The following is a 112,715-nucleotide window of genomic DNA, read 5'->3' as shown; positions in this document are numbered from 1 at the left end:
CACGTCGAATTCGGAGTGGAAATAGGCGCGATGGAAGCATTCCTCGACCGGCATGGGGAGGTAGTTGACCTCGCATCCCTCTACGCCGACGCGGCCGTCCATCAGGGGGCGCACCCGGTCATAATCCCAGCTTGCGATGGATATCTGAAGGCGTGCCATGCGACTCCCGCGTCTCTTCCCTTCTCTATTAGGACATATAAAAATCAAAAGTCCATATATATAATCTTTATATAAAGAAGCCTATTGCCCAACGCGGCCGGATGCGCTTAGCAGGAAGCCACGACAAGAGCCGGAGCAGACTATGGAACTGCCGTCGACAGGAGGTCAGAGCGCGGACGCCGACACGGAAGGCGTGCTCAAACGCAGCCGTGTGGCTATCTACCTGCAGCTTGCCGAGCTGTTCCGGAACCGGATTATCTCGGGCCATTGGCCGGTGGATTCTCAGATCCCGCGGATCGAGGATCTGGCCGACGAGTTCGGCGTCGCGCGCGGCACGATCCGGCAGGCCTTCGACACGCTGGAGAACGAGGGGCTGGTCGAGCGCAAGCGGGCCAAGGGTTCCTTCGTGCGCCGCCGGCCCGCCCAGGCGCCTGCCCATGCGCTGGAAATGGACTGGGCGCAGCTCTTGGAAGCGCACCTCGGCTCGCAGATCACCACGCTAGTTCAGGCGCACCTGGCCGAGCTGCCGGATGTGCTGGGCCGCGGCCTGCCGCCGGTTGCGGCCTATCGCCGGATGGTGCGTTTGCACCGGCGGGACGGCGAGCCGTTCCTGCTTGGCACCTCCTTCCTGGACGACCGGCTTTATCGGCAGCTTCCGCCCGAGCGTTTCGAGAAAGAGGCGCTGCTTTATCTTCTGCAGGAGCTGGCCGGCAACGACCTGGGACAAGCGCAGCAGGTCCTGACCATCGCAACCGCCGACGTGGACACTGCGCGGCATCTCGACATCTCGGTCAACGCGCCGGTCGCCGTGATGCGGCGGTCGGTCCTGTCGCGCGCGGGGGAGCTGATCTATGCAAGCGAGGGCCTGTACCGGGGTGACCGGGTCATGCTGGAAATCGCCTTGCGTTGAACCGGAGGGGGGTTCGAACCGATGACGCAGTCGCTGGAAGAAACGCGCAGGGATCTGGTGCTGGCGAGCCGGATACTGGTCAACGAGGGCGTGCTGGACGGCTTCGGCCATGTCAGCCAGCGCCATCCCGGTGACCCGGAACGCTATCTGCTGCCCATTGCCCGCAGTCCCGGGATGATTGCCGCGGGGGATGTGGCGGAATTCACGCTCGACGGCGATCCGGTGGCAGATGACGGCCGCCGGTATTTCCTGGAACGGGTGATCCACGGCGCGATTTATCGCGCCCGGCCGGACGTGGCCGCGATTGCGCATTTCCATTCGGCCGACATCATGCCCTTTTGCCTGACGGGCCGGGCGTTCCGCCCGGTGACGCATGTCGGAGCGACTGTGGGGTATCATGTGCCGCACTGGTCGGCGCAGCAGGCGTTCGGCGACACGAACCTGCTGGTGGCGACGCGTGAGCAGGGTGACTCGCTGGCCGCCGCTATGGGGCGGGCGCAGGGGGTGTTCCTGGCCAATCACGGCGCCGTCGTCGTCGGGGACGATATCCGTTCGATGACGTTCCGGGCGATCCAGCTATGTTCCGACGCCCGCCTGCAGGTGACGTCGGCGGCGTTCGAGCCGATCACGCGACTGACCGATGCCGAGATCGACGCCTCCGGCGCAGCCAACCTGCAGCCGCATATCCTGGCGCGGGCCTGGGACTGGTGGTCTGCCAGGGTCGAGAGCTGAGGCAACTACCAATCAATTCATCCCGCTGCCATCGTTCCCTTGCGCAGGCGTTCCGGACGGCCCCGGGCGATCTGTTCAACGCCGCAATGGACTAACGGCACCGGCGTCTTATCGACCGCGACACCGTCCGGTGCCTCGCGAATGTCTACCCAAGAGAGCCAGCTCTCGTCATCGCGCTCGGGGTAATCCTCGCGGATGTGGCTTAGGCGGGACTCGGTGCGCGTCAGCGATGCGCCGAGAATCAGCCGCGCGGCAAGAAGCATTGCCTCGGTCTCCTGCAGCCGGACCAATTCGTGCACATGCGGCGCCCGCAGATCCGCAGCTCGCGCGGACAGGGAATCGACCTTCGCCATCGCATCTTCCAGACGGCCGGCTTCTTTCAGGATTCCGACGTCATAGGCGAACATGATCTGCTGCAGGTCGCGCAAAAGCCGGTCGGACTCCGTCTTCGCCGAGGGCTTCAATCTTCCGTCAGTCTGTGCATACAGGCGCTCGACCTGTGCTGGGTCAATTTGTGGCGGCGGCGCCGTATCGAGATCCTCGACGGCGCTCTTTCCAGCGATCCAGCCATTGCCTATGCACAACCCGATGTGAAACCCGGCAAAGTGGTTCGCCGCCCCGGCCTGCGCCAGACCAGCGGCAAGAAGGCCTGGCACATCTGAGCGGCAGTCAGGCCCAGTGCGCAGCGCCATCTTGGTCATCTGGTTGAGCGCAAAATACGGCGTCTTGCCGAACATGTCGGTCTTGGCTTCCTCCCCCAGCTTGCGGAAGAAGTTGTCCATCCACTTGACTTTGCTCTGAACGAAGTAGTCGCGAAACTCCTCGGGGATCGGCGACATGTCGAGATAGAGCGGATCATTGCCTTTCCGCTTCTCCAACGCCATCGCGCGCGCGATTGTGGGTACGTCGGCCTCGTCGCCCCAGTCAGAATCATATTCCGGCATGAATGCCTCGTCCCGGGCATTCTTCCAACGCGCGCCTTCCTGGATCGCAAAGGTTATGCCCTCGAAATAGAACTTCGGTGTACCGGGGCGGACATAGCTGAACTCGGCATTGCGAAGGGACGCACCGGCGCGCAGGGCCAGCAGCGTGCCGGTCCCGGTGATGTCGCGCACGAAACCCGAGCGGAACGTGATCGCGTTGGTGCAGATAATGGTCGCGCGCGCCGCGATCACGTAGAATTCGCCGCTGCGGCTGCCGATGCCGGTGGCGCCGGTGACCCGACCGTCGGCGTCCTTCAGGAGCCCAATGACGAACAGCCGGTCGATCAGCAGGACACCGTCGTCTTCTAATGCCCGGCGCAGGTGCCAGCAGAATTCCAGCCCGCCGCCTTCGGGATGCATGACCCTGGCCTGATCCAGCCCGCGCGTGGGTCGGCGGGCATAACTGCCGTCATCGTTGCGGGGGAATTTCAGGCCGATTGCCTCGAAGTCGCGCAGCCGGTCTTGCGAGTCGATCAATGTCTGGCGCACCAGTTCCTGGTCGGCGATTCCATCGTTGCCGGCGACGATCTCTCGCAGGATGCCGTCGATGTCGTCCTCCGGCAGTGCCACGATGGTCCATCCGTTGGAGAAGGCAGTGTGCCCTGTACGGCCGATCATCCAGGAATCGACGAGCGTCACGCGAGTACCGGCAGGGCTGTTCCGCTTGGCGCTCAGCGCTGCAAGGAGACCGCCGGCGCCGGCGCCGATCACCAGGATATCTGTCTCCGAGAAAAGCCCCTTCATGTTCATGCCGTCACCATGGACGCGGCCGGTTCTTTACCGACGGATGAACATCCACGATCTGCTCGGGACAGAAGATTTCGCAGCTGAAGCAGGTGATGCAGTGCTCGCGAAACCTTATGACTGGCAGCAGGTCGCCCGCCGCGAATCCCGGCAGGTCACCTGGGTCATCTATGGGCTCCATGTGGATGACATCGGCGGGGCAGACGATGTCGCACACCCCGCAGCCGGTGCATTTCTCGATCTCGATCTTCTCAATCATGGTTCCGATCTGTCCCGGACAGTGATTTCGAGATCCGGCGCATCGTTCGACGTCGCGCCTTCACGCAGCGCGACGCGGGCGTGGTCAGCCTTGCGTTGATAGCGGGCGATCCGGATGACCGAATAAGTCGTCAGCGCAAGGAAGAAGGCGACGATGGGATGATCCGTCAGCAGCGTCATCGGCCGGTCGCCGTAAAGAATTACTGTCTGGCGAACGTAGAGTTCCGCCTGCGGTGTCAGGGCGAAGCCGATGATGAAAGCCGCGAATGAGAAGTCCAGCTTGCGCATAAAGTATCCTACCACCGCGAAGATGAAGGCGATGGCGACGTCGAACATGCTGTTGGCCCCGGCATAGGCTCCAGCGATGCAGCACAATATAACAGCCGGGTAGATGAACCGGTTAGGGAAGCTGACGACAAATGCGAAAAACCGCAGACCGGCCTGGCCTATGACGAAGTTGAAAATATTCGCCAGCACCATCGCGGCAAAGATGCCGTAGATCAGCCGCGGGTGGTCCTGGAAGATCAGCGGTCCGGGCTGCACGCCATGTACCAAAAAGGCCCCGATCAACACTGCAGCGGTCAGACTGCCGGGTACTCCGATTGCCAGAAGCGGAATGAGGTTCGCGCCGGAAACCGCGCTGTTCGCCGCCTCCACGGCGGCGATCCCTTCGAGCTTGCCCGTGCCGAACTCCTCGGGCGTTTTCGAGGCACGTTTAGCCGAGGCATAGCCGAGAAAGCCCGCAACGACAGCGCCAACGCCCGGAAGCGCGCCGATGCCGGTTCCGATGGCGCTTGAGCGGAGGGTGGTCGGGAAACAGGCGCGCCACTCCGCCCAGGTGACGACCTTGTTCTCGCGCGGCACTTCCTTTGCAAACGGGTTGAGCCGTTTCGCCGCGCCGGCTCGGCCGAGGATCTGCGCCTCCAGCTGGACGATGATTTCCGACAGTGCGAGCAGGCCGATGGTCATCGGAATGAGCGAGACGCCGTCGGATAGCTGTACGAAGCCGAATGTCATTCGGGGTACGGCTGATTCCGGGTCCAGGCCGATGGTGCCGATCACGCCACCCAGTGTCGCGGCTATCAGGCCGCGGATCAGCGACTTGCCCGACAGCCCTGCAATGATGGTCAGGGCAAAGATCAGCACCGAGGCCATCTCCGGCGGCCCCATCTTGAGCGAGATCACCGCGACGGGTGCTGCCACACAAAACAGAACGATGTCACTGACCGAGTCGCCGAAGACCGAGGAATAGAGTGCCATTTTCATGGCCTTCAGACCCTTGCCCTTCTGTGCCAGAGGGTAGCCATCCATCGCGGTCGCGGCCGCCTCCGGTGAACCCGGTGTATTTAGGAGTATCGCGGCGACGGAGCCGCCAAAGGTCCCGCCCTTCATAATGCCGATCAGGAAGGCGATGCCGCTTAGCGACGACAGGTAAAAGGTGATGGGCAGGGCCAGCGCGATGGCCATCGGCCCGTTCAGGCCCGGGATCGCGCCCACCAGCAATCCGGTGAACACCCCGACCGCGATAAGCAAGACGTTTTCGATCGCGAGTGCGTCACCGACGCCGAGCAGGATCTGATCCATTGCCACGCTCGCTTAGAAAGGGCCCGATGGCAGCTGCACACTGAAGACATTGTAGAGCAGCCAATAGATCACGAAGGCGGTCGCCACCGGGAACAGCACCACCTCTGTCCAGCGCGCTTCGCGCTTTTCGATGGCCAGCATCAGGACGATCATCATTCCGGCTCCGGCGATGACAAAGCCGACGGCCGTGATCGCCAGAAAACCCAGGACAAAGTACATGGCGGCGGTACCAATATAGGCCCAGTTCGACCCGTCCAGACCACCGCCTTCCGCCTCGGGATCGACCGGCTTCAACAGCCGGGTCGCGACCAGAAGCGCGCCAAGTGCCACTAGGAGCCAGAGGAGCGACAGCGGGAAGAAGGCCGGATCCAGTCCGTACCCGCTGAAAGACTTGATCTGGCGCGGCACGACCACAAAGATCATCAGCAGGCCGACCAGAACGATCAGAGTCCCCGATATGATGTCAGACCGCTTCATCTCTTTGATCCCGCCCGGTTTCGCATCCAGCCCGGCCACGCCCGTTGTCGTGGCCGAACAGGTCGTTAACTCTGCCCGTCAGCCCGAGGCTGCGTCGACCAGCGGTGCGACAGCATCGTACTGCTGGTGCAGGAAGTCGGTGGTTTCCTCGGGGCCGCGGTACTTGGTCTGAAGCCCGATCTTCTCGCGCAGCGTCTCCTGCACGGCGGGATCGCTGATCGCCTTCTCGATAGCGTCGACGAGGATTGCCATGCGGTCTTCCGGCACGCCTTTCGGGGCCGAGAGCATGAAGGTATCGACGAAGGTGAAGTCGTACCCCAGATCCAGAAGCGTCGGAACGTCGGGATAGTCTTCCATACGGTCCGCCGCCATCGTAGCCAGCGGCTTCATGGTGCCGGCACGAACCTGCTCGGTCCAGCCGCTGCCGCTCCAGGTCATGTCGATATGACCTCCGAGCACCTCCTTGATGCCGTCTGCACCCCCCTGAACGGGGATGACCCGGAACTCGACACCCGTCGCTTTTGAGATGGCCGCCACCATGAGGCGCGAGGCGGAAACCTGCGACGCAAAGGTGATCGGATCGCCGCTTTCCTTGTGTGCCGCGATCATCTCTTCCATCGAGTTGTATTCACTGTCGGCACTGATCACGATGGCGTCGGACGGATAGGTCAGGGTCGCCAAGTGGTCGAAGTCGTCGATCTTGAACGGCAGATCCGAATTGAGCTGTGGCGCGAGCGTGTAGGCTGCGCTGGCGCCCATGCCGATGGTGTAGCCGTCAGGCTCCGAGTTGATGAGCTCGGCCGCCATGACCGTGCCGCCGCCGCCGGATTTCGTGACCCCCGTCACCGGCACACCGAGCGTTTCCGACATCTTCTCGGCAATCAGCCGGCCCGTCGTGTCGACGGCACCGCCCGGACGGAACCCGATCATCATCGTGATCGGCTTGTCGGGAAATTCCTGTGCTGGGGCGGATGTGGCCACAGCTGCCAACGCGAGGCCTGTGGCTATCGCGATCTTCGCTAGTCTCTGTTTCATGTCTTCCTCCCTTGGTTTCCGCTTGATGCTTGGCATTTCCGGAAAATTACGCTCGTTAATCGTCACGACCTCAGCGCGGGTAGCCTTCGTAATCGGGCCGAATCCGCACTTCGACGAGATAGCAGCGTCCCTCCTCCACCGCGTCTCTCCCGTCGGATAGGGCCTCTTCCAGGTCGTCCCGCGCCTCCACGCGGCAGCCCTCGAAACCCTGCGATATGGCCATTCCGAGAATATCGACCTCGGGGTCCGCAATCCGCTGGCCGATCCATGCCGTGTCGGCAGTCCGCTCGCGGGTAAGGGACGTTGCAACCTGGTGCTGCTCGTCGATGTAATACCCCGTGTTGTTTGCCACGACCACGAGAATTGGGATGCGATAATGTGCGGCGGTCCACAGTGCGGTGACACCCATCAGAAAGTCACCGTCACCGAAGACCGCCACGGGCAGCCGGCCGCTTCCCCGGAGCGCCAGCGCCGAACCCACGGACATGCCGGGCGCGCCGCCGATACCAGCGGCGCCGTCCGCACCCAGATAATCCAGCGGATGCGTGATCGGAAGCGAACCGACATGCCAGCCCAGCGGCGCTCGCATAAGGCAGAACCTCCGGCCTTCGGTCACTTTGTGCAGTGCGGTGCCGATATCCCACAGCGCAATCGCTCTCCCGTCGTCATTGAGCGGCGGAATCCTGGCAGGATCGCACTTGTTCTCTTCGGCACGTGCCAGGCGGTCGGCGGCATCCTGACGGAAGGGTTCGTCTGCCTTCGCCTCCACCGTGCGGAGAAGCGCGTCGGCGAACAGGTCCGGGTCGCAGAGAATGTCCTGATCCACCGCAGTCAGCCCCATGTGATCGCGGCTCCATCCACGGTGGACGTAGGTGTCGAGCGAGGCGCGAATGACGGTGGCGGGAACGTGATCGTCGCCCCAGGCCTGCCGGAACAGCGTCGCCTGGTCCCACCAATCGAGGCTGAGCACCACGTCGGCATCGCGCAGAATGGCGACGCCGGCGTCGCTTGTGAAGGCGATGGCCGGGTCCGGCCCATGCAGGGGATGGTCTGTCGGGAAGGCGGCCGCCACCTTGAGATCGGTTAGCACGCGCGCGCCGAGCGCTTCGGCAAGGCGTACGCGGCGCTCCCATGCCGACTCGTCGCGAGAGACACGTCCAGCAAGAATGATCGGTGCGCGCGCCGCGAGCAGCTGCTCAGCAGCTTGTGCGACTAGTTCGTCGCTCGGCACTGGCGGCGCGGGGGGCGCAAAGCGCGTCACGTTCGGTTTCGCGCTGCGCTGGAAGGCGAAACTGTCCTCCTGAAGCCTCTGGTCAAGCGTGACGTAGGTAGGGCCCTTCGGAGCCATGTTGGCCATGCGCACCGCGCGCAGGATCGAGTCGATTGCTGCCTTTGTTGAATGCGGAGCGTCATCCCATTTCACGTAATCGCGCACCAGTGCCGCCTGATCCGCAGACGCGTGCAGCCAATCAATGGGAGTGCGACGGCGGGTGGCGTCAAGCGGTCCGGTTCCGCCGAGGATCAACATCGGCATCCGGTCGCACCAGGCGTTGTAGACTGCCATCGCGGCATGCATGAGGCCGACATTGCAATGCACGATCACGGCGATCGGCCGCCCGGTCACCCGCGCGAAGCCGTGTGCGATAGCAACCGCGGCCTCCTCGTGCAGGCAAAGCAACATCTCTGGCGGGGCGTCGCCGAGGTGGTTTACGAGGCTCTCGTGCAGGCCACGAAAGCTCGACCCCGGGCAGAGCGCGACGTATTCCAACCCCAGCTCGTGCAGCAGTTCGGCGATGGTATCGCTGTTCCAGAAAGAGCCGTCGAAATTCGTCTCCGGGCGGGCGAAAGGTGCGTCGAGCGTGGTGATACGGGCCCCGCTCGCGTCGCCGTCAGCCTTGTGCCTACGTGCGTCCATGCCGTCTTCGCCCACTCCGGAAGCCCATCTTCCTACCGAAACATTTGTCAAAAGATCAGTCAATTGATTTTTATCTACAGCAGCGCCGGTCTGCCCCCATCGACATGGCCGGCACGCCGCTTCCAAGGCGTGTGCTGGTCATGTCGAGTCCCGATCATGTCCCGTCCGCTTACTCCGGCTGGTAGACGAATGAATCGAGGTCCGGGATCTCGTCGATGAAGCCGTATTTCAGCGCCAGTTCCGCTCCATGCTCAAAATCTTCAGGCAACAGTCTGGTCAGCCAGAAAGGCAACGCCATCTGGCTAGCCACAGATTCCGAAGCGTTTTCGTTGAACTCTGGAAACGACTCGCGAACGACATCGGGATTGGCTGCCGAGAACTCCATCGCCCGGTTTATCGCCCGAACAAAGGCGTCGACGATATCGGGCCTCTCCTCGATCAGTCGGTCCGAGGTGAAATAGGCGGACATCAAGAAGCTTTCGCCGGTCTCGATCAGCGGATGCATGATAGCCCGAGTGTCGTTGAACGTGCCAACGGTCACGAATGGCTCGACCACCCACGCAGCATCCACCTGCCCCTGCGTGACAGCTCCGACAGCGTCGGGGAACTGCACTTCAATAAAGGTGATCTGGTCCTGCGGGTTCTCAATCCCAGCAGCCTCTAATGCCGCCAACACGACCATGTGCGGTGTGTTGTTGAGTGTGTTGACCGACAACGTTTTTCCCGGCAGGTCTTCGGGCCCATGGATCGGACTGTCGCTAGGCACGATCACGGCATCCCATGCCGAGTCGACATCGGGGGACCCGACCACGGCCTTGGCGATCGCGCTAACCCCAAGGCCTCTGGACCGCGCGATCAGCAGCGACGTCTGGTTCGAGAAACCGAAATCGAATTCCTGCGCCACGACGGCCGTGACAATATCCTGCCCGCCCGGTTCCGGGCGCAACTCCACTTCCAGTCCCTCCTCGGCGAAGTAGCCATTCTTCTTGGCAATGAAGGCGGGAATCAGCGGCGCGATCGGGATCGTTCCTAATGTGACTACGGTCGGGTTCTCGGGGTCGAGCTGCTCCTGCGCCAAAGCGAACGGCCCAGAGACCGCAAGCACGGCGACAGCAGCGAAAACAGTACGGCTGACCCGGAAACAGGCTATCATGATGTCCTCCCTTGTTTGTCCAGCTCTGTTGTCAGGACTTATCGCCAATATGCCTCACGTCGGGTTTGCGGCAAAGAGATTATTAATCTAGGAAATTAAATTAAGGCATGCGCGCGGGAGAACTGACGTGATTGCCACGGGCCAGGGAGGGCTTTGCAGTGATGGAAGACAGAGCCAAAACGCCGACCCGGTTCTTGCTGGGCGCCACAGTGCCGGAAAGCGCGTTGCCTTGGCTCGGCACGTTGGCTGCCATCGCGTTGGTAGATCTGGCCGTGCGCATCGGGATGCTTCCGGCAGCGTTCTTTCCGCCGCCTTCGGTCATGTTCGTCACGCTGGGCGCGCTGCTCGGCACCGCATCGTTTTGGCACGGGCTGTGGGATACGTTGTGGACCTGGGCGGCCAGTCTGGGCGCTGCCGCCGTTCTCGGCATCGCGCTGGGCGTCGGGATGGGAGCGTCGCGTTACCTGTACGCTTCGCTGCGGCTGGTGGTGGAGTTCCTGCGTCCAATTCCTTCGGTGGCGCTGATCCCGGCGGTCATCCTGGTGATCGGAGTCGATTTTGGCTCCAAGATCTTCCTGGCCGCCTTCGCCGCCTTCTGGCCGATCCTGATCCAGACGATCTACGGCATGCATGATGTCGAACCGCAGGCCATGGACACGGCGCGCGCCTATGGCATGCCGGGTCGGGACCGGTTGCTGCGCGTCGCCTTGCCCTCGGCCTCGCCCTATGTCGGCACCGGCATTCGGATCGGCTCGGCGGTTGCGCTCATCATCGTCGTGACGATGGAGATCGTTGTCGGCATCCCCGGGCTGGGCGAACTGATCCTACAGGCCCGGCAGGGCGCCAATGTCGAAAGGACCTACGCGCTTATCCTCGCCGCGGGGCTTCTTGGGATGTCGCTGAACCTGGGCTTCGCACGGCTGGAGGCACGACTGCTGTTCTGGCACCCTTCGCACAGGAAGGACACGCGATGAAGCGAAACGGTCGCACTGTCCTGATCGCGCTGGAAATCGCGACACCATTCGTGCTCGTCACGCTGTATGCGCTGTGGGCGGCGCCCCGCGACAGCTTCTTTTTCCCGCCGTTGGGAGAGATCCTGGCCGCACTTCGCGCCGACTGGTTTGGCGAGCGGATTCTTAGCGACATCTGGCCGTCGATCCGTCGGATCCTATTGGGTTTCTCGCTATCGGCAATCCTGGCAGTCGGACTTGGCTTCGCGCTCGGCCTGTCTCGGCGCGCGCGCATCGCGACCGCGCCGCTGGTGGAGTTCTTCCGCGCGCTGCCGCCGCCGGCCCTTTTGCCGCTTACCATCCTCGTCCTCGGCGTCGGCGACGTGGCAAAGGTGCTGCTAATTGCACTCGTCTGCCTGTTTCCGATCCTGCAGAACACGATCGCCGGGATAACCGGGATCGACCCGACATTGCGCGAAACCGCTCGGATGTATGGCATCACGCGCCGCGGGGAACTGCTGCATGTCGTTCTGCCCGGCGCACTGCCAGCCATCTTTGCCGGTCTGCGGACTAGCCTGTCGCTGGCGGTCATCATGATGGTCATCAGCGAATTCGTCGCCGCCTCGAACGGCATCGGCTTCGGAATCTGGCAGGCGAAACGACTGTTCGATATCCCGCTGATGTGGTCGGGGATCATCATTCTCGGCATTCTCGGCTACATCCTCAATATGGCACTGCTCCAGATCGAGAGCCGCGTGCTGGCCTGGCACCGGGGCGCACGGAAGGCAGCGGAGTAACGGTATGCTAGCGGTCGAGCAACTCGGCAGGGACTTCGGAGCAGTCCGCGCGATCGCGGAGATCAGCGTCACCTTCGAACCCGACCGCTTCACCTGCATCGTCGGACCGTCAGGCTGCGGCAAGACCACCCTGCTAAAATGCATTTCAGGGCTTCTGCCGCCGAGTCGCGGTCGCGTCACGCTGCACGGCCGGCCCGTGACTCGCCCGCCGCGAGAGATGGCGCTCGTGTTCCAGGACTACTCTCGGTCGCTCTTCCCGTGGATGACCGTGCGCGACAATGTGGCCTTTCCATTGCGAAAACGCCGCGACCTAGATGCCGCGGCACTGCGAGAGCTGGTCGAAGAGTCTTTAGCTGCTGTCGGCCTTTCCGATGCCATAGGCCGATATCCCTGGCAGCTTTCCGGGGGAATGCAGCAGCGGACCGCGATCGCCCGCGCCATCGCCTACCAGCCGGAAATCCTGTTGATGGACGAACCCTTCGCATCCGTCGATGCGCAGACGCGCGCGGACCTGGAGGATCTCATACTCGCCATCCGCCGCCGTTATAGCATGACGGTGGTGTTCGTGACCCATGACATTGACGAGTCCGTCTACCTCGGCGACCGGGTCGTCGTACTCGGACCACCTCCGACGCAGGTGAAAGAGGTACTGGAGGTCGGGCTTCCGGCGGAGCGGGACCAGATCACCACAAAAAAGGACCCGGAATTCCTGCGTCTCAGGTCGCATGTCTTTGCCAACATCATGAACCGGGAGGAACAAGGATGAGAAAGTTGGTGCCATGGCCTTGATCGCCGGAGGGATCGGTGTGCCCCACACGCCCTATTTTCCCAAGTTCGCCGCAGATCAGGGGCCGGACGGCGAGATCAACCGTTACTTCGGAATGGCCCGGGCCGCGCTGGAAACGCAGGCACCGGACGTGATCATTCTGATTGACACAGATCACTTCAACACTTTTTACTTCGACTGCTTCCCGACCTTCGGCGTCGGGATCGACGACACTTTCCTTGGGCCGGTCGACGACGTTGCGTTGATGCCACCCCGCGATTTCATCTCTGACCGGGCGCTGGCCGCGCACCTGTTCCGCGGGCTTGTCCACGAGGGCTTCGACGCGGCACATGTAACGCATTACCAGGTGGGCCACTCCATCGGCGTCCCGCTTTATTTCCTTACGCCCGGCTACGACGTGCCTGTGATCCCGATCTTCCTGAACGGCCATCTTCCACCAATGCCTTCCTCCAAACGGAGCCTCGCGTTTGGCGAAGCGCTTGGTGCCGCCATCCGCGCCTGGGAGCAGGACATTCGCGTCACTGTCATCGGAACAGGCAGCTTCTCGCTTGACGTGGCAGGGCCGCTGATGGACCCCGGCGAGAATTTCGGAGTTCCGGATCTGGAATGGGCAAAACGGGTGACAGCGCTGATGCGGTCTGGAGACGTCGGCACACTCTGCGACGAGGCAACGGAGCCGCGCATGCTGGCGGCCGGAAACGTAGGAGGCGAAGTGCTGAACTGGATCGCTATGTTGGGTGCGGTCGGACCGGGACAAGCCGACTGGATCGAATTGCAGGAGATCCGTGGTCACGCATTCGCCGCCTGGATAGGAGACCAGGCATGAGCATCTACGCAGTGAACCGTATGTGCCACCAGCTGATGCACGACAAGAACTGGCGCTGGGCCATGCAGACCGATCCCGAACGCGCTGTCAGCAGCCTAGACCTCACGGGGGAGGAGCGGGATGCCATCCTCTCCGGCGACGTGGGTGCACTTTTCCTGATGGGAGCGAATGCGTTTCTGCTGGGGTATCTGACACGGTTCAACGTGCTGGGGCTGACCTTGCCGGTCTACAACGAACGCATGCGAGCTGTCCTTGGCAAGCCGGCCCGGACCTGAGCGCCGATGGCGGATCCAGCCTAACGGCGAGGATTCGTCACGTCGCTACATCAACTGCCTCGCCCGAGGCGGCCGAGGCAACCAGTGCCTCGAGCACAGCAATCCCGTTCAGCGCGTCTTGTTGGGTCACCGGGTAGATCGCTTGGCCCGATATCATGTCGGCGAAGGCCTCCAATTCCAGCCGTTCCTTGTCGACCGGCGTCAACGAAACCTTTTCCTCGGCGTCTCCCACGGAGCGGACGACAAGTTCCGCGTCGCCGCGCATCTCGATCCAGCCACCACTGCCATAGACCTGCACCCGCCAGATCTCGGCCGTGGCGTGATGCGACGCGAGGAAACCAGTCGCGCCGGATGCGAAACGCAGGTGCGCCGAAGTCACGTCATCCACCTCCGCCTCGATCACCCGCCGATCCGAAAAGCCGTGCAGGCGCGCCACTGGCCCCGCCAGGGCGATCATCGAGTCGAGCGCATGGATGCCTCGTGCCGTCATCGCGCCTGCCGGGCACTCCGCCCGGTCGCCGCGCCAGGCTCCCGGATTGATACCGAAGCCCGAAGGACCGGAGAATTGTCCTTCGAGATGCAGGATCTCGCCGATCTCGCCGGTTTCGACCCTTCGCTGCATCTCGCGAAAAGCTGGAGCAAACCGGCGGTTGAACCCATGGGCCAGACAGACACTGGCATCTTCTGCCGCGCGAACGATGGCCCTGGCATCCACCAGTGCAGGGGCCAGCGGCTTTTCTACGAACAGGTGCTTGCCGGCCGCGGCCGCCGCATTGGCATGCGGTCTGTGCGCGCTGTGGGCGGATGCGATCACCAGCGCATCGACTGCCGGGTCGGAAAGCACTGCGTCCAGAGGTTGCACCTTAAGCCCGAATTCCGCCGCGAAAGCGCCCTTGGTTTCGGGTGTTCGACTGGCCGCGGCGGTGAAGCGCACCTTGTCGCTCACGCCCTGCACCGCATTGACCATCCGTCTTGGCCAGTTGCCCGTCCCGTCAATGGCAAGGTTCAGCATGATCCCTCTCCCTCTTTTATGGCCCGCCCCGGTTGCCGTCGCCGTGTCTGGCGATGCCACCGCGATGCGTATATTCCCCTCTGGCATCCGGCCTGCCGCAGCACAATGGAGCATTCTTGAAACACGACGTGGATCCGCCCCAACTGCCCGTAGAGGACACACCTCCGCTCGATACCACGGCCGAGGGCCTTATCCGGCGCAAGCGGTCGACATGGCCCGCGGCCAGCACCCATGCGGGCAACCTGGTAATCCGACTGTTCCGGATGCGCGACCTGATCCACGACAGTTCCCGGCGCGAAGTGAAGGAGCGGTTCGGCCTGACCCGGGCGGAATTCGAGGTGGTCGTGACCCTGCGCACCCTGCCCCCGCCCCACGCTCTGACACCGACCGAGCTGCGTCAGTCGATGCTGATAACGCCGGGTGGGCTGACCAAGGTGATGCGGAACCTCGACGCAAACGGGCTGGTGCGCCGCCGCCCCAGTGAACACGATCGGCGTAGTTCGCTGATCGAGTTGACCGAGGAAGGTGTCGCACTTGCCGAGCAGGTCTTGCCGCTGGCATTGGACAATTACGCCCGTCACATCGCGCAGGGGCTCACGCCAAAGGAATCCGAGCGGCTTTCGGAACTGCTGGCCAAGGCGCTGCGAAGCCTGGAGGCCGTGCATGACGAGTCCGAAGACAGTCAATAACCGCCCACACGGGCGTCTATGACCGTGCCCTGTCCCGCGCGGAACCGCAACTCTGCTGCTTCCAGCGCTTGGATCAGAGCGTCCGGTGTCCCGACCTCCTCCGCCGCAAAGCCTTGCGCTTCCGCCAGACGAACGATGTCGGGCCTTGGATTGTCCAGCACCTGTCCGATCCACTTGTTTTCGACAGGCCGGTTCCGGGTGAGCGCCATCCGCTCCTGGTGACGGACGTCGTTGAAGTAGGCGCGGTTGTTGGCCACGACGAAGATCACCGGGACCTGCAGGTTGGCGGCGGTCCACAGGGCGTTCACCCCCATCAGGAAGTCGCCATCTCCGACGACCCCGATCACCAGCCGGCCACTGTCCTTCAACGCCAGCGCGGTGCCGATACTGTGTCCCGGCCCGGTTCCGACGGCGCCGCCTCCGTCTTTGCCAAGGTAATCCAGAGGATGCGAGAACGCGCAGGCATCTCCCGGCCAGCCGATGGGCAGGCGCGCAAAAGACACTTCGCGGCTCGCCGCAAAGCCGGCGATCGTGTGGGCGAAAAGTTCAAGAGACATCGCATGATCCGCCCCGGAGGCAGGGGGGGTCACCGAACTCTGCCAGTGAGTGTGATTGTGCAAGGCATCCGGGCAAAGCGGGGCGGCGGCGCTGCATCCCCGGACCCCCAGCGCGGCGGCAAGCTGCCCCACGACCTGATCGGGATCTGCATAAAGCGCCAGATCCGCAGGCGGCAGGGCGTAGTGATCCTTGCTCCAGCCGTTCGCCATGGTGTGATCCAGGCTCACATGGATCACCCGCGCCTGCGGCGGCTTTTGCGTAGATGCCGTGCCTATGCAGCCCCTAAGGTAGCCCCCCAGATCCAGCCAGTCGAAGGACAGGATCAGGTCAGCGCCGGCGATCAGGTCGGCTTCGGCCACGGAAGGCCACTCTCCGCAGACGGGCAGGACGTGCAACGGATGGGTTGCGGGAAAGGCGGGTGGGCGGTGGATGCTGGTCAGCACCGGCGCCCCCAGTGCCTCGGCGAAGGCGACCCTGCGCTGCCAGTCCGCCGTGTCCCGCGACATCCGGCCCATCAGCACCGCGGGCGCGTGGGCCGCGGCCAGCATGTCCACCGCGCGCTCCACCTCGTCCGGCGCGGCTGCCGGGGGGCGGCCCGGGGCAAAGCGCGCCACGTCTGGCACCCGCACCTCGCGCTGCAGCGAGGCCTCCTGCATCCCCACGTCGAGGCAGATGTAGACCGGTCCCTTCGGCGTCGTCGCCGCGATCTGGTAGCCGCGCAGGACCGATTCCACCGCCGCCTCGGCGGAGCCGGGCTGATCGTCCCACTTCACGAAGGGCCGGACCAGCGCGCCCTGGTCTGCGGAGGTATGGATCCAGTCGATCCAGGGCCGTCGCTCGTGCGCGTCGACCGGACCGGTCGCGCCGAAGATCAGCACCGGCGTTCGGTCGCACCAGGCGTTGTAGATCGGCATGCTGCCGTGCATCAGCCCGACATTGGAATGCAGCGCCACTGCCATCGGCCTGCCTGTCACGCGTGCCCAGCCCTCGGCGATGGCAACGGCGTGCTCTTCATGAAGGCAGACGATCATCTGCGGGCCGTCGGGGCCGAGGTAGTTCACCAGGCTGTCGTGAAAGCCCCGGAAGCTCGCCCCCGGGACAAGCGCGATATAGGGGATATCCAGCGCGGCCAGGGCGTCGGCGACCACGTCGCTGCCCCAGCCCGCCACCCGGCCTCCGCCCGAGGTTCCGCCTGCGTCCGCCATATCGCCTCCCCCGCGTTGCGTCGACACCGGTCGCAGCGCCTGCGGCCGAAGTATTTACCTAGATAACAGTATCGTCGCCAGCCGCGCCAGTGCCCGCATGAAAAACCTGGCTACGCCGAGCTACTTGTCGGCCCGAAGGTGCACGCGTCCGGCGGACGTCGCAATGCGCCATTGCACCGGAAGATAGTTTTCCAGATAAACAACTCAGGCGGCGGGATCGGTCGGCGGAAACCGACAGATCGGCGCCGGAATAAGGGAGTGAGGTCATGTCCGGAAACAGCAGCGTCGACGTTACGTTCGACATTGAAAACCCGCGGATGCTGATCGGCGGCGAACTTGTCGAGAGCGCGTCCGGCCGGCGCTATGACTGCGTCAATCCCGCGGACGAGACGTTGCTGGCACAGGTCCCCGAGGGATCGGCCGAAGACGTCGCCGCCGCCGTCGGCGCGGCGCAGGACGCGCAGCCGGCCTGGGCCGCAGCCGGGGTCGCGGCACGGGCAGAGACGATCCGGCGGTTCGCCTATGCGATCCTAGAGCATGGCGAGCGGTTGCTGCAGGTTGAGGTGAAGGACAGCGGCAACATCATCTCTGAGATGCGCCGCGACGTGGCTTCCTCGGCCCGGCAGCTGAACTATTACGCCGCGCTCGGCTATGAAATGAAGGGCTCGACGATCCCGGCCACCCCCGGCAACCTGCATTTCACCGAACGCGAACCCTACGGTGTGGTCGGGCGGATTGTCCCTTTCAATCACCCGCTGATGTTCGCGGCGGCCAAGCTGGGCGCACCGCTGATCACCGGCAATACGGTTGTGCTGAAGCCGTCGGAGCAAAGCCCACTTTCCGCCTGTTACCTCGGCGAATTGGCGCGGGAAATCTTCCCTCCTGGCGTCGTTAACGTCGTTACCGGGTTCGGGAAGGAAGCTGGCGAGGCTCTTGTCCGGCACCCGGAGGTGAAGCGGCTGGCCTTCATCGGCTCGGTCGCCACCGGGCTGCACATCCAACGCAGCGCCGCCGAGGTCGCGGTCAAGCAGATCACGCTGGAGCTGGGTGGGAAAAACCCCCTGATCGTCTTTCCGGACGCGGACATGAAAAAGGCGATACCTGGCGCGATCAAGGGCATGAACTTCGGCTGGCAGGGGCAGTCCTGCGGATCGACCAGTCGTCTGTTCCTGCACGACGACATCCATGATGAGTTCCTTGCCGCGATGGTCGAACGACTGTCCGCGATGAAAATCGGCGACCCCCTCGACGAGATGTCGCAGATCGGCCCAATGATCAGCGCGGCGCAGATAGAGAAGGTGCGGAGCTTCGTCGGCCGGGCACAGGAAGAAGGCGCGCGTCTCGTCACCGGCGGCGCGCCACCGCCCGGCTTCGATAGCGGCTACTGGTGGAGCCCCACGATCTTTGCCGATGTGACGCCAGATATGTATCTGGCGCGAAACGAGGTGTTCGGCCCGGTCCTGTCAGTCTTCAGATGGCGCGATATCGACGAGGTCATCGAAATCGCGAACGGCCTTGAGTTCGGCCTGTCCGGATCCGTCTGGACCCGGGACCTCGACACCGCAATCACGACCGCCCGGCGCATCAGGTCTGGCTACATCTGGATCAACGGCGCCGGCCCGCACTACCCCGCCGTACCCTTCGGCGGCATGAAGAACAGCGGTTTGGGGCGCGAAGAAGCCTTCGACGACATGATGAGCTACACCGAGGAAAAGGCATACAGCATCGTACTCCAGTCATGACTGAAAGGGTCACTTGTCGTACTCTGGCACACAGCATCTCGCTGCATCCAAGCGGAGATGAGAAAACCTGCAGTTGGGCATGCCGCTTCGTTGCGCAATGCGAGGTAACGAAGTGCCAAAACTGCCATTTCAACTCGTCGTGAAAAAGGCAGGTCCCGCGCTCCCCACGCCAGCCACACACATGCGAGTATCACCTCAGATGTCGTCGCATGGCCCATCCCGCGATACGCGCATAAAGTTGCGCCGCGGCGTACCGGGATGGCCCCGTTCGCCGAACCGTGCAGCCGTATATCACGCGGCGGGGGCCACCGGCTTTACCCTGCAGGTAACAAACGGCGAAAGGACCGGCGCCCTGTAACTGCAGCTCCGGCTGCGATCTTCGCCAGATGTCTTCGACCATTGGGCAACGCGGATTGCAGGCGCAGTCCGCCGGCGGATCGAGCGGTTAAGTGATCTCTCCCTCGATAGCAGAAAGGGTCTTCCGGAGCGTCATGGTATCCGGCATCTCAGCGGCCCCACCCCGACCTTAGCCGACCCCGAGGTCGAGACTGAGATGCGGGCCTTCTGCACCTTAGCCGGTGGCAGAACGGCGCAACCGGACCGTCTGCTCCGGGCAGTTTCCGCCCTTTTGTCAGACGGGACTGAAAGCCTTCTCGACACTATTGCCACATGGCCCATCTACAACTGAAGCAGATCATCACGGCCAGAGCGGACCCCGAAAACAACCCGGCGAATTGGTGCACTTGATCAATAACCCGGCCACATCGAAGCGGCTCACTCAAGCTGTTCCGATTTTTGACAGGTCGCCCGATCTCGCGCAGGATGCACCGGCGCGGCATGTCCCGCGCTTTGCCCAGGACGGCCGTCCATGTCACCGGAAACCTAGATGAGCAGGCAGGATCATGCGCCTTTGTTGGGTGCTGCGCTCATGATGGTCGTCTCAGGAATGATGGCCGTCGATTCCATCATTGTCCGATACCTGTCGCCGGATGTGCATCCCTTCATCATGGGGTTCACACGCGCCAGTTTCGGCCTGCTGGTGGTCCTGCCATGGATCCTGCGCCGGCGCGGAATGCTCAAATCGAACTACAGGTTTCTGCATTTCGTTCGCGCCGCGCTGAAGCTCGCCTCGCTGATCCTGTTCTTCATCGCATTTGCCTCAGCACCACTGGCCGAAGTCACCGCAATCGCCTTCACCTCGCCGATCTTCGTCACGCTCGGCGCATGGCTTTTCCTGTCGGAACGCCCAAACGCCGCGCGGGTGGCGGCGGTCCTGCTGGGCTTCGCCGGTGTGCTGATCGTCCTGCGCCCGGGCCAATCCGAAGAGGTCCCGTCAGGTCTCGTCTTCGCTATTGCCGGTGCGGTTCTTACGGCGGTAATCCAACTGATCCTGAAGGATATGTCTTCAAAAGACCGGACGGAAACGCTTGTCGCATGGAACCTGATCCTGACCGCACCCATCGCCGCCATCCCAGCCCTTTTCGTCTGGTCAAATCCGACGCCGACCGAATGGGCACTGCTCGCGCTGCAAGGAGTGATGGGGGCCTTTAACATGATGCTGGCGACGAAGGCGTTCTCGCTGGCCGAGGCGTCGTTAATCGCGCCGTTCGACTTTCTTCGCCTGCCTTTCGTGGCCCTGCTCGGCTACCTGATCTTCGCACAGTCGGTGCCCCTGTCCACCTGGATCGGCGGCTCGGTGATCTTTGCTGCTTCGCTACTGATGGCCCGAAGCGCGCGGCGTCGGGTCATGAGCCAGACCTGAGACCTAGTCGCGTCACGCGAGCGACCCATCCGCCCGGAACGTCTCCAGGATCGTCTCGCGCAACCGGGCATGCATCGGCGTCCGTCGGTTCGGTGCGTTGTTGAGGTAAAGCGAAGATGCAAACTCCGGTGGGATACTCACCGGACGGAATGCTACGTTTCGCATCTGCATCGACATCGACGACCGCGGGACAAGCGCAACACCGACGCCAGCATTTACAAGCGCAACGATGGTTTGGGTCTGGCTGACCTCCTGCACGACGTTAGGCACGATACTGGCGGTGGCGAACAGTGCTCGGTGAGTTTCCCGCAGAAACCCGCCGCGTTCGGCAGAATATCCCACAAGATCCTCGCCATCCAGCGCCCCGAGATCCAGCATCCCGGGTCCGCAAAGTCGGTGGTTCGTCGGCACGGCCAGCACGAAAGGCTCGCGCACGACAAGGTCGCTCTCGATCTCGCGGTTGCGACCCGTGGTCCGAGTCAGGCCCAGGTCCAGCCTCCCCGACAGCAGTGCCTCGACAATCTCGTAGCTCATCATCTCGATCGGATCGAACCGGATGCCGGGCATCTTCTCCTTCAGCGCTGTCACGATGCGCGGCACGAATTCCAGCGCCGCAGACGGAACGAAACCCATCGCGACGGTCCCGACCTCTCCGCGTTCGGCCTGCCGTGCCGTCAGAACCGCATACTCGGCGCGTTCCAAAAGGTCGCTGGCGCTGTTCAGAAAGCTGGTGCCCGCCGGCGTCAGCCGGACCCAGCGGTTGCTTCGCTCCAGCAGGGTCAGCCCGATTCGATCTTCCAATAGCTTAATCTGACGCGACAGCGGCGGCTGGGTCATGTTCATCCGGGCCGCCGCACGGCGAAAATTCAGTTCCTCGGCTACCGCAACAAAGCACCTAAGCTGGAAAAACTCGAAAGTTCCCTGACCCATAGGCGATCTCCCCCACATGAATCGATCCAGTAAATTGATACAAATTGTATATCATTTCAATCCACCATTGGAATATACATATGCGGCCTCCCCAGTATCCTTCCACGAGATCCCACGAGATGCGGCTGCCGCTTGCGTGGCATCGACCGGCATCCGCTACACCGGAGACCGGAGTTTTCAAAAGGGAGGAGACCATGCCTTTGAAGATCAGTCGCATATCTGCGACGTTGCTTGCCACGACCATAGCCGGGCAGGTGCTCGCACAAGAGTCCGTCACCGTGGTGTTGTCGGAAGAGCTCGAAAACGTCGAACCCTGCATGGCTGCAAAGTCGAATATCGGCCGCGTGATCCTGCAGAACGTGTCCGAAACGCTTACCGAGCTGGTCCCGGGAGCCGGCCTGCAGCCGCGCCTTGCGACTAGCTGGGAGGATATGGGCGGTGGCACGTGGCGCTTCACGCTGCGGGACGGTGTGACCTTCTCTGACGGCACCGCGCTCGATGCCGCCGACATCGTGTTCTCGTTGGAGCGCAACAAGTCCGACAAGTTCGTCTGCGAGACTGGCGCCAAGTATTACGGCGGGTTCGAGTTGACGACCGACATCGTCGATGACCTGACTATCGACATCACCAGCGACCCGGCCCAGCCCATCCTGCCGCTACTGATGTCCACACTGGCCGTGCTGCCATCCGAGTCTAACCCGGACGCGTTCGTCGACCAGCCGGTCGGCACCGGTCCCTACACCTTCGACGAGTACGCCCGCGGCCAGTACATCAAGCTCAGCGCGCGCGACGATTACTGGGGCGATGCGCCGACAGTCCAGGATGCGACCTATGTCTTCCGCTCCGAAAGTGCGGTGCGCGCCGCCATGGTCGAAGCCGGAGAAGCCGACATCGCACCGAACATCGCGCTTCAGGATGCCACCAACCCGGAAACGGATTACAGCTATCCCAACTCGGAAACCGTCTACATGCGGATCGACAACAGCACCGCTCCGCTCGACGATGTCCGCGTGCGCCAGGCGCTGAACTATGCCGTCGACCGCGAAGCCTTCATCGGCACCATCCTTGCAGACGGTACGCTGCAGGCCACGGGCATGACCCCACCCTCGACCATCGGCTACAACCACGATCTGTCGCCTTATCCCTATGACCTCGACAAGTCTAAGGAGCTGCTGGCCGCCGCAGCGGCGGACGGTGTTCCGGTCGACGCCGAGATCACCTTGATCGGCCGGCTCGAGAACTTCGCCAACGTCACCGAAACGATGGAGGCGCTAACTTCGATGTGGCAGGAGGCCGGGCTCAACATCAAGCTGCAGATGGTCGAGACGGCGGAGTGGAATGAATACTACTCCAAGCCCTTCGTGACCGACGGTCGCCCGATCATGGTCGAGGCGATGCACGACAACGCCAACGGCGACCCCGTCTTCTCGATGTTCAACAAGTACGGCTCCGAAGGCGTGCAGTCGGGCGTTGCCGATCCCAAGCTCGACGAGATGATCGCCACGGCAACTGCGGCCACCGGTGACGAGCGCCAGGGCCTGTGGGAAGAGACCTTCGCCTACGTCTTCAACGACATCGTGGCCGACGTCTTCCTGTGGCACATGGTCGGCTTCACCCGTGTCAACGAGCGGCTGGACTTCGAGCCGAGCATCAAGACCAACTCGGAACTGCAGCTCTCGCAGATCGAGTTCAAGTAGTTGAAATTCCTGGGGGCGGAATGGTCCGCCCCCGGGACGTAACTACACGGGGCCATCATGAAATCGTTCCTGGGCAAGCGAGCCATCGCAAGTGCCATCTCCCTGATCGGTCTGATCATCCTGGTCTTCTTCCTGTCGCGGCTGACCGGCGATCCCACCAATCTCTACCTGCCTGTCGACGCCTCTCAGGAAAGCCGGGACCGGTTCCGTGAAATCCACGGCCTCAACGACCCGCTGATCGTGCAGTTCTTCCACTACATGTCCGACCTCGTCCAGTTCGACTTCGGCATGTCGATCCGCCGCGCTGAACCCGCGCTCGATGCCGTGCTCCGCGCCTTTGTGTGGACGCTGCAACTCGCCATCATCACCATGACGCTGGTGACGGGATCGGCCATCGTCCTCGGTTCGCTGGCTGCCTATCACGTCGGCGGCTTCTTCGACCGGATAGCCACGTTCTGCTCTCTGATTGGCGCCAGCGCGCCGGACTTCTGGATCGCGATCGTCGCCATCGTCGTTTTCTCGGTCCATCTCGGCTGGGTGCCGACATCTGGAACCGGAACGGTCCTGCACTGGATCCTTCCCATCGGGGTGCTGTTCATCCGGCCCTTCGGACTGATCGTGCAGGTCGTGCGTGGCTCGATGATCACCGCCCTCAGCTCTGCCTACGTCAAAACCGCACGTGCCAAGGGCGTCCGGAACCGCCCGATCATCTTCGTCCACGCGCTCCGCAACGCGATGCTGCCGGTGATCACGGTGATCGGCGATCAGGCAGCTTCGCTCCTGAACGGTGCCGTCGTGGTGGAAACCATCTTCGGATTTCCCGGCGTCGGCAAGCTGATGATCGACTCGATCCTGCAGCGCGACTTCGCGGTAGTGATGGCCGCCATCTTCGTCACCGCCGTCGCCATCTTCGTCATGAACATCCTGATCGACATCCTCTACGCGGTGCTCGATCCCCGCATCAGGTATTAAGGCAATGGCCCTGTCCGAACAGACCTTCGTCGCCGATGCACCGCCCGCTTGGGTAAGCATCCTGCGCATGCTCTGGCGCGACAAGTTCGCGTTCTGCGCCGCCGTCTTCCTGCTGGTGGTGATTCTCTGCGCGCTCTTCGGTCCGACCCTGCTCGAAGATATCGCCACCAAGCAGAACCTGCGCGGCCGCAACGCGGCGCCGTTCGATTTCTCGCTGCACTGGACGATGTGGCTGGGCGGCGACGCGCTCGGCCGTCCGCTCTTCGCACGGATCATCGTGGCGGCCCGGAACACCATGTTCATCGCCACCGGCGCGGTCATCTGCTCGATGGCAATCGGAACCACCCTGGGGCTGATCGCAGGCTATTCCTCCCGCATGGCCAGCCAGATCATCATGCGGCTCGCCGACGTGATCATGTCCTTCCCGTCGCTGCTGCTGGCGGTCATCGTGCTCTACATGCTTGCACCTTCGGTCGGGAACCTGATCGTGGTGCTCGCAATCACGCGCATTCCCGTCTACCTCCGCACCTCGCGCGCCGAGGTGCTGGAGGTGCGCGAGCGCATGTTCGTCCAGGCCGCCCAGGTCATGGGAGCCTCGACCAACCGGATCGTGTTCCGCCATATCCTGCCGGTCGTGTTCCCCACGCTCGTGACCATCGCGACGCTCGACTTCGCCTTCGTCATGCTGGCCGAAAGCTCCCTGTCCTTCCTCGGCATCGGCATCCAGCCGCCCGAGATTACCTGGGGTCTCATGGTCAGCCAGGGCCGCCCCTACCTGACAACTGCATGGTGGCTGTCGTTCTGGCCCGGCCTCGCAATCATTCTGACAACACTCAGCCTCAACCTTCTGTCGAACTGGATGCGCACCGCGCTTGATCCGGTCCAGCGGTGGAGACTGGAAACCCCGAGGCAGAAAAATGCCTGATCATCTCCTCGAAGTCCGCGGCCTCTCCGTCGATTTCCACACGGTGCGCGGAACCGTTCACGCCGTCCGTGATGTCAGCTGGCACCTCGACCGCGGCGAATGTCTCGCGATCCTCGGCGAAAGCGGATCGGGCAAATCGGTCTCCGCCAGCGCGATCATGAACCTGATCGACTGCCCCCCGGGCCAGATCGTATCGGGCGAGATCCTGTTCGACGGAAAAAACCTGCTGAAAATGAACGCCGAAGCGCGGCGTCAGCTAAACGGCAAGCGCATCGCGATGATCTTCCAGGACCCGCTCAGCCATCTGAACCCGGTTTACACAATCGGCTTCCAGATTGAAGAGATCATGACCGCGCACGACGTCCCGAAGGACAAGGCGCGGGCCCGCTGCCTGGAACTCTTGCAGCGTGTCGGCATACCGGACTTCGAGAACAAGATCGACGCCTACCCGCACCAGTTTTCCGGCGGCCAGAGGCAGCGGATCATGATCGCGATGGCGCTGGCGCTCAAGCCGGATATCCTGATCGCCGACGAGCCGACGACGGCGCTCGACGTGACCGTTCAGGCTCAGATCCTTGCGCTGCTGGAAGAACTGCAGCAGGAAACCGGCATGGGCCTCCTGCTCATCACCCACGATCTTGGCGTGGTCGCCGAAGTGGCGGACCGGGTGGTGGTGATGAACAGCGGGCAGATCGTGGAAACCGGCAGCGCGGCACAGGTCTACCGCGCGCCGAAACATCCCTACACAAAAAAGCTGATCGGCGCGATTCCCGGCACGGGCGAGATGGCCGCACCTCTCGGCACCGGCATTAAGCCGATGATGGAGATCAACGGGCTGACCAAGCATTTCGGCGGCTTCGTCGCGCTGGAGGATGCCAGCCTGACCGTCCTGCCCGGCGAAACCGTCGCCATCGTCGGTGAAAGCGGCTCAGGCAAATCGACACTGGCCAAGACGCTCCTCCGGCTGGAGGACGCGACCTCGGGCGAGGCGCTCTATCACGGCCGCGATCTGGTCAAGATGACCGCAAGCGAGCTGTTCGAGCTTCGACGCGAGATCCAGATGGTCTTCCAGGACCCGACGCAATCCCTGAACCCGCGCATGTCGGTCTACGACATCGTGTCAGAGGCATTCGCCATCCATCCCGAAATCCTGCCAAAGGCGAAGTGGAAGAACCGGGTGTGCGAACTGCTCGAACAGGTCGGCCTCGAAGCCGGGCATATGCACCGCTATCCGCACCAGTTCTCCGGCGGCCAGCGGCAGCGCATCGCCATCGCCCGGGCCCTTGCACTGGAACCGAAACTCGTCGTCTGCGACGAGGCGGTCTCGGCCCTCGACGTCTCAGTTCAGGCGCAGGTCATCGACCTGCTCAACAAGCTGCAACAGGACATGGGCCTCAGCTACCTCTTCATTGCCCACGATCTCCCGCTTGTCCGCGACTTCGCGCACCGGGTCGTCGTGATGCAAAGCGGCCGGATCGTCGAACAGGGACCGGTCGCCCAGATCTTCGACAATCCGCGGATGGACTACACGCGCAACCTCATGGCGGCGTCGCTGGATCCGGACCCGGACGTTCAGGCCGAGCGCCGCCGCGCACGGCACCAGCTACAGGAAGAAGCGGTATGACCAAACCCGATGTTCTAGTCATGTACCCGGTTCGGCCCAAGGCCATGGAGCAGCTCGAGGCGGCCTATACGCTCCACCGCTACGACGAGGCCGAGGACAAGGGCGAGTTTCTCGAACGCTACGGACCGTCGTGCGAAGCCATCGCAACCAACGGCCATGCCCCGCTTACGGTGGAGCATCTGAAACATCTGCCCAATCTCAGGATCGTTGCCTGTTCCTCTGCCGGCTTCGAGTCGATTGACGTCGACGCCCTCAAGTCGCGCGGCATCTGGTTCACCAATTCTTCGGACGCCCTGCTCGATGACGTGGCCGACGTCGCTCTGATGCTTACGCTGGCGGCCCGCCGCCGACTTGTGGCCGCACATGCCTATGTTGAATCAGGCGACTGGGCTCGCGACGGCATGTTTCCCCTCATGTCCGCAATCAAGGGCAAACGCGCGGGCATAGTCGGCCTCGGCAAGATCGGCACCGCCATCGCGCAGCGCTTCACCCCGCTCGGCCTCGACATCGGATACACCTCCCGCTCCCGCAAGGCGGTCGAACACACCTTCTTTCCCGATGTCCGGTCACTTGCGGACTGGGCCGACATCCTCGTCGTCATCGTTCCTGGCGGCGAAGAAACCCGCGGCATGATTAGTGCCGAGGTCCTCGACGCTCTCGGCCCCGATGGCACCCTGATCAACGTGGCGCGCGGCTCCGTCGTCGATGAGCTGGCCATGATCGACGCACTGCGCTCGGGCAGGCTGGGAAATGCAGGGCTCGATGTCTTTCTCAACGAACCGAACCCCGAGCCGGCGCTCACTTCGCTGCCGAACGTTACGCTTTACCCGCACCACGCCAGCGGAACAGTCGAAACACGGGACGCGATGGCGCAGCTCGTCGTCGACAATCTCGCGGCTTACTTCGCCAAGCGGGACCTGCTCACGCCGGTCTACTCGCTTGCCTGATCCCCGGACCCGGCCATGAGTCAGTTCTTCGCATATTTTCGCTGGCCCCTCGCATTTACCATGCTCGGCCTGCTGCTGTCGTTCTGGCTCGGGTACCATTCGTCCGGCACGCTCGGCGGCGCGGTTTCCTTCCTGATGATCGCTGCAGTCCTGTCAGTTCTGGAAATCTCCCTCAGCTTCGACAACGCCATCGTCAACGCCAACAAGCTGAAGGACATGGAACCGGCCTGGCAGCGCCGGTTCCTGACCTGGGGCATCGCTATCGCCGTCTTCGGCATGCGCATCGTCTTTCCGCTCGCCGTCGTCTCCGTCGCCGGCCGCATCGATCCGTGGTCGGCGCTGGTGCTGGCCGCAGCGGAACCGCGCGAGTACGCCCGCCTGATGCATGAGGCGCACATTTCAATCGCGGCCTTTGGCGGCACATTCCTGATGATGGTCGCCCTCACCTATTTCATCGATCAGGAGAAGGACGTCGACTGGTTTCGCGGCATCGAAGAACGCATGCGCGCAGGCGCCAACATTCGAGGGTTGGAAATCGCCGTCGTCCTTGTGCTCGCGATCGTCTTCACACTGATGCTGCCCGCTCCACAGGGCCAGGCCTTCCTGTTTGCCGCCATCTGCGGGCTGGTGACCTTCCTCGCGGTCGATGTGCTCGGGCAGGTCCTGGACAGGGCCGACGAAACGATGGACGTCGCCGCCAAGGGCGGGCTCGGCGCATTCCTCTATCTCGAAGTGCTCGACGCCTCGTTCAGTTTCGACGGCGTGATCGGGGCCTTCGCGCTGACCCAGAACCTGTTCCTGATCGCCATCGGTCTGGGGATCGGCGCCTTTTACGTCCGCTCGATGACGATCCTTCTGGTCGAGAAAGGCACCCTCGCCGAGTTTCGGTATCTCGAACATGGTGCGTTCTACTCGATCCTCGTGTTGGCTATCATCATGTATCTCCAGTCACTGCTCCACGTGCCGGAAATGGTGACTGGCCTGATCGGCGCCTGCCTTATCGGCTGGGCACTGGTGGCCTCGATCCGCCACAACCGGCGGGAAGGCAGTGTCTAGATGTCGAGCGGTCTGTCACGACGTGCCCTCTGGATGCACAAGCTGGCCACCGAGGTCGCACGCCACCTGGATGAACGGATCGCGTCCGGCGCTATACCCGAAGGCGCCAAGCTCCCCGACCGCGACGCGCTCGCCGGCGAGTTCGTGACCAGCCTCGGCGTCATTGACCGCGCACTGGAAATACTGGTCTCCCGCGGCCAGATACGGGAACTGCCGAATGGAAGCTTCGTGGTCCTCGGCACCGCGCTCCCGACACACGGATTCGAAATCCCCGGCGCGTTCGGCGCAATCAAACAAGACGTGATCGCCATCATGGAACTGCGGATGGGCGTCGAACTCGTCGCGGCAGCGCTTGCGGCCGAGCGCCGCGATGACATGCAGCTCACGGCCATCCAGAATGCAAAAGAAGCCTACAAGCTGGCCGTCGCTGACAAAACCGGAATGCCGCAAGCGGACTTGCGGTTTCACCTTTCCATCGCAGCGGCCTCGGGCAACACATACATCCTCGACCTGCTGGAATATCTCGGCCCTCTTCTGATCCCGCGGCTGAGGATGGCCATTCCTGTTCCCGGCCAGGACGCGTCCGATAGGAACCTAACTGCGTCGGTCGCAGAACACGCCGCCATCGTCGAGGCCATTGAAAAAGCCAATGTCGACGCGGCCCGCAACGCTATGCGCATGCACCTGACCCGCAGCATCGCGTTCATCCAGGGCGTCGGCAACGATGGTTCCTGACCGCCGACAACTTGCTCCCGCGTAAACCGCGGCAGGGTCACGCATACCCAAACAACAAGGAACCTGCCCAATGCCCCTTATCGCCACTGATGACCTGACCAACTTTGTCGCCGCTATCCTGCAGGCCGCGGGTATGGAGACCGACAAGGCACGGGTCACGGCTGAGGTGTTGGTAGAAGGAGATATGCTCGGGCGCGATACCCACGGCGCCGGCCTGGTCTCCTGGTATCTCAAGGAGCTCGAAACTGGCAATCTGAACGGACAGGGCAGCTTCGATATTGTCAGCGACCGCGGCGCCACCTTCGTCTGGGAAGGCCGCACCTTGCCCGGCGCCTGGCTTGTTACGAAAGCTCTCGAAGAGGCCGCCGAACGCGCCGCCCAATATGGCGTTGTCACCGGGGCGATCCGCAACGCGCACCACACCTGCGCGCTCGCCGCGTTCATGCGCCCACTCACCGAGCGCAGCCTGATCACGCGGCTCAGCGCAACCAACCCCGCCGCCAGCCGAATGGCGCCGTTTGGCGGCACGAAACCGCTCCTGACGCCTAATCCAATCGCCGTCGGCTTTCCGACCAGCGACGATCCCATTGTCGTCGACGTTTCCTGTTCGATCACCACCACGACCATGACGCAGACGCTGGCCGCAAAGGGCGAACGCTATCCGGAAGCCTGGGCGCTGACGGCAGAGGGCCTGCCCACGGACGACCCGCGCGAGGTCACCGAACACGGCGGCACGCTGCTGCCGCTGGGCGGCACGTCCAAGGGCTACAAGGGCTCTGGCCTGGCCATTATCGAGGAACTCGTCACGCAGGGCCTCTCCGGCAAGGGCCGCGCCAACACCGCGCCCGGCCCGCTGTCGCAAAGCGTGTTCCTTCAGGTGATCGATCCGGCCGCTTTCGCCGGCACCGACGCCTTCCTGGAACAGGCCGACCATCTCGCCGCCGCCTGCCGCAGCAATCCGCCGGCGGCTACCGCCAATGGCCCGGTCAGAGTACCAGGCGACGCCGCCGCGCAAAAGCGCCGGCAAGCCCTGACGGAAGGAGTCAATGTCGGCGAAACGCGACTGGCGGAACTGAATCGGACGGCGGCTTTACTTGGTCTGGAGCCCTTAATTGCGACCTGACACATTCACTCGGTCACCGCCGACTCCAAGTAGCGGAAAGACGCTGCAATCTCGGCCTCGCGGTTGAGCGAGTCCTGAACTGAAACGTCGGTGCACTCGAACGAGAACCCACCCGAATACCCCGCATCCAGAAATGCCCTCACTTGCGCAGCATTGCCGCACCGGTCCCCGGCGTCGATGAGCACGCGATGCGCGTCCTGCGTCTCGTCCATCGGCACCGTCGGGTCGGAGATCCCCGATATGTGCACAATCCCCGTCCAGAATGAGAATATCTCGGTCTCTCCCGCAATCGCATGCTGGAACGTGTCATGCACCAGCTTGAACTGCTCCGTTCCGCCCACCGCTTCAATCGCCTCGACGAGCTCTGCCTTGCGTCGGAGCGACGAGCCTGAAAACCCGATCGGCTCGATCAGTGCCACCACGTCACGCCCTTCCAGCATCGGCAGAACCTGCCGCATCACATTGCGTAGATCCCGCTGCCGCACGCCGTCCTCGCACCGTTTGCCGTCCACCCGCGGGATCAGGCTGATCGTCTCGGCCCCGGCCGCTTGGGCAACGTCGATCAGGCCCTGCACCTGACGCGCCCGCTCGTCGTTCCAGTCGTTGAACGGATAGACCTCGCTAAGCCCCAGCAACCGCAGTCCCCGCTGTCGCGCCATCTCCGCCGCCTCCTTCGGCGCGGCCCCGTCAAAGAACGGCCGCCCCAAATCGTTGCGCGGTTCAACACCGACACAGCCCAGCGACTTAGCCAGATCGAGAAACTTCGGAAACGGTAGATTCGGCGCCGTCTTCTGGTTCAGCGCTCGCGAGATCATTTTGCGTCCCGCTCCATGATCCATTCGACATTCGCCGCCGGGACGAAACGCCACTTGCGCAGCGGCCCGGCCATGACGTTTAGGTAATACATCTCGAACCCGTAGGGCGCGCCGCAGGGATGGTGTCCGCGCGGCACCAGCACCACGTCGCCGTCGGACACCGCCATGGTCTCGTCCAGCCCGCCTTCCTCGGTGTAAACTCGCTGGATGCCGAACCCGTCGGCGGGGTTCAGGCGGTGGTAATAGGTCTCCTCCAGGTAGGTGATGCGTGGGAAGTCATCCTCGTCATGCCGGTGCGACGGGTAGGAAGACCAGTGCCCCGCCGGCGTAAACACCTCGGTCACCAGCAGGCTGTCGGCATAGTCCTCGGTCTCCATCGCGATGTTGTTGATGAACCGTGTATTGGTCCCCTTACCCCGCTCGGTCAGCGCAATGCCGTCGGGTCCGATCCGCCGCGCATCATGCCCGCCATACCCCGGCGCCGAACAGACCGCGATCACGCAATCGGTCGTGGCCATCGCCTCCCAGTCCTGCCCATTGGGCACGTACAGGCAATGCGGCGGCGTCTTCTCGAACACGTCCATTCGGTCGCCAAGCTCGCCCCAGTCCTTGCTGGCGGCCGTGATCCGTGCCTTCCCCTCGACCATGACTAGGATAACCTCCCGTCCGCCCGTCACTTCTGCAGCAGTCTCTCCAGCGCGCAGGCGGTATAGGCCGAAGCCCACATAGCGCCAGCCCGCCGATTGCGGGGTGATCTCGTGCACTTTGCCATGCGTGCCGAAGGGTTTGCGCAACAGGTCGGCCATCTCGATCTCCCTCAGTTGAAGACGCGCTGTTTCGCGGCATTCTCGTTATAGCGTTGGCGCGCCTTTTCCAGCCGCTCCGGGCCGCCCGTCTGCGGCACCGCCACGTCCCACCAGTGCCCGCCAGCGCCCGTGCCTGGGACAGCGTCCGTGTCGATCACGATGATAGACGGAATCTCGCGCCCCCGCGCCGCGACGATCTTCGCTTCCAGATCGGCGATGTCGGTTGCCTTCTCGGCATGCGCGCCCATCGAGCCTGCATGGGCGACGAAATCGATTTCAGGCTGCACCTCGACGTTAGAGTCCTTGTACATGTTGTTGAACTCGGCTCCGCCGCATTCGATCTGCAGCCGGTTGATGCAGCCGTATCCCCGGTTGTCGGTCAGCACGACCGTGAACGGCACCTTCCGCATCACCGCCGTCGCCAGTTCCGAGTTCGCCATCATGTAGGAACCGTCGCCGACGAAGCAGATGACGTCCTTTTCGGGCGCGGCCAGCTTGATGCCCATCGCGCCCGCTACCTCATAGCCCATGCAGGAATAGCCGTACTCCATGTGATAACCGCCTTCCGCCGCCTGCCACAGTACCTGCAGAGCGCCGGGCATCGTTCCCGCCGCGCACATCGCCACGGTATTGCTCTCCGCCACCCGCTGAACGGCGCCGATCACCTGCGCATCGGTGGGCAGAGCGTTGGTTCCTTTCGGAGCCGCCGTCACGGTTCTGACCGTCTCGTGCCAGCCCAGCCGTGCCTGCGGATCGTGCCAGCCAAAACTCTTGCCGCCCAACCCAGCACCGATCTTCTCCAGCGTCACTCGGGCGTCACCCACGACAGGCAGAGCGCCGTGCTTCGTCGCGTCATAGCCATGCAGGTTGATCGATATCAGCCTGCGCTCCGCCTCGTCGAAAACCGTCCACGAACCCGTCGTGAAATCCTGGAACCGCGTGCCGATGCCGATCACCAAGTCTGCCTTCGCCGCCAACTCGTTGCCACAGGCTGAGCCTGTCACGCCCGGCGAACCAAAATTCAGCTCGTGCTCCCAGGACAGTGCCGACTTGCCCGCCTGCGTCTCGACCACCGGAATCCCGTGTTGTTCCGCAAAGGCAGTCAGTTCCGCTTCGGCCCCGGAATAGATTACGCCGCCCCCGGCTACGATGACCGGCCGCTTCGCCGCCTTAATCGCCTCGACCGCCTGCGCAACCTCCACCGGGTCGGGCTCCGCCCGCCGGATGCGCCAGGTCTTCGGTTGAAAAAATGTCTCGGGGTAATCATAGGCTTCAGCCTGCACATCCTGGCAGAAGGCCAGACAGACCGGACCGCAGTTCGCCGGATCGGTCATCACCGCAAGTGCCCTCGGCAGGCAGGTCAGAAGGTGTTCGGGCCGGCTGATCCGGTCGAAATAGCGCACCACAGGCCGGAACGCGTCATTCGCCGACACGGTGCCGTCGTCGAAATCCTCGATCTGCTGCAGCACCGGGTCGGGCCGCCGGTTGGCGAAGACGTCGCCGGGGATCAGCAACACCGGCAGCCGGTTCACATGCGCCAGCGCCGCTGCCGTCACCATGTTGGTGGCGCCCGGCCCGATGGAAGAGGTCACTGCCTGCGCCTGGCGCCGCTTCATCGTCTTGGCATACGCTATGGCGGCATGCGCCATCGTCTGTTCATTCTGGCCTCGCCAGGTCGGCAGCGCTTCACCGATCCCGTGCAGCGCCTCACCCAGGCCAGCCACGTTACCGTGGCCGAAGATCGCCCAGACTCCCTCGATGAAACGCTCCCCCTCCTCGGTCATCTGCACGCTCAGCCATTTCACCATGGCCTGCGCCGCCGTCAGCCGGATCGTTCCGCTCATAGCGTCTCCTCCAAATCTTTCGCGTTGCGCCGCTCCGCCGATCTCCGCGCATCATCCCAGACCGCACACAGGCGCACGTACCGGTCCTTCATCTGCGCCACGGCCGCTGCATCGTCCATGTCACCCTTCATCCAGGCACGTGCAGCGTCACCGAAGATCGTCCGCCCCACAGCAAACCCCTTGACCAGCGGCTGCGCCGCTGCCAGCGCGAAACTCTCGGCAAGCTCCGCCTCGGGCGCGTCGAGCCCCAGCACCACAATGCCGCGTGTGCGCCGATCATTGCGCTCAATGGCATCCGCAGCCTTCTTCCAGGCGGTCTCGTTGCGGAACGGTTCCAGCTTCCACCAGTCAGGATAGACGCCGATGTCATAGAAGCGCTGGATCACCTTCGGCGTGGTGTCGTCATCGACCTTACCGCATTTCGACGGGATCACCTCCAGCAGGAATTCCAGCGAGTTGCGCCGCGCGGAGTGGAATAGCCGGGTGATCACGTCCTCTTGCTTCGCCCACATCTCCGCATCGTCGTCGGGGTGGCAGAAGCACAGGCACTTCACCACCTGATCCTTCGGCCATTCCTTCAGCCGCCCGTAATCAGGCCCGATCTGCGGCTCCAGCGTAAGCGGGCGAGAGCCCGGCCATTCCACCGGCCGCCCGATCCAAAGGCCCGTTCCCTCGGCACGGTAAAGCGCCTCGCGCCCAATCCGTCCGTCGCACAGGATGCCGTAACCCGGCCGCCCATCCTGGACTTCGCGCGCCGCCCGAAGGCAAAGCTCCTTGAACGCGCCGATCTTCTCGACCGTCGCGCCTTGCATCTCCTCAAGCTGCATCCGGTGATCGAAGGCGAAGACCCGCATCTCCGACCAGGCGCCATCGACCCGGCGATGCCGGTTCGTCGCCCAGTGCACCTGTTCAAGCTCGACATCGTTCCGCAGGTCCGGCCGCTGGATACCGCGGTCAAAGAAAAACTGCAGCTCCTCCCAGCTCGGATAGGCCGGCGTGCAGCCGTGCCTCGACACAGCGAAGGCTCCGCAGGCATTCGCGTACTTCAAGGTCGTCGGCCAGTCCTGGCCATCGAGCCAGCCCTTCAGCAAGCCGCTCATGAACCCGTCGCCCGCGCCCAACACGTTGAAAACCTCGATGGGAAAGCCCGGCCCCGTCTGACCGTCGTCAAGGCTTCCCGGTATCGCAGCGTCGAACGCCACCGCCCCCATCGGCCCGCGCTTGCAGACCAGCACCGCTTCGGACACCTTGCGCACCGCTCGCAGCGCCTCCAGTGTATCGGTCGAGCCGCCGGCGATGTGGAACTCCTCCTCGGTCCCGACGATCAGGTCGAAGAGATGCAGCGTCGACTGCAGCTGCGCTGTCACCTCGGCACTTTCCGCGAACCGGCTCTCTCCCTCGCCATGTCCCAGCACGCCCCAAAGGTTGGGCCGATAGTCGATGTCCAGCGCCGTCCGCGCCCCGTGCTTCCTCGCCAGTTCCAGCGCCTTCAGCACCGCCGCCCGCGTCCGCGCGTGGCTCAGATGCGTCCCCGTCGGCACCACGGCCCGCGCGGAGGCAATGAACCCCTCGTCGATATCGTCCTCGCACAGGCCCATGTCGGCGCAGTTCTCGCGATAGAAGATCAGCGGAAACTGCTCTTGGTCGCGGATACCGAGGATCACGAGCGCGGTCAGCCGCTCCGGATCGGTCACAACGCCATCCGTCACCACGCCCTCGCGGTGCAGCTGCTCGCGGATGAACCTACCCATATGCTCATCGCCCACGCGGCTGATCAGCGCCGATCTCAGACCCAGCCGCGCCGTACCGCAGGCGATGTTCGTCGGAGAGCCGCCGATGTACTTCTCGAACGACCCCATATCCTCCAGCCGCGCGCCGATTTGCGCGCCATACAGATCCACACCGGCCCGGCCGATGGTGATTACATCAAGGGTCTTGGTCATCGTGCCATCCTCAGAATCCCGTCTCCCTCAGGAACGCCCGGCTCGCTGCCAGATCGCTCAGAACGGACCCCGAATTGCGCGGGTCTCGTTCCTGCTCGATTGTGATGTAGCCGCCATAGCCCGCTTCGGTCAAAAGCGAACGTATTGCGGGATAGCCGATGCGGCCCCGGCCGATCGGGCACATCACACCCTCGGCGCAGGCATCGAAGAAACGGATTTGCCGGCCCATGACGTCATCGAACACGACCGGGTCGATATCCTTGAAGTGGATGTAATCCGTGCGGTCCATGTACGACCGCAGCGTCTCCACTGGATCCATGCCAGCATAATCCAGATGCCCTGTGTCGAGGCATAGCCCAGCGGTCTCCGGTCCGATATTCTCCACGATCCGCGCCAGCTCGTCTGCGAACTCGATATATCCGCCCGCATGCGGGTGTATCGTGGCGCGCACGCCGTAGCGGTCGCGCGCCAGTTCGGCGATGGCACGGATATTCACGACCATCCCCTCCCACGCAGCGTCATCGAGCCGCGGCGCCCTATCAGAATGCCCCGCTGCAAAATCACGCTCGTGGTGGCCCCAGTCCATGACTGTCAGATACGGTGCGTCAAACCGCTGGCCCGCATGTGTACCCGGCTTCGGCAGCGCAGTGATAAAAGCACAAATCTCGTCCGTCTGTTTCAGCAGGCTCTCGCGGTTCCCGGGCGAAACGAGGTCGTCGAAAATCGCGCCCGCCACGATGGACAATCCACGAGTCCGCAGCGCACCGCCCACGCGCTCTACGTCCAGCGGCATGTAGCCGTAGGGTCCCAGCTCCAGCCCGTCGAACCCGGCCTTTGCCGCCTCCTCCAGCACCTTCTCCCAAGGCGGCAGATGCGGGTTCGACACGTCATCGACCCCCCAGCAGCAGGGCGCACAGGATATGGCAACCGGGTTCGCCATCTCAGTCCGCCACGTTGATGGTTTCGAAGGTCAGCGATCGGTGGAACTGCTCGTGGTACGCGATGAACTGTTTCGTATGCGGCTGCTCCATGTGGAAAGTATGCGCTGCCTTATCCGTCCACGCCTCGACGAAGACCAGCCTGTCCGGATCGTCAGTGCAGGTGAAGAAGTCGTAGGCCAGACAGCCCGGCTCATCACGCGTTGCCGCCTGAACCTCCGGCGCGCGGGCTAGGATCTGATCCCGCGTGCCGGGCTGAAGCTCGATGGTGATGATGAACTTGTACATGACACCCTAGCGGATGATAGTGGCCTGGAGAGCGTCAATGGATGACTGGATGCCCGCGTCGGTGGACATGGTGAAATCCTCCATCTCCAGCGAAACCCAGCCGTCATAGCCCATCATGCCCACGACAGAGAAGAACTCCTTCCACCATTGCAAGTCGTGACCGGCGCCGACCGCGACGTAGTTCCAGCTGCGGTTCGTCACATCGGTCACTTCCTTAAGCTCCAGCAGCCCGTTCACATCCGCCAGGCAACGCTCGATCCGCGTGTCCTTGCCGTGAACGTGGTGGATCGCTTCGCCGAGCGCACGCGCACCCGCGATCGGATCCGCCCCCTTCCAAAACAGGTGCGACGGGTCGAGGTTCATGCCCACTTTCGGCCCGACTTCATCGCGCAGCCGGAATAGCGTTTCCGGGTTCCACACCAGCATGGCCGAGAAGTTCTCAAGCGCGTATTTCTCCACGCCCGCTTCGCCGGCCAGCTTCACCAGATCATGCCACAGCGGGAACGCCCGGTCCTCCCACTGGTAGCGGTCACGTTCCGGCATCTCGTCTGGCCAGGACTTGGTGTAGACCAGCCAGTTCGGCACCATGTCGCCCGGTGCCGCCTCGGGCAGGCCCGACATGCAGACAATCTTTTTGACTCCGATTTCGCCCGCCAACCGGATGGTATCCTCCATCTCTTTACGGTGTCGCTTGCCCATCGCGCCCGGGTCGAGCGGGTTGGCCGAGCAGTTCAGTGCAGCGATCTCCAGCCCTCGCGCCTCGATCTCCTTCAGCCGCTCCTTCAGCAGCTGCTTGTCGGCCAGAAGAGTCTCCGCCCGGAAATGCGGTGCAGGCGACCAGCCGCCACCTGTCATCTCGACGCCCTCAACGCCGAGCTTCACGCATTTGTCCAGCATGTCGGTGAAGGACAGATTGCCCATCACGTCGGTGCAGATGGAAAGCTTCATGTCTTCGCTCCTTCAGAAGACGTTCATTGGAAATCAACCCAGGTCGCGCCCGCATCGGCGGAGCGCACGCAGTTCTCCAGCCAGCGCACGCCTTCGGTGCCGGCGGCGATCCCGGGATAATGGTGAGTTTTCAGAAACGTGTCGTCGCCCTGGGCCTTCGCGTCGATAGCCTCAGCGATCCACAGGTAAATGTTGGACCAGCTGTCACCCAGCCCCTCGGTATGCAGCGCGCCCATCCGGTCGCATGCAAGGCTCTCGTCCTCCAGGTACGGCATTCCGTGGTGGAGGATGCGGTTCGGCTCGCCCTGCACGTCGTAGAGCAGCTGATCGGGATGCGAGTCGGACCATTCCAGCGACGCCTTAGAACCAACGAAACGGTACCGCTGCGACCCCATGTTCCCGGCATTGACTGACGAAACCCACAAGCGCCCGCGCGCGCCGTTGTCGTAATGCATCAGCACCGTCGCGTGGTCTTCCAGCGGAGCTCGTGACGGAATGAACGCCTTCCGGTCGCACAGCAGCTTTTCGACCTTCAAATGCGGCAGCACGACCTCCGACAGGTAGTATAGGTGCGTCCCGATATCCCCCAGCACAAAGGTCGCCCCAGCCGTCTTCGGGTTGGTACGCCACTTTACGGCCTCGGGCGCGTCCACGTCGTCGCCCGCGTTGAAACCGTGGGTGTACTGCAAGTCGACGATCCGGACCTCGCCCAGCATGCCCTTTGCCACCATCGCCGCCATCTGTTGCACCAGCGGATGACCGGTGAAGCCATAGGTGACACCGACGATCAGGCCGTTGTTCTCGGCCAGAGCGGCGATCTCGTCGCATTCGTCCACGGTGAAGAACAGAGGCTTCTCGCAGATCACGTGGATCCTGGCTTCCAGCAGAGACTTGGTGATCTCGTAATGAGTGAAGTTCGGCGTCGCGACCGATACCACTTCCACCCCATCTTCGCGCGCGGTTTCGCCTGCAATGAGATCCTCGTAGGTTGCGTAGCACCGGTCACCGTTGACGCCCAGCATCGTGCCGAAATCGCGCCCGCGTGCCGCATCCAGATCGAACGCCCCCGCAACGAGCTCGTAAGTCCCGTCGCGCAGCGCGCCCGTGCGATGCTTGTAGCCGACCTGTCCTGTACGGCCGCCCCCGACCATACCCCAGCGCAGCGGCCGGGCGATCGTTCTCTCACCGTTGATCATCGGTCTTGAACCTTCCTCGAATGCGGCGCGCGTCTCAGGCGGCCTTGGACATCGCAGTCTCGTAAAGCGCCGGCTTGTCGCGCATGGCGATCACCTCGCGACCGCCGCTGGCAACGGCGCGCAGCGCGGCGTCGGCGACCAGCGTCGCTGCATAGCCGTCCCAGGTACTCGGTCCCGTCGCCGTCCCCTGCCCGGCGGCCAAGATCCATTCGCGGAACTCCTGATCGTAGGCCTCGATGAACCGCTCGCGCCAGTCTTCGGGGATCGCCTGCCGGATGCCGTGCCTGTCCGACACCACTGTCGCTGGCCTGTTCGGCAACGCGGCGATCCCCTGTTCGCAACTCACCTCGCCGCGAATGTCGTAGCCGTAGGCAATGTTCACGGAAATCTCGACATCGACGAGGGCGCCACCCGCCATGTGAAGCAGAACGAAGTGCGGGTCACGCAATTCGCCGCCGCGTGTGGATCGGCGCGGCAGCCGCACCTCGACCGCCGCGATCTCGTCCGACAACAGCCAGCGCGAGATATCCGCGTCATGAACCAGCGTGTCGTTCAGCGGCATCTCCGAGGTATAAAGCCCCTCCGGCACCGACGCGTTGCGGTGCACCGAGTGATACATCAGCGGCGCGCCCAGTGTTCCGGAGTCGATCACCGCTTTGAGCCGGCGGTAGTCGGCATCGAAGCGTCGCATGAATCCGACCTGCACCAGCCGCCTTCCAAAGGCGACCTCGGCCTCCATCACATTAAGCGCGGCTTTCTCCGATGTGACCAACGGTTTCTCGCAGAACACCGGCTTGCCCGCCGCTATACAGTCAATCAACTGCTCCTCGTGCGCGGGGCCCCACGAACAGATCACAACCGCATCCACCGCATCCGACCGGATCAGCGCCTGCGGCGTGCCGAACACCTCCGCTCCCTCGGGTGCGGCGGCGCGGGCGCGATCCGCGTCGATGTCGCTGACAGCCGTCACCGCGACGCCCGACAACACCGTCGTCAGCCGCCTTATATGGTCCTGACCGATCATGCCGGTCCCTATGACTCCAACCTTGAGTGTCATGGCGCGGGCCTCACTTGAAATACTTGTCCACGTAACGCTGCATCTCGGCACGCATGAACGTGCCGCTCTCATCCGCCTTCTCTTCCCAGGCAAAGACACAGGCGGTCATGATCCCGTCGAACCCGACCTCGGCCAGCGTGCGGTAGAAGTCGTCCCAAGGCACCTCGCCCTGCCCGATATTCAGATGCTGGTGCACTCGTGCGTTGGTCCCCGGCGGGTTGAGAATGTAACGCAGGCCGGAACTGGCCTTGTGGTTGAACGTGTCGGCGATGTGGACATGTGCCAGCACGTCGGCGCATTCGCGCAGCATCGCCACCACGTCATCGCCAAAATAGAAGGTGTGCGGGCAGCAGTAGAGGAACTTGACGCGCGGGCTGTTCACCGTGCGGATCAGGTCCACCGACGGCTGCAGTGTCTCCACCCAATCCTCGGGATGTGGCTCGATATGCAGGTTGATGCCTTCCTTCTCGAAGATCGGCACCAGGTCCTCCATCGAGCGCCACCACGCATCCTCGCAGGCCTCGATCATCGATCCGGTATGGCAGCAGTAGCAGGTGCCCTTGTCCGGATGCGGCCCGCGCCCGAATTCACTGTTCATCGTGTCCACGCCCATCTCCACGCAAATCTCGATGGCGCGCTTCCAGTGACGGACAGCAGCCTTGCGCTCCTCCTCGTCATTCGACGCCCAGCGATACATGGGCAGCAGCGTGGCGATACCGACATTGGCGTCCGACAGCGCCTTCTTGAACCGCTTCACCCGGTCGGGAAACACGCGGGGCGCCTTGAACCACTCAAGGAAGTCGGCGCGCGGGCTAAGTTCGATCCACTCGTAGCCAAGCTCCGCGACCTTGGATGGCAGTTCCTCAAGGCTCAGATGGCGGTGCATGAACGGGTCGAGGGCGATTTTCATCGAACGGGTCCTCCCAGGTCTGTTGTCGTTGAAGGTGCCGGGCGTCGCGTCACGCGACAGGCGCCGGCGGATGACCCTCGTGGGTTTCCATGTACCCTTCGATGATGCTGTCGAGATCGGCCAGCGCCTCGCCCCCGGCCATCAGGTCGGTGATCTCTTCGCGCGATTTCTCGCCGCGCATGAAATTCGCCGCCAGCGCGCCACGGATCAGAACCGCAAAGTGGTCGCCCACCGCCATCGCATGCGTCACCTGGTGGGTGATGAAGATCACCGCCAGCCCGCGTTTCTTCGCTTCCAGCACGATACGCAGCACGTGGCTCGCCTGCTTCACGCCCAGCGCCGCGGTCGGTTCGTCCAGGATCAGCACCCGCGCGCCGAAATGCACTGCACGCGCAATGGCGAGCGACTGCCGCTCGCCGCCCGACAACCCGCCGATCAGACGGTCGCCGTCGTCGATCCGCGTGATGCCGAAATCCTGCACCGCCTTCACCGCGGTCTCGTTGGCTGTCTTGCGGTCGAAGATCTTCAACGGACCGAACTTCTTCGTCGGCTCCACCCCTACGAAGAAGGACCGCCCTATGGTCATCAGCGGAAACGTCCCGCCGAACTGGTGCACTGTCGAAATGCCGCGATCCTGCGCATCCTTCGGCCGGTCAAAGCTGACCTCGTCGCCATCCATCAGGATCGTGCCGGATGTCGGCCGGTGCACGCCGGCCAGCGTCTTGATCAGTGTCGACTTGCCGGCGCCGTTGTCGCCCAGCAGGCACAGAACCTCACCCGCATGAACCTTCAGCGAAATGTCGTGCAGAACGTCGATCGGGCCGAAGGACTTATTGACGTCGCGCAGTTCCAGAACCGGAGTATTCTCGGCCATCTTATCCTCCTCACGCAGGTTTCTTCTTGGGGCGGGCGGTCATCGCCAGCTTGCGGAAGCTGTTGTTCATCAGCACGGCAAGCAGCAGCATCACCCCGATGATCAGGCTCGACCAGTTGCGGTCGATGTCGGTGAAATAGATCCCCTGGTTCACGATCGCGAAGGTCAGGGTGCCAAAGAAGATCCCCATCACTGATCCGAACCCGCCGGTCAGAAGCACGCCTCCCACCACGACCGAGACGACCGCATTGAAGATGTAGTTCATTCCACCCGACACCTGGGCAGAGTTGAACAGAATCGCCCCGCACATCCCCACGAAAGAGGCACTGACAGCCGACAGGACGAACAGGGTGATCGTCACCTTGTTGGTCGGAATGCCGGCATTGCGGGCGCTCTCCTTGTCGCCGCCCATGGCGAAGACCCAGTTGCCCCAGGGCGTGTAGTGGATGATCAGCACGAACAGCGCGGTCAGCGCGATCCACCACACGATGATGATCTGGTACGACCCGCCCAGAAGCTGACCGAAGATCGTCTTTGCCCAGTCCGGCGCCGATAGCGGAACGCTGGCGTTTCCGGTAAGCAGGACCGAGCCGGCCAGAACGATGCCCTGCATCGCCACCAGCGTGCCCAGCGTAATGATCAGCGATGGCACCGTCGTCCGCGTCGCCAGCAGGCCGTTCACCAGCCCGACCAGCACGCCCAGGCCAAGTGCGACGGCCATCCCCACAACGATGGGCATCCCGTAATAGCCAGAGACGATGGCGATGCTCATCGACCCGGCCGGGATCATCGCACCGATGGAGATGTCCAGCTCTCCCGCGATCATCAGCAGACCCAGCGGCAGCGCAACGATGCCAAGGTTGGCGGCAAAATTGACCCAGCTGGCGGCCCCGAACAGGTTCACCAGATTCACCCCACCGAAGATGACGTAGAAGGCGATGACGGCGATCAGGCTCAGGATGGCCCCTGCTTCGGGACGGCGCATCAGGTTGCCGATTGCAAAAGTGTCCATGGGTCCGCCCTCAGCTCTTCTTCTTGGTGGAATAGGTCAGGGCCATCTTGCGGAACGTGTCGTTCATCAGGACGGCGAGCAGAAGCAGGGCACCGATGATTACCGAGCCGAGGTTCGGATCGAACCCGGTGAAATAGATGCCCTGGTTCACGATCGAGAAAGTGATGGTGCCCAGCACGATGCCCGCGACGGAACCGAACCCGCCGGTCAGAAGCACCCCGCCGATCACCACGCACATGATCGAGTTGAAGATGAAGGACTGTCCACCCACCACCTGCGCGCTCTGGTAGACCATCGCCTGTCCGACGCCGACGAAGGCCGCGCAGAAACCGCTCATCATGAACAGAGTGATCGTCAGCCGCTCAGTCGGGATACCGGCATTGCGGGCGCTGATCTTGTCGCCGCCCAGCGCGTAGACCCAGTTTCCGAACGGCGACAGGTGCAGCAGGAACGCCGCCACGATAATGAAACCGACCCACCAGAAAATGGTGACCTGGAACATGCCGCCGACGAACTGGCCCAGCAGCGCCTTGTAGAAAGGACTCGGGACGATATTGGTGCTGGTCGAGCCGGTCAGCAGGACCGACAGCCCAAGCGTCAGACCCATAACCGCGAACATGGTGCCGATGGTCACGATCAGCGACGGTACCTCGGTGCGCAGCACTAGGAACCCGTTGATCGCGCCAACCAGCAGGCCAAATGCCAGAGCCGCCGCGATGCCGATAGGCTCGGGCAAACCGTAGTAGCCCGAGATGATTGCCAGCGTGAGCGACGAGGCCGGGATCACTGCGCCGATCGACAGGTCAAGCTCGCCCGCGATCATCAGGATCCCGATGGGAAGAGCGACGATGCCGATTTCGGCGGCGACGTTCAGCCAGCTCGCGAACCCGGCAGGTGAGACAAAGATCGTTCCGGCCGAGAGAGCGAAGAACAGGAACACTGCGACCATCCCCAGCAGCGAGCCCGCCTCGGGGCGCCGTGCCAGGCGGCCCAGCGTGACCCCCAGACCCGGCCGCGCGCCGTGCGTGCCTGTCGATACGGATTGCGTGGCTGAATTCATCTCTCTCCCCCCGAATGTGTATGGATCGGACGCGGGACGGGCACTGGCCTTCTGCCGTGCCGCCACGCGGTCAGGGTGCTGCCCGGCCGCGCACGGCCGGACAGCGGTGATTCAGAGATCGTACCCGCGTCAGCGGGTGCCTTCGGCCACGCCCGCCATGGTCGCGTCGACATTCGACGAGTCGACGATGCCCGGGCCGGTCAGGATCTCGCGGGTCGGGACTGTCAGGCCGTAATTGACGTAGCTGTTCAGGATAGACACCGCCAGGTAGCCTTGGTGGTAGCCCTGCTGGTCGATGGCGCAGGCCTGGGTGCCGTCCTTGATGTTCTGCAGGATCGACTCGTCGAAGTTCATGCCGCAGACTTCCACGGTGCCGGCCTTGCCGGCCTGCGCGATGCCGCTGACGGCAGAGTTCGCGTCGACGTTGCCGATCGCAAAGACCGCGTTGATCTCCGGGTGCTGCAGCAGGTGGGCGCGCAGCGCCTGTGCCACGGCGGTGGCCGAACCGAACGACGTTGCAGGCAGCGGCAGGACAGAGCCTTCACCACCGACGCTGACGATCCCGTCGACGAAGCCAGAGCAGAACGCCTCGATGTTGGCCGCACCGGGCAGCGTGTTCAAGCAGACACCGTTCTGCTTGCCCTTGTTGCCCAGGTACTCGCCCCCGGCGAACCCACCCTTGTAGTCGTTCGATCCGACATAGTTCATCGCGCCCAGACGGTCGGCGGCTTCGATCCCGCCGGCATTGTAGATAACCAGCGGAATGCCGGCGTCGACGACTGCCTGGAAGGCAGGGTCCATCGCTTCCGGAACCCAGTCCGGGCCTACAATGGCATCGGCGCCCTGGTCGATCGCCTGCCGGATCAGTTCGGCGGCGTCCACGCCCAGATTGTCGTAGTTTTGCGGGCCAAGCCAGGTGACGGAACCGCCCTGTGCTTCGGCGACGATGCCGGCATCTTCGGCGCCGCGCTTCACGATGGACCAGAACGGATCGTCGGGCTTGCCCCCGACCACGAAGATATCGGCGGCCAGTACAGCAGTCGCGGCGCAAACAGCGATGGCGGCAGTGGAAGCGGTGGCCGCGAGGCGGCTGAATTTGGTCATATTGATCTCCTCCATGTCCCATCTCCCCGAGGGACCTCTAAGCGCCGCCAGCCATAACGAATGCTTGATATCTTCGAAAGATAGAATAAGACTTAACTTGTCAAAAGTGTCAAAAGATGTCTGTCATAATGATACAGGCTTAGCTACTAGAGGATGCCATGGACCGACCGACAATTGCCGATCTTGCCGAAGCGGCTGGCGTTTCCGTCTCGACCGTGAACCGCATCCTCGGCGGCACGGCGCAGGTGAAAGGCACCACAATGCAAAGGGTGCAGAACGCCGCCGAAAAGATCGGCTTCTATGGTATCGGCACCATCGAGGACCGGCTGCGCAGGGCGGCGCCGAAATACCGGATGGGCTTTCTCCTCCAGCAGTCGACCCGCGAACTCTACCAACTATTCAGCCGCCAGATCGTCGCCGCCTGCCGTGGTCGCCGCGACGAGGTCGTGGAACCCGTCGTCGATTTCGTCGACTTGCTGACGCCCGAGAACATCGCCGGGCGGCTACTGGCCCTCGGCCGCGAATGCGACGCCGTCGCGGTAATCGCCGCTGATCACCCGGTCATCAGCCACGCAATCCGTACCCTGAGGGAAGAGGGCAAGCCGGTGGTCGCTTACATCACCGACCAGTCCGCGCCAGAGCGCTCGGCCTATGTCGGCGCCGACAATTGGAAGCTCGGTCGTACCGCTGCATTCCTCATCGCGCAGATGACCCACGGCCCCGGTCGCGTCGCGGTGTTCATCGGTAACCACCGTTACCAATGCCAGGACGTCGCCGACGCGAGCTTCCGTTCTTACATGCGCGAACACGCGCCCGACCTGATGGTCGAGGACAGCCGACCCACCCATGAGGACCCCGCCGAAGCCTACCGCATGGTGACTGACCTGCTGGCAACGACCGACGATCTCGTCGGCATCCTCATCGTCGGCGGCGGCATCTCCGGCGTCTTGCGGGCGCTCCGCCAGATCCCGGATCAACAGCGAAAGGGCGTGCGCCTCGTCTGTCGCGATATCGGGCCGGAAACCCGCAAGGGGCTGTCCGAGGGCCTGATCACCGCCGCCCTCTGCCACCCGCTGGACACGACCTCCGAGCTGCTGGTGCGCACCATGATCGAGGCCATCGAACAGGACGCTCCCGCAGCTGCGGTACAGCGCACCATACCGTTCGAGATTGTCACGCCGGAGAATATCTAGGAGCGGTGTAGCGGACGGCCCGACGCCGACGCTGCCGCCAACCGGCCAGTGACGCCAGGCCCGATGCTCCAACTCACCGGTTGGATGCGAAATCTCCACAAAAAATTCATACAGTCTACATGACTTTCCGCTCAGTGCAGGCGAAGTATACCTATCCGGACGTGGCGGCGACGTCCGGCAAAATCTCCTGTAGGCAAATAATCCGCGCACCGCTCTGCGTATTGGCAGGTACCGAATCCAGTAAATACAAATCGCTAGCCTTAATAAACGCAACCCGCACGGGACGAAAAAATAGAACAGAGATGCTCCGACCGATAAGCTACAAAACAACAGAACCGATTCACTTGATCAAAAACAAATACACGCCTCAACAGCGGCCCGCGCCCCGAAGGATCGACGGCCGGAGGGTCCGCCGATGACCACCGCCCGCAAATCGCGGAACTGGGTGTTCTTTACCGCTATCATCGTCTTCGTCCTCTACGCCGCCTGGATGCTTGCCCCTTACCTCCGCTCCATCCTCGTGCGCGATGCCTCGGTGACCTCATGGGCCCAGACCGTAAATGCCCCGGTCGCCGGAACGATCATCTCCGACCCGCCAACCACCTCTGGAGCCATCGGCGATGAAGGCCATGTTGTCCGCATCCGCAACGACCGGCTGTTCCGCGAAGCAGAGGCCGTTCTGCAGCACAGGATCCAGCAGGAGCATGCGCTGGAACGCGTGCACGAGCTGGAAACCTATGCCAGTGAACTCGACCAGCTCATCCGCGACCGCGCCAAACGGACGGAACGCTACGCGGCGGTATTCATAGAGCGGCTGGAAGCGTCGAAACGCGCGCTCGAGCAAGAAGTTGATATACTCGCGGCGCATGGGCCCTCGGAGTCCGAAAACGATCTGGAACCGGCACCACTGAACACCGCGGCAACCACCGAACAAGTCGACGTCGAAGAGCATATAGCCCAGCTGCAGGCTGAGTTGTCCGATCTCGATTCCCGCCTGCAAGCGGCAGCGGATGGCGTGTTCCTCGAATCGGACGGCTCGGATCCCTCATGGGCACATGTCGCCGATCTCGGACTAGAGGCCGAACGGCTCCGCATCCGCCTCGACATTGCTGAAGCGCAAGCGCTCCATAAAGAGGCGACAAGCGCGCTCGAGGCCCAGGAAGCCGAGTACCAGAAACTTCGCGAAGCAGATATCGTCATCCCATCCCACGCCGAAGTCTACGAAATCGAGGTAGGCAAGGGGTCGACCGTTGCGGCCGGCGATATCCTGCTGCGCTGGGTCGACTGTGACAACCTGCTTGTCGACGTGCCGGTCTCCGATGCGGAACTGCCGCTGATCCGTCCTGGATCGCAGGCGACGATCCTGCTCGAAGGTGAGTCAGAGGAACGCATCGGTACAGTTCATCTAACGCGCGGGTCTTCGGCCACGCTCGACGAGCGGACGCTGGCGGCCGTGGCGAAAGGACGGCACGAGGGACTGGCGCAGGTCCTGGTCGACTTGGGCGAAACCGACCTGAACGGCAATACCTGCCCACTCGGCAACGCGGCCTATGTCGAGTTCCCCGATGTCGGGCTGTTCGACGTCATTCGCGCAAGGCTGCGTCTGTGAAGATACTCGGCACTCCCACGCGCGAACCGACAGCGATCGAAAGGTCCAAGGAACGCTCGATCTTCGGTGCCATCCTGGCCGACATCGTCATAGTGATCCTCCAGACTTTCGCCGCGATCACCTCCGGTTCCTTCACCATGCTTGGCGAATGCGTGCGCGCCGCCTTCATGACGATCATCGAGATTTTCTCCACCGTCATCCTGCGCGGCGTACACCGTGACCGGTTCGGACACTTCGAATTCGGCATTGGCAAGGTCGAACAATTCGCCTGGCTGGTCTTCGGCATCAGCCTGATAGCCAGCGGTCTCTGGGTGGCGACACAGGTCATAGGATCGCTCGGATCGCCAGAGCGTGCCGCAGGCCCCCTCGGCCTCGCCATCGCCGCCATCGTCAATGCTATCAACCTGATGATCAACGGCCTGTCGCTCCGCGCACTTCTCGCTGCCTCGGAAGAGCGGGAGTCTGACGTATTCCGCGCGCAGGTGCTGACCCGGTCGATCAAGTTCTCCAACTCTATCGTGCTACAGATCCTGCTGACGCTCGCGGCGATCTCGACCGACCCGCTCTTCGCCCATCTGCTGGACGTGATCGGCGCGACCATTGTCGTTGTCGTCATGTTGCATTCGGGCGTCTCGATGGTCGCCAGCGCTATGCCCGCCCTGCTCGACGCACCGCTGCCGCCGACAATGGTCGATCGTGTCCGCACCGCGCTGGCAACCGATCCCGTCTCCGGGCCCTGGATCGCCGCCCTGCGCAGCCGCAGCTCGGGCCGTTTCCCGCAGGTCGAAGTTACCGTGAACCGCCACCACGTCCACGATCCCGACTGGGAGCGCAATCTCGACCGCCTGCAGACGCTCGTGCACGAGATCGACCCCGCCATCGAGCTCCGCATCGTCGTGGACAAGGAACCAAGAGAGTCGGCGCCGGATAACCCCGCGCCCGTTTAGCCGGAAAGACCCGATCAGTCGTCAAGCCCAATCACCCGACCCGGATTGAGGATACCTGCCGGATCCATCGCGGACTTCAGCCGCCGAAGCAGGCCCAATTCCTCCGCGCTCCGCACCAGCGACAGATACGGCTTTTTGTCGGTTCCCACCCCATGCTCAGCGGTGATTGAGCCACCCATCCGCGCCGCCAGAGTATTTACCGCCGCCGAAACCTCGGCGCGCATCTCGCTCTTAACCACGTAATGCAGGTTGCCGTCGGCAAGGTGGCCATAGACATAGATCCGTGCAACCGGGTCGACAGCTTCCACCGCCTCCCGCGCCCTGCCCAGAAACTCCGGAATTGCGCGAAGCGGCAGACTCAGGTCATGCGGCACCAGCCGTCCCAGCGAAAAGGTGAACTCCGGGCACGCCTCGCGCAGATGCCAGATACCGTCGAACTCCCGCCGCGACTGCGCGACAACGATATCGCCGCACAGTCCCGCCTCGTAAGCGTCCATCAGCACCTGCTCGAAAGCGTCCTCCTCGATCAACCCCTTCGGAGCCTGTATCTCAATCAGCACATATAGCCCGGAACCCAACGGCAATGGCCGCGTTCCCGCAATCCCGCAAGCGCCGTCATAGACCTCCGGCCAGAGCCCCTCGAACGCGCTTAACAAACCACCCAGCCGTCCCCGCAACATGCGCAGCAGTGCCAATGCCGCCTCCGGCCCTTCAACTGCGCACAGCGCGTTGCGCTCCAGCCCCGGCGCCGGGTGCAGCCGCAACAGCGCCTCGGTGATGACGCCGTATATACCCTCACTGCCGGTGAACAGCTGCCGCAGGTCCGGCCCGGCATTGTTCTTCTCCAGCCCGCGCATCGAGGACACGACCGTGCCGTCCGCCAGCACCGCCTCCATCCCTGCAACCTGCGCGCGAAACATGCCGTAGCGCAGCACGCGTATACCGCCGGCATTCGTGGCAATTCCGCCGCCGACCGTCGCAGTCCCTCGCGCGCCAAGATCGACGCCAAAGCAAAGCCCCTGCTCCGCCGCCGCCTCCTGCAATCGCTGCAGCGTCACTCCTGCACCTGCCCGGATCAGCATTGCATCCGCATCCGGCGCACCCAGACCGGTCAGCCGTTCCGTGGAAAGCACCACCTCGCCGGGCCGCACCCGCGCGCCACCCGACAGCCCGGTAAGACCGCCCTGCACAGCGACCGGCTGCCCGAACCGGTGACACAGCGCCAAAGCTGCAGACACGCCGGCCTTGTCCTTCGGCCGGATCACGACTTCGGGCACCACGTCCGGCCGGCGCGTCGCATCCGTCGCATAACGTGCAGCGTCCGCCGCGCCGGTGATCAGCCCCAGATCATGCCCGCAGGCAACAAGCGCCTCCACCAGCGCCGGATCAGCCATCTCCCGCCACGGCGCAGACCAGGATCAACTCCACTTTCAGCGACGGGTTCGCCAACGTTGCCTCGAAACAGGCCCGCGCAGGCGGCGCAATATCCGCGACCCAGCCATCCCATTCCGCATTGAACGCGGCCACATCGCCGATATCCCGCAGCAGGATCGCACAGAACAGCATGGCCCCTTTCGACGACCCGATCTCCGCCAGCCGCGCCTCTGCCTTGCCGAACAGCTGTCGCGCCTGCTCGGCGGTGGTCAGTGTCTCGTCATAGGGCGCGCTGGGGGTCACCGCGAAATAGCCGGTGCCGTTCGCGACGGTGGCGATAGAAGCGCGCGCCGTGGTCCCGAACCGGGTGATCAGGTCTTCCGGAGTCATCGCAGCCTCACCTGTCCAGCACGAAGGCGGCGTCTTCAGTCCAGCTGAAATGGCACTCCTCGCCCTCTTTCAGGATCACCACATCCGCCCCCGGCACCCGCACCCGGATCTGCGTGTCGCCGCGATGGCCGATGACCAGCGCGTTATCGCCGTAGTTCACGATCGTATCGATCACCATCTTTGCGTTCATGCGGCCTTCCTTTGGATCGCGCGACAGCTTCAGGTGCTCGGGTCGGATCAGCAGCGCAACCTCCTGCCCGTCGACAACCGGCGGCTGCCCCTCGGCTCCGAACACGACCGATCCCAGCGCCGGGCATTCCGCGACCCGCGCCTCGGCATCCGTCACCACCGCGTCCAGCAGGTTGCTCTCGCCGATGAAGTCCGCCACGAACCGCGTACTCGGTCGGTGGTAGATGTCCAGCGGCGCCCCGGCCTGCTCGATATTCCCGTCCGAGAACACCACGATCCGGTCCGACATCGACATCGCCTCGGTCTGGTCGTGGGTGACGAAGATCGTCGTCACGCCCAGACGCTTCTGGATCCGCTTGATCTCGATCTGCATTTGCTCGCGCAGGTTCTTGTCCAGCGCGCCCAGCGGTTCGTCCAGCAACAATAGATCCGGCTCGAACACCAGCGCCCGCGCCAGTGCGACACGCTGCTGCTGACCGCCCGACAGTTCCTTCGGATACCGGTGCGCGAACCCCTTCAGCCCCACGAGATCGAGCATCTCCTCGGCCTTCGCCAGGCCCGCTGCCTTCTTCACACCCCGCATCTGCAGCGGGAAATAGACGTTCTCGGCGGCGGTCTTGTGCGGGAACAGCGCGTAATTCTGGAACACGATCCCGATGTTCCGCTCCTGAGGCGCCAGACCGGCCAGCGAATGCCCCCCGATAGTGATCGCGCCGCGGGTGGCATCCTCGAACCCGGCTATGATCATCAGCGTCGTGGTCTTCCCCGACCCCGAGGGTCCAAGGAACGTGACGAACTCGCCCTGCTCGATATCCAGGTCGATCCGGTCCAGCGCGGTGAAATCCCCAAAGGTTTTGTTGACGCCGGAGAGCTGAAGATAGGGGTTCATTTGACCTCCTGCGGCGTGGTGGCCTGCGTGTTTCGGGTGGCGCGCACCGGCTTCGGCGCGGCGCGGGAAAAGAGCTTGCGGAAAAGCCGCAGCACATGCGGCGCGATCAGGCCAAGGAACACCGCCACGAACAGCAGCGTCGAGATTACGGCGATTACCGGATCGGCCTCCTGCCGGATGGAATCGAACATCTTGCGCGGCAGCGTCTCGGCATCACGGCCAGAAATGAAGATCGCCACCACCGTTTCGTCGAACGACTGGATGAAGGCGAACAGCGCCGAGATCAGCAGCCCGGGCCGCAGGATCGGCAGGGTGATATGGATGAAAACCTGTCGCGGCGTGGCGCCCAGCGACCGCGCCGCGCGTTCCAGCGTCCGGTCGAACCCCTTCAGGTTCGCCGACAGCACGAGGAAGGTGATCGGTACCGCCAGGCAGGTATGGGCCAGGATCACGCCCAGATGCGAATGCACCAGCCTGAGAGAGCCGAAATAGGAATAGTACCCCACAGCCATCACGATATGCGGCACCGCCATTGGCATCATCATCATCACGTTGGCGGCGCCCTTGCCCCAGAACTTGTGCCGCACCAGTGCAAAGGTCGCGGGCACCACCAGCGCCATCGTCAGGATCGTCGTCATCAACGCGATGAGCAGCGAATTGAATGTCGGCCGCAGCCAGCTCTCGTCGGTGAAATACTGCGCGTAGTAACCCAGCCAGAACCCCGGCGGCGGAAACTGCAGCGTCGGCGAGGTCGAGAAGGACATCGGCACCACGATCACCAGCGGCGCCGCGATGAAGATTACGATGGCGATCCCGGTCCAGCGCAGGAAGCGGTCCATGATCCCCTCCTACCCGTACAGCTTGTCGAGGCCGAAGCGCCGCGAATAGATCGCCAGCACGATCAGCGTCACCACCAGCAGCACGATCGCCATGGCCGAGCCGAGCCCGAAGGCAAGGAATTCCTCGATCTGGTGGCCGATCAGCCCAGCCGCCATCTGCTCGCGCGGCGAACCCAGCAGGACGGGCGTCACGTAGAAGCCAAGGCAGATCACGAAGACCAGCACCGACCCATTTGCGATCCCTGGCGCGGTCAGCGGCAGATAGACATGCCGGAACAGCGACAACCCGTAGGCGCCCATGCTCTCGGCCGAACGGATCAGCGACCGGTCGATCTTCTGCATCACCGAATAGATGTTCATGATCATGTAGGGCGCCAGGATGTGGACCATCGCCAGCGTCGACGAGAACCGCGTAAACAGGATCCCCGGCGGGTCCTCGAACCCGATGGTTTCCAACAGCCAGATCACCGGCCCGTTGTTCCCCAACAGCACCATCCATGCATAGGTGCGCACGAGGAACGAGGTCCAGAAACTCATCGTGATCAGCAGCAGGATCATCATCGCCCGCCGCTGCGTGGTTGCGTTCATCAGGTAGGCCAGCGGATAGCCGACCAGCAAACAGCACACCGTCACCAGCGCCGCCGTCGCGAAGGTGTTTAGGAATACCTTGCGGTACAGCGATCCCGTGAGGACTTTCTCGTAATTCGCCAGTCCCGGCCGCGGCTCGGTCACGCTCATGATCGCGACTTCCGCCAGCGGTACGAGGAAGAACAACGCCAGATACACCGCCAAAGGCGCCAGCAGCAGCCATGGCCAGAGGTTCCTGCGTTCCGTTAATGTCGAGAGGGTCACCGCCATCGGGCGCTGTCCTTTCCAGTCACTCGTCTCGGATTGCGGCCGGTCCGCGATGCGGACACGGCCAGGGCTTCCGTGAGGGGAAACCTGCAGGCGGCGGAAGGAGAGAGGCCCCCGCCGCCAGGACGCCTCAGCTTGCCAGCCACTCGTCGAAGCGCATCGACACTTCTTCCGGGTCGCCGCCCCAGTTCGACATGTCCTGTTCGAAGACTTGCGGATAGTTGTCGGGCGAGGTGGGCATGCGCGGCTTGGCGGCGTCGGCCACGAACTCGTTCGCCGCCGGGTTCAGCGCACCGTAATTCGCCTGGCTCACGAAACCGGCAAGCGGTTCCGGAGAGGTGGCGAACTCGACGAACATCTTCGCCGCTTCCATGTTCGGCGTGTCCTTGGCGACGACCCAGTAGGCGCGGTCGATCTCGGCCTGGTTCCAGGTGAAATCCACCGGCGCGCCGGCATCTTCCGCCTCGAAATAGCGGCCGTGCCAGATCCCGATCATGTCGACTTCGCCGTCGCGCAGGATCTGCGTCGATTGCGACCCGCCGGTCCACCAGACGCGGATATGCTCCTTGATCTCGTCCAGCTTGGCAAAGGCGCGCTCGATATCCAGCGGATACAGATCCTCAGGCGCGACGCCGTCAGCCAGAAGCGCGATAGGCAGCACCCGCGCCGCATAGCGCTGCAACGACCGCGCGCCCGGGAACTTCTCGACATCCCAGAAATCCGCCCAGCTCTGCGGCGTCTCTTCCCAACCCGCATCGGTACGCCAGGCCATGAGCGTGGCGAAGGCATGCGAAGCGACGCCATTCTCGAACAACCCGCCTTCGTAAGGCGAATCCAGGTCCTCGATAATCCCCGCCTGGTTGGCGCGAACGATGTCGCCGCCGCCCAGCGTGGTCACGTCGAACTCGTAGACGCCGGTGCGCACCTGCGCGGCCAGCTTGGCGAAGGACACCGGCGACACCGTGGTGATCTTGATCCCGGTCTCTGCGGTGAACGGGTCGAACAGGTTGGCCTGTGCGGCCTCCAGCCAGGGACCGCCCCATGAGTTGATGTAAAGCTCCTTGTTCTGCGCGCGGGCGATCTGCGGTGCAGCCAGAGCGGTGGCGGCGGCAGCAGAGCCCTGCAGGAACAGGCGACGGCTCGGCCGCCAAAGCGCGTTTCTTCGATCCTTCAACATGATGATCCTCTCAACTGTCGGAGTTGCGGAAGGTTTCGCCGTACAGGCGCAACCAGTTCTGGTGGGTGATTTTGGCGACCTCTTCTTCTGAAAAACCCACTGTGCGGAGGCCGTTGGGTATCTTGTCCAGGTCCTGCAACGTCAGGAACCAGTCCGGCGGCGGCGCCTTGCCCGGCCGCGCGGCAGAGGCGGCGCCATAGTCGATGCCCCGGGTCCAGCGGCCCATGCGCATCCAGGCGTAGTCCGGCGCGGTGAAATTGTGGCTGCGGTCGGTGCCGATGGCGACGCTGTCGATCCCGGCGATCTCGACCGTCTTCGCCACCATCTCGCACCACGTCTCGATGGTCTTGCAGTAATAGTCCCCGGTGATGTTGCGGTATGCGGCACAGCCGATCACGCCGCCGGTCTCACCAAGGGCCTTCAGCACGTCGTCCGACTTGTTGCGCTTGTGCGGGAACAGGCTGTCGGCATTGGCGTGTGTCACCGCGATCGGCTTCTCCGACGCCTCGATCGCATCGAGTGTCGAACGGTTGCCGACGTGGGAGCAATCCACCAGCATTCCGACCCGGTTCATTTCCAGGATGACTTCCTTGCCGAACCGCGCGAGCCCCGAATCCTCGGCCTCGTAGCAGCTCCCGGCCAGTTCGTTCTGGTTGTTGTAAGTCAGCTGCACGACCCGCACGCCCAGTTCGGCGAACATCTCGACCAGCCGGATCCGCCCCTCGAATAGGTTGGCGTTCTGGAACCCGAGGATTGCCGCAACCTTGCCCTCTTCCGTGGCCGCGACGATATCTGCCGGCGTCAGCGCAACGCGCACCACGTCCGAATTCTCGCGGATCAGGTCGCGCCAGCGGCCAAGGCTGTCGAGGCTTTCCAGCGCCCCCTCCCAGAACCCGCAGGTCACAACCACGCCGCCCACTCCGGCACTCTTCAGCTCGGCAAACGACTCGCGGTCGAAATGGCCGCATTGCAGCCCGTCGATAAGGGTATTCACGCGGTCTTCTCCTGCTTTTCCGTGCCCGCTCCGACAGAGCTGATGAAGTTCACGTCGGTGTCGTCGTCATTGTCCGTACGCCCGATCACCTTGCCGTCCTCGGTCACGATCACCGGCCCTGCATGGCGCCGCGACACGACCGAATCCGGCGTCAACGCCGTCTGCGCTATTGCGTAGATCCGCCACCAGAGCTCTGCCGGCATCCGGCAGCCATCCGCCAGCACACGGTCCAGTACCGGATCGCCGGGCGCAGTCTTGCGCGCGGTCACGAACCCGTCCGTCACCGACAGCTCCATCCCGGCGCGACGCCCCAGCCCCTCGGCAATACCCAGCTCGCCTGGATCGACAACGCCGACGACCTCCGCTTCCGCCAGATCGTGATCAGCCAGCTTCAGCTGCAGCAGGTCGATCAGCGAAGGCACCACGAACCAGGCATGCTGCCCGCCGCCGTCCAGCTCGATCCTCTGCCCGCTCTCAGCGATCAGGGAAATCTTAGACGGATCGGCCGGCTTCAGGTCGTCCAGCCGCAGCTCCAGTAGGGCAAAGCCGCCGAACCCCATCGCCTGCGAATACATCACGACGTCTCCAACCATCAGCGCGAAGCCTTTCGGCAGGTTCGTCAGCGACAGGATGCGCTCCGACATCATCCGCATCTCGCGCGGCATGATCCGCAGCATTTCGGGCGTCGGGTTCATGCCTTGGGCTCCTCGGGGTAGAACCAGCGCAGCCCCTCGCCGGACCGGATATCCTCCCGCGTCGGCGCACCGTGATACAGCACGCCCCGCAGGTTGCGCTGCAGGTAATCGCGGGTCTTGTCGATACCGTGGAAGGCGACATTCATCAGCCGCACAAGATCGATCGGAACGAAGTCGCCGGAATTGATATTGGCCAGCGGCGTGTGGAAGTGCGTACCCGCAAGGCTCTGCGCCCGCGCCACCATCAGCCGATGCTGCGGGTGCGCCAGCAGGAACCGCGCCATCGGTGTCCCAGCCTCCCCCGTAGCCAGATCCGCGCGCAGGGCCTGCAGGTCTCCCGGCAGGTCCAGCCCCAGATCCACCGCTTCGGGAATCTCGGCTCGCAGCCCGCGCCGAGGTTCCTCGGCGGTCTCGGACTTGTACCAGACATAGGCCTGCGCATCCGGCGCCGACATGTCCGTCTCCAGCGCCCAGCTGTAATCCGCATCCAGCAGCGCCGCCATCTCACCCACTGTCATCAGCGGGTCGACGGCCAGTTCGTCGGCGCCTTCGACCCCGGCGATCAGCCGGTCCGCCGTCTCCGGCACCAGCTCGATCAGCAGAGACAGGAAAGTCTCGTAGCTTTCCGGTGCAAGGCTCGACTCGGCCAACCGCGCAATTGCATCCAAGGGATAATCCGCCGCATCGCCGCGCACCCGGCCTTCCGCGTGCAGTTCCTCCAGCAGCGGCACAAGGCTCGCTACTTCCCGCGCCACTGTCTCGGACGAGGCGAAGGTTTCGTACATCATCCGGTCTTCATTTCGGAAGACCGCAACACGGCGGATCAGCCCGATCAGGTCGAGAGTTCGCGGATCGCCGCGCTGCAATTTAAGCCCCAGCGCCGCGGCAATCGCCGTTTCCCGCGCGGTGATCCACGCGTTCATCAGCCGCGGATGCTTCTGCACAAAAAAGATCAGCCCAAGCGCCGATCCGTTGCCGACCCCCAGGAACCGCCGCAACGCCGGATCCAGTTTCACCGCCATTTCGGACCGAAGCCGCGCCAGATGCTCCACCAGGTCGCAGGCCAGTTCACGCATCAGGTAGGCAAGCAAAAGCTGCGCTTCCAGCACACCGCCCAGCGCGTGGTCCGGCCCCAGCGACGGGAACGGCCGCGTCCCGAAGGTGCCGTTCCCGTCCAGCCCGGTGTTCCGCATGAGGTAGCAGGCGGCGTTCAGGTCTTCGATCTCCGGCTGCCGCCCCTCGGCCAGCGCCTCCAGCGTCGCGCTGAATGCGCGCATCGACCGGTTCGACCGGCACCAGACCAGTGCATTCGTGCTGGCCCGGCCCCGGTACAGCTTCGGAAGCTGCGCGCGCGCCTCCTCGATCTGCGCCTCGGTCGCCGGCCCCTCGTTCAGCGTGCCCATCATGTCCCACGACCGGCCGATGATCCGGCCAGTCCGGCCCTCTGGCTTCGGCGGAAAGGAGAAAGCGATGAAACAGAATTCCTGCAGCGGCGCCTTTATCGAATAGACGATTGTGCCAGCGGCATCCGCATCCACGTCGAACCGCTCGACGGAAATATCCCAGCGTTCTCGGATCATCTTGTTCATGAACGCGCGCGTGCCGCTCAACCGGCTGGGCTGCATCGCGGCCAACCGCTCCGGCTTCATCAGCTCGCGCCAGTCGCGCAGCCCCGGCTTCCCGCCCGGTTCCGTCGTGTGCAATGCCGAAACCAAGGTCACTGGCCGCCCCCGTGCAGGATATTCGTCAGTTCCTTCGCGGCCTCGAGCACCGGGGCCCGGAATGCTTCGAGGTCGAACCGCGTCACCGGCGCCACCAGCGACACCGTCGCCCGGCACCGCCCGTGCAGATCGAAAACCGGCGCCGCGAACCCGCGCACGCCGCTGTGGGTGTAACCGCTCGAAAGCGCGTAGCCGTCGGCGTGCACTTCACCCAGAACCTCGTCAGTAGGCAGCTCATGCGGCCCGGCCCGAAGCCTCTCCAGAGTCACGTCGTCGGCAAACGCCACCAGCACCCGCCCGGAAGCCGAGCCTTCTAGCGACATGTAAGTCCCGATCTTCTGCTCGGCGCGCAGCAGCGTGTCCGATTCGACGCGTGCCACGATGCAGGGCTGCCCCCGGTCCAGGATCGACAGCGACGCCGTCTCACCCGCCGCCGTCATCAGCCGCGTCAGCGCCGGTTCCGACCGCACCCCGATATCCGCCTGGTCCAGCGCCGCCGCCGCCAGCCGCGTCGAAAGCATGCTCAGCCGGTAGCGCCCCACATCGTCCTGCTCCAACCAGCCGGCCGAAACCAGCGTCAGCAGCCGCTGATATGCCGTCGCCCGCGACAGGCCCGTGACCTGCGTCACGTCCGACAACCGCTGCGGCCGGGTGCAGGTGGCGAAGTGGTCGATGATCTCCAGCGTCTTCAGAACCGTCGAAAGCGGCCGGACACCTGCATCGGGGGCTTGTCTTCTATTTGAATATGAGCTATCCATATTGAATATGCTGCGAGCCCATTTGATCTATGTCAAATGGAAAACAGGCTCTTGAGATGCCGGATTTCACCCCGGCAGCGGCCAATTGCTTGTTTTTTCTCGCTGAATTGCGCCAAGTTTTTGCGTATATTTTTGAGCGAGAAGGCGCGATCTCCAGCCGCCTGCACGAATTCTGAGCACCGAGAGTACGCTCGAATAGGCGCTCCGGCCTGATCATGCCGGAAAGCTGATTCCCTTTCAGAACCGGATCTGCTCGAAAAAACAGGGCTAATCACGTCCAGACCGCCTTCCAGACAACCAACCGCACACGACTGCGCGCCAATTCGCCTGGAGAGCCCAAACAAATTCTCGCACCGGCTTTCGCGCTCATTATTATTGACACTCGGCGCAGGATCAGAATGCTCCCCCTCGACCGGCGCGACCGCGCCAAGACTTCCAGTGGAGCAAACAAATGACCCAGACCGGCGCCGACGCGCTTGCCCGAATTCTTGCCGAAAACGGCATCGACACCTGCTTCGCCAACCCGGGCACGACCGAAATGCACCTGCTCGCCGCCCTCGGCCGCGAACCCCGCCTCGACCTCAAGCTCTGCCTCTTCGAGGGCGTCGCCACCGGCGCCGCCGACGGCTACGCCCGTATGTCCGGCAAGCCCGCCGCGGTTCTGCTGCATCTCGGTCCGGGCTTCGCCAACGGCATGGCGAACCTGCACAACGCGAAAAAAGCCGCGACACCGGTCCTGAACATCGTGGGCGAGCATGCCACCTATCATCTCGCCCACGATGCCCCGCTCACGGCGGATATCGAAGGCATGGCGCAGACCGTCAGCGGCGCCGTCGCCACCCCGCAAACCGCCGACGAGGTCGCAGCGGCAACGGCGGAGATGATCGCACAAGTTCAGACCGGCATGGTTGGCACACTTGTCGTTCCGAATGACGCCGCTTGGTCCGAAACCGAAAACACATCCGCCACCCCCGCCCCGGTCGAAAAACCGTCCTTCGACACGACCTGCCTGAAAAAAGCCGCTGACGCACTGGCCAAACCCGGCGCCCTGCTCCTGATCGGCGCACCGCACATCAGCTCCCGCATGGCGCAGCTCGCCCATGCCATCGGCGCCGCCACCGGTTGCACCGTCCGCGCGGAGGCCGCCGTCGCCCGCATGGCGCGCGGCGGCGACACGCCCGCGCTGGTCCGCATCCCGTTCCACGTCGACTTCGCGACCGAGGCATTGAAGGATATCGAAACCGCTGTGCTCGTCGGGTCCCGCCCTCCGGTTGCCTTCTTCGCCTATCCCGGCCGGCCCAGTCACCTGTTGCCGGAAGCCGCAAACACGATCCCCCTCTGCGACCCCGCCGCCGACGCCGAAACCGCACTACAGGCATTGGCTGAAGCAGTGGGCGCCCAGCCCGCCGAACCCCCTCAACATCCCTCGATCCCCACCCCGGAAACGCAGGCACCGATCGACGCCGAGACCCTCGGCCAGACCGTCGCCGCGCTCCTGCCGGATCAGGCCATCGTCGTCGACGAGTCCGTCACCAACGGCGCGCATCTCTTCGCGCTCTGTGGCCATGGCCCGGCGCATGACTGGATCAATAACCGTGGTGGCTCCATCGGATATTCCATGCCCGTCGCAGTCGGCGCCGCCACCGCCTGCCCGGATCGCAAGGTGCTCTGCATCACCGGTGATGGCTCGGCCTACTATACGCTTCAGGCGCTCTGGACCATGGCGCGCGAGCGGCTGGACGTGACCGTCCTCATCCTCGCCAACCGCAAGTACAGCATCCTCGCCAACGAAACCTCCAAAATCGGCGCGGGCGCCCCGTCAGACCGGACAAACCCCCTGATGTCGCTGGAAGATCCCGCCCCCGACTGGGTCAAGCTGGCCGAGGGTCAGGGTGTGTCCGCCTGCGCCGCCGCCACCGCAGGCGAACTTAACGCAGCGCTGCAAAAGGCCCTCTCCAAACCCGGCCCATCGCTCATCGAAGTCCGCATGTGATACCGCCTCCAGACGGAGATCCGCAATGACCGACAGCACCTTCGACATCGGCGCCCGGCTCCTCGCCATGCGTAAGATGGCGCAGCTATCGCAGCGCCAGCTCGCCGAACGCGCCGGTGTCCCGCATGCCCAGATCTCGATCATCGAGAAGAACAAGTCGAGCCCGTCGATCTCGACCATGCGCAAGATCCTCAGCGGCTTGAACATGTCGATGGCCGACTTCTTCGATGTCGAGCGTTCGGCCCCCGACGGTCCGTTCTTCGGCCCAGACGAATTGCTGGATCTCACCTCGAAACTGCACGTCTTCGGAGCACCCGATGCCAGCGGTCGCATGAGCTTCCGCCAGATCGGAAACGCCCACCGCCACAACCTGCAGATCCTGCACGAAGTCTACGAGGAAGGCGCCGAAACCGGAGAAACCCGACTGGAACATTTCTCCAACGAAGGCGGCTACGTCATCGAGGGCGCGCTGGAGGTCACTGTCGGCGACGAAGTCCGCGTGCTCTACCCCGGCGAATCCTACCTTTTCGACAGCCGCGTTCCGCACCGCTTCCGCAATGCCCATGACGGGCGCACGGTCGTCGTCTCCGCCTGCACCCCGCCCTACCTGTAGGAACACCTACCCCGCGCTGCGCCCGCGATGCTCGAACCGGGGCAGCATCGCCGAGAAATCCTTGCCCGACCCGTCTTCCTTTTCGACGAATCGGGCATACAGATCCATTGCCGCCTTCCCCATCGGCGTGTCCGCATCCACCGCTTCCGCCGCCTGCTGTGACAGACGCAGGTCCTTCAGCATCAGGTCCGCCGCGAAACCGGGCTTGTAGCCGTTATCGGCAGGCGATTGCGGCCCCACACCCGGCGCCGGGCAATAGGCGTTCATAGTCCACGAATAGCCGGAAGAGGTCGACACCACGTCGAACATCGCCTGCCGGTCCAGCCCCAGCTTGTCTGCCAGCGCGAACGCCTCGCAGGTCGCGATCATCGTCGCGCCGAGGATCATGTTGTTGCAGATCTTCGCCGCCTGCCCGTTGCCCGAAGGTCCGCAATGCACGGCCTTCTGGCCCATGATCTCGAACAGCGGACGAGCCGTCTCGAACGCCTCGTCGCCGCCGCCCACCATGAAGGTCAGTGTTCCGCCCGCGGCCCCGCCAACCCCGCCCGAAACCGGCGCATCCAGCGGCCGGATACCGCTGCCCGCTGCCAGGTCGGCGACCGCCCGCGCGCTCTCCACATCCACGGTCGAGCAATCGAGGAACACCGTACCTTCCGTCATCGCCGGCACGATCTCCGCCGCGACCTTCCGCAGGATATCGCCGTTCGGAAGCATGGTAATCACTACCTCGGCGCCCTTGGCCGTCTCAGCCGCCGACCCCGCCTTCGTCACGCCCTCCGGCACCGCCGCCGCCACGTCGAACCCGACCACCTCGTGCCCGGCCGCCACAAGGTTCGCCGCCATCGGCGCACCCATGTTGCCAAGACCGATGAACCCGATCTTCATGCCCAGTCCTCCCATTTGAGCCGTTCCTCACCCAGAGGCGCCAACATCGCCGTCACCTCCGCCTCCGTCACCTCCTCCGGGCGATGCCGCCAGACCGGCGAGCGGTCCTTGTCAATCAGCGCCGCGCGCACGCCTTCTAGGAAATCCCCGTGCTCCATCGACCGCGCCGTGAACCGGAATTCCATCTCAAGCGCCGGGCCGATCTGCGCATCCATCGCCCGCAGCCGCCGCACCAGTTCCAGCGTGCAGGCCATCGACAAGGGCGAGCCCTTGCGTACCGCCTTCACCGCCTCTTCCTCCCGGACGCAAGCAATGACTTTCGCCAGATCGCCGTCGAAACACTCCCCGATCCACTCTGCCCGCGCCAAAGCAGACGCCGGCGGTTCCACCGCCGCCCGCGCCACCGCATCCGCATCACCGCTCTCGCACAGCTCCGCCTTCAGCGCGTCCCATCCCGCCTCCGGCACGAACACGTCCGCGAACCCGCAATGCACCGCATCGCCCGCGTCCATCCGATGCCCGGTCACGCCCAGGTACTCACCCAGCCGCCCCGGCGCCCGAGACAACAGCAGCGATCCACCCACATCCGGCACCAGCCCGATGGCACATTCCGGCATGGCGATCTGCGACGACTCGCAGACCACCCGATGCGCCACGTGACAGCCGATGCCGACACCGCCGCCCATGACGAACCCATGCAGAAACGACACCACCGGCTTGCGATACTCCGCGACCTTCGCGTTCATGCGGTACTCGTCGCGCCAGAAGGTCCGGGCATATTCGTAATCGCCCGCCCGCCCCCGCCGGTACAGCTCCGCCACGTCGCCCCCGGCGCAGAATGCCTTCTCGCAATCCCCTTCCAGCACAACCAGCCGCACGGCGTCGTCATCCGCCCAGTCGTCAAGCGCCCGCTCGATCGCCATCGCCATGTCGTAGGTCAGCGCGTTCAGCGCCTTCGGCCGGGTCAGCGTGATCCGCCCAGCGACGCCGTCGACACGTACCGAAATATCGCTCATCCGCGCTCCTCCACCGGCGACCGGGCCATGCTCGGCGGCAGGTCCTCGTTACTCCTTGCCGCGATAACGCCCGGATCGGTCGGGAAACGCAAGCAGTCGGTCCCGCCTTAACCGGCGCCGCCGTCCCGCTGCGCCGGGCTGGTGGCCAGCCCGTCGATGAACACGTCCAGCAGGCGGATAACCGTCTCCTGCCATCCCGGCTGCTCGCGTGTGTAGCAGATCGCAAGGAACGCCCGCATGACCTCTTCCGGCGGCACGTCACCGCGCAGCCTGCCGGTCTCGATGCCCCGGTCCATCAGGTCCGACACTGCCTTCAGCAGCCGTTTCGACACCTCGGCAAAGAACGCGTCGGCGCCTTCCACCGTCGGGGTCAGCGCGGCCAGCATCCCGCGCTTCGTCGCCACCATATGGACGCTCGCATGCATCCAGCGGCGCAGCGCCTCAACCGGATCGGCCTCCCCTGCCAGACGGGTGGCGAGGTCCACCATCTCGTCCACTTCGCGCTCGTAAACAGCTAGGAACAGCGACTCCCGCGTAGGGAAATGCCGGTAAAGCGTGCCGATACCGACACCCGCCTCGCGCGCCACGGCTTCGAGACTCGCCCCCGGTCCGCCAGCCGAGAAAACGTCGCTCGCCGCCGCAAGCAGCTTCTCCCGGTTCCGGATCGAATCCGCCCGCGGTTTTCTGCTGGACTTTTGCGGTTCCGCACCCATTTCCGGTCAAGGACCCTTTCGGACTTGCTAAACGGAGGCACCCTCCGTATATTGTCATTACGGGTCACGAAGGCCCAGTCCAAATTTGCACGAACCGGCGCGGGACGAAAGGTCCCGCGGTTTCTGCCTCTAAGACACCCAACATCGGAGGGATCATGCCCCTTTCCATCAGCCTTACCGTCAATGGCGACCGCCATGACGTGCCACTGGAAGATGCGCGGGCCACACTGCTCGACGTCCTGCGCGAACGCATCGGCCTGACCGGCACCAAGAAGGGCTGCGACCGCGGCCAGTGCGGCGCCTGCACCGTCCTTGTCGACGGCCGTCGCGTGAATTCCTGCCTGTCCCTCGCGATGAGCATGGACGGCGCAGACGTCACAACCATCGAGGGCCTTGCCCAGGGCGAAGACCTGCACCCGGTTCAGGCCGCTTTCATCGAGCATGACGGCTTCCAGTGCGGCTACTGCACCCCCGGCCAGATCATGAGTGCTGTCGGCCTGATCGCCGAGGGCGAAGCCGGCGACGACCCGGAACGCATCCGCGAAGGCATGAGCGGCAACCTCTGCCGCTGCGCCGCCTATCCCGGCATCACCGCCGCCGTGATCGATGCGCAGCGCCGCATGGCCGAGGCCGAAGACGAAAGGAAACGCGCATGAACCTCTTCGACTACGTCCGCCCAGCCTCGCTGTCCGAAGCCATCGCCGCGGGCTCCAAGCCCGGCGCGGCCTATCTCGCAGGCGGCACCAACCTGCTGGACCTGATGAAGGCCGGCGTCGCCCATCCCGGCAAGGTGGTGGACATCACCCGCCTCCCCGGCCTCGACAGGATCGAGACGCTGAGTGACGGTTCCACACGCATCGGCGCCATGGTCCGGAACTCCGACCTCGCCCGCGACCCGTCCTTCGCCGCATCCTTCCCTGCGGTGGCAGAGGCGCTGCTCTCCGGCGCGTCGGCTCAACTCCGCAACGCCGCGACAGTCGGCGGCAACCTGATGCAGCGCACCCGCTGTCCGTATTTCTACGACCCCAACAGCGCCTGCAACCGGCGCGAGTCTGGGGCGGGCTGCGACGCAATAGGCGGCGAAACTCACAGTCACGCCGTGCTCGGCTGGACCGAGACCTGCATCGCCACCCACCCGTCCGACTTCTGCGTTCCGCTTGCTGCGCTGGACGCGGTGGTGGAGATGGAGGGCCCGGACGGCACCCGTGACGTCCCGCTCGCCGACTTCCACATGCTGCCGGACGAAACCTCACCCGGCGGTGCGGACCTGAAACCGGGCGAGATCATCACTGCCCTGCGCCTGCCCGCCGAAGCGGCCGCGTTCGCTGGGAACTCCCGCTACCTCAAACTGCGCGAACGCACCTCCTACGCCTTCGCGCTGGTCTCCGCCGCGGCAATGCTGCGGATGGACGGCGACACCATCGCCGAGGCGCACATCGCCCTCGGCGCCGTCGCCGCCAAACCGTGGCGCGCCAGCGCCGCCGAGGAACTGCTGAATGGCGCCACGCCAGATGCAGAAACCTTCGCCCGCGCAGCCGAGGCCGCGCTCGACGGCGCCAGGCCCTCCGGCGACAACGCCCACAAGATCGACCTCGCCAAACGCGTGCTAACCCGCGCGCTGACCCAGGCCGCCGCCGGCACGCCGGATCGTATGCCCGCGCTGCCTGCTTCCGTCTTCGCTTCCGTCAATGGAGCTTCCGCCCATGCCTGACACCATCCTGATGCCTGCCGGCCACGTCCGTCTCGGATCGAATGCCGGCCAGCCGATGACCCGCCGCGACGGGATCGCCAAGGTCACCGGCGCTGCCACCTACGCCGCCGACAACCGTCCTGACAGGCTGCTCTACGCCGTCTATGCCAGCGCCGGCATCGCTCGCGGCCGCGTCGCGAAACTCGATGTCGACACCGCCCGCGCCCATCCCGGCGTTGTCGAGGTCTACACGCCGGAAAACCGCCCGGCCCTCGAACAGGATCCCGACGAAAAGTTCCACATGTTCGCCTGGCGGACGGAGGCGCTGCAGAACGACTCCGTGCGCTACGCCAACCAGCCCGTCGCGCTCGTCGTTGCCGAAACGCTGGAGGCCGCGACCGAAGGCGCACGCCTCCTCTCACCGGAATACGAGGAACAGCCCGCCCGCATCGGCTTCGACAACGGCGAAATCTACGAGCCTGGCTCCACCGGAATCGGCGGCGCGGTGACTTTTTCCAAGGGCGATATCGAGGCCGGCCGCAAGGCGGCGGTCCGCACCACTGAAACCCATATCGACACCCCGCTGCAGTACCACAACGCGATGGAACCGCACGCTGCCGTCGCCGAATGGGACGGTGACCTCCTGACCCTCGACTGCCCGAACCAGGCGCTCGTCATGGCCCGGGACATGTTCGCGAAGTACTTCGGCATTCCCGGCGAGAACATCACGCTGCGCAGCCCCTATCTCGGCGGCGGCTTCGGGTCCAAGGCGATCCCGATCGGCCCCTACATCCTCGCGATCCTCGCAGCGCGCGAACTCGACCGCCCGGTCAAGATCGCGCTGCGCCGAGACCAGATGTTCGGACCCGTCGGCCATCGCGGCGGCACCCGGCAGGTGGTGAAACTCGGCACCAATGCCGACGGCCAACTGACCGCGCTTGAACATAACGCCACCTCCACCACCAGTTCCTTCGACGAGTTCATCGAAGGCGCCGGCAACGCCTCGCACAATCTCTACGCCAGCCCGGCGATATCGACCGCGCACAAGGGCGTTCGCATGGACACCGGCACACCGGGCCCGATGCGCGCGCCGGGCGAGGCGAGCGGTTCCGCCGCGCTGGAATGCGCAATGGATGAGGCGGCAGAGGCGGCAGGGCTCGATCCGCTGGAATTCCGCCTTAGGAACTACTCCGAGACCGATCCCGCCTCCGGCAAGCCGTTCTCATCCAAGGCACTGCGCGAATGCTATGCCGAGGGCGCGAAGCGCTTCGGCTGGGCCACACGGCCGCTCGAACCCGGCACCATGCGGGACGAGAACGGCCATCTCGTCGGCTGGGGCGTCGGCACCTCGCTTTTCCCCGCGCCGATGTTCCAGGCGCTGGCGACCGCGACGCTTCGTGCCGATGGCACCGCCACCGTTGCCACCGGCGGCGTCGACATGGGCCAGGGCGCATGGACCGCGCTGGCGCAGATCGCTGCCGACGGCCTCGGTCTGCCCGCCGAACGGGTCGAGTTCCTCGCCGGTACCTCGCTGCAACCCGACGGCGGCGTCGCGGGTGGCTCCGGCCACACGGCCACGGCGGGCGGCGCGCTTTTCGCCGCCGGGTCCGACGCGATCCGCCAACTGGCGGAGCTCGCGACCAACGACCCCGACTCGCCACTCTTCGGCGCGGGCAATGCCGGGGTGGAGGCGCGTGATGGCCGCCTCTGCGCCGCCGACGACGACAGCCGCAGCGAGGCCTACGAGGATATCCTCGCACGTGCCGGTCTGACCGCGCTGGAAGGCTCCGGAACCGGCGGCCGCGACCCGTCCATCGGCGAGCAATGGGCGATGTTCTCCCACGGTGCCGTCTTTGCCGAGGTCAAGGTCGATCCGGAACTCTACCAGATCCGTGTCACCCGCCTCGTTGGCGCCTTCGCCGCGGGCCGGATCATCAATCCGAAGCTGGCGCAGAGTCAGCTGACCGGCGGCATGATCTGGGGCCTCAGCTCTGCCCTGCACGAGGAAGGCATTCACGACCTGCGCTCGGGCCGGCTGGTGAACGGCGACTTCGCCGGCTACCACATCCCGGTCAACGCCGATGCGCCCTCGGTCGAGGCTCTGCTGATCGACGAGGAAGACCCCTACGTGAACACACTGGGTGTGAAAGGCGTGGGCGAACTCGGCATCACCGGCACCGTCGGAGCCATCGCAAACGCCGTCTGGCACGCTACCGGCACTCGGGTCCGCTCCTTCCCGATTCACATCTCCGCGCTTCTGAAATAATCGCACACCTGCCCGGCGGTCCCCGCCGGGCAGTCTACCCTTCCGGCCCGGCACTCCGCGGCGCATACGCCGCCGGATCAACCGAACCCGGCCGCCCCTCGATCATCAGTTCCGCCACCGCAGGCGCCGACCGCGCGATCACCTTCCCTCGCCGGATCACGCACAGCCGGTTCGCGCGCAGCCGAATCGCCTCGATCGGATCCTGCGCCTGCAGCACCACCAGATCCCCGTTGCACCCCGGCTCCAGCCCGTAGCCCTCCAGCCCGATCGCCTTCGCCGCGTTCACCGTAACCGTGTCGAACACGTCCCGCATGCCCACGCGCGACGTCATCTGCGCCACGTGCAGCCCCATCGAGGCCACGTCCAGCATGTCCCCTGTCCCCAGCGGGTACCACGGGTCCATCATGCAGTCCTGTCCGAAGGCCACGCACAGTCCCGCCGCCATCATCTCCGGCACCCGCGTCTGCCCGCGCCGCTTCGGATAGGTATCGTGCCGCCCTTGCAAGGTAATGTTTATCAGCGGGTTGGCGATCGCCCGGATATCCGCCTCCACCATCAGCGGCAGCAGCTTCGAGACGTAGTAATTGTCCATCGAATGCATCGAGGTCAGGTGTGATCCCGCCACGCGCCCCTGCATCCCGTGCCGCACCGTCTCGCGCGCCAAGGTCTCCACATGCCGCGACATGGGGTCGTCGCTCTCGTCGCAATGCATGTCCACCGGCAGCCCGCGCTCCGCCGCGATCCGGCACAGCGCGGCTACCGACTCCGCACCCTCCGCCATCGTCCGCTCGAAATGCGGGATGCCGCCCACGACATCCAGCCCCATATCCAGCGCCCGCTCCATCAGCTCCACCGCGCCCGGGCTGCGCAGGTATCCATCCTGCGGAAACGCCACCAGCTTCAGGTCGATGTAGGGCGCTACCTTTTGGCGCACTTCGATCATCGCCTCCGCCGTTCGCAGCGTCGGGTCCGACACGTCCACATGGCTGCGGATCGCCAGCAGCCCCTTCGCCGCCGCCAGGTCGCAATAGCGCAGCGCCCGCTCCACCATCGCCTCCACCGTCAGCATCGGCTTCAGCTCGCCCCACAGCGCGATCCCCTCCAGCAAGGTCCCACTCCGGTTCAGCCGAGGCAGACCCAGCGACAAAGTCGCGTCCATATGGAAATGCGCGTCCACGAAGGGCGGCGACACCAGATGCCCGGCGGCATCCACCACCTCTCCGGCTTCGGCCACGATCCCCGCCTCGACGGCCGCAATCCGGCCATCACTCACCGCGATATCCATCCCCCAACGCCCATCCGGCAGGCTGGCATTTCTGACGATCAGATCGAACACGGGCGCGCCTCCACAGTCCCGGGGCACCAGACCGCCCCTGCCAAGCCCCTTACCCGCTTTCCACAGCCCCGGCCAATCCACCTTTCCGATCCTGCCCGCCCGGTCTACGGTCCCCCGGCGCGACACCGGCGCAATCTGTGGGAGGGAAAACACAATGGCCACAATCGTCCTTTGCCACGGCGCCTGGTCCGCCGCATGGGCCTGGAAGCGGATGCGCCCGCGTCTCGCCGCCGGCCACGACTTCTACACGCCCAGCTACACCGGCCTCGGCGCCCGCGCGCACCTCGCCCATCCCGGCATCACCCTCTCCACCCACATCGCCGACGTGCTGGGAGAGCTGGAAGCAGAGGAGCTGACAGACGTCACCCTCCTCGGCCATTCCTACGGCGGCATGGTCGCCACCGGCGTCGCCACCCGCGCGCCCGAAAAGGTGCGGCGCATCGTCTACCTCGACGCCTTCGTGCCCCGCACCAACCAGTCGCTGTTCGACCTCGCGCCGCCCGAGCATCGCCAGCGCATGATCGCCGGCGCCGCGGAACACGGACAGGGCTGGCAGGTCCCCGCCAATCCGCCGCCGCCCGACACGCCCGCCGAAGACCTCGAATGGCTCGGCCGCCGTCGCAACAGCATGCCCATCGGCTGCCTGGGCGAGCGGTTGCAGTTCGAAACCGAACCCGCCTGCCCGCGCCATTACATCTACTGCACCCGCAACGGCCCCGGCGACACTTTCCGCCAGTTCGCCGACCGCGCCGCGACAGAGGACGGCTGGACCCGCGACGACCTCGACGCCAGCCACAGCCCGGCCGTCACAGCGCCAGACGCGCTCGCCGCACTGCTGCAGAAACTGATCCCGCAGGGCGGCTGATCGTCACCAGGTTTTCGTCACCGCCAGGCTGATCTCGCGCCCGCCGCCGTAGGAGCAGACATAGGCGGTCTGGCACCCGGTCACGTACCGGTCGTCGGCCACGTTGGTCACCGCCAGACTGGCCATCACGCCATTCTCGAACTCGTATCCGGCATAAAGATCGTAGATCGTCGAAGATGGCACCGTCAGCGTATTTGCCGCATCGGCATAGCTCTCGCCCCGATGCCGCACGCCGGCCCCAAGGCTCAAACCATCCAGCTGACCCGAGAACTCGTAGCCGACGAACAGCGACAGTTCCGTATCCGGCGTCAGCGTCGGCGTCGTGCCGATCAGCGACGCATCGCTGTCCGCAGTCACCTCGACATCCAGGAAGGTCGCCGCACCCGACAGGCTCAGACCATTGGCAAAGTCATAGCTCGCCTCGATTTCCGCACCGCGCGACCGCACCTCGCCCAGCTGGTTGTAGACCGGCCAGGCGCCCGTCACGACGTTCTCCCGGTCGATCTGGAACAGCGCGCCCGTAAGGGAAAAGTTGCCCCCCTCCGGCATCCACTTGAACCCGACCTCGACCTGCTCGCCCCGTCCCGGCTCGGTCACCCCGTTGGCGGGCGAGACGATCTGCGGATCGAAGAAGGTCGAATAGGTCACATAGGGCGTGAACCCGTTGCCGAACTCATAGGCCAGCGCCGCACGATAGGACGTCTCGCTGTCGTCACGCGTGAATGCGCCGCTGCCATCCTGCTCTGTGCTCACGAAATCATGCCGCAGGTTGACCGTCCCGATCCAGCCCGCGCCCCACCGCATCTGATCCTGGAAATAGAGGCCCACCTGCCGTTGCGTGCTGACTGCATCCTGATAGGGCGCGCCCAGCACAGGCGTGCCCGGTGCAGTCGTGTTCACCACGCTGTTGACGCCGAAGCCCGAGGCCTGGGTCTCGTCGATCCAGTAATACCGCGCATCCAGCCCGAACAGCAGGTCATGACTCACCGCACCGGTATGCACCGTCCCGTAATACCGCATGTCGGTCTGCGCGGTCCGGACCAGCGTGTCATGCTCGAAGGCGATCAGCGCCAGCGAGCCATCCGCATCGGTCGGCATCGTCGCGTAACCGGCATAGCCGAACGGGTAGTAATAGCTCTCCTCAACGCTCGCCACGCCGACCCGCCCGATCCCGGTAAAGGTGAAACCGTTCGCGAATTCATGCTCGACGATGGCCGAGACAGACGCCTGCTGCCGCACATAGCTGTCCCAGTCGGGATCGGAGAAATTGGAACCCCGGTCGATGAACCCGAACTCCGCCGTCTCTTCCACGGTCCCGTAATAAGGCAGGAAGGTCGAGCCGTTGTGCTTCTCGTCCGCCATGTGGATATTGGCGAGCAGCGTCACCTCCGTCCCGCCGTCCAGCGTGAACTTCACGCCCGGCGCGAACGTGCCGCGCAGCCCCTCGTTGATGTCGTCGTATTTCTGGCCGCCTTCGATCCGCCCGGTGAAGCGATAGGCGACGTCGTTGGCCGTGACATCGCCGTAATCGAACTCCAGCCACGCCGCCGATGCGTCGTTGATCCCGAAGGTCAGCTCGCGCACCCGATCGCCCGGCCGCTTCGAGACATAGTTCACGATCCCGCCCGGGTTCGACCCGCCGTACAGCGCCGAGGACGGCCCGCGCAGCACCTCGATCCGCTCAAGCGTATAGGGATCGATGTAGAAGGACCCGAACGCGAAGGCGAGGTTCTGCGCGTTGTCGAGGTAGACGCCCGTCTGATCTGCCTGGAACCCGCGCACCCGCAGCCAGTCGTAATCCGTATCCGCGCCGAACACGTCGGCGGTCACACCCGCCGTGTACCGCAGCGCCGTGCTCACGTTGGTCGCGTTGAACCGCTCTATCTCCTCGCTGCCTAGGATCGACAGCGACTGCGGCACCTCGTTCAGCGGTACCGGAAATTTCGACCCGGTCACTGTCGGCGGGTTCTTCTCGCCATCGACCGGCCCGGTCGCATCTTCCTGGTTCTTCAGCACGATCGTGCCCAGGAAACTGCCCTCATCTTCCTGTGCCGTCGCGGGCATTGCCACCAGCAAGGCCAGAAGACTCACGCCGAGTCGCACCCCGGCCTTTTCGAAGTGTCTGATATTCTTCATTTTTGCTACGCTCCGGCATGTGGCGCCGGATCCCCATTCGCGTTCGAACAGAGGTTTCCATAATCCAAAGGTGCGGTTTCGTATTGAACGTTCCGCCCGGCCTTTGACTATTCGTACTGCGCCAGCCACGACCCCGGCGTCATCCCCGTCGCATCCCGGAATGACCGCGTGAAATGCGCCTGGTCCGCGAACCCCGCTGCGCAGGCCGCCTCTGCAAGTGGTGTGCCCCGCTGCAGCATCTCCTGCGCCCGCGCGATCCGTGCCCTCTTCACCCACCGATAGGGCGGCAGCCCGGTTTCTTCCCGAAACCGGCGCGAGAACTGCGTCCGCGACATACCCGCGATGGAACACAGCGTGCCCAGGCAGATCGGCTCCTCGAGGTTGTCCTCGACATACCGCGTCACCTGCGCCAGCCAGCCCACGCCATTGTCCGCCGTGCTCGCCAGATGAAACGTCTCATGCACGATGGCTTCCGTCAGAGCCGAGGCGTATCCCGCCGGACGCGCCGGCCGCACGCATTCCCCTGCCAGCATCTCGCCCAGCTTCAGCACCGTCGGCGATTGCGGCAGGAAATGCGGCCGGTCCATCGCCGCGTCCGGCCCCAGGATTTCCACCAGCCGGTCCGCCTGCAGGTGAATGTCCAGGTGCCGCAGCCGCCGCGCCGTGCCGATCACTCCAAAGGTCGGGAACTCCGCCGGGATATAGCAGACCGACGCCGAAACGCCCGCTTCCTGCCCCGGCCGCGCCAGTTCCATCGCCGCGCCATCAAAGAACTGCACCAGCCGCGGATGTGGCGAGACATAGCGGCCCACCGCCCCCGCCTCGCTCTGCACCTCCCAGAAATCCACGCAGGCCCGGTCCAGCGACAGGCTGTTCAATTCCTGCAGCAGGGTGATCCCCTGAACCGTCGCCTGCATTCTCGGATGGAAACTCATGCACCTGGCCCGCTGAAAGGTTGGCTCGGCCCAAGCGCTGGCTGTCGAAAAACCTACTTGAATTGTCAGAATTGTCAACTGACACGCGGTCCCGGCGACCCGCCGGAGCCGCGCGAAATCTTAGACCCCGCCGTCTCGCTCCGGCGGCCAGATCAGCGACTGCACCGTGTAGACGAGTATCGCCGCCCCCACGGCCCCCATCGCCGCTACGCCCAGCAGCACGATCACGTCGACCGGCCCGCCGATATCGGAAATCCGCGAATGAGTCACCGCCATCAGGAACCAAACCGCCGCCACCGCGCCCACCGGCATCGCCAATTGCGCCCACAGAAACTTGCGCCAACTGACTGAGCGGTCGCGGATCAGCACGTAGAGATAGGCCAAAGTCACCACCACGGCGACGACCACCATTCCCCAGAACAGCCAGCGCCCGAAAATCTCCTCGAACACCGCGATCATCGTCCCGAATGTCATGTCTTTCATGGCTAGATCTTCCTCACGCGCGTCCGCGCAGCATGGCGTTATAGGTGGCCTTCAGTGCCACTTCCTTCATCAGCCAGCTGATCCACAGCTCCTCCAGCGGCGCGATAATCCCCGGGAACGACGGCACCAGATCGTTGTTGTAGTCGAACTCGACCAGCATCGCCCGCCCGACCCGCGTGATCATCGGGCAGGAGGTATAGCCGTTGTACGTCTCCACCGGCTCCGTCCCCGCGATCGCGGCGACCAGCCCGTCCTCGACCACCGGCACCTGCCATTTCACGCTGGCCGCGGTCTTGCCCTTCGGCACCCCCGCCACGTCGCCCAGCGCCCAGATGTTCCCGTAGCGCAGGTGGCGCAAAGTGGCCATGTCGCACTCGACCCAGCCCTGATCTGTCCACTTGTCTGCCCAGCTCAACCCGGACTGCCGGATCACCTCCGGCGCACGCTGCGGCGGGATCACGTGGATATAGTCGTACTCCATCTCCGTCTCGCCATCGGCGGTGGTAAACGTCGCCCGTTTCTCCCCCGGCTCGATGGCCTTCAGCGTATGCTGCATGGCGGTCCTGATCCCGCGATTACCGAACAGCATCCGCACTTTCTCGGCGACGATGGGCACGCCGAACAGCGCCCCCTGTGGCGCGGCATAGGTGATCTCCATCTTCCCGCGATTGCCCGCCGTCCGTGCGATGTCGTCGATCAGAAAGGTGTGCTTCAGCGGCGCGCCTGCGCATTTCATCTCGGTCGCCGGCCGGGTGAAGATCCCCACGCCGCCCTCCTCGGTGAACTGCTGCGCCGCCTCCCACGTCCGCGCGGCATAGCCCGGCCCGGCGTAAAGCGCGCCGATCCCCATCTGCCCTACGAGGTCCAGTGAGAAACCCTCGATCGCATCGTGGTCCAGTACCAGCCCCGGCGCCACTACGAGGTAATCGTATGCCAGAACCTGCCCGCCAGAGGTCGCGACCGTCTGCGCGTCGGGATCGATGGCCTCCGCCGCCTCTGCGATCAGCGTCACGCCGCGCGGCAACCAGTCGGTGGTCTTCGACACGACATAGCTCGCCGGTTTCAGCCCCGTCGCCACCAGTGACAGGCCCGGCTGGTACAGGTGATCCTGCCGTGGATCGATCAGCGTAATATCCGCGCCCTCCAGACGCCGCACCAGCCTGTTCGCCAGCGCGGTGCCCCCGGCGCCCGCGCCGATAATCACGATATTCGCATTGGTCGACACCGGCTGCGCCTGTGCCTCCGGTGCCCCGACAGCACCCAGAACGGCACCGCCAGCCGCCAGACCCAGCAATCCCCTACGACTGATTGTAACGTTCCTATCAACCGTCATAGCTTCCTCCACTCCCGCCGAGGGCGCAGCGGATCATTATCGTTTCAGGGTAAGGTTCCCCGGGCGCGTCAGGCGTCCGGGACTGTATCCACCGTCAGGGGCGACTGCCGGTGGAATCGTCGTTTTCTTCGGCCAGCGCAGCGTCCTCGCGCAGCTCCAGCCACATCGCGTTCAGCACGGCGAACAGCGCCGCCAGCGGAAGTCCGAGGATCCAGGCGAAATACCACATTGAGCTTCTCCTTTCTCAGTACACGCTGTCGGAATTGCCGGTGACGTCGTCCTCGGTCACCTTGCCCCACAGCACTTTGTAGACCCACGCCGTGTAGGCGAGGATGATCGGCATGAAGATCACCGTCGCCACCAGCATAACGAACAGCGTCTGGTGCGAGGACGAGGCATCCCACACCGTCAGCGACGAATTCGGGTCAAGCGTCGACGGCAGGATGAACGGGAACATCGTCAGCCCGACCGAAGAGATGATCCCGAGGATCCCCATCTTCGACCACAGAAGCGTCGACACCTCGCGCCCCGCGCGCAACCCCATGATGGCCAGCGCGATCCCGGCAAAGCCCAGCACCGGCGCGATCAGCGCCCAGGGCCGGTCGCCATAGACCGCGAACCAGCTGCCGCCCTGCACGACCTCGGAATACAGCGGGTTCGACGGGCCGGACGCCACCGGATCGTTCACCAGCGCAAAACCGTCGATCCCGAAATGCAGCCACAGGCCGGCCAGCGCATAGCCCGCCGCCGCGACCATCCCGGCCGTCGTGCCGTACTGCCGCGCCCGCGCGGCCACCGCGCCTTCGGTCTTCAGCGAGATCCACGCCGCGCCGTGCATCAGCAGCATCGACAGCGACACCACACCCGCCAGCAGCGCGAACGGATTAAGCAGCCCCAGTAGCTTCAGAATGAAGTTGCCCGGATACATCGGCATCAGATCCTCGGTCAGGTAGAACGGCACGCCCTGCAGGACGTTCCCCACCGCCACGCCGAACACCAGCGCCGGCACTGCGCCGCCGACGAACAGCGCCCAGTCCCAGCGGCTCCGCCAGGTTTCGCTGTCCCGCTTTGAGCGGTACTTGAATCCCACCGGCCGCAGGATCAGCGCCGCGAGTACAAGGAACATCGCCAGGTAGAAGCCGGAGAAGCTGACCGCGTAAAGCGGCGGCCAGGCGGCGAATATCGCGCCGCCGCCCAGGATGAACCAGACCTGGTTGCCTTCCCAGACCGGCCCTACTGTGTTGATGACAACGCGCCGCTCCGTGTCGGTCTTCGCCACGAAGGGCAGCAGCGCGCCGACCCCCATGTCGAACCCGTCGGTCAGCGCGAACCCGATCAGCAGCACGCCCAGCAACAGCCACCAGATCACCCGCAAAACGTCGTAGTCGATTAGCTCATACAGGACCATGTCTCTTACTCCGCCGGGGTTTCCGCAAAAGGGCCCTTGCCGTCATGCGTTCGCAGACGGTGCTCGTGCCGCGCCATCCAGGTGTCGGTCTCTTCGACGTCCTGGAACGGCCCTTTCCGGATGTATTTCAGCATCAGCGCCATCTCGATGACGAACAGCACCGTGTAGAAGGCGATGAACCCGGCCAGCGTGACCAGCAGGTCTCCGATGCCAAGGTGGCTGACCGACAGCGCGGTGGGCAGCACCCCGTCCACCGTCCACGGCTGGCGCCCGAACTCCGCCACGAACCAGCCAAGCTCGGCGGCGATCCACGGCGCCGGGATCGCGATCACGCCAAGGGTCAGCGCCCAGCGCGGGAACCGCATCCCCCTGAACGAGGCGCGGTAGAAGAAGTACGCCATCACCGCGATAAAGGCGAAGCCAAGCCCCACCATGATCCGGAACGCCCAGAAGATCGGCCAGACCGTCGGCACCGTATCCCAGGCGGTCGAAGCGATCAGCGCGTCATCCGCGTCCCGCGGATCCTCGATGTACCGCTTCAGCAGCAGCGCGTAGCCAAGGTCGTCGCTGTACTCCTCGAAGGTCGCGCGCACGTCTTCCGGCGTGTCGTCGCGCTCCGCCCGGATCGTCATCAGCGCGTCATAGGCGATGACCCCGCGGTGGATACGCTCTTCCGCCTCGTCCACCAGTTCGTGGATACCGGGGATCTCCTGCGTCAGCGACCGCGTCCCGATCAGCCCCATCATCCACGGGATCTGGATCGCGTACCGCGTCTCACGTGCCTCCTGATCCGGGATGCCGAACAGCGTGAACGGAGCCGGCGCGGGCTCGGTTTCCCACATGCCCTCCATCGCCGCCAGCTTCATCTTCTGGTTATGCGAGGTCTCGTAGCCCGACTCGTCACCCAGCACCACGACCGACAGGGCAGAGGCCAGCCCGAACGCCGCAGCCACCGCGATAGACCGCCGCGCCAGCTCCTGGTGCCGGCCTTTCAGCAGGTACCAGCAGGACACACCCAGCACGAAGAACGACGCCGTCACATAGCCCGCCGACACAGTGTGCACGAACTTCGCCTGCGCCACCTCGTTGAACAGCACCTCGAAGAACGACGTCATCTCCATCCGCATCGTCTCGGGATTGAACACCGCGCCGACCGGGTTCTGCATCCAGCCGTTCGCGATCAGGATCCACAGAGCCGAGAAATTCGATCCGATGGCCACCAGCCACGTCACCAGCAGGTGCCCCCGCCTCGACAGTCTGTCCCAGCCGAAAAAGAACAGCCCCACGAACGTCGCCTCGAGGAAGAAGGCCATCAGCCCCTCGATCGCCAGCGGCGCCCCGAAGATGTCGCCCACGTAATGGCTGTAATAGCTCCAGTTCATCCCGAACTGGAATTCCATCGTGATGCCGGTAGCGACGCCGAGAACGAAGTTGATCCCGAACAGCGTCCCCCAGAACTTGGTCATCTGCCGCCAGATCGGGCGGCCGGTCATGACATAGACCGTCTCCATGATCGCCACGATGATCGACAGACCAAGCGTCAGCGGCACGAAGAGGAAGTGGTACATCGCCGTCATCGCGAATTGCAGGCGCGACAGCTCGACAACTCCGAACTCCATAATTCCGAACTCCTATCGTGCAATAGCCCGCCCCCGGAGGGACAAGTATTCAGCTTTTCTTATATGTGCGAAGCGAAGACATGATTGACACAGGTCAAAAAGCCGCATTTTTCACTCGCATTTTACCAGACATCCGTCCTTTAAGGCGAACCGTTTGTTCGCAAACGACATTTCGGCCTCTTTGTGTGTGGCAATCAGGATCGCCGCCCCCGGCAGCGCTGAACGCATACCGGCCAGAACCTCAGCGGAAGTCTCGCCGTCGATGCCTTCCGTCGGCTCATCCAGCAGCAGGACCTCCGGCCGCCGCAGCAGCGCCCGCGCCAGCACCAGCCGCCGCGCCTCGCCGCCTGACAGCCCCGACCCGCGCGGCCCCAGCATCGCCTCCAGCCCGCCCTTCGCCCGGATCACGCCATCCAGCCGCACCGCCTCCAGCGCCTCCCACAACGCATCCTCCCCGGCCTCCGGCGCCGCCAGCCGCAAATTCTCCGCCACCGTCCCCTGCAACAGCCCCGCCCGCTGCGGCACCAGCGTCACCGCCGCCCGGAACGCACTCTCCTCCCAATCCGCAACGCGGCACCCGCCCAGCGTCACGCTTCCACGCTCCGCCTCCAGCAACCCGGCGCCGATCAGCAACAGCGTCGACTTCCCCGTCCCGCTCGGCCCCGACACCGCCGTCACCGTCCCCGGCTCCAGTGTCAGGCTCACCCCGTCCAGAACCGCGCGCCCGCCCGACACCCGCCGGTAGGTGACGCCGGAAAACGCCATCCCCCCGGCCGCACCGCCATAACCGCCGCCCACCGTCGCCGGCGCCTCCAGCATCCCGGCCACCCGCCGCGCCGCCTGCACGATCCGTCCCTGATCCGACAGCACCCGCCTGAGTGGCGCAATCGTCTCCGCCAGCGCCAGAGCGACGAAGACCCCGATCGCCGCGCTTGCCGGGGAAACTTCCCCCCGCGCCGCCATCCCGCCGCCGATCCACAGCGCGCCGCCTGTCACCACCGCCCCGGTCATCGCCAAAGCCGCCCCCGCCACCCGCTCGATGAAATCCAGCGACATGACCTGCGCCCGCCGCCGCTCCTCCGCCGCCGAAACCGCCTCCGCCTGCCGCACCAGCTGTCCGTAAACGGCCAGGTCCGCCCGCCCTCCGATCAGATCGATCAGCCGCGTCCGGAACGCCTGCGCCGCCACTTCCGCCCACCGCGAAGCCCCCCGCGCGGCACGCGTACCCAGCGCCAAAACCAGAGCCCCGCCAACGACATAGCCACACGCCACCCACGCCGCGACCCGCAGATCCACCAGCCGCCAGAGCACAAAGAACACCACCACATGCGTCGCCAGCGCCGCCATCACCGGCAACACCAGTCGCAGCGGCACGCCGTCCAAAGCATCCACATCCGCCGTAATCCGGTTCAGCGCCTGAGCCGCCCGCACCCGCTGCAACCGCTCGTACGGCGCTCGCACCAGAGACCCCAGCAACCGCACCCTTACGCTCGCCAGCGCCCGCAGGGTCGCATCGTGCGTCTGCAATCGCTCGCCATACCGCGCCGCCGTCCGCCCCAGTGCCAGGAACCGCACCATCGCCGAGGGGCGGAACACGTCGAACACCGCCCCCGCCCCGACCAGCCCCGCCGCAGCTGCAGCCGTAATGAACCACCCCGACAGCCCCAGCAGAGCCGCGCCCATCAGCAGCACCACGACCGACAGCAACGCCCCGCGCAACAACGCCTGCCGCTGATCCACGATCATGTAGCGCAGGATGATCGCCATCGACCTCATGACACCGCCACCACCCGGTCCATCCGCGCGATCAGCCGCGGATCATGCGTCGCCACGATCAGCGTGCAGCCGCGCGCCGCCAGCTCCAGCAACCCCTCGGTCACCCGGTCCGCCGTCTCGAAATCGAGATCCGCCGTCGGCTCGTCCGCCAGCAGCACATCCGGCCGCGCCTCCAGCGCCCGCGCCAGCATCACCCGCCGCGCCTCGCCCCCCGACAGCCCCGCGCCGGTTTCGCCCAGCACCGTCCGATCGCCCTGCGGCAGGGTCGCGATCACCCCGTCCAGCGCCGCCGCCTCCACCACCTCCGGCCGCAACGCCGCGCCGAACCCCACATTGTACCGCAGGCTCCGCGCCAGGAACGCCACCTGCTGTGGCATCCAGCCCAGCCGCGCGCGCCAGCCGTCCGCCGTCCCATCGTTCAGGGCCGCGCCGCACACCTCGACACGCCCGGCTTCAGCCCGTTCCAGCCCCGCCAGAACCCGCAGCAAGGTCGTCTTCCCTGCCCCGCTCGGCCCGCTCAGCGCCAGTTTCTCGCCCGGCGCAACGGTGAAATCAGGATAGGCAATCAAGCGATCCCCGCGCCGTGCCGTCAGACCCTCCGCCCGTACGGTCGCCGCCCCCGGCAAGGGCTCACCGGCCCCACCGGTCCCAAGGATCTCCGCCGGCGCCTCCGCTTCCCAAGCAGCAAGCTCTCCGGCCACGGCCAAAGCCCCCGCCCGGTCATGCCATGCCGCCGCAAGATCCCGTAACGGCTGAAAGAAATCCGGCGCCAGCAGCAGCAGGAAAATCCCGGCAAAAGGCAAAATCGCCCCACCCCAGGCGCCCCAACTCAACAAACCCAGCAGGGAGAACCCGACCCAAACCGCCACCATCGCCACGCCCAGCGCCGCGAAAAGTTCCAGCACCGTCGAGGACAGGAACGCGATCCGCAGCACCGCCATCGTCCGCGCCCGCAGCGCTTCCGCGGCCTCCGCGAAGCGCGACGTCACCAGCGCACCCGCATCCAGCACCCGCACATCCGGCAGCGCCGCCAGCCGGTCCACCAGCAGGTCGCTCAAATGCCCGATTTCGGCCATCTGCTTTTCGCTCGCCGCCTTCGCGGCCCAGCCGACCAGCGCCATGAAAACCGGGATCAGCGGCCCCGCCATCAGCAACACGATCCCCACCGCCCAGCTCTGCCAGAACGCCAGGATAAGGATCAAAGGCGGCACCACCGCCACCCGCGCCTGCGCCGGCGCGTATCGGGTGATGTAGGGATGCAGCGCCTCCAGCTTCTCCGCCGCCAGCGCCGCCACCGCGCCCGGCCCGCCAAAGGACGACTCCGCAGCCCCCTGCGCCTCGCGCCGCAGGATCGCCGCGCGCTCCGCCGCGATCACGTTCTGCGACGCCCGGAACAGCACACCCTCGGCCAGCCATGTCAGCCCCGCGCGCAAGCCCGCCAGCGCCACGAACAGCACCGCCGCCAGCCCCGGCGTGATGCCGTTACCCGTCAGTAACCCTGCGAAAACCCCCGCGATGCACAGCGCCTGCAATGGCCACACAAGCGCCGCTGCAGCGCTCAGCGCCGCGCCGATGCCGATGGCCCTACGCTCCCGCCCGAGGGCCCGGCGCAACCGCGCCCGGTCCGGGTCCGTCGATGGCTCCTGTGGGTCGGGCATGGCCGGATGGCACCCTGGGAAAACAGCATATGCGAGTCACGATAAACCCGCTCGCGCGAAAGGATGTAGAGGCGATCCCGCCGAATGCATCCCCAATCCGCCCTGGCGCGGCACTCAGCCGCAATTGCGTCATTCAACCGCAGGCGGTGCCCTTGTGCAGGAAAATTCAGGAAAGTTTCAGCGCTTCTTCAGGTCTCCCGGACAGTTCGGCGCTAGGACGGGCACATTCGAAATGAAGATCCCGGCACCCCGTATTCGCCGGACCAACCCAATTTTAGCCCCCGGCCCTGCGCCGCCGCACGATTCTTCCTGCGGGTATGTTTCCACACCCACCCGCGTCGGCGCAGGGCCATATTTTAGGAGATTTGAAGTGATGACCATGATCTACCGCGGCACCCGCTACCGGCGCAGCGACATCGAACCTTTCGCCGCGCCACTCCACAGCCACCCGATGATCTATCGCGGCGTCCCCCACCGGCATGGCATCACCGATGCGCCCTCCACCCCGGTACGCCCGCAGCTCATGATCTACCGCGGCGCGGCTTATCTACAGGCCCTGCCGGTCTGACCCAAAACGCCCGGGCACCCCGCCCAGGCCGTCCCCGTCACACCACCGCGAACCCCGCATCCAGCGCCGACAGGATCGTCTGCACGTCCCCGGACGTCAGCACCAGCGGCGGCGACAGGATGATGTTCGGCCCCGACACCCGGATCATCGCCCCCGCCTCGTAGGCGCCGCGATGCACCTTCCCGATCGCGTCCTTCCCGATGGGCGTCTTCGTCCCCCGGTCCGACACCAGCTCCAGCGCGCACATCAGCCCGTGCCCGCCCCGCACATCCCCGATCACATCGTACTTCTCCGCCAGCGCCTGCAGCCCCGCGAACAGCTCCGCCCCCCGCGCCGCCGCATTGTCCTTCACCTGCAGCCGCTGGGTCTCCTTCAGGCACGCGATCGCCGCCGCCGCCCCAACCGGATGTCCCGAATAGGTGTACCCCGACGCAATCGCCCCGCGCCCCGTCGTATCCTCCTCGAACACCGGCGCCAGGTCCTCCGACACCATCACCGCGCCGAACGGGAAATACCCGTTCGTAATCGCCTTCGCGGTGCACATCATGTCCGGTTTCACGCCCCAGTGGCGGGAGCCTGACCAGTCTCCGGTCCGCCCGAAACCGCAGATCACCTCGTCCGCCACCAGCAGGATGCCATAGCGCGAGCAGATCTCCCGCACCCCCGGCATGAAGCTCTCATGCGGCGGGATCACGCCCCCCGCGCCCAAAATCGGCTCCATGATGAAGGCGGCAATCGTCTCCGCCCCCTGGAACTTTATCTCGTCCTCCAGAGCCGCCAGGCACAGCTGCGCGAGCTTCTCCGGGTCGCTCTCCCCGAACGGATTGCGATACACATACGGCGCCGGAATATGGAAACACCCCGGCATCAGCGGCTCGTACTGCGTCCGGAAATTCGAATTCCCGTTCACCGACGCCGCCAGCGTATGCGTCCCGTGATACCCCTTCTTCAGCGACAGGTACTTCACCCGCCCCGCCTCGCCGCGCACCTTGTGGTACTGCCGCGCCAGCCGCAGCGCGATCTCCACCGAATCCCCGCCGCCCGAGGTAAAGAACGCCCGTCCCATCCCCTCCTCCGCAAAGAACTCCCGCAGCATCCACGACAGTTCGATCACCGCGTCGTTCGTCGTCCCCCGGAAGATCGAGTAATACGGCAGCCGGTCAAGCTGTTCGCGGATCGCCGCCTTCACCGGCTCGCAGGAATAGCCGAGGTTCACGTTCCACAGCCCGCCCACGGCATCCACCGTCCGCTTGCCGTCCACGTCGGTGATATGAACCCCCTCGCCGCCGACGATGATATCCGGCGGGTTCGCAAGGCTGTCCGCCGGATGCGCCATCGGGTACCACAGGTGGCGGGCGTTGTTTTCCTTCAGAAAGTTCATGTCCTTCATGGCGTGCCTCGCGGATGATCAGTCTACGGTCTCGGGCTGGGAAACCTCCCACTTGCCCGCATGTTCTTTCGGAAGGTTGCCGCCCAGCGCGCGCGTCGCCTCGACGATCCCCTGCCGCAGCGCCGGCAGCGCCGCGTCCATCTTCTCGGTGGTCGACCGCACCGCCGGAATGGCGATGGAAATCGCGCCGACGACCTCGCCCGCGGGGCCAAAGACCGGCGCTCCCTGCGACGCGACCTCCTGGTCGAACGCCCGGTCCAGCCGCGCAATCCCCGTGTGACGCACCTCGTCAAGCAGGCCGCGCAGCGCCCCGGCATCGGTCACCGTCTGCGCCGTGATTGCCGGCAAGGGCGCGCGCAGCACCGCCTCCCGAAAACCGTCCGGTGCAAAGGCCAGCACGGCCAGCCCCGAAGACGTCGCATGCAGCGGCAGCATCTCGCCCTCGTCGAAATGCACCTGCGTCCCGTGCCCAAGCGGATCGGAATGAAAGGCGGGCGACAGCAGCTCTCCCTGCAGCACCGAGGCATGGACCAGTTCGCCCACCGCCTCCGCCATCCGGGTCACCACCGGTCGCAGCACGGAACGCACCGGATAGGTCGCCTCCCGCACCCCCGACAGCCGCAGAATCGCCGGCCCAAGACGATAGGCACGCGACTCCGGATTCTGCTCCAAGAACCCGTTTTCATGCAGTTCCACCAGGTGCCGGTGAACCGTCGCCTTGTCGCGCCCCGACAGCCGCACGAATTCCCCCAGCCCGATCGCGGGCCGGGTGCGGGAGAAATAGTTCAGCAGTTCCAGTGCTTTGCTGATCGTTCCCATCGTGCGTTTCCAAACTGCCCGGCAATTCCGCAGCCGCGGCCTCACAGAAACGTTGACAGAAAACCGAAGCCCGGGCAAGAATATTTGATACCGATGGTTCGAATAATGAACCACTTCACCAACAGGAGGTGACAATGCGCAAATTCCTCGCCACGGGCGCTGCGGCGCTCGCCATGGCCCTGCCGCTGGCCGCCCAGGCCGAATATCCCGAACAGCCCGTCGAATTCGTCGTCCCGTTCCCGCCGGGCGACCTTGAGGACGTCCTGACCCGGATGATCGCCGAACAGTTTCAGGAGACCTACGGCGTTCCTGCAGCTGTCGTGAACAAGCCCGGCGGCGGCGGCGGCCCCTTCCCCGGCGCGGCCGAGGTCGCGGCGGCAGACCCCGACGGTTACACCGTCGGCTCCTTCGTGATTGGCGTCCCGCTGATCGGGCCAGAGGTCGGTATCCCGGCGCTGAACCCGAACCCGTTCGATCCCGTCGGCATCTTCCTGACCTATCCCTTCGTCATCGCCACCTCCGGCGACGCGCCCTATTCCTCGATGGAGGAACTGGCCGCCTACGCCGCCGACAACGACGTGGCCCTCGGCCATTTCGGCTCGGTCCTGATCCCGACGCAGGTGACGCTGGCGCTGGCGGAAACGATGGGCTTCGACTACGCGTCCGACGCCGCCTTCGACGCGCTCGACTGCAACACGCTGGCCTCCGGCGATGCCGACGTGATCAACACGACGCTGCAGCTGATCCTTCCCTGCCTCGATCAGGTAAAGGTGCTGGCCTCCATCGGCGCCGAGCGCATTCCGCTCACCCCCGATGCACCGACCGTGGGCGAACTGGCGCCGGACCTGAACATCGCGCTCTGGAACGGGCTCTTCGTCCACAAGGACACGCCCGCAGACGCGCGCGAAAAGATCGCCGCGGTGGCGCAGGAAGTCGTGAATTCCGACGCCGCCAAGGAACTCGCCGCGCAGACCGGCGCGCTGATCTACTGGCAGGATGCCGACGCCTCCGCCGCCCAGATCGAACAGGATGCCGCCACTCTTGGCACCGTGCTGGAACTGATCGACAATTGATCCCAGCCACCGCCCCGGCCAGCGCGGCCGGGGCGCCTTATTCCGGACCCGAGGGCGCATGAGCCGTCTGAAGACCTTCCAGGATCTGTTCAAGCGCTATCGCCGCCCCGGCGACATGGTCTTCGCGCTCGCCTTTTTCCTGTTTGCGCTGTTCCTGCTGGTCAACCTGCCCATGCAGACGACATGGGTGGAAAAGCGCACGCAGCTTTTCGCCCAACCCGCCTTCTGGCCCGCCATATCACTCGTTGCGATGACGTTCTTCGCGGGGCTGCACCTGCTTGGCGCGGTGGTCTCCGAACGCATCCCCGGCCGGCTCGCCGAAGTGCTCTACTGGCTCCGCTCCCTCGAATATGCCGCATGGTTCATGGCCTATGTTCTGCTGGTCCCGGTGATCGGCTACCTCCTCGCCACAATCCTGTTCTGCGGTACGCTCTCCTTCCGGCTCGGCTATCGCAGCCCGCAATGGCTCCTCGCCTCCACCGTCTTCGCCGTTGCGGTGGTGGTCCTATTCAAGAGCTTCCTGCAGGTGAAGATTCCCGCCGGCGCGATCTACGACGCGCTGCCCCCCGGCGCGTTCCGCAGTTTCATGATGACCTATCTCTAGGCCCCTCGGATGGACGCCTTCCTCTCCGGTCTCGACCTTCTCGCCCGCTTCGACGTGGCGCTCGCCCTGCTGATCGGCTCCGTCGGCGGCGTGATCATCGGCGCCATTCCCGGCGTCGGCCCCGCCGTCGCCATCGCGATCCTGCTGCCCGCCACCTTCTCGCTCGACCCGCTCGTCGGCCTGACGATGCTGCTCGGCATCTACGGCTCCTCAATGTTCGGCGGCGCCCTCCCCGCGATCCTGATCAACACCCCCGGCACCGCCGTCAACGCGCTCACCACCTATGACGGCCACCCGATGACGAAGAAGGGCCAGGCCCTTCGCGCCCTCGGCCTCGCCTACGGCGCCAGCTTCTTCGGCGGCATCCTCTCCATCGTCGCCCTGATCCTCTTCGCCCCGCTGCTGGCGAAAATCGCCCCCATGTTCGGCAGCCGCGAGATCTTCCTCGCCGCGCTCCTCGGCATCGTCCTCGTCGTCCTCGCCCATCGCGGCCAGACCTTCGCCGCCGGCATGCTCGCCGCCTTCGGCATCTTCCTGAACACCATCGGGCTGGAGCCGGTCAAATACACCCAGCGCTACACCTTCGGCCAGGATTGGCTCGCCTCCGGCATCAACCTGATCGTCGTCGTCCTCGGCCTCTTCGCGCTGTCACAGGCCTTCGTCCTGCTGACCGACCCGGAATCTGCCCCCACCACCCAGCGCGTGAAGGGCAACATGCTCCGCGCCATGGGCGAGGTCCTGCAGTTCAAGCGCATCGCCGCCGCAGGCTCCAGCTTCGGCGTCCTGATGGGCATGATCCCCGGCGTCGGCGAATTCACCGCCCAGTTCCTCAGCTACACCTACGCCCAGAAGACCTCGAAAGCACCCGAGGAATTCGGCCACGGCTCCCCCGAGGGCCTCGTCGCCTCCGAATCCGCCAACAACGCCGTCCCCGCCGCCGCGATGATCCCGCTCCTCGCCCTCGGCATTCCAGGCGAGGCGCTGACCGCGATGATGCTCTCGGTCTTCTACGTCCACAACGTCATCCCCGGCCCGAACCTGTTCCAGAACCAGCTCGATTTCGTCTACGCCCTCTACATCGCGATGATCGCCCTCAACGTCATCGTCGTGGTCTTCATGCTCTTCGCCTCCAACTGGCTGCTGCAGATCATCCGCATCCCCACCCGCTTCCTCGGCATGACGATCCTCACCCTCGGCTTCGTCGGCGTCTATTCCCTGCGCAACTCCATCACCGACTGCGCCATCTCGGCGGGTTTCGGCATCCTCGGCCTGATCCTCAAGCGCCAGAACCTGCCCATCGTCCCCATCGTCCTCGGCATGGTCCTCGGCGGCATCATGGAGGTCAAACTCCGTTCCGCCATGGCCCGCGTCAAAACCCCGCTCGACTTCGTCGACCGCCCCATCGCCGCCCTCCTCGCGCTCGCCATCCTCGTGCTCATCGTCCTCCACGTCTGGGGCGTGATCCGCGAACACCGCAGCCGCGTCCCCGAGACGCAGCACGACCACGACCTGCACGACAGCCAGACAAGGTGACCATGCCCGACCGCACCATCCTCATCGTCGGCACCTACGACACCAAGCAGGACGAGCTCGCCTTCCTCGCCGACGTGATCCGCCAGCAGGGTGGCAACACCGTCACCATGGACGTCTCCGTTCTCGGCGACCCGGCGCAGCCCACCGACCACTCGAAACACGACGTCGCGCGCGAAGCCGGCCACACAATCGCCGAGGCCATCGCGGCCCAGGACGAAAACCAGGCCATGCAGATCATGGCCAGGGGCGCCGCCCTCCTCGCCGCACGCCTGCACGCACAAGGCCAGTTCGACGGCGCCCTCATCCTCGGCGGCACCATGGGCACCGACCTCGCCCTCGACGTCGCAGCAGCCCTGCCGCTGGGCACCCCGAAATACATCGTCTCCACCGTCGCCTTCTCTCCCCTGATCCCGCCGGAACGCCTGCCCGCCGACATCCAGATGATCCTCTGGGCCGGCGGCCTTTACGGCCTTAACTCCGTCTGCCGCGCCTCGCTCTCGCAGGCGGCGGGCGCCGTCCTCGGCGCAGCCCGCGCCGTCCAGCGCCCCGACCGCTCGAAACCGCTGATCGCCATGACCAGCTTCGGCAAATCCGTCCTGCGCTACATGGTCCCCCTGAAACCGGCGCTGGAAGACCGCGGCTACGAGGTCGCCGTGTTTCACGCCACCGGCATGGGCGGCCGCGCGTTCGAGAATCTCGCCGCCCAGGGCGCTTTCGCCTGCGTCATGGACTTTGCCACGCAGGAAGTCGGAAACCACATCCACGGCTCGGCGATCTCGGCGGGCGACAGCCGCCTCACCGCCGCGGGCAAGCGCGGCATCCCGCAGATCGTCGCGCCCGGCTGCTACGACCTCGTGGACCTCGTCGGCTGGCAGCCGATCCCCGATGCCCTGAAGGACCTCCCCAGCCACGCCCATAACCGCCTTCTGACGTCCGTCGTCCTCGACGAAACCCGCCGCCGCGCCGTCGCCCGCGCCCATGCCGACCGGCTGGCACAAGCGCAGGGCCCCACAGTTCTTCTCCTGCCCACGGGCGGCTGCGGCGAATGGGACCGTCCCGGCGCCGACCTGCACGACGCCGAAGGCCTCGCCGCCTTCCTTGACGAGATGCGCGCCGCCTGCCCCTCCAATGTCGAGCTTCAGGAAGTGGACGCCCATATAAACGACGCCGCCTTCTCCGACGCCGTTTTGCGCATCTTCGACCGCTGGCAGGCGCAGGGCCTCTTGCCGCGCCCGGACTGACCGACATCGCCGGAAGCAGGGGCGATCCGCCTGCTTCTTCTGGTCAAAAATATCCCCGCCGGAGGCTCCCGGACCCGCCACAATCGCAGGGCCGGGACACCGCATCGCACCACCACAAGGGACAATAACAGCGCGCGGAAGCGCTCATTCCGGCATCCTGCCGCCGCCCGTTTGGGATGTCATGAAACCGAAACAAAACCGCGACAAAAGCGTCACCAAACCTTTACGTTTCCGTCTTTGAGCCCGCGTAGCAGTCGGCCTGTCTGCAAGGGGGCTACATGCTATCAGTCTCGGCTTTGACCAAGCGGTTCGGGGACAGGACCGCGGTCGACCAGATCAACTTCACCGTCGACGCGCCATGCATGCTCGGCGTGATCGGGCGTTCCGGCGCCGGGAAATCGACGCTACTGCGCATGCTGAACCGGCTGGGCGACGCCTCCGGTGGCTCGATCACCTACGAGGGCCGCGAGATCACCACGCTGAAGGGCGCGGCCAAGCGCGAATGGCAGTCGCGCTGCGCGATGATCTTCCAGCAGTTCAACCTCGTGCCGCGCATGGATGTCGTGTCGAACGTCCTGCACGGCACGCTTAACAAGCGGTCCACCTTCGCGACTCTGTTCAATCTCTACCCGGATGCCGACATCCACCGCGCCATCGAGATCCTCGATCGCCTCGGCATCGCCGAACACGCGGCGAAACGGGCCGAGGCGCTGTCCGGCGGACAGCAGCAGCGCGTCGCCATCGCCCGCGCGCTGATGCAGGACCCCGACATCATCCTCGCCGACGAGCCGATCGCCTCGCTCGACCCGATGAACGCCCAGATCGTCATGGACGCCCTGCGCCGCATCCACGAGGAAGACGGCCGCATGGTGATCTGCAACCTGCACACGCTCGACACCGCGCGCCGCTATTGCGACCGGGTGATCGGCATGCGCGACGGCCGCATCGTCTTCGACGGCGCGCCCGAGATGCTGACCACCGACACCGCGCGCGAGATCTACGGCGCCTCCGGCGATTTCTCCGAAGGCGCCACCTCCACCGAAATCGAATCCCTGGACAGGCCGGCACCGGCAAGCGCCCTGCCGGCCTGATCCGCGACCCTGCCCGACGCAAAGCGGGCATCAATCATGGAGACTGCAATGAAGACCACCCTTTCTCTGGCCCTGGCCACCACGGTCCTCGCGACCGGTGCCTTCGCCCAGGAAATCGAGGAATTCCGCATCGGCATCCTCGGCGGCGAAAACGCTCAGGACCGCCTGAACAGCTATGCCTGCATGGTGGATTACACCGAGGAAGCGCTCGGCGTTCCTGTCAAGCTTTTTGCCCCGGCCGACTATAACGGCGTGATCCAGGGCCTCCTGGGCGGCACGCTCGACATGGCCTGGCTCGGCGCCTCCGGCTATGCCGCCACCTACCTGCAGGACCCGGAAGCGGTCGAGCCGGTGCTGGTCAAGATCAACCTCGACGGCTCGCACGGCTACCATTCGATCGGCTTCGCCCGTGCCGACAGCGGCATCACCTCGATCGAAGAGCTGAAAGGCAAGACCTTCGGCTTCGGCGACCCGAACTCCACCTCGGGCTATCTGATTCCGTCGATCGAGATCCCCCAGATCGCCTCCGACATCACCATGGAACCCGGCGAATACTTCGGCGACGTCGTCTTTACCGGCGGCCACGAGCAGACCATCGTCGCGGTCTATAACGGCGACATCGAAGGCGGCGTGACCTGGGCCGACGCCCAGGGCAACTGGGAAGACGGCTACAACTCCGGCGCCCTGCGCAAGGCCGTCGACGCCGGCCTCGTCGACATGAACGAGCTGGTCCAGATCTGGAAATCCAAGGTCATCCCCGAAGGCCCCGTCGTCGTCCGCAAGGCGCTGCCGGAAGAGGTCAAGGTGACCATGACCGAGCTGGTCGACAACCTCTACGAAAAAGACCCGGATTGCGCTTACGGCGTCGCCGCCGGCGACACCCTGGGCTTCGACCCGGTGACCCACGACGAATACCTGTCGATCATCGCGGCCCGCGAAGCCGTGATCGGCCAGTAAGGCCAGACATCCGGCGCCGGGGGCACCTGCCCCCGGCGCCTGCCGTTTCCCCATGACAGACATCTCCGCCCCCGCCCGCATCGACGTCCTGCAGACGGAGTACATGGCGCTCGTCCGCCAGCGCCGCCTCTACGGCGGCCTCGTGCTCGCCATCTTCGCCCTGCTGATGGCCTCGGGCTTCTACGTCGCCGACGCGCGCAATGCCGGCGGCTTCTGGGAGGGGCTGCACCGCGTCGGCGACTATCCCGCCGCGGTGATCTCCGAAGCCTGGGAGAAACGCGCCGAACTCCCCGCCAACCTCGTCAAATTCTTCCCCGCGCTGGTCGAGACGCTGAACATCGCCGCCGTCTCCACGCTGCTGGGCGCGATCTTCGGCCTGATCTTCGCGCTGCTCTCCACCCGCGGCCTCGCCCGCTGGCCGCGCCTCGTCCCGCTGTTCCGCCGCTTGATGGACATCATGCGCGCCATCCCCGAGATCGTCATCGCCCTCGTCCTGATCTTCATGCTGGGCGGCGGCCCCGTTCCCGCCATGCTCGCCATCGCCATCCACACCACCGGCGCCCTCGGCAAGCTGTTCTCCGAGGTCGCCGAGAACGCCGACCTGAAACCCGTCGACGGCCTCGCCTCGGTCGGCGCCAACTGGACCCAGCGCATGCTGCTCGGCGTCATCCCCCAGGTCGCGCCCAACTTCCTCAGCTACGCGCTCCTGCGCTTCGAGATCAACATCCGCGCCTCCGCCATCCTCGGCTTCGTCGGCGCCGGCGGCCTCGGCTACGAGCTGAAGAACTCGATGTCCTGGGGCCCCGGCGAATTCGACGAGGCCGCCGCGATCTTCCTCCTCCTCTTCGGCGCCATCGTGGTCTTCGACCAGATCTCCAGCCGCTACCGCAACCGCCTGACCGAGGGCCGCCTCGCATGACCGCCGCCGACCTGACCCTCGCAAAGCACGACGCCACCCGCATCTTCGCCCGCAAGCGCATGATCGGCTTCGCCGTCCCGGTGGTGATCCTCGCCTACCTCGCCTACATCTTCATCGCCTTCGACATCGGCGGCCTGCTGCAGCGCATGCGCCCCGAGAACGCGGTGACCCTCGCCTCCGACAGCTGGTCCTACAAGGTCCATGTCGAACGCTCCCACCGCACCGGCGACATCGCCTATTCCATCGAGGGGGAGCGCAAGGGCGAATACCCCGAGGGCACGCATCCCGACTGGGTCGAGACCGGCGACATCACCACCGTCACCCTGCCCCACGGCCACCTCGTCCGCCTGCTCCCCGACAACCGCACCGAATACGTCGTCCCCGGCTTCGGCACGGTCGAGGCGCATTTCGACGGCGCCGCCATCGTCACCAACCTCCCCGATCCGCCGCCCGACTGGGCCTCCGTCTCCGACCGCCGCGTCGCGATGCTGACAGAGGGCGGCCGCATCACCATCACGCGCTCCAAGACAGAAATCTTCCGCTACTTCCCGGGGTGGGAGCTGTTCTTCTTCACCCTCGAAAGCCCCTATTACGGCCACAGCTTCTACGACATCGTCTTCGGCGAGCAATGGGACCCGACCCGGGGCAACATCGCCGGCGCCGCCCATGATTTCTGGCGCAACCCGATGTGGCGCCACGCAGATGTCGCCTGGGCGATAGGAGAGACCATTCTGATGGCCTTCCTCGGCACCTTCGGCGCCGCCATGGTCGCGCTCCCCCTCGGCTTCCTCGCCGCGAAACGCTTCAGCCCCTTCATGGCCGTCCGCTTCACCTTCCGCCGCATCTTCGACTTCGTCCGCGGCGTCGACGCGCTGATCTGGACCATCGTCCTGTCGCGCGCCTTCGGCCCCGGCCCGCTGACCGGCTCCCTCGCGATCCTGCTCACGGATACCGGCACCTTCGGCAAGCTGTTCTCCGAGGCGCTGGAGAATGTCGACGACAAGCAGATCGAAGGCGTCGCCTCCACCGGCGCCAAGCCGCTGCAGCGCTACCGCTTCGGCGTCATCCCGCAGGTCGTGCCGGTGCTGCTGTCACAGGTGCTCTACTTCTTCGAGTCCAACACCCGCTCCGCCACCATCATCGGCGCCATCACCGGCGGCGGCATCGGCCTCTTGCTGACCCAGGCGATCCAGACCCAGAAGGACTGGGAAGAGGTCGCCTACTACATCATCCTCGTGGTGCTGATGGTCATGGCGATGGACTCGCTGTCCGGGTGGCTGCGGGCGAAGCTGATCGGTGGGAGGTAGGGCCAAAGAAGCTGACAATTCACGGCATATTAGGCGGAGCGCGAATAAATTACGCAGACCACCTTACTCAATCAAAACATAAAATGGTTCGCTCACGCCCAAAAGGTGCTTGTCACGCTTTCTGACAACAAATGCCTCAATGAAATGTAACCCACGATACTTCAGGGCTTCCCACCGATCATTGCCGGAATTTGCATCAACAAAACCACCCCTTAGCCCGTTATCCTTTAAAGCTTCCTCCCCGGTATTTGTAACCCTCCAGAAGACCTCGAATTCCCTGATATTAAAGGGAATACCAGTATTTGTCGTTGCGTGAAATAAAAGCCAGCGCCCCTTATTCAAAGGTTCGGAGGTCACGATTTTTTTGACTTCAGGTGTGCTTTTTGAAGAGTAAAGACCCGCCAAAACTCTAACTTGGACCTGTTCTTCGTGTGCAGTTCGCCAAAAGGGCTGCTTTTGATAGGGAAGTACGGCAAAGTTTGGTGGGATTGCACGTAAGCCGTAGCTCTTAACCAGGTCTACAATGTCGCCGGCAATAGTGATCGCCGTCTCGGATACTGAGTTGGAACGGTTACGTAAATGCGCATAGGCCTTAGCCGTGACAGCAGTGGCTTCAGTTGCATCTTCATCTTTCGCAAACTCATCTCCAAATACTCTTCGCCACTTTGCAATACTCTTGTTTCGATCCGTCTCATTGAATGCATCTTCGATCCATTCTCGGTAACGGTGAATCTGATTTCGGAAGTTCTGATACTGAGCATCTGTCCAGCAAGTCGAAAAATCTTCGACCGGCATAGCCGGATTTGCTACCCTCGGTAGAACTGGGCGGGTTTGCAGCCAAACATCTAGGCGAGTTACAATCATTAATAGCGTTGAAGGCGTATCTGAAACCTCATCACTGTTTCGATCTGTATCAAATACTTGATTGGCAAGCAAAGTCGTCAAGCAAACGGATGAGCAAGTAAAGGTTCTCTTAATATCGCGCAAATATTTGAACAGTCTGGTGACCTTGCGAAACGAATTTGATCCGCAAACTGTGTTTCTTCCAATTAGCCACTCCGTAAATACTATCGGTTCTGTTGACTCGAACTCGTCCAAATGACGATTGCAAACTTCGAAGTTTCTTCCAATAATCCTCCGCCGAATGCACGGCGCTACATCCACACGTTTTTCTCCAGAGTACTCTATTGTAACGCAGTATGACCAACGTCTCACCATGTCTGAATAGCGATCGCTGGCACGAAAAACGCGATAAAGCTCATTTACATAATCTGACGCACCCCAATCCTCAACCGGATCGACAATCGCCAGTATATCTGCGTCATACTCTCGATTTTGGATAGGTTTTATTATTGTCTTATGAGCCCAAGAACCTTGGGGGTACCATTCGAGCCCAACAGGGCCCCAGTCAGATCCATCCACAAACCGCTGAAGCGCGTCGCTAGTTTGTTGAAGGCTATCCAGTCGTGTCTGATTCAGATTGACGGAGCTTTCGAGAAATTCTTTGAATAGCCTCAGATTTTTCAAGCCAAAGCCCCTTTTTTCTTTCCGTCAGTGTATTCTGACCAAAGATCGTTGAGCCGATCCCTCTTAATTCCGTATAGCTTCGGAACGATTTCAGGGGCCCTCTCAATTGCACTTGTATAATCTTCCATAAGTAATAGAGCATCTATTTCTGGTATTGGATCAACCTCCAGAAGCATTTCAGAACGCAAAAGTATCTCATTCGTAATCTTTGCGCATGCTAGATGTTTGTTGCGAGCCCCAAGCACGTCGGCGGAGAGTATGAATAATGTTGCTGCAAAGAACATTCGCACCAGCAGCATCAGTGCATAATTTGTCGACTGTGGAACTGCTAGCGCCGCAATGCAGGCATAGATTACGAGGATTATTCCAATCAAGATAGTGATTGTCTGTCCACTGCTCGTGTGCAGTCTACTGCTGTAAAAGGCGCTCTCTTGAACAAGCTCCACCAAGCGATGCGGTCCTGGTTCTTTTGTACTTGAATAGTAATCTGATCGTTCGAGCTTCGCTGCGGCGTCCTTATCCACGTTCATCTTTTCAGTGAGCCTTCTCGTTTCACTTGCCGAGAATTCTTGACCCAAACCGTTCGAGATCATTGAAGCACGTCGTGCGGCATGGGCGGCCGACTGACGCCTCTCGTAAAAGCTGTTAAGGATCCACCAAATCACGAGAAATACAAAATTAAGTATAGCAAGCAGATACAGTTGGGTCTCGTTGGCAGTCATCACCGATAGGACTGACGGGAAAGGTAAAGCCAGACTGGCAAAAAAAAGCCAAACCCTCAATTTGCTTGAAGCCCTATACTCAGCCTGAGCGTAGCCAATCCACTTCGTCGAAACGCCATCCATTTGCAGCCCTTTGGGACGTGTGCGGTTCAGTTTCGCACGTGTTTCGGTGAGTCACCGCACATTTTCACTGTCAACTTGGCGGGGTTTGTTAATGTGGAGTAGTGAATTTGACCTGTAAAGAAAATTCTTTTCTCTAGCTAACAACTGTGAACAATTCTTATAGCAACCAAAGGATGGTTACTCCGAACCTAACGTCGTCTTTGAAGCACGAGTAGATTGAGCAATCTGCCCACCACCGCGAAGACCACGGAACTCCTGGCAACCCGTCCCACCGACCCTCCGCCCAATACCCCACCCCGTCCCCAAACCGACGTTTGCGCTAACATGCCTGAAATCAATGGCTTAACCCCCCGTCCCCATGGGGACGCTACCCTTCCCCCAGTGTCAGGGTGATCCTGTCCCCGGCGAACCAGGTCTGGCCGAACGCCCCCGGACGGCCCGAAATCCCCGCCGCCAAATCCACCGCAGAGCCGCCCCGGACGGCTTGTATACCGGCAGAAATCGGTTACCGTGCGGCAACCGGTCGGGGACCGGGACTCATAAAAGACCTTCGCAGCAACAGCGGGCACTACTCTCTCATGAAAACCTGGATCTGGGCCACCATCGCCGTCCTTTGCGTCGTCCTCAGCTTCGGCGCGGGCCTGATGATTTTCGCCATGAACCGCGAGGCCGACAACGCCGCCTTCACCTTCCTGAACCGCGTCGCCGACAAGATCACCCGCACCATCAGCGCCGTGACGGAGGATCCCGAGGCAGCCAGAACCGAATACTTCCCGTCCATCCACCTCGGCCTAGAGGGCCGTGTCGTCACCGTCCCCCGCGCCTCCCGCCCCGGTGCCGCCGGCGGCATCACCAATGTCGGCGACGAGGTCGTCCTGACCACCTTCGAGGGCAAGATCTACACCGCCAGGGCCGACGGCACCCTCACCGAAACCCGCATCACGACCCCCGACCACGGCATCGACGCCTACATCGCCGCCAGCAAGCGCCCGCCCTATGACAGCATGAACCATAGCATCGGCCGCCTTCGCTACAACGGGATCGCCCATTACGACGGCCCGCACGGCTCCGCCCTGCTGCTGTCCTACATCAAGTATCACGACGCCGAAGAATGCGTCACATCCGTCGTGTCGGAACTCCCGCTCCCCAACGGTACCCCCGCCTCGCAGCTGGAGGCGGGCCCCAAAGACTGGTCCGTCCTCTACGAAACGGCGCCCTGCCTGCCGATGAAGGCCGGCCCGCACCTCGCGATCCAGGGCGATGAATCCGGCGGCCGGATCGCCTTCTCCCCCGACGGCGAGAAAACCTACTTCTCCGTCGGCGATTTCGGCTGGAACGGCTGGGACGCGATCGTGGACCACCCGCTCGCCCCGACCCCCGTCGCCCAGAATGACGCCGCCGACTACGGCAAGATCATCGAGATCGACATGGCCACCCGCGAAGCCCGCCACATCTCCAAGGGGCACCGCAACCCGCAGGGCATCGCCGTGGATCCCGCCGGCAATATCTGGGAGGTCGAGCACGGCCCGCGTGGCGGCGACGAGCTCAACCTGATCGAGGACGGCAACAACTACGGCTGGCCGTTCGAAACCTACGGCACCGATTACAACGGCGCGCCGATCCCCGTCGCCACCTCCTACGCCCAACACGACCGCTTCACCAAGCCCGTGTTCACCTGGCTGCCCTCCGTCGCCACCTGCGCCCTCACGGTCGTCCGCGGCTTCCACCCCGCCTGGGACGGCGACCTGCTGGCGACGACCCTCAACGGCCGCATGCTGATCCGGATCCGCATCGACGGAAAGCGCGCCGTCTTCGCCGAACGCATCCCGGTGGGCAACCGGCGTATCCGCGACGTGCACCAGCTGCCCGACGACACCATCGTGCTGTGGACGGACAGCCACGAGCTGATCTTCCTCTCCCCGCTGGAAGGCGGCGAGGGCGAACAGTTCATCGACCGCCACCTCGCCGCGATGGATCTCCCGGAAGACACCCGCACCGCCATCGCCGCGGCGCTCGACCATTGCTCGGACTGCCACTCCTTCAGCCGCGGCGAAAACCGCATCGGCCCGTCGCTCACCAATGTCTTCGACGAGCCCGTCGGCAGGGCCGATCCCTTCGAATACTCAGAGGCGATGGCCAGCGCCTCTGGCGAATGGACGGCGGAGCGGCTCAAGGCGTTCCTGCGCGACCCCGAAGCGGAAATCCCCGGAACCGCCATGCCCGACCCCGAGATCGAGGACGAAGCCGTACTCGACGGCGTCGTGGAGATCCTGAAGGTGCTGCACGAGCAGGAGTGGTAGGCGCGCCGGGCACGCGCCACACGCAGCGGCGGCGGTCGGCATCGGGTTATTGGTGACCCAGACGAACCGGACCCGGAAGACTGGAGCAGCTTCGGACAAACGGCACAGAAGTTCGTGCATTGCCGCCAAAATGCCACCTCCAATCAATGTCCGGCCCCGTCGAATGATAGGCTCTGGGAAGGTCGCCGCGTCCCGGCAGCAATGTCCTTTGCCTCTTTTGAACCAATCCTGTCCAACGAACTGCTTCCTTTTGCCGGCCTGATCGCGACCGCCCCTTCTTCTGAAACTGGGAATGAAACAATGTCGCGTTTACCGGTTCTCATCATCTCCGCTTTCGTCTTTCCCTTTTCCTCAATGGCACAGACTTGGCCCGACCGAAGTACGCTGCCGGTCCCACTTGCGCCTTTCGAGGGCACGATCGGCGAGACTTATCAGGACTCTGACCCTGACTGGCAGGAACCGATCACCGCGCCGGACGGCGCACCCAACGTCATCGTCATCCTGCTCGATGACGTGGGCTTCGGCCAGACGTCGACGTTTGGCGGGTTGATCCCAACACCGGCTCTCGACCAACTGGCGTCAGAAGGGCTGCGATATACGCGGTTTCATACTACGGCCATCTGCGGTCCGTCCCGTGCTGCGTTGCTGACCGGACGCAACCATCACAGCACCGGTAACGGCTTCCTGATGGAATGGGCCACTGGTTTTCCCAGCTACTCCACCATGCTGCCGCGCGAGACTGCGACCATCGCCGAAATCCTCAAGGGCAACGGCTATGCCACCTGGTGGTTTGGCAAGAACCACAACACGCCCGACTGGGAGCAGACTCTTACCGGACCTTTCGACCGATGGCCGACGGGAATGGGTTTTGACTATTTCTACGGTTTTAATTCCGGCGAAACCCACCAGTATTATCCGGTCCTCTTCGAAAATACCGTACCGGTCGAACCCGACAAAACCCCCGAGGAGGGGTATCACTTCATGACCGATATGACGGACCGCGCCATCGCGCGCATGAAGTTCGCCAAGTCGGTCGCGCCCAACAAGCCGTTCTTCATGTATTTCGCGCCAGGTGCCATGCACGCGCCGCATCACGTAACCGCAGAATGGCGCGATCAGTTCGACGGTGCCTTCGATATGGGTTGGGAGGAATACCGCGAGCAGGTGTTCGCCCGCCAGCAGGAAATGGGGGTTGTACCCGCAGGCACGGAGTTGACGGCACGGCCCGATTGGGTGCCGGCCTGGGATTCACTCAACGATGACCAGAAAGAAGTCTACAACGCACTATTCGAGAATTTCGCGGGCTATTTCGCTTTTACCGACCACGAGGTCGGCCGGCTGCTCGACGCGGTAAAGGCGCTGCCCGACGCCGAGAACACAATGGTAATCTACATCGTCGGAGACAACGGTGCCTCATCCGAGGGCGGGCCGGACGGCACGCTGAATGAGATCATGAACCTCAACGGAATTCCTTCTGACATCGAGGATATCATGGCGAATCTCGATAAGCTCGGCGGCCCGGAATCGGAACCGCACTATCCGGTGGGCTGGGCCTGGGCCGGAAACACGCCATTCCAGTGGGTCAAGCAGGTGGCGTCGCACCTCGGTGGCACCCGGAACCCGATGGTCATCAGCTGGCCCGCGAGGATCCAGCATGACGATGAGCCGCGCACTGCCTTCCTGCATCTCGTCGACGTTGCCCCGACTATTCTTGAAGCTGCAGGGATTCCGATGCCGGATTCGGTGAATGGTGTCGCGCAGAAGCCGCTGGAGGGAGAGAGTTTCCTTTCCAGCTTCAACGACTCAAGGTTCAAGGGCCGCACCCAGCAATACTTCGAGGTCTTCTCGAACCGGTCCATGTATGCGGACGGCTGGAAAGCCAACGCTCAGCACACTTTCCCATGGCGGCAAGATTTCGCACCCGGCAATTGGGGTGACGACAGGTGGGAACTTTACAATCTTGATGACGATTTTTCTGAGGCCAACGACCTTGCAGACGAGAATCCCGAAAAGCTAGGGGAACTCAAGGCTATGCTGGATGAAGCCTTTGAAAAATATGGCGTACTGCCACTAGACGACCGCGGTTCGGCTCGGTTGGCGATTGAGAAGCCACCGGTTCCGGGGGCTGAAGAAGATGCCACGACTTACACCTATTATTCTGGAGCCATTCGTATCGCCGAAGCAGCGGCACCTCCCATGAAGAACCGAACTTGGAACTTGACTGCCAAAGTCGAAACCGAAGGTGCGGACACGGAAGGTGTGATCATGGCATTCGGCGGTGTCGCGGCGGGCTTGGTACTCTATCTCGATTCCGGCGTCCCGGTCTTCGACTACAATCTCTTCGAAAAGCACACGGTGGTGAAGGGCACTGAAACGGTGTCTGCTGGCGAAGCGGAGATCACCGTCGATTTTGTCTATCTGGGTGCTGATGGCGAAGCGGGCCAGGGTGCCGAGATAGCTCTGTCGGTGGATGGAACCGAGGTAGCGCGGAGTACGATGGAAGCGACTGTCGCAGGGCGTTTTGGGATTGATACCTTCGGTATCGGCGAAGACAGTGGTCAGCCGGTCTCAACCGCTTATGAACCTCCCTTCGCGTTTACCGGCGAGATAGACAGCGTTGTGGTCGTGGTCGATTGATACGGGCACTACTCAAACTCCCACCCGTGGAACTTGAGCAAGCGTAGGGTGGGCAATCTGCCCACCATTCCAAACTACGCGCATGGTTATCCCTGCGAAATCGGGGACCTCATTCGCGAACTGATCACATCCGTCCCCACACCGACGTTTGCGCTAACATGCCTGAAATCAATGGGTTAACCCCCCGCCCCCATGGGGACGCTACCCTTCCCCCAGTGTCAGGGTGATCCTGTCCCCGGCGAACCAGGTCTGGCCGAACTCCACCGGACGGCCCTCCCCGTCCACGTTGACCCCCTCCGAAAACAGCAGCGGCGCCCCCTCCGACAGCCCCAGGTGCAGCGCCTGCGTCGCGTCCGCCGCCCGCGCCGACAGCCGCGTCGTCTCCCGCACGTAATCCTCCACCCCATAATGCGCCAGCGCCTTGGTCACGCTGGTCACCCGCGTCAGCACCGCCCCCATCTCCGGGAACCTCCAGGCCGGGAAATAGCTCTGGAACAGCGCCACCGGCTGCCCGTCCGACAGCGACAGCCCGTGGTAGATCCACACCGGCTCCCCCGCCGCCATCCCCAGCTTCTCCGCCGCCAGCGCCGGCGCCGGCCGGTGCTCCACCAGCAGCACCTTCTTGTCCGGCATCCGCCCCGCCGCCAGCAGGTTCTGATGGAACCGCACCCGCCGCCCGATCGGATAGTCGGTCGGCCGCGCCATCACGAACGCCCCCGCCCCCCGCCGCGTCCTGACCAGCCCCCCCGCCACCAGATCCGCCAGCGCATGCCGCACCGTGTGCCGGTTCACCCCGAACCGCTCGGCCAGCTCCGACTCGGTCGGCAGTTTCTCCCCCTCCCGATACCTACCATCCGAGATATCGGCCTTCAGGGCAGTCGAAATAGCCTGCCACAACGGGGTCTTGCGCGGTCCACGGTCAGCCATGTCGCCAAATCTTCACAAATTTCGGACTGGCGCGACTCGGCGCCGTTTGGCAGGATATGTCTAGTTGTATAGTATTTTTGGAAGTTGTCGAGATGCTCGATGAAACCTCGAACATACAGGAGCGCAAGGCCTGGCTGAGCCTGATGGCACGCGCGCCCGAAGGGCGGCTGGCAGCACTGGCGCACGGCCTTCGTCCGGGCTTCGACTGGTTGCGAAAGCCCGAGACCGGCAGTGTCATGCTGCGTGGGCGTGCCGGCGCCACCGGCTCTCCCTTCAACCTCGGCGAGATGACCGTGACGCGGTGCTCGCTGAAGCTCACCGACGGAACGGTCGGGCACGGATACATTCAGGGCCGCAGCAAGGCCGACGCCGAGGCGGCGGCGCTAGTGGACGCGATGATGCAGACAGCCGATGCCGAGACTGCCCGAAACTCTGTAATCAAGACGCTCGAAGCCGAGGAAACCACCCGCCGCGACACCCGCGCCCGAAAAGCTGCGGCGACCAAGGTCGAGTTCTTCACGCTGGTCCGGGGAGAAGACTGATGCAGGCAACGGCCCTTCAGGGCGGCTTCACCGACCCGGCGCCGCAGGCGGCTCACGCCTTCCGCGCGATCATGTCAGCAATGGCCCGGCCCGGCCGGATCGAAACCATCGCGGGCGCAATGCCTCCGGCGCCTCTGTCCGCCGCGGCGGGCGCAGTATTGCTGACGCTGTGCGACGCGGACACTCCCATCTACCTTGCCGGGCAGTGCGACACCGAGGAAGCGCGCGCCTGGATCCGTTTCCATCTCGGTGCTCCGCTGGCAGGGCCGCGCGATGCCGCCTTTGCTCTGGGACACTGGGAAGAGCTCCAACCACTCTCCGCCTACCCGATCGGCACCCCGGAGTATCCCGACCGCTCCACTACGCTGATCGTGGAATGCGACCGGCTCGAAGCAAATGGCGCCAGCCTCAAGGGACCGGGAATCAGAGATGTCGCAAAGCTGTCCCTCCCCGAGATCGCGGCTTTCCAGGCGAACCACCGGCGCTTCCCGCTGGGGCTCGATTTCCTCTTCACCTGCAGCGACCGCATCGCCGCTCTGCCCCGCACGACGGAGGTGTCCTGAATGTATGTCGCGGTGAAAGGTGGTGAGCGGGCAATCGAGAATGCACATACCTGGCTGGCCGAGGAACGGCGCGGCGACACGGATGTCGCGGAACTCACAGTGCCGCAGATCCGCGAGCAACTGAAACTCGCGGTGAACCGGGTGATGGCCGAAGGCTCGCTCTATGACCCGGACCTCGCGGCGCTGGCGATCAAGCAGTCACGCGGCGATCTGATCGAGGCGATCTTCCTGATCCGCGCCTACCGCACGACGCTGCCGCGTTTTGGCTATTCCGAACCGGTGGAAACAGGCGACATGGCCTGTGAACGGCGTATCTCGGCAACCTTCAAGGATCTGCCCGGCGGGCAGGTCCTGGGGCCGACCTTCGACTATACGCACCGTTTGCTGGATTTCAAACTCGCTGCCGAGGGCGAACTGCCCGACGCATTGGAGCGCGAGGCCGCTCCGACACGCACGCCGCATGTTACCGAGTTCCTGAATCGTGAAGGGCTGATCGAGGAAGCCATCGCCGAAGACGCGACGCCCCCAGACCTGACCCGCGAACCGCTGGAACTGCCCGCTGAACGCGCGCTACGGCTACAGGCACTGACCCGAGCCGACGAGGGGTTCACGCTGGGCCTCGCCTATTCCACACAGCGCGGCTACGCCCGCAACCACGCCTTCGTGGGCGAATTGCGGATCGGCGCGGTGGCGGTCGAAATGGAGATCCCCGAACTCGGCTTCTCGATAGAGATAGGCGAGGTAACTCTGACCGAATGCGAGACGGTGAACCAGTTCAAGGGATCGAAGACCGAGCCACCGCAATTCACCCGCGGCTACGGGCTGGTCTTTGGCCAGTCGGAGCGCAAGGCGATCTCAATGGCGCTGGTGGACCGGGCGCTGCGCTGGGAGGAACTGGGCGAGGATTTCGTCGGCGCCCCCGCGCAGGACACGGAATTTGTCCTGTACCACGGCGACAACATTCAGGCGACTGGCTTTCTGGAGCATATCAAGCTGCCGCACTACGTGGACTTCCAGTCGGAGCTTGAACTTATCCGGAAACTGCGGCGCGAGGCCGGTGCGACCGAAGTGCCGGAGGCCGCGGAATGATATCAGTCTCCGCCGTCGCCGGAATCCCCACCGCCGAAGTCACCGTCGAACCCGCCGTAATATCCGTCACGGGGATCGACATGCGCCGGATCCCGGCGCGCGACCGGTTTGGGCGACATCAGCCGCACGACAAGGAAAAGCACCAAAACGACCGCAAGCATCATCAGAAGGATGCCGCCCTGGCCGATTTCTTCCTGAAGGCAGGCGTTGATTTCCGGTCCGGCAAGACAGGTTCCGATGGCGTTCAGCATGTGTCAGTCTCCCTCGGGGCGCCGCAAATGCGCGGCCATCCGCTGGCCGGCCTTGGGCTGGTTCGGCAGCGAACTGGGTGGAGGAGCCCCACGGCCGAAGATCACGCTCTTGACGACGTATTGAAGCAGCATCACTGCCGCCGCGAACGGGATAAGCAGTGCCAGGACCGACCACATCGTGATCTCGATGCAGGCACCCCTGGCGCCGAAGAGCAGCGCCCAGAAAAGGCTGACCGTCTCCCAGCATCGGTCCTGAAACTGAATCATCCGCTCTCTCCCGTCCGGCATGCGCCAGCGCAAGATCGGTTAACGGCACATTGGGGCACACGCGTGGCCGCAAAGCAGAATTTCCTCGACCGCGACCGGACGCCGGAGTTCATCGTATGAGCACCACCGTCTTCGTCGTCGTCCTGTTCGCCGCCCTTCTGCACGCGGTCTGGAATGCGCTGGTTAAAGGTGGCGCCGACAAGGCCGCCTCGATGACTGCCGTCATCCTCGGCCAGGGCATCTGTGGCCTTGTGCTGCTACCTTTTGCGCCGCTGCCAACGGTAGAGAGCCTCCCCTATCTCGCCGCAGGCATGGCGCTGCATCTTGGTTACAACATCTTCCTGATACAGGCCTACCGCATCGGTGATCTGACGCAGGTCTATCCCATCGCGCGCGGCGCTTCTCCGCTGCTCGTGGCGCTCGGCACGGCGGTTTTCTTCGGCGCCACTTTCGACAGCTGGGAAATGGCCGCCATCGTGATGATCTCCATCGGCATTGCCTCCACCAGCCTCGCGCGCAAGGCCGATGGGCTGTTCCAGCGCAAGGCGGCGGTGCTGGCCCTGATCACCGGCGGATTCATCGCTGGCTACTCTATCGTGGACGGCCACGGCGCCCGCCTCGCCGGCTCGGCACTCGGCTATTTCGGCTGGCTCTCTGTCCTCGACGCGGTGGTCTTCCTTGTTGCAAGTGCCGTCTTCCGCACCGGCCTGATCCACCGCGCCATCGCGCTGCCGTTGCACCTGACCGTTGGAGGCGGCGCATCCTTCGTCGCCTATCTTCTCGTCGTCTGGGCCTTCACCCAGGCGCCGATCGCGCTGGTCACCGCCCTGCGCGAAACCTCTATCGTCTTCGCGTTGCTGATCGGCGCGACCGTCCTGCACGAACGTATCAACCTCGCCAAGGTCGGGTCCACCGCGATGACCCTGTCCGGCGCGATCCTGCTGCGCATGAACCGGAGCTAGGCCCATGACCGAATACAACTTCGCCTATCTCGACGAACAGACGAAGCGGATGATCCGCCGTGCGATCCTGAAGGGGCTGGCGATCCCCGGCTATCAGGTGCCGTTCGCCAGCCGCGAAATGCCTATGCCATATGGTTGGGGAACGGGCGGCGTGCAGGTCTCTGCCGCCACGCTGACCCCGGACGACACCTTCAAGGTCATCGACCAGGGCGCCGACGACACGACCAACGCGGTTTCGATCCGCAAGTTCTTCGAGCGCACCGCAGGTGTCGCGACGACGACGAAGACCTCCGACGCAACGGTGATACAGACGCGCCACCGTATCCCCGAGGAAGAGCTGACCGAGGACCAGATCCTCGTCTACCAGGTGCCGATCCCGGAACCGCTTCGCTACCTCGAGCCGCGCGAGACCGAGACGCGCAAGATGCACAGCCTCGAGGAATACGGGCTGATGCATGTGAAGCTTTACGAGGACATCTCGCGCCACGGCCATATCGCGACCTCCTATGATTATCCGGTGAAGGTCGAGGGCCGCTACGTGATGGCGCCCTCGCCGATCCCGAAATTCGACAATCCCAAGATGGAAATGCCAGCGATCCAGCTGTTCGGTGCCGGGCGCGAGCAGCGCATCTACGCGCTGCCGCCCTACACGGAGGTGGTCAGCCTCGATTTCGAGGACCACCCCTTCGATCCGTCCAAGGCGCCGCATCCCTGCGGTCTTTGCGGCGCGGCAGACAGCTATCTGGACGAAGTGATCACGGACGATCAGGGTGGGCGCATGTTCGTCTGTTCAGATACCGACTACTGCGAAAGCCGCCGCGCCGCCGGGTACCGGGGCGCGATGGCCGGAGAGGACGCTTGATCGATATCCGCGCACCTGAAGAGCGCGACATCCAAGCGCTGACGGAGCTCGTCAACTGTCCCGGCGTCCGTTGGGGCGCCGACCGCCTTCCCTGCACACCCCGCTCCTGGGTCGAGGCACAGGTGATGCGGCAGGATGCCAATGCGCACCCGATCGTCGCCGAGGTCGAGGGACGGGCCATCGGCTGGGCAGCGCTCCGGCAGAAGCCGGGCCGTTCAAGGCATGTGGGCAGTCTTGGGATATCCGTGCATGACGACTTTCAGGGCCGCGGCATCGGGCGGGCGATGACGGCAGCGCTCATTGACCTGGCCGACAACTGGCTTGGCCTGACCCGCCTTGAACTGAGTGTGTTCACCGATAACGACCCGGCCATCTCGCTGTATCGCGCCTTCGGCTTCGTGATCGAGGGAACCAGCCGGGCCGTATTCCTCCGCGACGGCCAGTTGATCGATAGCCACCTGATGGGACGGTTGAAACCGGAGCAACAACAGAAAAGCACAGCATGATAGTGATTCGCGCTCCCAGACCAGAAGAAGACACCGGCCCGCTGACCGCGGCCACCAACATGCCCGGCGTTCGCCGAGGAACGCTGCGCATGCCGTATACCGGCGAAGCCTTCATGCTAAAGCGCCTGTCCGAACCGTCGCCGAACGTCCACCAACTCGTCGCCGCCTGGGACGGGCTGGCCGTGGGGATGGGATCGCTGATGCTCGGCATGGGCCGCCGCCGTCACTCGGGCGATATCTTCCTCTTCATCCATGACGACTACTGGGGCCGCGGCATCGGTCGCGCGCTGCTGGGCGCGTTGCTTGATCTTGCCGACAACTGGTACGGCCTTTCCCGCATCGGACTGGAGGCATCGCCCAGCAACGACCGCGCAATAGCGCTTTACGAGACGCACGGCTTCGTCCGAGAAGGGCTGAAGCGCGCCGACGTGATACTTGAGGGCCAACTCGAAGACAGCGTGGTGATGGGGCGTATTCGACTGGCCCCCGCACCCGCCGAAGGAGACCCGACATGACTCCGCTCCTCTCCGTCCGCGATTTAACAAAACGCTACGGTGCGCGCATCGGCTGCGCCGACGTCGCCTTCGACCTCTATCCAGGCGAGGTCATGGGCATCGTCGGAGAAAGCGGCTCCGGCAAGACGACGCTGCTCAATTGCCTGGCGGGACACCTCGCCCCCGATACCGGCGAGGTGATCTTCGACACCCGCGCCGATGGCCCGCTCGACACGCTGACCATGTCGGAACCCGAGCGCCGCATGCTGGGCCGCACCGACTGGGCCTTCGTCCACCAGCATGCCCGCGACGGGCTGCGCATGGGCGTAAGCGCCGGTGGCAACGTGGGCGAAAGGCTGATGGCGGTAGGCGCGCGCCATTACGGCAATATCCGCGAACAGGCCGTCGACTGGCTCGGTCGCGTGGAGATTGCCGCCGACCGCGTAGACGACCGCCCCACCGCCTTTTCGGGCGGCATGCAGCAGCGGCTGCAAATCGCCCGCAACCTCGTCACCGGCCCGCGTCTGGTGTTCATGGACGAGCCCACCGGCGGCCTCGACGTATCGGTACAGGCGCGTTTGCTCGACCTGCTGCGCGGCCTCGTCCGCGACATGGGACTGTCCGCCATTATCGTCACCCATGACCTCGCCGTTGTCCGTCTGCTCGCCGACCGGCTGATGGTGATGAAGGACGGATACGTGGTGGAAACCGGCCTGACCGACCAGGTGCTGGACGATCCACAGCACGCCTATTCCCAGCTGCTTGTCAGCTCGGTCCTGCAGGTCTGAGCATGATCAACGCCTACGGCATATCCGGCAAGGGTCTGGCACCGCTTCCGACTACGCGCGGCTCGCTGGCAGAGGACAAGAATGGCCGCGTGGAATTCCCGCCCGATGCGCTCTGGATCGACCTGTACCGGCCGCTTCCGGCGCAGATCTCTGCGGTCGAAAGCCTGGGCATCGACGTGCCGTCTCTCGAGGAAATGGAAGAGATCGAGATCTCCAACCGGATCTACCGCGAGGATGGCGTGGACTACATGACCGTGGTCCTTCCCGGCTTGTCCTCCACGCAGAAGCCGGTCTCTGGCCCGGTCACCTTCATCCTCACGAAGGATCGGATGGTCACGATCCGCCACCACGCGCCAAGACCGTTCGACACCTTCCCCACGCGCGCGGATCGCGCGTCCGGCGGCTGCGCCACACCGGACCGCCTGTTCATCGGCCTGTGCGAAGAGATCATAGCGCGGCTCGCGGACCTCCTCGAAGCGGCGGGTCGGGTCCTGGATGCCGCCGCGCATGTGCTGTTCGCCGACGGGCCGGACCATGCCGATGCCGACCTTCAGACCACATTGAAGGAAGTCGGTCGACAGGGCGAACTGATCGGCCGCGTGCGGCTGGCGCTTCTGACGCTGCAGCGTGCGCTGATCTTTTTCACCACCAACGACCGGGAAAAAGAAGTCGTCGCCATGGTGAAAAGCGGCATGCGCGACATCAAGGCGCTGGAGGTGCACAGCGACTATCTCGCCGCCCGGATCGGCCTGACGGTGGATGCCACGATGGGTCAGATCAACCTGTCGCAAAGCCGGGTCGTGCGGATCTTCTCTGTGGTCGCGGTGCTGTTCATGCCGCCTACGCTGGTGGCATCCCTCTACGGCATGAACTTCGCCATCATGCCGGAACTGCATTGGGAATATGGATATCCCATCGCCCTCGGCCTGATGCTGATCTCCGCGCTGGGGACCTACCTGCTTTTCAAATGGAAGAAGTGGCTATGATCGAGATCTCGGGCCTGTCGAAAACCTTCACCCTGCACAACCAGGGCAGCGCGGTGATCCCGGTGATGACCAACGCCGCGCTGCATGTAGCTCCTGGCGAATGCGTCGCCCTGACCGGCGCCTCGGGCGCCGGGAAATCCACGCTGATGCGGATGATCTACGGCAACTACCTGGCCGCCGGCGGATCGATCCGTGTCGGCGATGTCGATGTCGCCACCGCCGAACCGCGCGAGATCCTGAAGCTGCGCCGCGAGGTCCTTGGCTACGTCAGCCAGTTCCTGCGCGTCGTCCCGCGCGTTCCGACAATAGAGGTCGTGATGGAACCGCTGTTGGTCATCGGCACCGAAGCTGACACGGCCCGCGTCCGCGCCGCCGACCTGCTGACCCGCCTGCGTATCCCGGAAACGCTGTGGTCGCTGTCGCCCACCACCTTTTCCGGCGGGGAACAGCAGCGCGTGAACATAGCCCGCGGCTTTGCTCACTCCTACCCGGCCATGCTGCTCGACGAACCCACCGCCAGCCTCGATGCCGCCAATCGCGAAACGGTGCTGTCTCTGATCGAGGAAGCGAAAACGCGTGGCGTCGCCATCGTCGGCATCTTCCACGACGCAGTTGCGCGCGCCAGTGTGTGCGACCGCGAAATCGACGTTTCCGCCTTCGCGCCGGATCGGGCGGCGTGACCTCTGGACGCCTCATTGCCGTGGTCGGGCCTTCCGGCGTCGGCAAGGACAGCGTGATGTCGGCGCTGGTAGACCTTAAGCCGGGCCTCACCATCGTGCGCCGCGTGATCACCCGCAAGCCGGGCCTTGGCGGCGAGGACTATGATGCCGTCGACGACGCCGAATTCTCCAGCCGTGCCGAAAGTGGCGCCTTCTGCCTGCACTGGCAGGCGCACGGCCTTTGGTACGGCATACCGGTCGCGGTTCAGCCGCTTGTGGCGGCCGGCAAGGACATGCTGGTCAACCTGTCCCGCGCAGTTCTCGGCGAGGCCCAGCGGGTCTTTCCGACACTCACTGTCCTGCACCTGACCGCAAAGCCCGAGACCCTCGCCGAGCGCCTGCAGGGGCGCGGGCGCGAGGACCTGGAAACCATCCGCAGGCGTCTTGACCGGGCCGAGCTGGCACTGCCGGCCGGCGTGCCGGCGCTGAAAATAAGCAATGACGGGCCGCTTAATGAGACGGTAGAAGCGGCAATGGCCGCGCTCTACCCCGCTAGGGTGTAGCGATGGACCGTCTCGAACATCCCGTCCGGACGCTCCCCCGCTACGGCGATCTGGTCGACAACATACGGCCGGGGCAGTTCCGGCAGGTGTGTGTCCACCTCCGCCTGAAACCGGGCCAGTTCGTCAGGAGCCAAACGGCCGGTCAGCGTCATGTGGAACCGGAACTCCCCGAACACGTAGGGGTAGCCCCATTTCCGCAGCATCGCCTCCTGCCCCTCGGTCAGTCCGGCCCTTCGGCGCCGCTCCAGTTCGGCTTCGGATTGCGGTCCGCGAAATGCGTCGAGATCCGCCACGCAGCGCCCGGCGAGCGCCGCCAGCGCAACCGTGTCGCCGGCTGGCTTCAGCGCCAGGAAATGCCCCAGCGCGCCCGGCACCAGCGCCTCCAGATGCACCGGCGCGAGATCGGCGACCAGTGCCTCCGCCGCCTCGAAGAGCGCTTCGGGACTTGTGCCATCCGCCAGCCGGAACGGCGGCTTCAGGGTTCCATGGAACCCGTATTTCCGGGGCGTCGCGGTGGCGTCACCGATACCCGCTACTTCTGGCTGCGGCACCGGCACGCCACGGTCCACATCCCATCCCAGCCACGCCGCCCCGAACTCGGCCAGCGGGCCTTCGGGTGGCAGGTAATAGATCGCATAACGGACGTAATCTGACATGAATTCCCCTTTTCCCCCGACCCGCATGCCAGACCAGGATGACAGCGATGTGGCACAGGAGACCTGCTTCGCCAATGCCCGCATCGTCCTGCGCGACCGGATCGTCACGGGACGTGTCATCCTGGCCGGCGAGACCATTGCCGGGATCGAGGAAGGCACCGGCGTGCCCGCCGGCGCGATGGACTGCGACGGCGATTACCTGATCCCGGGGCTCGTCGAGCTCCACACCGACAACCTCGAACGCCATATCGAGCCGCGTCCTGGTGTGAACTGGCCGCTGGATTCGGCGATCCTTGCCCATGATGCCGAGCTCGCTTCGGTCGGCATCACCACCGTCTTCGACGCGCTGCGCATCGGGTCTGTTCTGTTCGGCGAGGGCAAGTTCGAGAAATATGCCCGCCCAACCGCGTCCGAGGTCCTGCGACTGCGGGGCAAGGGCATCCTGAAGATCAGCCATTTCCTGCACCTTCGGGCGGAAATCTGTTCCGACACGCTGATGGAGGAGCTGGAGGAATTCGGGCCCGACGACCGGATCGGCATCGTCAGCGTGATGGACCACACGCCGGGGCAGCGGCAGTTCCGCGACATCACCAAGCTGGAGGCTTATCTGAAGGGCAAGAAGAACATGTCGGACGCTCAGTTCGACGACCACGTCAGCCACCTGCAGAACCTTCGGGCGCGGGCGGGGGACCGGCACGAGGCGATGGTGGTGCGCGAGGCGCGGCGCTATGGGGCGGTGCTGGCGAGCCATGACGACACCACGGACGGGCAGGTGGCGGTCTCGTCCGGGCACGGGGCGGCGCTGGCGGAGTTTCCGACCACGGTGGAGGCGGCGGAGGCGTGCCGGGAGAAGGGCATCGCCATCATGATGGGGGCGCCGAATATCATCCGGGGCGGGTCGCATTCGGGGAATGTCTCGGCGCTGGAACTGGCGGGGATGGACCTTCTGGATATCGTCTCGTCGGATTATGTGCCGGGGGCGCTGATGCTGTCGGCCTTCAGGCTGGGGGCGTTCTGGGACGACCTGCCTAGGGCGATCCGGACGGTCTCCGAGGCGCCGGCGCGGGCTGCGGGGCTGGCGGATCGGGGGGCGATCGAGGCGGGGCAGCGGGCGGACCTGGTGCGGGTCCGTCAGGCGGATGCGACGCCGGTGATGCGGGCGGCTTGGAGCCGGGGCGTGAGGGTGAGTTGACGGCCCGACGGGAAGGCGTCCCCATGGGGACGGGGGGTCAAGTCATTGATTTCAGGCGTGTTAGCGCTAACCTCGGGTGGGGACGGGTGTGGTCAGTTTGCGGATTGGCCTCTGTGGGATGAGGTCCCCGATTTCGCGGGGATGACGTTGGGAGGTGTTTGGAGTGGTGGGCAGATTGCCCACCCTACGCTTGCCATCAGTGCGGTAAGCGGTCATTCGCTGCGCAACTCACCAACGTCCGCTAAGCGGACGGTCCTGCCGTTCGCTGCAATCGCTCGATCTGTGCCGCAGGAGCGAGAGGTCTCGCCGGAAGGGCGGAAAGCGGACCTTCGCTGCGTGAGACACGAATATCCTCAATGCGAATGGACTGGTCCCGATCGTGTGTAGTCAGAAGTTCGAACGGGCCAAATTCATTTTGACCATTGGAACCTTCCCAGTTTCAATTCTTGAAACGGCAAAACTCCATCTCTGCCCAACACCAACGCTCCGGCCCACCGAGCTTGACTGCAGAGTTGTCGACAAGTGCAAGTGTCAGGCTCTCTTCTTCCCCAAGGTACTCGCGGAGACCTGAAAGCCGAATACTCGCGCCAAATGTCTCCTGCTGTACATTGATCCGCCCAAACTGCTGGTACCATTCCGGTTGACCGGGGCCGCGTCATTTACGGCCGGGAAAGGTGAAGCCCGGGCAAATAGTACAGTGATAGCCAAGACCAGCTCAAAGGGAGACTCCCAGATGAAGCCCGACGACTTCGAGAAACTCGTGGAAGAGATATCTGACGCAGGGAACGACGTCGCGCTGCGCGTGGACAGTGACGTGACTGAGCCGGGCGGCATGGATCGACGGACGTTCTTCGCAACAGCCGCCGGGTCCGCCGCCGGGGCCGC

At 64.1% G+C, this 112,715-nt stretch carries 106 protein-coding genes (1 of these 106 running past the window's edge); 50 read left to right on the top strand and 56 right to left on the bottom strand.

The features are described 5' to 3' along the window. Nucleotides 1–159, bottom strand: the 5' portion of a protein-coding gene (locus HCO70_RS00535; protein WP_172292071.1) for an ABC transporter substrate-binding protein. The gene continues 834 nt to the left of window position 1, outside the view; the window shows 159 of its 993 coding nt (coding positions 1–159); the start codon lies at nucleotides 157–159; its stop codon lies off the left edge, out of view. Between the two features lie 142 nt (nucleotides 160–301). Here HCO70_RS00535 and HCO70_RS00530 point away from each other — a divergent pair, with 142 nt between their 5' ends. Both HCO70_RS00530 and HCO70_RS00525 read left to right on the top strand, forming a co-directional pair. After that, nucleotides 302–1,069, top strand: coding sequence for a GntR family transcriptional regulator (locus HCO70_RS00530; protein WP_172292069.1), 768 nt, complete (start codon nucleotides 302–304; stop codon nucleotides 1,067–1,069). Nucleotides 1,070–1,090: 21 nt separating this feature from the next. Further along, entirely contained in the window at nucleotides 1,091–1,801 is a 711-nt protein-coding gene (locus HCO70_RS00525; RefSeq protein WP_172292067.1) for a class II aldolase/adducin family protein, read from the top strand. A gap of 17 nt (nucleotides 1,802–1,818) precedes the next feature. Here the strand turns inward: HCO70_RS00525 and HCO70_RS00520 are convergent, their stop codons facing one another. From HCO70_RS00520 to HCO70_RS00490, 7 genes are all read right to left on the bottom strand, one after another. Further along, nucleotides 1,819–3,528 carry an FAD-binding protein gene (locus HCO70_RS00520; RefSeq protein WP_216665207.1) on the bottom strand — a complete coding sequence of 570 codons (1,710 nt, stop codon included), beginning with the start codon at nucleotides 3,526–3,528 and terminating at the stop codon, nucleotides 1,819–1,821. 10 nt (nucleotides 3,529–3,538) lie between these two features. Continuing rightward, nucleotides 3,539–3,787, bottom strand: coding sequence for a 4Fe-4S dicluster domain-containing protein (locus tag HCO70_RS00515; RefSeq protein ID WP_172292063.1), 249 nt, complete (start codon nucleotides 3,785–3,787; stop codon nucleotides 3,539–3,541). Continuing rightward, nucleotides 3,784–5,370 carry a tripartite tricarboxylate transporter permease gene (locus HCO70_RS00510; RefSeq protein ID WP_172292061.1) on the bottom strand — a complete coding sequence of 529 codons (1,587 nt, stop codon included), beginning with the start codon at nucleotides 5,368–5,370 and terminating at the stop codon, nucleotides 3,784–3,786. Before HCO70_RS00510 ends, HCO70_RS00515 begins: the two co-directional genes overlap by 4 nt. A gap of 12 nt (nucleotides 5,371–5,382) precedes the next feature. Further along, entirely contained in the window at nucleotides 5,383–5,847 is a 465-nt protein-coding gene (locus HCO70_RS00505; protein ID WP_172292059.1) for a tripartite tricarboxylate transporter TctB family protein, read from the bottom strand. A 78-nt stretch (nucleotides 5,848–5,925) separates the two neighbouring features. Beyond that, nucleotides 5,926–6,882 carry a tripartite tricarboxylate transporter substrate binding protein gene (locus HCO70_RS00500; RefSeq protein ID WP_172292057.1) on the bottom strand — a complete coding sequence of 319 codons (957 nt, stop codon included), beginning with the start codon at nucleotides 6,880–6,882 and terminating at the stop codon, nucleotides 5,926–5,928. 70 nt (nucleotides 6,883–6,952) lie between these two features. Beyond that, entirely contained in the window at nucleotides 6,953–8,812 is a 1,860-nt protein-coding gene (locus HCO70_RS00495) for a thiamine pyrophosphate-binding protein (RefSeq protein ID WP_371742127.1), read from the bottom strand. Nucleotides 8,813–8,966: 154 nt separating this feature from the next. Beyond that, nucleotides 8,967–9,875 (bottom strand): ABC transporter substrate-binding protein, encoded by a 909-nt coding sequence (locus tag HCO70_RS00490; protein WP_253913075.1) that lies wholly within the window; start codon nucleotides 9,873–9,875, stop codon nucleotides 8,967–8,969. Nucleotides 9,876–10,111: 236 nt separating this feature from the next. Between HCO70_RS00490 and HCO70_RS00485 the strand changes: the two genes are divergently transcribed. The 5 genes from HCO70_RS00485 to HCO70_RS00465 are packed head-to-tail and all read left to right on the top strand — an operon-like array spanning nucleotide 10,112 to nucleotide 13,585. Next, nucleotides 10,112–10,924: an ABC transporter permease gene (locus tag HCO70_RS00485; protein ID WP_172296024.1), complete on the top strand. Its 813-nt coding sequence runs from the start codon at nucleotides 10,112–10,114 to the stop codon at nucleotides 10,922–10,924. Continuing rightward, a complete protein-coding gene (locus tag HCO70_RS00480) occupies nucleotides 10,921–11,697 on the top strand; it encodes an ABC transporter permease (RefSeq protein WP_172292051.1) in 777 nt (258 codons plus the stop codon). Before HCO70_RS00485 ends, HCO70_RS00480 begins: the two co-directional genes overlap by 4 nt. A 4-nt stretch (nucleotides 11,698–11,701) precedes the next feature. Next, a complete protein-coding gene (locus HCO70_RS00475; protein WP_172292049.1) occupies nucleotides 11,702–12,463 on the top strand; it encodes an ABC transporter ATP-binding protein in 762 nt (253 codons plus the stop codon). 13 nt (nucleotides 12,464–12,476) lie between these two features. Next, complete coding sequence (locus HCO70_RS00470; protein ID WP_172292047.1) at nucleotides 12,477–13,310, top strand: extradiol ring-cleavage dioxygenase; 834 nt, start codon at nucleotides 12,477–12,479, stop codon at nucleotides 13,308–13,310. Further along, nucleotides 13,307–13,585, top strand: a complete 279-nt coding sequence (locus tag HCO70_RS00465; protein ID WP_172292045.1) for a hypothetical protein — start codon at nucleotides 13,307–13,309, stop codon at nucleotides 13,583–13,585. Before HCO70_RS00470 ends, HCO70_RS00465 begins: the two co-directional genes overlap by 4 nt. A gap of 37 nt (nucleotides 13,586–13,622) precedes the next feature. Here HCO70_RS00465 and HCO70_RS00460 read toward each other — a convergent pair whose 3' ends face one another. Beyond that, entirely contained in the window at nucleotides 13,623–14,597 is a 975-nt protein-coding gene (locus HCO70_RS00460) for a Gfo/Idh/MocA family protein (protein WP_172292043.1), read from the bottom strand. Between the two features lie 116 nt (nucleotides 14,598–14,713). Between HCO70_RS00460 and HCO70_RS00455 the strand changes: the two genes are divergently transcribed. Continuing rightward, on the top strand, nucleotides 14,714–15,286 hold the full coding sequence (locus tag HCO70_RS00455; protein ID WP_172292041.1) for a MarR family winged helix-turn-helix transcriptional regulator: 573 nt from the start codon (nucleotides 14,714–14,716) through the stop codon (nucleotides 15,284–15,286). On the opposite strand, the gene HCO70_RS00450 is transcribed toward HCO70_RS00455, so the two are convergent. Next, entirely contained in the window at nucleotides 15,280–17,049 is a 1,770-nt protein-coding gene (locus HCO70_RS00450) for a thiamine pyrophosphate-binding protein (RefSeq protein ID WP_172292039.1), read from the bottom strand. The two genes, HCO70_RS00455 and HCO70_RS00450, sit on opposite strands and share 7 nt — an antisense overlap. 266 nt (nucleotides 17,050–17,315) lie before the next feature. Here HCO70_RS00450 and HCO70_RS00445 point away from each other — a divergent pair, with 266 nt between their 5' ends. Next, nucleotides 17,316–18,791, top strand: a complete 1,476-nt coding sequence (locus HCO70_RS00445; protein WP_172292037.1) for an aldehyde dehydrogenase family protein — start codon at nucleotides 17,316–17,318, stop codon at nucleotides 18,789–18,791. A gap of 886 nt (nucleotides 18,792–19,677) precedes the next feature. Further along, on the top strand, nucleotides 19,678–20,553 hold the full coding sequence (locus tag HCO70_RS00440) for a DMT family transporter (protein WP_172292035.1): 876 nt from the start codon (nucleotides 19,678–19,680) through the stop codon (nucleotides 20,551–20,553). A gap of 12 nt (nucleotides 20,554–20,565) precedes the next feature. On the opposite strand, the gene HCO70_RS00435 is transcribed toward HCO70_RS00440, so the two are convergent. After that, entirely contained in the window at nucleotides 20,566–21,483 is a 918-nt protein-coding gene (locus HCO70_RS00435) for a LysR substrate-binding domain-containing protein (RefSeq protein WP_172292033.1), read from the bottom strand. Between the two features lie 194 nt (nucleotides 21,484–21,677). Between HCO70_RS00435 and HCO70_RS00430 the strand changes: the two genes are divergently transcribed. The 8 genes from HCO70_RS00430 (at nucleotide 21,678) to HCO70_RS00395 (ending at nucleotide 30,562) form a co-directional block, all read left to right on the top strand. Continuing rightward, a complete protein-coding gene (locus tag HCO70_RS00430; RefSeq protein ID WP_172292031.1) occupies nucleotides 21,678–23,180 on the top strand; it encodes an ABC transporter substrate-binding protein in 1,503 nt (500 codons plus the stop codon). A gap of 57 nt (nucleotides 23,181–23,237) precedes the next feature. Continuing rightward, nucleotides 23,238–24,152 carry an ABC transporter permease gene (locus tag HCO70_RS00425; protein WP_172292029.1) on the top strand — a complete coding sequence of 305 codons (915 nt, stop codon included), beginning with the start codon at nucleotides 23,238–23,240 and terminating at the stop codon, nucleotides 24,150–24,152. Nucleotides 24,153–24,156: 4 nt separating this feature from the next. Then, on the top strand, nucleotides 24,157–25,077 hold the full coding sequence (locus HCO70_RS00420; protein WP_172292027.1) for an ABC transporter permease: 921 nt from the start codon (nucleotides 24,157–24,159) through the stop codon (nucleotides 25,075–25,077). Continuing rightward, the gene (locus HCO70_RS00415) at nucleotides 25,070–26,701 is read left to right on the top strand and encodes an ABC transporter ATP-binding protein (RefSeq protein ID WP_172292025.1); all 1,632 of its coding nucleotides are present in this window, start codon (nucleotides 25,070–25,072) and stop codon (nucleotides 26,699–26,701) included. Before HCO70_RS00420 ends, HCO70_RS00415 begins: the two co-directional genes overlap by 8 nt. Continuing rightward, entirely contained in the window at nucleotides 26,698–27,648 is a 951-nt protein-coding gene (locus HCO70_RS00410) for a 2-hydroxyacid dehydrogenase (protein ID WP_172292023.1), read from the top strand. The genes HCO70_RS00415 and HCO70_RS00410 overlap by 4 nt, the downstream gene beginning before the upstream one ends. Nucleotides 27,649–27,663: 15 nt before the next feature. Further along, nucleotides 27,664–28,704, top strand: a complete 1,041-nt coding sequence (locus tag HCO70_RS00405; protein ID WP_172292021.1) for a DUF475 domain-containing protein — start codon at nucleotides 27,664–27,666, stop codon at nucleotides 28,702–28,704. After that, the gene (locus HCO70_RS00400; protein ID WP_172292019.1) at nucleotides 28,705–29,439 is read left to right on the top strand and encodes a FadR/GntR family transcriptional regulator; all 735 of its coding nucleotides are present in this window, start codon (nucleotides 28,705–28,707) and stop codon (nucleotides 29,437–29,439) included. Between the two features lie 70 nt (nucleotides 29,440–29,509). Further along, the gene (locus tag HCO70_RS00395; RefSeq protein WP_172292017.1) at nucleotides 29,510–30,562 is read left to right on the top strand and encodes an Ldh family oxidoreductase; all 1,053 of its coding nucleotides are present in this window, start codon (nucleotides 29,510–29,512) and stop codon (nucleotides 30,560–30,562) included. Nucleotides 30,563–30,567: 5 nt separating this feature from the next. On the opposite strand, the gene HCO70_RS00390 is transcribed toward HCO70_RS00395, so the two are convergent. The 14 genes from HCO70_RS00390 to HCO70_RS00325 all read right to left on the bottom strand — a co-directional run bounded on the left by HCO70_RS00390 (nucleotide 30,568) and on the right by HCO70_RS00325 (nucleotide 45,357). After that, complete coding sequence (locus HCO70_RS00390) at nucleotides 30,568–31,377, bottom strand: TIM barrel protein (protein ID WP_216665206.1); 810 nt, start codon at nucleotides 31,375–31,377, stop codon at nucleotides 30,568–30,570. Continuing rightward, nucleotides 31,374–32,183 carry a 5-deoxy-glucuronate isomerase gene (gene iolB / locus HCO70_RS00385; protein WP_172292013.1) on the bottom strand — a complete coding sequence of 270 codons (810 nt, stop codon included), beginning with the start codon at nucleotides 32,181–32,183 and terminating at the stop codon, nucleotides 31,374–31,376. The genes HCO70_RS00390 and iolB overlap by 4 nt, the downstream gene beginning before the upstream one ends. A gap of 11 nt (nucleotides 32,184–32,194) precedes the next feature. Then, nucleotides 32,195–34,027 carry a 3D-(3,5/4)-trihydroxycyclohexane-1,2-dione acylhydrolase (decyclizing) gene (iolD, locus tag HCO70_RS00380; RefSeq protein WP_172292011.1) on the bottom strand — a complete coding sequence of 611 codons (1,833 nt, stop codon included), beginning with the start codon at nucleotides 34,025–34,027 and terminating at the stop codon, nucleotides 32,195–32,197. Further along, nucleotides 34,024–35,970: a 5-dehydro-2-deoxygluconokinase gene (gene iolC / locus HCO70_RS00375; RefSeq protein WP_172292009.1), complete on the bottom strand. Its 1,947-nt coding sequence runs from the start codon at nucleotides 35,968–35,970 to the stop codon at nucleotides 34,024–34,026. Before iolC ends, iolD begins: the two co-directional genes overlap by 4 nt. A gap of 10 nt (nucleotides 35,971–35,980) precedes the next feature. Further along, nucleotides 35,981–36,910, bottom strand: coding sequence for a sugar phosphate isomerase/epimerase (locus HCO70_RS00370; protein ID WP_172292007.1), 930 nt, complete (start codon nucleotides 36,908–36,910; stop codon nucleotides 35,981–35,983). Nucleotide 36,911: 1 nt separating this feature from the next. Next, complete coding sequence (locus HCO70_RS00365) at nucleotides 36,912–37,196, bottom strand: putative quinol monooxygenase (RefSeq protein WP_172292005.1); 285 nt, start codon at nucleotides 37,194–37,196, stop codon at nucleotides 36,912–36,914. Between the two features lie 6 nt (nucleotides 37,197–37,202). After that, nucleotides 37,203–38,144 (bottom strand): sugar phosphate isomerase/epimerase, encoded by a 942-nt coding sequence (locus tag HCO70_RS00360; RefSeq protein ID WP_172292003.1) that lies wholly within the window; start codon nucleotides 38,142–38,144, stop codon nucleotides 37,203–37,205. A 23-nt stretch (nucleotides 38,145–38,167) separates the two neighbouring features. Continuing rightward, nucleotides 38,168–39,340, bottom strand: coding sequence for a Gfo/Idh/MocA family protein (locus HCO70_RS00355; protein WP_172292001.1), 1,173 nt, complete (start codon nucleotides 39,338–39,340; stop codon nucleotides 38,168–38,170). Between the two features lie 34 nt (nucleotides 39,341–39,374). Further along, nucleotides 39,375–40,397, bottom strand: a complete 1,023-nt coding sequence (locus HCO70_RS00350; RefSeq protein WP_172291999.1) for a Gfo/Idh/MocA family oxidoreductase — start codon at nucleotides 40,395–40,397, stop codon at nucleotides 39,375–39,377. Nucleotides 40,398–40,407: 10 nt separating this feature from the next. Further along, complete coding sequence (locus HCO70_RS00345; protein ID WP_172291997.1) at nucleotides 40,408–41,307, bottom strand: sugar phosphate isomerase/epimerase family protein; 900 nt, start codon at nucleotides 41,305–41,307, stop codon at nucleotides 40,408–40,410. 49 nt (nucleotides 41,308–41,356) lie between these two features. Next, nucleotides 41,357–42,181 (bottom strand): ATP-binding cassette domain-containing protein, encoded by an 825-nt coding sequence (locus HCO70_RS00340; protein ID WP_172291995.1) that lies wholly within the window; start codon nucleotides 42,179–42,181, stop codon nucleotides 41,357–41,359. 10 nt (nucleotides 42,182–42,191) lie between these two features. Further along, the gene (locus HCO70_RS00335; RefSeq protein WP_172291993.1) at nucleotides 42,192–43,193 is read right to left on the bottom strand and encodes an ABC transporter permease; all 1,002 of its coding nucleotides are present in this window, start codon (nucleotides 43,191–43,193) and stop codon (nucleotides 42,192–42,194) included. 10 nt (nucleotides 43,194–43,203) lie between these two features. Then, on the bottom strand, nucleotides 43,204–44,253 hold the full coding sequence (locus HCO70_RS00330) for an ABC transporter permease (RefSeq protein WP_172291991.1): 1,050 nt from the start codon (nucleotides 44,251–44,253) through the stop codon (nucleotides 43,204–43,206). A gap of 129 nt (nucleotides 44,254–44,382) precedes the next feature. Next, a complete protein-coding gene (locus HCO70_RS00325) occupies nucleotides 44,383–45,357 on the bottom strand; it encodes a sugar ABC transporter substrate-binding protein (protein ID WP_172291989.1) in 975 nt (324 codons plus the stop codon). Nucleotides 45,358–45,515: 158 nt separating this feature from the next. Here HCO70_RS00325 and HCO70_RS00320 point away from each other — a divergent pair, with 158 nt between their 5' ends. The 3 genes from HCO70_RS00320 to HCO70_RS00310 all read left to right on the top strand — a co-directional run bounded on the left by HCO70_RS00320 (nucleotide 45,516) and on the right by HCO70_RS00310 (nucleotide 49,106). Then, nucleotides 45,516–46,550, top strand: coding sequence for a LacI family DNA-binding transcriptional regulator (locus tag HCO70_RS00320; protein WP_172291987.1), 1,035 nt, complete (start codon nucleotides 45,516–45,518; stop codon nucleotides 46,548–46,550). A 415-nt stretch (nucleotides 46,551–46,965) separates the two neighbouring features. Further along, on the top strand, nucleotides 46,966–48,159 hold the full coding sequence (locus tag HCO70_RS00315; protein WP_172291985.1) for an HlyD family efflux transporter periplasmic adaptor subunit: 1,194 nt from the start codon (nucleotides 46,966–46,968) through the stop codon (nucleotides 48,157–48,159). Next, complete coding sequence (locus HCO70_RS00310) at nucleotides 48,156–49,106, top strand: cation transporter (protein WP_172291983.1); 951 nt, start codon at nucleotides 48,156–48,158, stop codon at nucleotides 49,104–49,106. Before HCO70_RS00315 ends, HCO70_RS00310 begins: the two co-directional genes overlap by 4 nt. A 14-nt stretch (nucleotides 49,107–49,120) precedes the next feature. On the opposite strand, the gene HCO70_RS00305 is transcribed toward HCO70_RS00310, so the two are convergent. The 10 genes from HCO70_RS00305 to HCO70_RS00260 form a co-directional block, all read right to left on the bottom strand. After that, on the bottom strand, nucleotides 49,121–50,500 hold the full coding sequence (locus tag HCO70_RS00305) for an FAD-binding oxidoreductase (RefSeq protein ID WP_172291981.1): 1,380 nt from the start codon (nucleotides 50,498–50,500) through the stop codon (nucleotides 49,121–49,123). After that, nucleotides 50,493–50,870 carry a Rid family hydrolase gene (locus HCO70_RS00300; RefSeq protein ID WP_172291979.1) on the bottom strand — a complete coding sequence of 126 codons (378 nt, stop codon included), beginning with the start codon at nucleotides 50,868–50,870 and terminating at the stop codon, nucleotides 50,493–50,495. The genes HCO70_RS00305 and HCO70_RS00300 overlap by 8 nt, the downstream gene beginning before the upstream one ends. A 7-nt stretch (nucleotides 50,871–50,877) precedes the next feature. Further along, the gene (locus tag HCO70_RS00295; protein WP_172291977.1) at nucleotides 50,878–51,948 is read right to left on the bottom strand and encodes an ABC transporter ATP-binding protein; all 1,071 of its coding nucleotides are present in this window, start codon (nucleotides 51,946–51,948) and stop codon (nucleotides 50,878–50,880) included. Then, nucleotides 51,945–52,787, bottom strand: coding sequence for an ABC transporter permease (locus tag HCO70_RS00290; protein WP_172291975.1), 843 nt, complete (start codon nucleotides 52,785–52,787; stop codon nucleotides 51,945–51,947). The genes HCO70_RS00295 and HCO70_RS00290 overlap by 4 nt, the downstream gene beginning before the upstream one ends. Nucleotides 52,788–52,796: 9 nt before the next feature. After that, nucleotides 52,797–53,645 (bottom strand): ABC transporter permease, encoded by an 849-nt coding sequence (locus tag HCO70_RS00285; RefSeq protein WP_172291973.1) that lies wholly within the window; start codon nucleotides 53,643–53,645, stop codon nucleotides 52,797–52,799. Nucleotides 53,646–53,772: 127 nt separating this feature from the next. Beyond that, on the bottom strand, nucleotides 53,773–54,819 hold the full coding sequence (locus HCO70_RS00280) for an ABC transporter substrate-binding protein (RefSeq protein WP_172291971.1): 1,047 nt from the start codon (nucleotides 54,817–54,819) through the stop codon (nucleotides 53,773–53,775). 10 nt (nucleotides 54,820–54,829) lie between these two features. Then, nucleotides 54,830–55,813: a membrane dipeptidase gene (locus tag HCO70_RS00275; RefSeq protein ID WP_172291969.1), complete on the bottom strand. Its 984-nt coding sequence runs from the start codon at nucleotides 55,811–55,813 to the stop codon at nucleotides 54,830–54,832. Beyond that, complete coding sequence (locus HCO70_RS00270) at nucleotides 55,810–56,508, bottom strand: hypothetical protein (protein ID WP_172291967.1); 699 nt, start codon at nucleotides 56,506–56,508, stop codon at nucleotides 55,810–55,812. Before HCO70_RS00270 ends, HCO70_RS00275 begins: the two co-directional genes overlap by 4 nt. Next, nucleotides 56,505–58,229, bottom strand: a complete 1,725-nt coding sequence (locus HCO70_RS00265; RefSeq protein WP_371742126.1) for a hypothetical protein — start codon at nucleotides 58,227–58,229, stop codon at nucleotides 56,505–56,507. Before HCO70_RS00265 ends, HCO70_RS00270 begins: the two co-directional genes overlap by 4 nt. Then, nucleotides 58,226–58,987 (bottom strand): IclR family transcriptional regulator, encoded by a 762-nt coding sequence (locus tag HCO70_RS00260; RefSeq protein WP_172291965.1) that lies wholly within the window; start codon nucleotides 58,985–58,987, stop codon nucleotides 58,226–58,228. The genes HCO70_RS00265 and HCO70_RS00260 overlap by 4 nt, the downstream gene beginning before the upstream one ends. A gap of 451 nt (nucleotides 58,988–59,438) precedes the next feature. Here HCO70_RS00260 and HCO70_RS00255 point away from each other — a divergent pair, with 451 nt between their 5' ends. Together HCO70_RS00255 and HCO70_RS00250 are read left to right on the top strand one after the other, a co-directional pair. Beyond that, on the top strand, nucleotides 59,439–60,980 hold the full coding sequence (locus HCO70_RS00255) for an acetolactate synthase large subunit (RefSeq protein WP_172291963.1): 1,542 nt from the start codon (nucleotides 59,439–59,441) through the stop codon (nucleotides 60,978–60,980). 25 nt (nucleotides 60,981–61,005) lie between these two features. Continuing rightward, nucleotides 61,006–61,593: a cupin domain-containing protein gene (locus HCO70_RS00250; RefSeq protein WP_172291961.1), complete on the top strand. Its 588-nt coding sequence runs from the start codon at nucleotides 61,006–61,008 to the stop codon at nucleotides 61,591–61,593. Between the two features lie 6 nt (nucleotides 61,594–61,599). Here the strand turns inward: HCO70_RS00250 and mmsB are convergent, their stop codons facing one another. The 3 genes from mmsB to HCO70_RS00235 form a co-directional block, all read right to left on the bottom strand. Continuing rightward, nucleotides 61,600–62,478 (bottom strand): 3-hydroxyisobutyrate dehydrogenase, encoded by an 879-nt coding sequence (gene mmsB / locus HCO70_RS00245; protein WP_172291959.1) that lies wholly within the window; start codon nucleotides 62,476–62,478, stop codon nucleotides 61,600–61,602. Then, complete coding sequence (locus HCO70_RS00240) at nucleotides 62,475–63,494, bottom strand: enoyl-CoA hydratase/isomerase family protein (RefSeq protein WP_172291957.1); 1,020 nt, start codon at nucleotides 63,492–63,494, stop codon at nucleotides 62,475–62,477. Before HCO70_RS00240 ends, mmsB begins: the two co-directional genes overlap by 4 nt. Nucleotides 63,495–63,601: 107 nt before the next feature. Further along, nucleotides 63,602–64,207 carry a TetR/AcrR family transcriptional regulator gene (locus HCO70_RS00235; protein WP_172291955.1) on the bottom strand — a complete coding sequence of 202 codons (606 nt, stop codon included), beginning with the start codon at nucleotides 64,205–64,207 and terminating at the stop codon, nucleotides 63,602–63,604. A 155-nt stretch (nucleotides 64,208–64,362) separates the two neighbouring features. Here HCO70_RS00235 and HCO70_RS00230 point away from each other — a divergent pair, with 155 nt between their 5' ends. From HCO70_RS00230 to HCO70_RS00220, 3 genes are read left to right on the top strand one after another with little or no spacing between them, the layout of a single operon-like run. Next, complete coding sequence (locus HCO70_RS00230) at nucleotides 64,363–64,863, top strand: (2Fe-2S)-binding protein (RefSeq protein WP_172291953.1); 501 nt, start codon at nucleotides 64,363–64,365, stop codon at nucleotides 64,861–64,863. Beyond that, nucleotides 64,860–65,918 (top strand): xanthine dehydrogenase family protein subunit M, encoded by a 1,059-nt coding sequence (locus HCO70_RS00225; RefSeq protein WP_172291951.1) that lies wholly within the window; start codon nucleotides 64,860–64,862, stop codon nucleotides 65,916–65,918. The genes HCO70_RS00230 and HCO70_RS00225 overlap by 4 nt, the downstream gene beginning before the upstream one ends. Next, the gene (locus tag HCO70_RS00220) at nucleotides 65,911–68,163 is read left to right on the top strand and encodes a xanthine dehydrogenase family protein molybdopterin-binding subunit (RefSeq protein ID WP_172291949.1); all 2,253 of its coding nucleotides are present in this window, start codon (nucleotides 65,911–65,913) and stop codon (nucleotides 68,161–68,163) included. The genes HCO70_RS00225 and HCO70_RS00220 overlap by 8 nt, the downstream gene beginning before the upstream one ends. A 34-nt stretch (nucleotides 68,164–68,197) precedes the next feature. Here HCO70_RS00220 and HCO70_RS00215 read toward each other — a convergent pair whose 3' ends face one another. Next, nucleotides 68,198–69,499: an amidohydrolase family protein gene (locus tag HCO70_RS00215; protein WP_172291947.1), complete on the bottom strand. Its 1,302-nt coding sequence runs from the start codon at nucleotides 69,497–69,499 to the stop codon at nucleotides 68,198–68,200. Nucleotides 69,500–69,653: 154 nt separating this feature from the next. Between HCO70_RS00215 and HCO70_RS00210 the strand changes: the two genes are divergently transcribed. Continuing rightward, a complete protein-coding gene (locus tag HCO70_RS00210) occupies nucleotides 69,654–70,364 on the top strand; it encodes an alpha/beta fold hydrolase (protein ID WP_172291945.1) in 711 nt (236 codons plus the stop codon). A 3-nt stretch (nucleotides 70,365–70,367) separates the two neighbouring features. Here HCO70_RS00210 and HCO70_RS00205 read toward each other — a convergent pair whose 3' ends face one another. The 9 genes from HCO70_RS00205 to cydD all read right to left on the bottom strand — a co-directional run bounded on the left by HCO70_RS00205 (nucleotide 70,368) and on the right by cydD (nucleotide 81,712). Beyond that, complete coding sequence (locus tag HCO70_RS00205; RefSeq protein WP_253913074.1) at nucleotides 70,368–72,500, bottom strand: TonB-dependent siderophore receptor; 2,133 nt, start codon at nucleotides 72,498–72,500, stop codon at nucleotides 70,368–70,370. A 107-nt stretch (nucleotides 72,501–72,607) separates the two neighbouring features. Then, a complete protein-coding gene (locus HCO70_RS00200; protein WP_216665205.1) occupies nucleotides 72,608–73,417 on the bottom strand; it encodes an AraC family transcriptional regulator in 810 nt (269 codons plus the stop codon). Between the two features lie 138 nt (nucleotides 73,418–73,555). Continuing rightward, complete coding sequence (locus tag HCO70_RS00195; protein WP_172291941.1) at nucleotides 73,556–73,918, bottom strand: DUF5368 domain-containing protein; 363 nt, start codon at nucleotides 73,916–73,918, stop codon at nucleotides 73,556–73,558. 13 nt (nucleotides 73,919–73,931) lie between these two features. Next, the gene (locus HCO70_RS00190) at nucleotides 73,932–75,251 is read right to left on the bottom strand and encodes an FAD/NAD(P)-binding oxidoreductase (protein WP_172291939.1); all 1,320 of its coding nucleotides are present in this window, start codon (nucleotides 75,249–75,251) and stop codon (nucleotides 73,932–73,934) included. A 94-nt stretch (nucleotides 75,252–75,345) separates the two neighbouring features. Further along, on the bottom strand, nucleotides 75,346–75,480 hold the full coding sequence (gene cydX, locus HCO70_RS00185; RefSeq protein ID WP_172291937.1) for a cytochrome bd-I oxidase subunit CydX: 135 nt from the start codon (nucleotides 75,478–75,480) through the stop codon (nucleotides 75,346–75,348). Nucleotides 75,481–75,495: 15 nt separating this feature from the next. Continuing rightward, a complete protein-coding gene (cydB, locus tag HCO70_RS00180) occupies nucleotides 75,496–76,659 on the bottom strand; it encodes a cytochrome d ubiquinol oxidase subunit II (protein ID WP_172291935.1) in 1,164 nt (387 codons plus the stop codon). A gap of 5 nt (nucleotides 76,660–76,664) precedes the next feature. After that, entirely contained in the window at nucleotides 76,665–78,278 is a 1,614-nt protein-coding gene (locus HCO70_RS00175) for a cytochrome ubiquinol oxidase subunit I (protein WP_172291933.1), read from the bottom strand. 111 nt (nucleotides 78,279–78,389) lie between these two features. After that, nucleotides 78,390–80,054, bottom strand: coding sequence for a thiol reductant ABC exporter subunit CydC (gene cydC, locus HCO70_RS00170; protein WP_172291931.1), 1,665 nt, complete (start codon nucleotides 80,052–80,054; stop codon nucleotides 78,390–78,392). Beyond that, nucleotides 80,051–81,712, bottom strand: a complete 1,662-nt coding sequence (gene cydD / locus HCO70_RS00165) for a thiol reductant ABC exporter subunit CydD (RefSeq protein ID WP_172291929.1) — start codon at nucleotides 81,710–81,712, stop codon at nucleotides 80,051–80,053. Before cydD ends, cydC begins: the two co-directional genes overlap by 4 nt. 373 nt (nucleotides 81,713–82,085) lie before the next feature. Between cydD and HCO70_RS00160 the strand changes: the two genes are divergently transcribed. Further along, nucleotides 82,086–82,280, top strand: coding sequence for a DUF4278 domain-containing protein (locus tag HCO70_RS00160; RefSeq protein ID WP_172291927.1), 195 nt, complete (start codon nucleotides 82,086–82,088; stop codon nucleotides 82,278–82,280). 37 nt (nucleotides 82,281–82,317) lie between these two features. On the opposite strand, the gene HCO70_RS00155 is transcribed toward HCO70_RS00160, so the two are convergent. Together HCO70_RS00155 and HCO70_RS00150 are read right to left on the bottom strand one after the other, a co-directional pair. After that, on the bottom strand, nucleotides 82,318–83,670 hold the full coding sequence (locus tag HCO70_RS00155) for an aminotransferase class III-fold pyridoxal phosphate-dependent enzyme (protein WP_172291925.1): 1,353 nt from the start codon (nucleotides 83,668–83,670) through the stop codon (nucleotides 82,318–82,320). A gap of 18 nt (nucleotides 83,671–83,688) precedes the next feature. Further along, entirely contained in the window at nucleotides 83,689–84,489 is an 801-nt protein-coding gene (locus HCO70_RS00150) for an IclR family transcriptional regulator (protein WP_172291923.1), read from the bottom strand. Between the two features lie 134 nt (nucleotides 84,490–84,623). Between HCO70_RS00150 and HCO70_RS00145 the strand changes: the two genes are divergently transcribed. The 8 genes from HCO70_RS00145 to phnE (HCO70_RS00110) all read left to right on the top strand — a co-directional run bounded on the left by HCO70_RS00145 (nucleotide 84,624) and on the right by phnE (HCO70_RS00110) (nucleotide 93,214). Then, the gene (locus HCO70_RS00145; protein WP_172291921.1) at nucleotides 84,624–85,562 is read left to right on the top strand and encodes a tripartite tricarboxylate transporter substrate binding protein; all 939 of its coding nucleotides are present in this window, start codon (nucleotides 84,624–84,626) and stop codon (nucleotides 85,560–85,562) included. Nucleotides 85,563–85,620: 58 nt separating this feature from the next. Continuing rightward, on the top strand, nucleotides 85,621–86,166 hold the full coding sequence (locus HCO70_RS00140; protein ID WP_172291919.1) for a tripartite tricarboxylate transporter TctB family protein: 546 nt from the start codon (nucleotides 85,621–85,623) through the stop codon (nucleotides 86,164–86,166). Between the two features lie 9 nt (nucleotides 86,167–86,175). Continuing rightward, a complete protein-coding gene (locus tag HCO70_RS00135) occupies nucleotides 86,176–87,699 on the top strand; it encodes a tripartite tricarboxylate transporter permease (RefSeq protein ID WP_172291917.1) in 1,524 nt (507 codons plus the stop codon). 2 nt (nucleotides 87,700–87,701) lie between these two features. Then, nucleotides 87,702–88,940, top strand: coding sequence for a Tm-1-like ATP-binding domain-containing protein (locus HCO70_RS00130; RefSeq protein ID WP_172291915.1), 1,239 nt, complete (start codon nucleotides 87,702–87,704; stop codon nucleotides 88,938–88,940). Between the two features lie 278 nt (nucleotides 88,941–89,218). Continuing rightward, entirely contained in the window at nucleotides 89,219–90,031 is an 813-nt protein-coding gene (phnC, locus tag HCO70_RS00125) for a phosphonate ABC transporter ATP-binding protein (RefSeq protein WP_172291913.1), read from the top strand. A gap of 48 nt (nucleotides 90,032–90,079) precedes the next feature. After that, entirely contained in the window at nucleotides 90,080–90,988 is a 909-nt protein-coding gene (phnD, locus tag HCO70_RS00120) for a phosphonate ABC transporter substrate-binding protein (protein ID WP_172291911.1), read from the top strand. 52 nt (nucleotides 90,989–91,040) lie between these two features. Then, on the top strand, nucleotides 91,041–91,907 hold the full coding sequence (phnE, locus tag HCO70_RS00115; protein WP_172291909.1) for a phosphonate ABC transporter, permease protein PhnE: 867 nt from the start codon (nucleotides 91,041–91,043) through the stop codon (nucleotides 91,905–91,907). After that, a complete protein-coding gene (phnE, locus tag HCO70_RS00110; protein WP_172291907.1) occupies nucleotides 91,904–93,214 on the top strand; it encodes a phosphonate ABC transporter, permease protein PhnE in 1,311 nt (436 codons plus the stop codon). Before phnE (HCO70_RS00115) ends, phnE (HCO70_RS00110) begins: the two co-directional genes overlap by 4 nt. 63 nt (nucleotides 93,215–93,277) lie before the next feature. On the opposite strand, the gene HCO70_RS00105 is transcribed toward phnE (HCO70_RS00110), so the two are convergent. Beyond that, nucleotides 93,278–94,741 carry a nucleotidyltransferase gene (locus HCO70_RS00105; protein WP_172291905.1) on the bottom strand — a complete coding sequence of 488 codons (1,464 nt, stop codon included), beginning with the start codon at nucleotides 94,739–94,741 and terminating at the stop codon, nucleotides 93,278–93,280. Beyond that, entirely contained in the window at nucleotides 94,738–95,463 is a 726-nt protein-coding gene (locus HCO70_RS00100; protein ID WP_216665204.1) for a hypothetical protein, read from the bottom strand. Before HCO70_RS00100 ends, HCO70_RS00105 begins: the two co-directional genes overlap by 4 nt. A gap of 701 nt (nucleotides 95,464–96,164) precedes the next feature. Here HCO70_RS00100 and HCO70_RS00095 point away from each other — a divergent pair. Both HCO70_RS00095 and HCO70_RS00090 read left to right on the top strand, forming a co-directional pair. Further along, the gene (locus HCO70_RS00095; protein ID WP_172291901.1) at nucleotides 96,165–97,886 is read left to right on the top strand and encodes a PQQ-dependent sugar dehydrogenase; all 1,722 of its coding nucleotides are present in this window, start codon (nucleotides 96,165–96,167) and stop codon (nucleotides 97,884–97,886) included. 201 nt (nucleotides 97,887–98,087) lie between these two features. After that, nucleotides 98,088–100,523: an arylsulfatase gene (locus HCO70_RS00090; RefSeq protein WP_216665203.1), complete on the top strand. Its 2,436-nt coding sequence runs from the start codon at nucleotides 98,088–98,090 to the stop codon at nucleotides 100,521–100,523. A 201-nt stretch (nucleotides 100,524–100,724) separates the two neighbouring features. Here HCO70_RS00090 and phnF read toward each other — a convergent pair whose 3' ends face one another. Further along, nucleotides 100,725–101,450: a phosphonate metabolism transcriptional regulator PhnF gene (gene phnF, locus HCO70_RS00085; protein WP_172291899.1), complete on the bottom strand. Its 726-nt coding sequence runs from the start codon at nucleotides 101,448–101,450 to the stop codon at nucleotides 100,725–100,727. A gap of 92 nt (nucleotides 101,451–101,542) precedes the next feature. Between phnF and phnG the strand changes: the two genes are divergently transcribed. Genes phnG through HCO70_RS00070 form a run of 3 tightly spaced genes read left to right on the top strand, consistent with a single transcriptional unit; the run spans nucleotide 101,543 to nucleotide 103,644 of the window. Next, a complete protein-coding gene (gene phnG / locus HCO70_RS00080; RefSeq protein ID WP_172291897.1) occupies nucleotides 101,543–101,992 on the top strand; it encodes a phosphonate C-P lyase system protein PhnG in 450 nt (149 codons plus the stop codon). After that, on the top strand, nucleotides 101,992–102,555 hold the full coding sequence (gene phnH, locus HCO70_RS00075) for a phosphonate C-P lyase system protein PhnH (RefSeq protein WP_172291895.1): 564 nt from the start codon (nucleotides 101,992–101,994) through the stop codon (nucleotides 102,553–102,555). The genes phnG and phnH overlap by 1 nt, the downstream gene beginning before the upstream one ends. Beyond that, nucleotides 102,556–103,644, top strand: coding sequence for a carbon-phosphorus lyase complex subunit PhnI (locus HCO70_RS00070; RefSeq protein ID WP_172291893.1), 1,089 nt, complete (start codon nucleotides 102,556–102,558; stop codon nucleotides 103,642–103,644). Nucleotides 103,645–103,646: 2 nt separating this feature from the next. On the opposite strand, the gene HCO70_RS00065 is transcribed toward HCO70_RS00070, so the two are convergent. Together HCO70_RS00065 and HCO70_RS00060 are read right to left on the bottom strand one after the other, a co-directional pair. Then, nucleotides 103,647–103,895 (bottom strand): hypothetical protein, encoded by a 249-nt coding sequence (locus tag HCO70_RS00065; protein WP_172291891.1) that lies wholly within the window; start codon nucleotides 103,893–103,895, stop codon nucleotides 103,647–103,649. Between the two features lie 3 nt (nucleotides 103,896–103,898). After that, complete coding sequence (locus tag HCO70_RS00060; RefSeq protein WP_172291889.1) at nucleotides 103,899–104,162, bottom strand: hypothetical protein; 264 nt, start codon at nucleotides 104,160–104,162, stop codon at nucleotides 103,899–103,901. Nucleotides 104,163–104,278: 116 nt separating this feature from the next. On the opposite strand from HCO70_RS00060, the gene HCO70_RS00055 reads away from it, so the two are divergent. From HCO70_RS00055 to phnN, 8 genes are read left to right on the top strand one after another with little or no spacing between them, the layout of a single operon-like run. Then, on the top strand, nucleotides 104,279–105,124 hold the full coding sequence (locus tag HCO70_RS00055; RefSeq protein WP_172291887.1) for an EamA family transporter: 846 nt from the start codon (nucleotides 104,279–104,281) through the stop codon (nucleotides 105,122–105,124). A gap of 4 nt (nucleotides 105,125–105,128) precedes the next feature. After that, on the top strand, nucleotides 105,129–105,986 hold the full coding sequence (locus HCO70_RS00050) for an alpha-D-ribose 1-methylphosphonate 5-phosphate C-P-lyase PhnJ (protein ID WP_172291885.1): 858 nt from the start codon (nucleotides 105,129–105,131) through the stop codon (nucleotides 105,984–105,986). Then, the gene (locus HCO70_RS00045; protein ID WP_172291883.1) at nucleotides 105,983–106,492 is read left to right on the top strand and encodes a GNAT family N-acetyltransferase; all 510 of its coding nucleotides are present in this window, start codon (nucleotides 105,983–105,985) and stop codon (nucleotides 106,490–106,492) included. Before HCO70_RS00050 ends, HCO70_RS00045 begins: the two co-directional genes overlap by 4 nt. Then, a complete protein-coding gene (locus HCO70_RS00040) occupies nucleotides 106,489–107,007 on the top strand; it encodes a GNAT family N-acetyltransferase (protein WP_172291881.1) in 519 nt (172 codons plus the stop codon). Before HCO70_RS00045 ends, HCO70_RS00040 begins: the two co-directional genes overlap by 4 nt. Then, nucleotides 107,004–107,774 (top strand): phosphonate C-P lyase system protein PhnK, encoded by a 771-nt coding sequence (gene phnK / locus HCO70_RS00035; RefSeq protein WP_172291879.1) that lies wholly within the window; start codon nucleotides 107,004–107,006, stop codon nucleotides 107,772–107,774. The genes HCO70_RS00040 and phnK overlap by 4 nt, the downstream gene beginning before the upstream one ends. A 2-nt stretch (nucleotides 107,775–107,776) precedes the next feature. Next, nucleotides 107,777–108,760: a magnesium transporter CorA family protein gene (locus tag HCO70_RS00030; RefSeq protein ID WP_172291877.1), complete on the top strand. Its 984-nt coding sequence runs from the start codon at nucleotides 107,777–107,779 to the stop codon at nucleotides 108,758–108,760. Beyond that, the gene (gene phnL, locus HCO70_RS00025; protein ID WP_172291875.1) at nucleotides 108,757–109,440 is read left to right on the top strand and encodes a phosphonate C-P lyase system protein PhnL; all 684 of its coding nucleotides are present in this window, start codon (nucleotides 108,757–108,759) and stop codon (nucleotides 109,438–109,440) included. The genes HCO70_RS00030 and phnL overlap by 4 nt, the downstream gene beginning before the upstream one ends. After that, nucleotides 109,437–109,982 carry a phosphonate metabolism protein/1,5-bisphosphokinase (PRPP-forming) PhnN gene (gene phnN, locus HCO70_RS00020; protein WP_172291873.1) on the top strand — a complete coding sequence of 182 codons (546 nt, stop codon included), beginning with the start codon at nucleotides 109,437–109,439 and terminating at the stop codon, nucleotides 109,980–109,982. Before phnL ends, phnN begins: the two co-directional genes overlap by 4 nt. On the opposite strand, the gene HCO70_RS00015 is transcribed toward phnN, so the two are convergent. Further along, on the bottom strand, nucleotides 109,964–110,638 hold the full coding sequence (locus tag HCO70_RS00015; RefSeq protein ID WP_172291871.1) for a DUF1045 domain-containing protein: 675 nt from the start codon (nucleotides 110,636–110,638) through the stop codon (nucleotides 109,964–109,966). The genes phnN and HCO70_RS00015 overlap by 19 nt on opposite strands. Before the next feature lie 25 nt (nucleotides 110,639–110,663). On the opposite strand from HCO70_RS00015, the gene HCO70_RS00010 reads away from it, so the two are divergent. Then, entirely contained in the window at nucleotides 110,664–111,830 is a 1,167-nt protein-coding gene (locus tag HCO70_RS00010; protein WP_253913073.1) for an alpha-D-ribose 1-methylphosphonate 5-triphosphate diphosphatase, read from the top strand. Nucleotides 111,831–112,715: the final 885 nt, after the last annotated feature.

The sequence above is a fragment of the Pseudoruegeria sp. HB172150 genome, assembly GCF_013184805.1.
Taxonomy (GTDB): domain Bacteria; phylum Pseudomonadota; class Alphaproteobacteria; order Rhodobacterales; family Rhodobacteraceae; genus Psychromarinibacter.
Note: the sequence above shows the minus strand (reverse complement) of the source record. Positions and strands in the feature narration are given on the sequence as shown.

Excerpts from the sequence above, each read along its gene's own strand:
- HCO70_RS00510 (WP_172292061.1), bottom strand. The coding sequence starts at position 5,370 with ATGGATCAGATCCTGCTCGGCGTCGGTGACGCACTCGCGATCGAAAAC.
- HCO70_RS00065 (WP_172291891.1), bottom strand. The coding sequence starts at position 103,895 with ATGCTGAACGCCATCGGAACCTGTCTTGCCGGACCGGAAATCAACGCC.
- HCO70_RS00355 (WP_172292001.1), bottom strand. The coding sequence starts at position 39,340 with ATGATCAACGGTGAGAGAACGATCGCCCGGCCGCTGCGCTGGGGTATG.
- HCO70_RS00460 (WP_172292043.1), bottom strand. The coding sequence starts at position 14,597 with ATGCTGAACCTTGCCATTGACGGGACGGGCAACTGGCCAAGACGGATG.
- HCO70_RS00290 (WP_172291975.1), bottom strand. The coding sequence starts at position 52,787 with ATGGACCGCTTCCTGCGCTGGACCGGGATCGCCATCGTAATCTTCATC.
- HCO70_RS00030 (WP_172291877.1), top strand. The coding sequence starts at position 107,777 with ATGATCAACGCCTACGGCATATCCGGCAAGGGTCTGGCACCGCTTCCG.
- phnF (WP_172291899.1), bottom strand. The coding sequence starts at position 101,450 with ATGGCTGACCGTGGACCGCGCAAGACCCCGTTGTGGCAGGCTATTTCG.
- HCO70_RS00450 (WP_172292039.1), bottom strand. The coding sequence starts at position 17,049 with ATGGCGGACGCAGGCGGAACCTCGGGCGGAGGCCGGGTGGCGGGCTGG.
- HCO70_RS00255 (WP_172291963.1), top strand. The coding sequence starts at position 59,439 with ATGACCCAGACCGGCGCCGACGCGCTTGCCCGAATTCTTGCCGAAAAC.
- HCO70_RS00210 (WP_172291945.1), top strand. The coding sequence starts at position 69,654 with ATGGCCACAATCGTCCTTTGCCACGGCGCCTGGTCCGCCGCATGGGCC.
- HCO70_RS00295 (WP_172291977.1), bottom strand. The coding sequence starts at position 51,948 with ATGAACCCCTATCTTCAGCTCTCCGGCGTCAACAAAACCTTTGGGGAT.
- HCO70_RS00280 (WP_172291971.1), bottom strand. The coding sequence starts at position 54,819 with ATGTTGAAGGATCGAAGAAACGCGCTTTGGCGGCCGAGCCGTCGCCTG.
- phnC (WP_172291913.1), top strand. The coding sequence starts at position 89,219 with ATGCTATCAGTCTCGGCTTTGACCAAGCGGTTCGGGGACAGGACCGCG.
- HCO70_RS00175 (WP_172291933.1), bottom strand. The coding sequence starts at position 78,278 with ATGGAGTTCGGAGTTGTCGAGCTGTCGCGCCTGCAATTCGCGATGACG.
- phnH (WP_172291895.1), top strand. The coding sequence starts at position 101,992 with ATGCAGGCAACGGCCCTTCAGGGCGGCTTCACCGACCCGGCGCCGCAG.
- HCO70_RS00225 (WP_172291951.1), top strand. The coding sequence starts at position 64,860 with ATGAACCTCTTCGACTACGTCCGCCCAGCCTCGCTGTCCGAAGCCATC.
- HCO70_RS00040 (WP_172291881.1), top strand. The coding sequence starts at position 106,489 with ATGATAGTGATTCGCGCTCCCAGACCAGAAGAAGACACCGGCCCGCTG.
- HCO70_RS00130 (WP_172291915.1), top strand. The coding sequence starts at position 87,702 with ATGCCCGACCGCACCATCCTCATCGTCGGCACCTACGACACCAAGCAG.
- HCO70_RS00150 (WP_172291923.1), bottom strand. The coding sequence starts at position 84,489 with ATGGGAACGATCAGCAAAGCACTGGAACTGCTGAACTATTTCTCCCGC.
- HCO70_RS00160 (WP_172291927.1), top strand. The coding sequence starts at position 82,086 with ATGACCATGATCTACCGCGGCACCCGCTACCGGCGCAGCGACATCGAA.
- HCO70_RS00395 (WP_172292017.1), top strand. The coding sequence starts at position 29,510 with ATGCCCCTTATCGCCACTGATGACCTGACCAACTTTGTCGCCGCTATC.
- iolB (WP_172292013.1), bottom strand. The coding sequence starts at position 32,183 with ATGGCCGACCTGTTGCGCAAACCCTTCGGCACGCATGGCAAAGTGCAC.
- HCO70_RS00505 (WP_172292059.1), bottom strand. The coding sequence starts at position 5,847 with ATGAAGCGGTCTGACATCATATCGGGGACTCTGATCGTTCTGGTCGGC.
- cydB (WP_172291935.1), bottom strand. The coding sequence starts at position 76,659 with ATGGTCCTGTATGAGCTAATCGACTACGACGTTTTGCGGGTGATCTGG.
- HCO70_RS00500 (WP_172292057.1), bottom strand. The coding sequence starts at position 6,882 with ATGAAACAGAGACTAGCGAAGATCGCGATAGCCACAGGCCTCGCGTTG.
- HCO70_RS00530 (WP_172292069.1), top strand. The coding sequence starts at position 302 with ATGGAACTGCCGTCGACAGGAGGTCAGAGCGCGGACGCCGACACGGAA.
- HCO70_RS00235 (WP_172291955.1), bottom strand. The coding sequence starts at position 64,207 with ATGGGTGCGGAACCGCAAAAGTCCAGCAGAAAACCGCGGGCGGATTCG.
- HCO70_RS00010 (WP_253913073.1), top strand. The coding sequence starts at position 110,664 with ATGCCAGACCAGGATGACAGCGATGTGGCACAGGAGACCTGCTTCGCC.
- phnE (WP_172291909.1), top strand. The coding sequence starts at position 91,041 with ATGACAGACATCTCCGCCCCCGCCCGCATCGACGTCCTGCAGACGGAG.
- HCO70_RS00325 (WP_172291989.1), bottom strand. The coding sequence starts at position 45,357 with ATGACCAAATTCAGCCGCCTCGCGGCCACCGCTTCCACTGCCGCCATC.
- HCO70_RS00445 (WP_172292037.1), top strand. The coding sequence starts at position 17,316 with ATGTCCGGAAACAGCAGCGTCGACGTTACGTTCGACATTGAAAACCCG.
- HCO70_RS00100 (WP_216665204.1), bottom strand. The coding sequence starts at position 95,463 with ATGACTGCCAACGAGACCCAACTGTATCTGCTTGCTATACTTAATTTT.
- HCO70_RS00240 (WP_172291957.1), bottom strand. The coding sequence starts at position 63,494 with ATGAGCGATATTTCGGTACGTGTCGACGGCGTCGCTGGGCGGATCACG.
- HCO70_RS00425 (WP_172292029.1), top strand. The coding sequence starts at position 23,238 with ATGAAATCGTTCCTGGGCAAGCGAGCCATCGCAAGTGCCATCTCCCTG.
- HCO70_RS00340 (WP_172291995.1), bottom strand. The coding sequence starts at position 42,181 with ATGGCCGAGAATACTCCGGTTCTGGAACTGCGCGACGTCAATAAGTCC.
- HCO70_RS00305 (WP_172291981.1), bottom strand. The coding sequence starts at position 50,500 with ATGGCTGATCCGGCGCTGGTGGAGGCGCTTGTTGCCTGCGGGCATGAT.
- HCO70_RS00050 (WP_172291885.1), top strand. The coding sequence starts at position 105,129 with ATGACCGAATACAACTTCGCCTATCTCGACGAACAGACGAAGCGGATG.
- HCO70_RS00465 (WP_172292045.1), top strand. The coding sequence starts at position 13,307 with ATGAGCATCTACGCAGTGAACCGTATGTGCCACCAGCTGATGCACGAC.
- HCO70_RS00360 (WP_172292003.1), bottom strand. The coding sequence starts at position 38,144 with ATGAAGCTTTCCATCTGCACCGACGTGATGGGCAATCTGTCCTTCACC.
- HCO70_RS00335 (WP_172291993.1), bottom strand. The coding sequence starts at position 43,193 with ATGGACACTTTTGCAATCGGCAACCTGATGCGCCGTCCCGAAGCAGGG.
- HCO70_RS00060 (WP_172291889.1), bottom strand. The coding sequence starts at position 104,162 with ATGATTCAGTTTCAGGACCGATGCTGGGAGACGGTCAGCCTTTTCTGG.
- HCO70_RS00430 (WP_172292031.1), top strand. The coding sequence starts at position 21,678 with ATGCCTTTGAAGATCAGTCGCATATCTGCGACGTTGCTTGCCACGACC.
- phnE (WP_172291907.1), top strand. The coding sequence starts at position 91,904 with ATGACCGCCGCCGACCTGACCCTCGCAAAGCACGACGCCACCCGCATC.
- HCO70_RS00055 (WP_172291887.1), top strand. The coding sequence starts at position 104,279 with ATGAGCACCACCGTCTTCGTCGTCGTCCTGTTCGCCGCCCTTCTGCAC.
- HCO70_RS00415 (WP_172292025.1), top strand. The coding sequence starts at position 25,070 with ATGCCTGATCATCTCCTCGAAGTCCGCGGCCTCTCCGTCGATTTCCAC.
- HCO70_RS00330 (WP_172291991.1), bottom strand. The coding sequence starts at position 44,253 with ATGAATTCAGCCACGCAATCCGTATCGACAGGCACGCACGGCGCGCGG.
- HCO70_RS00475 (WP_172292049.1), top strand. The coding sequence starts at position 11,702 with ATGCTAGCGGTCGAGCAACTCGGCAGGGACTTCGGAGCAGTCCGCGCG.
- iolD (WP_172292011.1), bottom strand. The coding sequence starts at position 34,027 with ATGAGCGGAACGATCCGGCTGACGGCGGCGCAGGCCATGGTGAAATGG.
- HCO70_RS00145 (WP_172291921.1), top strand. The coding sequence starts at position 84,624 with ATGCGCAAATTCCTCGCCACGGGCGCTGCGGCGCTCGCCATGGCCCTG.
- iolC (WP_172292009.1), bottom strand. The coding sequence starts at position 35,970 with ATGACCAAGACCCTTGATGTAATCACCATCGGCCGGGCCGGTGTGGAT.
- cydC (WP_172291931.1), bottom strand. The coding sequence starts at position 80,054 with ATGAGGTCGATGGCGATCATCCTGCGCTACATGATCGTGGATCAGCGG.
- HCO70_RS00015 (WP_172291871.1), bottom strand. The coding sequence starts at position 110,638 with ATGTCAGATTACGTCCGTTATGCGATCTATTACCTGCCACCCGAAGGC.
- HCO70_RS00220 (WP_172291949.1), top strand. The coding sequence starts at position 65,911 with ATGCCTGACACCATCCTGATGCCTGCCGGCCACGTCCGTCTCGGATCG.
- HCO70_RS00410 (WP_172292023.1), top strand. The coding sequence starts at position 26,698 with ATGACCAAACCCGATGTTCTAGTCATGTACCCGGTTCGGCCCAAGGCC.
- HCO70_RS00090 (WP_216665203.1), top strand. The coding sequence starts at position 98,088 with ATGTCCTTTGCCTCTTTTGAACCAATCCTGTCCAACGAACTGCTTCCT.
- mmsB (WP_172291959.1), bottom strand. The coding sequence starts at position 62,478 with ATGAAGATCGGGTTCATCGGTCTTGGCAACATGGGTGCGCCGATGGCG.
- HCO70_RS00515 (WP_172292063.1), bottom strand. The coding sequence starts at position 3,787 with ATGATTGAGAAGATCGAGATCGAGAAATGCACCGGCTGCGGGGTGTGC.
- HCO70_RS00345 (WP_172291997.1), bottom strand. The coding sequence starts at position 41,307 with ATGAAAATCGCCCTCGACCCGTTCATGCACCGCCATCTGAGCCTTGAG.
- HCO70_RS00285 (WP_172291973.1), bottom strand. The coding sequence starts at position 53,645 with ATGGCGGTGACCCTCTCGACATTAACGGAACGCAGGAACCTCTGGCCA.
- HCO70_RS00205 (WP_253913074.1), bottom strand. The coding sequence starts at position 72,500 with ATGAAGAATATCAGACACTTCGAAAAGGCCGGGGTGCGACTCGGCGTG.
- HCO70_RS00440 (WP_172292035.1), top strand. The coding sequence starts at position 19,678 with ATGAGCAGGCAGGATCATGCGCCTTTGTTGGGTGCTGCGCTCATGATG.
- phnG (WP_172291897.1), top strand. The coding sequence starts at position 101,543 with ATGCTCGATGAAACCTCGAACATACAGGAGCGCAAGGCCTGGCTGAGC.
- HCO70_RS00420 (WP_172292027.1), top strand. The coding sequence starts at position 24,157 with ATGGCCCTGTCCGAACAGACCTTCGTCGCCGATGCACCGCCCGCTTGG.
- cydX (WP_172291937.1), bottom strand. The coding sequence starts at position 75,480 with ATGTGGTATTTCGCCTGGATCCTCGGACTTCCGCTGGCGGCGCTGTTC.
- HCO70_RS00400 (WP_172292019.1), top strand. The coding sequence starts at position 28,705 with ATGTCGAGCGGTCTGTCACGACGTGCCCTCTGGATGCACAAGCTGGCC.
- HCO70_RS00155 (WP_172291925.1), bottom strand. The coding sequence starts at position 83,670 with ATGAAGGACATGAACTTTCTGAAGGAAAACAACGCCCGCCACCTGTGG.
- HCO70_RS00320 (WP_172291987.1), top strand. The coding sequence starts at position 45,516 with ATGGACCGACCGACAATTGCCGATCTTGCCGAAGCGGCTGGCGTTTCC.
- HCO70_RS00370 (WP_172292007.1), bottom strand. The coding sequence starts at position 36,910 with ATGGCGAACCCGGTTGCCATATCCTGTGCGCCCTGCTGCTGGGGGGTC.
- HCO70_RS00270 (WP_172291967.1), bottom strand. The coding sequence starts at position 56,508 with ATGAACCCGACGCCCGAAATGCTGCGGATCATGCCGCGCGAGATGCGG.
- HCO70_RS00470 (WP_172292047.1), top strand. The coding sequence starts at position 12,477 with ATGGCCTTGATCGCCGGAGGGATCGGTGTGCCCCACACGCCCTATTTT.
- phnK (WP_172291879.1), top strand. The coding sequence starts at position 107,004 with ATGACTCCGCTCCTCTCCGTCCGCGATTTAACAAAACGCTACGGTGCG.
- HCO70_RS00260 (WP_172291965.1), bottom strand. The coding sequence starts at position 58,987 with ATGGATAGCTCATATTCAAATAGAAGACAAGCCCCCGATGCAGGTGTC.
- phnL (WP_172291875.1), top strand. The coding sequence starts at position 108,757 with ATGATCGAGATCTCGGGCCTGTCGAAAACCTTCACCCTGCACAACCAG.
- HCO70_RS00435 (WP_172292033.1), bottom strand. The coding sequence starts at position 21,483 with ATGGGTCAGGGAACTTTCGAGTTTTTCCAGCTTAGGTGCTTTGTTGCG.
- HCO70_RS00405 (WP_172292021.1), top strand. The coding sequence starts at position 27,664 with ATGAGTCAGTTCTTCGCATATTTTCGCTGGCCCCTCGCATTTACCATG.
- HCO70_RS00390 (WP_216665206.1), bottom strand. The coding sequence starts at position 31,377 with ATGATCTCGCGAGCGCTGAACCAGAAGACGGCGCCGAATCTACCGTTT.
- HCO70_RS00300 (WP_172291979.1), bottom strand. The coding sequence starts at position 50,870 with ATGACTCCGGAAGACCTGATCACCCGGTTCGGGACCACGGCGCGCGCT.
- HCO70_RS00230 (WP_172291953.1), top strand. The coding sequence starts at position 64,363 with ATGCCCCTTTCCATCAGCCTTACCGTCAATGGCGACCGCCATGACGTG.
- phnD (WP_172291911.1), top strand. The coding sequence starts at position 90,080 with ATGAAGACCACCCTTTCTCTGGCCCTGGCCACCACGGTCCTCGCGACC.
- HCO70_RS00350 (WP_172291999.1), bottom strand. The coding sequence starts at position 40,397 with ATGACACTCAAGGTTGGAGTCATAGGGACCGGCATGATCGGTCAGGAC.
- HCO70_RS00140 (WP_172291919.1), top strand. The coding sequence starts at position 85,621 with ATGAGCCGTCTGAAGACCTTCCAGGATCTGTTCAAGCGCTATCGCCGC.
- HCO70_RS00190 (WP_172291939.1), bottom strand. The coding sequence starts at position 75,251 with ATGACGGTTGATAGGAACGTTACAATCAGTCGTAGGGGATTGCTGGGT.
- HCO70_RS00525 (WP_172292067.1), top strand. The coding sequence starts at position 1,091 with ATGACGCAGTCGCTGGAAGAAACGCGCAGGGATCTGGTGCTGGCGAGC.
- HCO70_RS00315 (WP_172291985.1), top strand. The coding sequence starts at position 46,966 with ATGACCACCGCCCGCAAATCGCGGAACTGGGTGTTCTTTACCGCTATC.
- HCO70_RS00135 (WP_172291917.1), top strand. The coding sequence starts at position 86,176 with ATGGACGCCTTCCTCTCCGGTCTCGACCTTCTCGCCCGCTTCGACGTG.
- HCO70_RS00070 (WP_172291893.1), top strand. The coding sequence starts at position 102,556 with ATGTATGTCGCGGTGAAAGGTGGTGAGCGGGCAATCGAGAATGCACAT.
- HCO70_RS00365 (WP_172292005.1), bottom strand. The coding sequence starts at position 37,196 with ATGTACAAGTTCATCATCACCATCGAGCTTCAGCCCGGCACGCGGGAT.
- HCO70_RS00485 (WP_172296024.1), top strand. The coding sequence starts at position 10,112 with ATGGAAGACAGAGCCAAAACGCCGACCCGGTTCTTGCTGGGCGCCACA.
- HCO70_RS00250 (WP_172291961.1), top strand. The coding sequence starts at position 61,006 with ATGACCGACAGCACCTTCGACATCGGCGCCCGGCTCCTCGCCATGCGT.
- HCO70_RS00200 (WP_216665205.1), bottom strand. The coding sequence starts at position 73,417 with ATGCAGGCGACGGTTCAGGGGATCACCCTGCTGCAGGAATTGAACAGC.
- HCO70_RS00095 (WP_172291901.1), top strand. The coding sequence starts at position 96,165 with ATGAAAACCTGGATCTGGGCCACCATCGCCGTCCTTTGCGTCGTCCTC.
- HCO70_RS00520 (WP_216665207.1), bottom strand. The coding sequence starts at position 3,528 with ATGAAGGGGCTTTTCTCGGAGACAGATATCCTGGTGATCGGCGCCGGC.
- cydD (WP_172291929.1), bottom strand. The coding sequence starts at position 81,712 with ATGCCCGACCCACAGGAGCCATCGACGGACCCGGACCGGGCGCGGTTG.
- HCO70_RS00480 (WP_172292051.1), top strand. The coding sequence starts at position 10,921 with ATGAAGCGAAACGGTCGCACTGTCCTGATCGCGCTGGAAATCGCGACA.
- HCO70_RS00195 (WP_172291941.1), bottom strand. The coding sequence starts at position 73,918 with ATGAAAGACATGACATTCGGGACGATGATCGCGGTGTTCGAGGAGATT.